Annotated in this window: 112 protein-coding genes and 1 riboswitch (2 of these 113 cut by a window edge); of the genes, 27 read left to right on the plus strand and 85 right to left on the minus strand. The window is 60.3% G+C overall.

Features of this window, described 5'->3' with window-relative positions:
* From cspE to AC07OP_RS15255, 38 genes are all read right to left on the minus strand, one after another.
* Positions 1-72 carry the 5' end (the start) of a transcription antiterminator/RNA stability regulator CspE gene (gene cspE, locus AC07OP_RS15070; RefSeq protein WP_495100713.1) on the minus strand. 132 nt of this gene lie to the left of the window's left edge, so 72 of the gene's 204 nt are visible here — the first part of the coding sequence; it begins with the start codon at positions 70-72; its stop codon lies beyond the left edge, outside the window.
* A 41-nt stretch (positions 73-113) separates the two neighbouring features.
* Positions 114-317 carry a S1 domain-containing protein gene (locus AC07OP_RS15075; protein WP_495100712.1) on the minus strand — a complete coding sequence of 68 codons (204 nt, stop codon included), beginning with the start codon at positions 315-317 and terminating at the stop codon, positions 114-116.
* A gap of 149 nt (positions 318-466) precedes the next feature.
* Positions 467-1,786, minus strand: a complete 1,320-nt coding sequence (locus AC07OP_RS15080) for a YncE family protein (protein ID WP_495100711.1) — start codon at positions 1,784-1,786, stop codon at positions 467-469.
* Positions 1,787-1,915: 129 nt separating this feature from the next.
* Positions 1,916-3,052, minus strand: a complete 1,137-nt coding sequence (flhB, locus tag AC07OP_RS15085; RefSeq protein WP_027603865.1) for a flagellar biosynthesis protein FlhB — start codon at positions 3,050-3,052, stop codon at positions 1,916-1,918.
* Positions 3,053-3,055: 3 nt separating this feature from the next.
* Positions 3,056-3,841 (minus strand): flagellar biosynthetic protein FliR, encoded by a 786-nt coding sequence (fliR, locus tag AC07OP_RS15090; protein ID WP_027603864.1) that lies wholly within the window; start codon positions 3,839-3,841, stop codon positions 3,056-3,058.
* 4 nt (positions 3,842-3,845) lie between these two features.
* Positions 3,846-4,115: a flagellar biosynthesis protein FliQ gene (gene fliQ, locus AC07OP_RS15095; protein ID WP_027603863.1), complete on the minus strand. Its 270-nt coding sequence runs from the start codon at positions 4,113-4,115 to the stop codon at positions 3,846-3,848.
* A gap of 18 nt (positions 4,116-4,133) precedes the next feature.
* Positions 4,134-4,877: a flagellar type III secretion system pore protein FliP gene (gene fliP / locus AC07OP_RS15100; protein WP_141155694.1), complete on the minus strand. Its 744-nt coding sequence runs from the start codon at positions 4,875-4,877 to the stop codon at positions 4,134-4,136.
* Entirely contained in the window at positions 4,877-5,311 is a 435-nt protein-coding gene (gene fliO, locus AC07OP_RS15105; protein WP_495100710.1) for a flagellar biosynthetic protein FliO, read from the minus strand. Before fliO ends, fliP begins: the two co-directional genes overlap by 1 nt.
* Position 5,312: 1 nt before the next feature.
* Positions 5,313-5,780, minus strand: coding sequence for a flagellar motor switch protein FliN (fliN, locus tag AC07OP_RS15110; RefSeq protein ID WP_098478955.1), 468 nt, complete (start codon positions 5,778-5,780; stop codon positions 5,313-5,315).
* Between the two features lie 38 nt (positions 5,781-5,818).
* A complete protein-coding gene (gene fliM, locus AC07OP_RS15115) occupies positions 5,819-6,787 on the minus strand; it encodes a flagellar motor switch protein FliM (RefSeq protein WP_027603859.1) in 969 nt (322 codons plus the stop codon).
* 9 nt (positions 6,788-6,796) lie between these two features.
* On the minus strand, positions 6,797-7,303 hold the full coding sequence (gene fliL / locus AC07OP_RS15120) for a flagellar basal body-associated protein FliL (protein ID WP_065924962.1): 507 nt from the start codon (positions 7,301-7,303) through the stop codon (positions 6,797-6,799).
* 309 nt (positions 7,304-7,612) lie between these two features.
* Positions 7,613-8,950, minus strand: coding sequence for a flagellar hook-length control protein FliK (locus AC07OP_RS15125; protein WP_495100709.1), 1,338 nt, complete (start codon positions 8,948-8,950; stop codon positions 7,613-7,615).
* Positions 8,951-9,036: 86 nt separating this feature from the next.
* A complete protein-coding gene (locus AC07OP_RS15130; protein ID WP_495100708.1) occupies positions 9,037-9,381 on the minus strand; it encodes an Hpt domain-containing protein in 345 nt (114 codons plus the stop codon).
* A 30-nt stretch (positions 9,382-9,411) separates the two neighbouring features.
* A complete protein-coding gene (locus tag AC07OP_RS15135; protein WP_065940559.1) occupies positions 9,412-11,130 on the minus strand; it encodes an ATP-binding SpoIIE family protein phosphatase in 1,719 nt (572 codons plus the stop codon).
* Positions 11,127-11,432, minus strand: coding sequence for an STAS domain-containing protein (locus AC07OP_RS15140; RefSeq protein ID WP_098478953.1), 306 nt, complete (start codon positions 11,430-11,432; stop codon positions 11,127-11,129). The genes AC07OP_RS15135 and AC07OP_RS15140 overlap by 4 nt, the downstream gene beginning before the upstream one ends.
* 95 nt (positions 11,433-11,527) lie before the next feature.
* A complete protein-coding gene (gene fliJ, locus AC07OP_RS15145) occupies positions 11,528-11,977 on the minus strand; it encodes a flagellar export protein FliJ (RefSeq protein ID WP_115486759.1) in 450 nt (149 codons plus the stop codon).
* Between the two features lie 3 nt (positions 11,978-11,980).
* Complete coding sequence (fliI, locus tag AC07OP_RS15150; protein ID WP_027603852.1) at positions 11,981-13,339, minus strand: flagellar protein export ATPase FliI; 1,359 nt, start codon at positions 13,337-13,339, stop codon at positions 11,981-11,983.
* Positions 13,329-14,093, minus strand: a complete 765-nt coding sequence (gene fliH / locus AC07OP_RS15155) for a flagellar assembly protein FliH (protein WP_027603851.1) — start codon at positions 14,091-14,093, stop codon at positions 13,329-13,331. Before fliH ends, fliI begins: the two co-directional genes overlap by 11 nt.
* A gap of 10 nt (positions 14,094-14,103) precedes the next feature.
* Entirely contained in the window at positions 14,104-15,120 is a 1,017-nt protein-coding gene (gene fliG, locus AC07OP_RS15160; RefSeq protein WP_017527617.1) for a flagellar motor switch protein FliG, read from the minus strand.
* The gene (gene fliF, locus AC07OP_RS15165) at positions 15,113-16,891 is read right to left on the minus strand and encodes a flagellar basal-body MS-ring/collar protein FliF (RefSeq protein ID WP_027603850.1); all 1,779 of its coding nucleotides are present in this window, start codon (positions 16,889-16,891) and stop codon (positions 15,113-15,115) included. Before fliF ends, fliG begins: the two co-directional genes overlap by 8 nt.
* Before the next feature lie 16 nt (positions 16,892-16,907).
* Positions 16,908-17,237, minus strand: a complete 330-nt coding sequence (gene fliE / locus AC07OP_RS15170) for a flagellar hook-basal body complex protein FliE (RefSeq protein WP_010208741.1) — start codon at positions 17,235-17,237, stop codon at positions 16,908-16,910.
* A 128-nt stretch (positions 17,238-17,365) separates the two neighbouring features.
* Positions 17,366-18,742, minus strand: a complete 1,377-nt coding sequence (locus AC07OP_RS15175) for a sigma-54-dependent transcriptional regulator (protein WP_115486757.1) — start codon at positions 18,740-18,742, stop codon at positions 17,366-17,368.
* A gap of 4 nt (positions 18,743-18,746) precedes the next feature.
* Positions 18,747-19,958, minus strand: a complete 1,212-nt coding sequence (locus AC07OP_RS15180) for a sensor histidine kinase (protein WP_065940565.1) — start codon at positions 19,956-19,958, stop codon at positions 18,747-18,749.
* Between the two features lie 110 nt (positions 19,959-20,068).
* Complete coding sequence (locus AC07OP_RS15185; RefSeq protein ID WP_495100707.1) at positions 20,069-21,544, minus strand: sigma-54 dependent transcriptional regulator; 1,476 nt, start codon at positions 21,542-21,544, stop codon at positions 20,069-20,071.
* Between the two features lie 168 nt (positions 21,545-21,712).
* Positions 21,713-22,009 (minus strand): flagellar protein FliT, encoded by a 297-nt coding sequence (gene fliT, locus AC07OP_RS15190; protein ID WP_027603846.1) that lies wholly within the window; start codon positions 22,007-22,009, stop codon positions 21,713-21,715.
* A gap of 41 nt (positions 22,010-22,050) precedes the next feature.
* A complete protein-coding gene (gene fliS / locus AC07OP_RS15195) occupies positions 22,051-22,455 on the minus strand; it encodes a flagellar export chaperone FliS (protein ID WP_065924954.1) in 405 nt (134 codons plus the stop codon).
* A 141-nt stretch (positions 22,456-22,596) separates the two neighbouring features.
* Positions 22,597-23,988 carry a flagellar filament capping protein FliD gene (gene fliD, locus AC07OP_RS15200; RefSeq protein WP_141155700.1) on the minus strand — a complete coding sequence of 464 codons (1,392 nt, stop codon included), beginning with the start codon at positions 23,986-23,988 and terminating at the stop codon, positions 22,597-22,599.
* A gap of 80 nt (positions 23,989-24,068) precedes the next feature.
* Positions 24,069-24,422: a flagellar protein FlaG gene (locus AC07OP_RS15205; protein WP_027603843.1), complete on the minus strand. Its 354-nt coding sequence runs from the start codon at positions 24,420-24,422 to the stop codon at positions 24,069-24,071.
* A 74-nt stretch (positions 24,423-24,496) separates the two neighbouring features.
* Positions 24,497-25,921: a flagellin N-terminal helical domain-containing protein gene (locus AC07OP_RS15210; protein WP_495100729.1), complete on the minus strand. Its 1,425-nt coding sequence runs from the start codon at positions 25,919-25,921 to the stop codon at positions 24,497-24,499.
* A 274-nt stretch (positions 25,922-26,195) separates the two neighbouring features.
* On the minus strand, positions 26,196-27,125 hold the full coding sequence (locus AC07OP_RS15215) for a ketoacyl-ACP synthase III (RefSeq protein WP_065924951.1): 930 nt from the start codon (positions 27,123-27,125) through the stop codon (positions 26,196-26,198).
* 274 nt (positions 27,126-27,399) lie between these two features.
* Positions 27,400-29,001 (minus strand): flagellar hook-associated protein 3, encoded by a 1,602-nt coding sequence (locus AC07OP_RS15220; protein ID WP_027603840.1) that lies wholly within the window; start codon positions 28,999-29,001, stop codon positions 27,400-27,402.
* Between the two features lie 14 nt (positions 29,002-29,015).
* Positions 29,016-31,064 (minus strand): flagellar hook-associated protein FlgK, encoded by a 2,049-nt coding sequence (flgK, locus tag AC07OP_RS15225; protein WP_141155703.1) that lies wholly within the window; start codon positions 31,062-31,064, stop codon positions 29,016-29,018.
* Between the two features lie 10 nt (positions 31,065-31,074).
* Positions 31,075-32,343 carry a flagellar assembly peptidoglycan hydrolase FlgJ gene (flgJ, locus tag AC07OP_RS15230; protein ID WP_027603838.1) on the minus strand — a complete coding sequence of 423 codons (1,269 nt, stop codon included), beginning with the start codon at positions 32,341-32,343 and terminating at the stop codon, positions 31,075-31,077.
* Positions 32,344-32,347: 4 nt separating this feature from the next.
* Positions 32,348-33,436, minus strand: coding sequence for a flagellar basal body P-ring protein FlgI (locus tag AC07OP_RS15235; protein ID WP_033901075.1), 1,089 nt, complete (start codon positions 33,434-33,436; stop codon positions 32,348-32,350).
* A gap of 27 nt (positions 33,437-33,463) precedes the next feature.
* Positions 33,464-34,159, minus strand: coding sequence for a flagellar basal body L-ring protein FlgH (gene flgH / locus AC07OP_RS15240; RefSeq protein ID WP_495100706.1), 696 nt, complete (start codon positions 34,157-34,159; stop codon positions 33,464-33,466).
* A gap of 53 nt (positions 34,160-34,212) precedes the next feature.
* The gene (gene flgG, locus AC07OP_RS15245; protein WP_027603835.1) at positions 34,213-34,998 is read right to left on the minus strand and encodes a flagellar basal-body rod protein FlgG; all 786 of its coding nucleotides are present in this window, start codon (positions 34,996-34,998) and stop codon (positions 34,213-34,215) included.
* A gap of 72 nt (positions 34,999-35,070) precedes the next feature.
* The gene (locus tag AC07OP_RS15250; protein ID WP_092355203.1) at positions 35,071-35,811 is read right to left on the minus strand and encodes a flagellar basal body rod protein FlgF; all 741 of its coding nucleotides are present in this window, start codon (positions 35,809-35,811) and stop codon (positions 35,071-35,073) included.
* Between the two features lie 232 nt (positions 35,812-36,043).
* A complete protein-coding gene (locus tag AC07OP_RS15255) occupies positions 36,044-37,606 on the minus strand; it encodes a sigma-54-dependent transcriptional regulator (protein WP_115486753.1) in 1,563 nt (520 codons plus the stop codon).
* Positions 37,607-37,863: 257 nt separating this feature from the next.
* Here AC07OP_RS15255 and phhA point away from each other — a divergent pair, with 257 nt between their 5' ends.
* The 3 genes from phhA to AC07OP_RS15270 all read left to right on the plus strand — a co-directional run bounded on the left by phhA (position 37,864) and on the right by AC07OP_RS15270 (position 40,310).
* The gene (gene phhA, locus AC07OP_RS15260; protein WP_495100705.1) at positions 37,864-38,655 is read left to right on the plus strand and encodes a phenylalanine 4-monooxygenase; all 792 of its coding nucleotides are present in this window, start codon (positions 37,864-37,866) and stop codon (positions 38,653-38,655) included.
* Between the two features lie 105 nt (positions 38,656-38,760).
* Positions 38,761-39,117, plus strand: a complete 357-nt coding sequence (locus tag AC07OP_RS15265; protein WP_010208721.1) for a 4a-hydroxytetrahydrobiopterin dehydratase — start codon at positions 38,761-38,763, stop codon at positions 39,115-39,117.
* On the plus strand, positions 39,117-40,310 hold the full coding sequence (locus AC07OP_RS15270) for an amino acid aminotransferase (RefSeq protein ID WP_495100704.1): 1,194 nt from the start codon (positions 39,117-39,119) through the stop codon (positions 40,308-40,310). The genes AC07OP_RS15265 and AC07OP_RS15270 overlap by 1 nt, the downstream gene beginning before the upstream one ends.
* A gap of 136 nt (positions 40,311-40,446) precedes the next feature.
* Here the strand turns inward: AC07OP_RS15270 and AC07OP_RS15275 are convergent, their stop codons facing one another.
* A complete protein-coding gene (locus tag AC07OP_RS15275) occupies positions 40,447-41,256 on the minus strand; it encodes a UDP-2,3-diacylglucosamine diphosphatase (RefSeq protein WP_065924942.1) in 810 nt (269 codons plus the stop codon).
* A 137-nt stretch (positions 41,257-41,393) separates the two neighbouring features.
* Between AC07OP_RS15275 and AC07OP_RS15280 the strand changes: the two genes are divergently transcribed.
* The 3 genes from AC07OP_RS15280 to AC07OP_RS15290 all read left to right on the plus strand — a co-directional run bounded on the left by AC07OP_RS15280 (position 41,394) and on the right by AC07OP_RS15290 (position 43,540).
* On the plus strand, positions 41,394-42,143 hold the full coding sequence (locus AC07OP_RS15280; protein ID WP_495100703.1) for a helix-turn-helix transcriptional regulator: 750 nt from the start codon (positions 41,394-41,396) through the stop codon (positions 42,141-42,143).
* Positions 42,144-42,242: 99 nt separating this feature from the next.
* Positions 42,243-43,127, plus strand: coding sequence for a DMT family transporter (locus tag AC07OP_RS15285; RefSeq protein WP_495100702.1), 885 nt, complete (start codon positions 42,243-42,245; stop codon positions 43,125-43,127).
* Positions 43,128-43,258: 131 nt separating this feature from the next.
* Positions 43,259-43,540, plus strand: coding sequence for a hypothetical protein (locus AC07OP_RS15290; RefSeq protein WP_115486749.1), 282 nt, complete (start codon positions 43,259-43,261; stop codon positions 43,538-43,540).
* A gap of 40 nt (positions 43,541-43,580) precedes the next feature.
* Here AC07OP_RS15290 and AC07OP_RS15295 read toward each other — a convergent pair whose 3' ends face one another.
* A complete protein-coding gene (locus AC07OP_RS15295; protein WP_495100701.1) occupies positions 43,581-43,868 on the minus strand; it encodes an Rdx family protein in 288 nt (95 codons plus the stop codon).
* Between the two features lie 84 nt (positions 43,869-43,952).
* Here AC07OP_RS15295 and AC07OP_RS15300 point away from each other — a divergent pair, with 84 nt between their 5' ends.
* Positions 43,953-46,142 carry a patatin-like phospholipase family protein gene (locus AC07OP_RS15300; RefSeq protein WP_027603825.1) on the plus strand — a complete coding sequence of 730 codons (2,190 nt, stop codon included), beginning with the start codon at positions 43,953-43,955 and terminating at the stop codon, positions 46,140-46,142.
* A 20-nt stretch (positions 46,143-46,162) separates the two neighbouring features.
* Here the strand turns inward: AC07OP_RS15300 and AC07OP_RS15305 are convergent, their stop codons facing one another.
* On the minus strand, positions 46,163-46,597 hold the full coding sequence (locus tag AC07OP_RS15305; RefSeq protein WP_027603824.1) for a MarR family transcriptional regulator: 435 nt from the start codon (positions 46,595-46,597) through the stop codon (positions 46,163-46,165).
* A gap of 121 nt (positions 46,598-46,718) precedes the next feature.
* Entirely contained in the window at positions 46,719-48,845 is a 2,127-nt protein-coding gene (recQ, locus tag AC07OP_RS15310) for a DNA helicase RecQ (RefSeq protein WP_495100700.1), read from the minus strand.
* A 279-nt stretch (positions 48,846-49,124) separates the two neighbouring features.
* Between recQ and AC07OP_RS15315 the strand changes: the two genes are divergently transcribed.
* From AC07OP_RS15315 to AC07OP_RS15325, 3 genes are all read left to right on the plus strand, one after another.
* On the plus strand, positions 49,125-49,712 hold the full coding sequence (locus tag AC07OP_RS15315) for a UPF0149 family protein (protein WP_027603822.1): 588 nt from the start codon (positions 49,125-49,127) through the stop codon (positions 49,710-49,712).
* 20 nt (positions 49,713-49,732) lie between these two features.
* Entirely contained in the window at positions 49,733-50,116 is a 384-nt protein-coding gene (locus AC07OP_RS15320; protein WP_027603821.1) for a YbaN family protein, read from the plus strand.
* Positions 50,117-50,235: 119 nt separating this feature from the next.
* Complete coding sequence (locus tag AC07OP_RS15325) at positions 50,236-53,706, plus strand: hybrid sensor histidine kinase/response regulator (protein ID WP_495100699.1); 3,471 nt, start codon at positions 50,236-50,238, stop codon at positions 53,704-53,706.
* A gap of 62 nt (positions 53,707-53,768) precedes the next feature.
* Here AC07OP_RS15325 and AC07OP_RS15330 read toward each other — a convergent pair whose 3' ends face one another.
* A complete protein-coding gene (locus tag AC07OP_RS15330; RefSeq protein ID WP_174557006.1) occupies positions 53,769-55,133 on the minus strand; it encodes a DNA recombination protein RmuC in 1,365 nt (454 codons plus the stop codon).
* A 175-nt stretch (positions 55,134-55,308) separates the two neighbouring features.
* Complete coding sequence (locus AC07OP_RS15335; RefSeq protein ID WP_043293316.1) at positions 55,309-55,632, minus strand: SEL1-like repeat protein; 324 nt, start codon at positions 55,630-55,632, stop codon at positions 55,309-55,311.
* Positions 55,633-56,089: 457 nt separating this feature from the next.
* Here AC07OP_RS15335 and AC07OP_RS15340 point away from each other — a divergent pair, with 457 nt between their 5' ends.
* The 4 genes from AC07OP_RS15340 (at position 56,090) to AC07OP_RS15355 (ending at position 59,252) form a co-directional block, all read left to right on the plus strand.
* On the plus strand, positions 56,090-56,395 hold the full coding sequence (locus tag AC07OP_RS15340) for a hypothetical protein (RefSeq protein ID WP_065940586.1): 306 nt from the start codon (positions 56,090-56,092) through the stop codon (positions 56,393-56,395).
* A gap of 443 nt (positions 56,396-56,838) precedes the next feature.
* Positions 56,839-57,060 (plus strand): hypothetical protein, encoded by a 222-nt coding sequence (locus AC07OP_RS15345; protein ID WP_010563939.1) that lies wholly within the window; start codon positions 56,839-56,841, stop codon positions 57,058-57,060.
* A 279-nt stretch (positions 57,061-57,339) separates the two neighbouring features.
* Complete coding sequence (locus AC07OP_RS15350; RefSeq protein ID WP_495100698.1) at positions 57,340-57,822, plus strand: hypothetical protein; 483 nt, start codon at positions 57,340-57,342, stop codon at positions 57,820-57,822.
* A gap of 146 nt (positions 57,823-57,968) precedes the next feature.
* Positions 57,969-59,252, plus strand: coding sequence for an OmpP1/FadL family transporter (locus AC07OP_RS15355; RefSeq protein WP_027603815.1), 1,284 nt, complete (start codon positions 57,969-57,971; stop codon positions 59,250-59,252).
* A 65-nt stretch (positions 59,253-59,317) separates the two neighbouring features.
* On the opposite strand, the gene AC07OP_RS15360 is transcribed toward AC07OP_RS15355, so the two are convergent.
* The 14 genes from AC07OP_RS15360 to cobO all read right to left on the minus strand — a co-directional run bounded on the left by AC07OP_RS15360 (position 59,318) and on the right by cobO (position 70,647).
* A complete protein-coding gene (locus tag AC07OP_RS15360) occupies positions 59,318-59,869 on the minus strand; it encodes a glutathione peroxidase (protein WP_027603814.1) in 552 nt (183 codons plus the stop codon).
* 35 nt (positions 59,870-59,904) lie between these two features.
* Entirely contained in the window at positions 59,905-60,027 is a 123-nt protein-coding gene (locus AC07OP_RS15365) for a hypothetical protein (protein WP_256221084.1), read from the minus strand.
* Positions 60,024-61,223, minus strand: coding sequence for an MFS transporter (locus tag AC07OP_RS15370; protein ID WP_495100728.1), 1,200 nt, complete (start codon positions 61,221-61,223; stop codon positions 60,024-60,026). Before AC07OP_RS15370 ends, AC07OP_RS15365 begins: the two co-directional genes overlap by 4 nt.
* 63 nt (positions 61,224-61,286) lie before the next feature.
* A complete protein-coding gene (locus tag AC07OP_RS15375) occupies positions 61,287-61,691 on the minus strand; it encodes a MarR family winged helix-turn-helix transcriptional regulator (RefSeq protein ID WP_027603812.1) in 405 nt (134 codons plus the stop codon).
* 42 nt (positions 61,692-61,733) lie between these two features.
* Positions 61,734-62,462, minus strand: coding sequence for an adenosylcobinamide-GDP ribazoletransferase (locus AC07OP_RS15380; protein WP_495100697.1), 729 nt, complete (start codon positions 62,460-62,462; stop codon positions 61,734-61,736).
* Positions 62,463-62,464: 2 nt separating this feature from the next.
* Positions 62,465-63,040 (minus strand): alpha-ribazole phosphatase family protein, encoded by a 576-nt coding sequence (gene cobC, locus AC07OP_RS15385; RefSeq protein ID WP_495100696.1) that lies wholly within the window; start codon positions 63,038-63,040, stop codon positions 62,465-62,467.
* Positions 63,037-64,092 carry a nicotinate-nucleotide--dimethylbenzimidazole phosphoribosyltransferase gene (gene cobT / locus AC07OP_RS15390; protein WP_495100695.1) on the minus strand — a complete coding sequence of 352 codons (1,056 nt, stop codon included), beginning with the start codon at positions 64,090-64,092 and terminating at the stop codon, positions 63,037-63,039. Before cobT ends, cobC begins: the two co-directional genes overlap by 4 nt.
* A complete protein-coding gene (gene cobU, locus AC07OP_RS15395; protein ID WP_495100694.1) occupies positions 64,089-64,610 on the minus strand; it encodes a bifunctional adenosylcobinamide kinase/adenosylcobinamide-phosphate guanylyltransferase in 522 nt (173 codons plus the stop codon). Before cobU ends, cobT begins: the two co-directional genes overlap by 4 nt.
* 97 nt (positions 64,611-64,707) lie before the next feature.
* Positions 64,708-66,159, minus strand: coding sequence for a cobyric acid synthase (locus tag AC07OP_RS15400; RefSeq protein WP_495100693.1), 1,452 nt, complete (start codon positions 66,157-66,159; stop codon positions 64,708-64,710).
* Positions 66,156-67,145 carry a threonine-phosphate decarboxylase CobD gene (gene cobD / locus AC07OP_RS15405; RefSeq protein ID WP_495100692.1) on the minus strand — a complete coding sequence of 330 codons (990 nt, stop codon included), beginning with the start codon at positions 67,143-67,145 and terminating at the stop codon, positions 66,156-66,158. Before cobD ends, AC07OP_RS15400 begins: the two co-directional genes overlap by 4 nt.
* Positions 67,138-68,046, minus strand: a complete 909-nt coding sequence (cbiB, locus tag AC07OP_RS15410) for an adenosylcobinamide-phosphate synthase CbiB (RefSeq protein WP_065924922.1) — start codon at positions 68,044-68,046, stop codon at positions 67,138-67,140. The genes cobD and cbiB overlap by 8 nt, the downstream gene beginning before the upstream one ends.
* Entirely contained in the window at positions 68,043-68,693 is a 651-nt protein-coding gene (bluB, locus tag AC07OP_RS15415) for a 5,6-dimethylbenzimidazole synthase (RefSeq protein WP_092355249.1), read from the minus strand. The genes cbiB and bluB overlap by 4 nt, the downstream gene beginning before the upstream one ends.
* Positions 68,690-70,039: a cobyrinic acid a,c-diamide synthase CobB gene (locus tag AC07OP_RS15420; RefSeq protein WP_495100691.1), complete on the minus strand. Its 1,350-nt coding sequence runs from the start codon at positions 70,037-70,039 to the stop codon at positions 68,690-68,692. The genes bluB and AC07OP_RS15420 overlap by 4 nt, the downstream gene beginning before the upstream one ends.
* Positions 70,036-70,647: a cob(I)yrinic acid a,c-diamide adenosyltransferase gene (cobO, locus tag AC07OP_RS15425; protein ID WP_027603802.1), complete on the minus strand. Its 612-nt coding sequence runs from the start codon at positions 70,645-70,647 to the stop codon at positions 70,036-70,038. The genes AC07OP_RS15420 and cobO overlap by 4 nt, the downstream gene beginning before the upstream one ends.
* Before the next feature lie 73 nt (positions 70,648-70,720).
* A riboswitch (cobalamin riboswitch) is annotated at positions 70,721-70,977 on the minus strand.
* Between the two features lie 99 nt (positions 70,978-71,076).
* Between cobO and AC07OP_RS15430 the strand changes: the two genes are divergently transcribed.
* Complete coding sequence (locus AC07OP_RS15430; protein WP_495100690.1) at positions 71,077-72,390, plus strand: PQQ-dependent sugar dehydrogenase; 1,314 nt, start codon at positions 71,077-71,079, stop codon at positions 72,388-72,390.
* A 122-nt stretch (positions 72,391-72,512) separates the two neighbouring features.
* On the opposite strand, the gene AC07OP_RS15435 is transcribed toward AC07OP_RS15430, so the two are convergent.
* The 5 genes from AC07OP_RS15435 to AC07OP_RS15455 all read right to left on the minus strand — a co-directional run bounded on the left by AC07OP_RS15435 (position 72,513) and on the right by AC07OP_RS15455 (position 77,097).
* On the minus strand, positions 72,513-73,049 hold the full coding sequence (locus tag AC07OP_RS15435; RefSeq protein WP_027603800.1) for a C40 family peptidase: 537 nt from the start codon (positions 73,047-73,049) through the stop codon (positions 72,513-72,515).
* A 144-nt stretch (positions 73,050-73,193) separates the two neighbouring features.
* Positions 73,194-73,823 (minus strand): C40 family peptidase, encoded by a 630-nt coding sequence (locus AC07OP_RS15440; protein WP_027603799.1) that lies wholly within the window; start codon positions 73,821-73,823, stop codon positions 73,194-73,196.
* Between the two features lie 209 nt (positions 73,824-74,032).
* Complete coding sequence (hda, locus tag AC07OP_RS15445; protein ID WP_027603798.1) at positions 74,033-74,737, minus strand: DnaA regulatory inactivator Hda; 705 nt, start codon at positions 74,735-74,737, stop codon at positions 74,033-74,035.
* Positions 74,738-74,940: 203 nt separating this feature from the next.
* Positions 74,941-76,014, minus strand: a complete 1,074-nt coding sequence (locus AC07OP_RS15450) for an AI-2E family transporter (protein ID WP_065940599.1) — start codon at positions 76,012-76,014, stop codon at positions 74,941-74,943.
* A 42-nt stretch (positions 76,015-76,056) separates the two neighbouring features.
* Positions 76,057-77,097 carry a DUF2066 domain-containing protein gene (locus AC07OP_RS15455; RefSeq protein ID WP_495100689.1) on the minus strand — a complete coding sequence of 347 codons (1,041 nt, stop codon included), beginning with the start codon at positions 77,095-77,097 and terminating at the stop codon, positions 76,057-76,059.
* A gap of 357 nt (positions 77,098-77,454) precedes the next feature.
* Between AC07OP_RS15455 and purM the strand changes: the two genes are divergently transcribed.
* The 4 genes from purM (at position 77,455) to AC07OP_RS15475 (ending at position 80,347) form a co-directional block, all read left to right on the plus strand.
* A complete protein-coding gene (purM, locus tag AC07OP_RS15460; protein WP_014719398.1) occupies positions 77,455-78,513 on the plus strand; it encodes a phosphoribosylformylglycinamidine cyclo-ligase in 1,059 nt (352 codons plus the stop codon).
* Positions 78,513-79,163 (plus strand): phosphoribosylglycinamide formyltransferase, encoded by a 651-nt coding sequence (purN, locus tag AC07OP_RS15465; RefSeq protein ID WP_495100688.1) that lies wholly within the window; start codon positions 78,513-78,515, stop codon positions 79,161-79,163. The genes purM and purN overlap by 1 nt, the downstream gene beginning before the upstream one ends.
* Positions 79,164-79,171: 8 nt before the next feature.
* Complete coding sequence (locus tag AC07OP_RS15470; protein ID WP_065940602.1) at positions 79,172-79,885, plus strand: DUF3108 domain-containing protein; 714 nt, start codon at positions 79,172-79,174, stop codon at positions 79,883-79,885.
* A 273-nt stretch (positions 79,886-80,158) separates the two neighbouring features.
* Complete coding sequence (locus tag AC07OP_RS15475) at positions 80,159-80,347, plus strand: hypothetical protein (RefSeq protein WP_065940603.1); 189 nt, start codon at positions 80,159-80,161, stop codon at positions 80,345-80,347.
* Between the two features lie 151 nt (positions 80,348-80,498).
* Here the strand turns inward: AC07OP_RS15475 and AC07OP_RS15480 are convergent, their stop codons facing one another.
* The 7 genes from AC07OP_RS15480 to AC07OP_RS15510 form a co-directional block, all read right to left on the minus strand.
* Positions 80,499-81,044 (minus strand): DUF2058 domain-containing protein, encoded by a 546-nt coding sequence (locus AC07OP_RS15480; protein ID WP_010208656.1) that lies wholly within the window; start codon positions 81,042-81,044, stop codon positions 80,499-80,501.
* A 25-nt stretch (positions 81,045-81,069) separates the two neighbouring features.
* Complete coding sequence (mazG, locus tag AC07OP_RS15485) at positions 81,070-81,903, minus strand: nucleoside triphosphate pyrophosphohydrolase (RefSeq protein ID WP_495100687.1); 834 nt, start codon at positions 81,901-81,903, stop codon at positions 81,070-81,072.
* 65 nt (positions 81,904-81,968) lie between these two features.
* The gene (relA, locus tag AC07OP_RS15490; protein WP_027603791.1) at positions 81,969-84,212 is read right to left on the minus strand and encodes a GTP diphosphokinase; all 2,244 of its coding nucleotides are present in this window, start codon (positions 84,210-84,212) and stop codon (positions 81,969-81,971) included.
* Between the two features lie 123 nt (positions 84,213-84,335).
* Entirely contained in the window at positions 84,336-85,688 is a 1,353-nt protein-coding gene (rlmD, locus tag AC07OP_RS15495) for a 23S rRNA (uracil(1939)-C(5))-methyltransferase RlmD (protein ID WP_495100686.1), read from the minus strand.
* Positions 85,688-86,590 (minus strand): cysteine synthase CysM, encoded by a 903-nt coding sequence (gene cysM / locus AC07OP_RS15500; RefSeq protein ID WP_015885254.1) that lies wholly within the window; start codon positions 86,588-86,590, stop codon positions 85,688-85,690. The genes rlmD and cysM overlap by 1 nt, the downstream gene beginning before the upstream one ends.
* A 148-nt stretch (positions 86,591-86,738) precedes the next feature.
* Positions 86,739-87,344, minus strand: a complete 606-nt coding sequence (locus AC07OP_RS15505; RefSeq protein WP_495100685.1) for a tRNA-uridine aminocarboxypropyltransferase — start codon at positions 87,342-87,344, stop codon at positions 86,739-86,741.
* Between the two features lie 5 nt (positions 87,345-87,349).
* Positions 87,350-88,243: a LysR family transcriptional regulator gene (locus AC07OP_RS15510; protein ID WP_065924693.1), complete on the minus strand. Its 894-nt coding sequence runs from the start codon at positions 88,241-88,243 to the stop codon at positions 87,350-87,352.
* A 149-nt stretch (positions 88,244-88,392) separates the two neighbouring features.
* On the opposite strand from AC07OP_RS15510, the gene speB reads away from it, so the two are divergent.
* The 4 genes from speB to AC07OP_RS15530 are packed head-to-tail and all read left to right on the plus strand — an operon-like array spanning position 88,393 to position 92,708.
* Positions 88,393-89,343, plus strand: coding sequence for an agmatinase (gene speB / locus AC07OP_RS15515; RefSeq protein ID WP_027603787.1), 951 nt, complete (start codon positions 88,393-88,395; stop codon positions 89,341-89,343).
* Positions 89,343-89,765, plus strand: a complete 423-nt coding sequence (locus AC07OP_RS15520; RefSeq protein ID WP_027603786.1) for a YybH family protein — start codon at positions 89,343-89,345, stop codon at positions 89,763-89,765. Before speB ends, AC07OP_RS15520 begins: the two co-directional genes overlap by 1 nt.
* 21 nt (positions 89,766-89,786) lie before the next feature.
* On the plus strand, positions 89,787-91,301 hold the full coding sequence (locus tag AC07OP_RS15525) for a purine-cytosine permease family protein (RefSeq protein WP_495100684.1): 1,515 nt from the start codon (positions 89,787-89,789) through the stop codon (positions 91,299-91,301).
* 24 nt (positions 91,302-91,325) lie between these two features.
* Positions 91,326-92,708, plus strand: a complete 1,383-nt coding sequence (locus tag AC07OP_RS15530) for a sodium:solute symporter family protein (protein ID WP_495100683.1) — start codon at positions 91,326-91,328, stop codon at positions 92,706-92,708.
* 82 nt (positions 92,709-92,790) lie between these two features.
* Here the strand turns inward: AC07OP_RS15530 and AC07OP_RS15535 are convergent, their stop codons facing one another.
* The 9 genes from AC07OP_RS15535 to ptrR form a co-directional block, all read right to left on the minus strand.
* Positions 92,791-93,675, minus strand: coding sequence for a DMT family transporter (locus tag AC07OP_RS15535; RefSeq protein WP_495100682.1), 885 nt, complete (start codon positions 93,673-93,675; stop codon positions 92,791-92,793).
* Between the two features lie 35 nt (positions 93,676-93,710).
* Complete coding sequence (locus AC07OP_RS15540; RefSeq protein ID WP_495100681.1) at positions 93,711-94,619, minus strand: D-alanine--D-alanine ligase family protein; 909 nt, start codon at positions 94,617-94,619, stop codon at positions 93,711-93,713.
* 15 nt (positions 94,620-94,634) lie between these two features.
* Positions 94,635-95,780, minus strand: a complete 1,146-nt coding sequence (locus AC07OP_RS15545) for a cysteine desulfurase family protein (protein WP_495100680.1) — start codon at positions 95,778-95,780, stop codon at positions 94,635-94,637.
* Positions 95,781-95,827: 47 nt separating this feature from the next.
* Positions 95,828-96,700, minus strand: a complete 873-nt coding sequence (locus AC07OP_RS15550) for an LPD16 domain-containing protein (RefSeq protein ID WP_495100679.1) — start codon at positions 96,698-96,700, stop codon at positions 95,828-95,830.
* A 104-nt stretch (positions 96,701-96,804) separates the two neighbouring features.
* Positions 96,805-98,352 carry a B12-binding domain/radical SAM domain-containing protein gene (locus tag AC07OP_RS15555; protein WP_495100678.1) on the minus strand — a complete coding sequence of 516 codons (1,548 nt, stop codon included), beginning with the start codon at positions 98,350-98,352 and terminating at the stop codon, positions 96,805-96,807.
* Positions 98,349-99,593: a PLP-dependent transferase gene (locus AC07OP_RS15560; protein ID WP_495100677.1), complete on the minus strand. Its 1,245-nt coding sequence runs from the start codon at positions 99,591-99,593 to the stop codon at positions 98,349-98,351. The genes AC07OP_RS15555 and AC07OP_RS15560 overlap by 4 nt, the downstream gene beginning before the upstream one ends.
* Positions 99,594-100,067: 474 nt before the next feature.
* Complete coding sequence (locus tag AC07OP_RS15565) at positions 100,068-101,675, minus strand: NAD(P)-dependent oxidoreductase (protein WP_495100676.1); 1,608 nt, start codon at positions 101,673-101,675, stop codon at positions 100,068-100,070.
* Between the two features lie 483 nt (positions 101,676-102,158).
* Positions 102,159-102,281, minus strand: a complete 123-nt coding sequence (locus AC07OP_RS15570) for a PA1414 family protein (RefSeq protein ID WP_003193089.1) — start codon at positions 102,279-102,281, stop codon at positions 102,159-102,161.
* A gap of 143 nt (positions 102,282-102,424) precedes the next feature.
* Positions 102,425-103,318, minus strand: coding sequence for a putrescine utilization regulator PtrR (gene ptrR / locus AC07OP_RS15575; protein ID WP_065924698.1), 894 nt, complete (start codon positions 103,316-103,318; stop codon positions 102,425-102,427).
* A 103-nt stretch (positions 103,319-103,421) separates the two neighbouring features.
* Here ptrR and AC07OP_RS15580 point away from each other — a divergent pair, with 103 nt between their 5' ends.
* On the plus strand, positions 103,422-104,630 hold the full coding sequence (locus AC07OP_RS15580) for an MFS transporter (RefSeq protein ID WP_495100675.1): 1,209 nt from the start codon (positions 103,422-103,424) through the stop codon (positions 104,628-104,630).
* Here the strand turns inward: AC07OP_RS15580 and AC07OP_RS15585 are convergent.
* From AC07OP_RS15585 to AC07OP_RS15595, 3 genes are all read right to left on the minus strand, one after another.
* Positions 104,542-105,984 (minus strand): NCS1 family nucleobase:cation symporter-1, encoded by a 1,443-nt coding sequence (locus tag AC07OP_RS15585; RefSeq protein ID WP_027603780.1) that lies wholly within the window; start codon positions 105,982-105,984, stop codon positions 104,542-104,544. The two genes, AC07OP_RS15580 and AC07OP_RS15585, sit on opposite strands and share 89 nt — an antisense overlap.
* A gap of 197 nt (positions 105,985-106,181) precedes the next feature.
* The gene (locus AC07OP_RS15590) at positions 106,182-106,580 is read right to left on the minus strand and encodes a DUF2177 family protein (protein WP_115486726.1); all 399 of its coding nucleotides are present in this window, start codon (positions 106,578-106,580) and stop codon (positions 106,182-106,184) included.
* A gap of 113 nt (positions 106,581-106,693) precedes the next feature.
* Entirely contained in the window at positions 106,694-107,530 is an 837-nt protein-coding gene (locus AC07OP_RS15595) for a CvfB family protein (protein WP_053133042.1), read from the minus strand.
* Between the two features lie 322 nt (positions 107,531-107,852).
* Here AC07OP_RS15595 and AC07OP_RS15600 point away from each other — a divergent pair, with 322 nt between their 5' ends.
* The 3 genes from AC07OP_RS15600 to AC07OP_RS15610 all read left to right on the plus strand — a co-directional run bounded on the left by AC07OP_RS15600 (position 107,853) and on the right by AC07OP_RS15610 (position 109,894).
* Entirely contained in the window at positions 107,853-108,032 is a 180-nt protein-coding gene (locus tag AC07OP_RS15600; protein WP_003193095.1) for a PFL_1563 family small protein, read from the plus strand.
* A 206-nt stretch (positions 108,033-108,238) separates the two neighbouring features.
* A complete protein-coding gene (locus tag AC07OP_RS15605) occupies positions 108,239-108,961 on the plus strand; it encodes a TorF family putative porin (protein ID WP_027603777.1) in 723 nt (240 codons plus the stop codon).
* 66 nt (positions 108,962-109,027) lie between these two features.
* Positions 109,028-109,894 (plus strand): DUF6279 family lipoprotein, encoded by an 867-nt coding sequence (locus AC07OP_RS15610; RefSeq protein WP_495100674.1) that lies wholly within the window; start codon positions 109,028-109,030, stop codon positions 109,892-109,894.
* Here AC07OP_RS15610 and copD read toward each other — a convergent pair.
* The 3 genes in view from copD to AC07OP_RS15625 are tightly spaced (at most 50 nt apart) and all read right to left on the minus strand, a layout consistent with a single transcriptional unit that may run on beyond the window.
* Positions 109,891-110,772, minus strand: coding sequence for a copper homeostasis membrane protein CopD (copD, locus tag AC07OP_RS15615; RefSeq protein ID WP_495100673.1), 882 nt, complete (start codon positions 110,770-110,772; stop codon positions 109,891-109,893). The two genes, AC07OP_RS15610 and copD, sit on opposite strands and share 4 nt — an antisense overlap.
* The gene (gene copC, locus AC07OP_RS15620) at positions 110,769-111,155 is read right to left on the minus strand and encodes a copper homeostasis periplasmic binding protein CopC (RefSeq protein ID WP_495100672.1); all 387 of its coding nucleotides are present in this window, start codon (positions 111,153-111,155) and stop codon (positions 110,769-110,771) included. The genes copD and copC overlap by 4 nt, the downstream gene beginning before the upstream one ends.
* Before the next feature lie 50 nt (positions 111,156-111,205).
* On the minus strand, positions 111,206-111,676 hold the 3' portion of the coding sequence (locus tag AC07OP_RS15625; protein WP_495100671.1) for a copper resistance protein B. The gene runs 354 nt beyond the window's last position; the window shows 471 of its 825 coding nt (coding positions 355-825); its start codon lies beyond the right edge, outside the window — the gene reads right to left on this strand; its stop codon occupies positions 111,206-111,208.

Genomic DNA, 111,676 nt, shown 5'->3' on the forward strand with positions numbered 1-111,676 from the left:
ACTGCCGTCGTCGGGAGAAATAAACCCAAACCCCTTCTCCGCGTTAAACCACTTCACCGTGCCCGTTGCCATTGCCGTTCTCCCTAGATTTCACTCAAGAACCTGCGCCGGTGTCACAAGATAAGCCTGACCCTTGATGCATACACGCCATCGGGTCGATGGATCATCTGAAGCTCGACCTTCAAACCCACTGAAAGCCGAACCCCTTGCGAACCGAGCGAATCCACCAACACCTCCGCTGCGCAATCATCCAGCACAATCACCCCCTTGCGGGTCTTCGGGTCATAAGATTTGATCGTTCCCGTCACCACAGCCATCACCACTCCCTGCATCTATTAACAGCGTGCGCGCAGTACCTGATGGTATGGAACCGCGAGAATGGCAAGTTGGCTACTGTCAAACTTGACAGGTAGGCAAGGAGTGACGACGAATGGCTGGCCCCTCGCCTGCCTCGGTTTTTACGTCATTACGCATTGGAGAAGCACACCCACAGGTCGCCGTTGGACTTCTGGGTTTCCATGCGATGAATGAAGGGTTTGAAAATAGGAATACTGTGATCCAACGTCCAGCCTTGCGCGTCATACACGTCAATCCGTCCGTGCTCTTCATAGGACCCGGTGTATACCCACTTCCCGTCCGGACTCACGGCCAATGACCGCACAGACAAACGGTGATTCTCCTTCTCTCTGCCGGTCTTCGTGTCGATGACACTGATAATGTCACCGCCGTATGCATACAGCCGCTGGCCATTGGCACTCAAGGTCAACCCCCAGGCCGGGTGCTTGGATATTTTTTCGACGCGCTCACTGACAGGATCGAACCTATAGACCCCGGCCCCTTCGCCCAGCACGCCAAGACAAGCCACATAGACATGGCCGTCGTGCGGATTGCCCACGGTGTCGAACGTGATGGCCCCAACCGGTATTTTCTTGATCACTTCCTGCGACGTCCTGTCGACAATGATCAGCGAAGCTTCAGCGTTCCCAGGGCCACCCCACGCGCCAACATACATCTGACCGCCATCGCGACCAAGCACCAGCCCCGTGGCGTACTCATCAATAACAGCGCCTGGCAAAAGCTCTTTATCCTGCACATCAACGATGAACAAATGGCTATACAGCCAATTGCATGCATATAGAAACCGCCCGTCGGGGCTGAACCCTCCCAGCTTTTCAATGAAAACGGGATAGTTATCGACGAGGCTGATTGTCTGAAGATCGATCTTCGCAATGCCATTGACCCATTCGGCATGCAGATACCTGCCATCCGGACTGAACAGAAAGCTGCCAATATTGCCCTCAATCATATGAACCACTTCGCCGGCCGCCGTGAGGGTGGCAATGCAGGGTTCGACCCTGATATCGATGTTCACATAGACGCGTTCATCGCTCTTCTTCACGGGCACCCCCAAGTACAACAGGCGCTGGGCGTGCACGCTGACGATGGCTTGGCGGGTGGCCTGACGCAGGCTCGAGCGACCTTGCTTGACCTGATAGCTCAACACATGCCGGCCATGGGTGAGCCGTTCGGCCGGTACCGAAAACTTGATCCCGGTTTGCGTTGCGTCGCCGTTGAGCTTATGGGCAGCAATCACCTGGCCGTCCAATGTCAGTTCAACGGCGCTGTCGGCATGGCTGAAGGTTTCGCGCACATGCACATCGAGACCTTTGTTCGGGTAAAAACCGTGCTGGGCAGCCTGCTTGTCGACCGCATTGCCGGGACGCCGTCGCTGGCCAGGAAGGTTGATCGTAAGGAGAGGATGGGGTTTGGTTGAGGAGCCGCTCATGGGGGGAATCCCTCTACATGGATGGGAACCCCATGTAACGCTCAGAAGTGCCAGCCCACAACTGTCAAACTTGACAGGTAGACGGCATTTACCGACAGACGGAAACACCGCAAGCGCGACAACCATTCCTCAAGAATCGCGGCGCAACTCCGGCGGAATCGGCAGGTCTTTGAGCGGATCCGGGCGTTTCCCCTTACCCGCGCGATATTGGCGAATCTGATAGACATACGCCAACACCTGGGCCACGGCCAGGTACAACCCCGCCGGGATTTCCTGGTCGAGGTCGGTGGAGTAGAAGATCGACCGCGCCAGCTCAGGCGACTCCAGCAGCAGGATGTCGTGGGCCACGGCGATTTCACGGATTTTCAGTGCGGTAAAGTCGCTGCCCTTGGCCAGCAGCATCGGCGCGCCGCCCTTCTCCGGGTCGTACTTGAGGGCCACGGCGTAGTGAGTCGGGTTGGTGATGACCACGTCGGCGTCGGGCACCGAGGCCATCATCTTGCGCTGGGACATTTCCCGCTGCAGCTGGCGGATGCGCTGCTTGACCTCGGGGCGGCCTTCCTGGTCCTTGTGCTCGTCGCGCACTTCCTGCTTGGTCATCAGCAGTTTCTTGTGGCTTTCCCACAACTGGATCGGCGCATCCACCGCCGCGATGATGATCAGCCCGGCGGCCATCCACAGCGCACTCCAGCCCACCACCTGCACGCTGTGGATGATCGCCGACTCCAGCGGTTCATGGGCGATGCGCAGCAGGTCATCGATGTCGGACGACAACACCATCAGCGCCACGAACAGAATCAGGATGAACTTGGCCAGGGCCTTGAGCAGCTCCACCAGGGCCTTGGCGGAAAACATGCGCTTGAGACCGGCCGCAGGGTTCATGCGACTGAACTTGGGCGCCATGCTGCCGGCGGCGAACAGCCAGCCGCCGAGGGCGACCGGGCCGATCAGCGCGGCCAGCAGCAGGGTGATCAGGATCGGCTGCACCGCCAATATCGCGATCTTGCCCGAGTGCAGCAGGTATTGGCCCATGGAGCCGGGGTTGAGCAACACATCGCGGGGCAAGGTGAAGTTGTGCTTCATCAGCTCCATCAGGTCCAGCGCCAGGCCGCCGCCATAGATCAGCAAGGCACCGGCTCCGGCCATCATGGTCGCAACGGTGTTGAGTTCCTTGGAGCGAGCAATCTCGCCCTTTTCCCTGGAGTCCTTTTTACGTTTCTCCGTGGGGTCTTCTGTCTTGTCCTGACCACTCTCGCTCTCGGCCATGGCTCAGCGCGCCCGTGCCAGATCACGTAAGAACTGCAAGGCGTCGGTCGCCAGCGGTTGATACTGATTGAGAATGTCAGCCAGGCCGACCCAGAAAATCCCCATGCCCAGCACCAGGGTCAAGGGGAAACCAATGGAGAAAATGTTCAGCTGTGGCGCCGCGCGGGTCATGACGCCAAACGCGATGTTGACCACCAGCAAGGCCGTGATCGCCGGCAGTACCAGCAACAGTGAGGCACCGAGCACCCAACTGAGACGCCCCACCAGCTCCCAGAAGTGATTGACCACCAGCCCGGAGCCTACCGGCAAGGTGGTGAAGCTTTCGGTCAACACCTCGAACACCACCAGGTGGCCGTTCATGGCCAGGAACAACAAGGTCACCAGCATGGTCAGGAACTGCCCGATCACCGCCGCCGATACGCCGTTGGTGGGGTCGACCATGGACGCGAAGCCCATGCCCATCTGGATCGAGATGATCTGCCCGGCGATCACGAACGCCTGGAAAAACAGTTGCAGCGAAAAGCCCAGCAGCGAGCCGATCAGGATCTGCTCGGCAATCAGCATCAAGGCACTGAGGTCGAGTGCGTTGACCGGGGGCATCGGCGGCAGGCCGGGCACGAGCACCACGGTGATCGCCACGGCGAAATACAGGCGGATGCGGCGTGGCACCAAGGTAGTACCGAACACCGGCATGCTCATCAGCACCGCCGTCACCCGGAACAACGGCAGGATGAACGAGGCCACCCACGTGCTGATCTGGGTGTCGGTCAATGCCAGCAAGGACTGCATCGGGTCAGCCGATCAACTGCGGAATACTGCCGTACAGCTGCAGAATGTATTCCATGAAGGTTTGCACCAGCCACGGGCCGGCGACAATCAGGGTGATCAGCATCACCAGCAGGCGCGGCAGGAAGCTCAAGGTCTGTTCGTTGATCTGGGTCGCGGCCTGGAACATCGCCACCAGCAGGCCCACCAACAGGCTCGGCACCACCAGCACGGCAACCATCACGGTGGTCAGCCACAGTGCTTCACGGAACAGGTCGACGGCAACTTCTGGGGTCATGCTGCTTCACCTAACACATCACACTCCTCCGAAACTGCCGGCCAGCGTGCCGATAATCAGCGCCCAACCGTCCACCAGCACAAACAGCATGATCTTGAACGGCAATGAAATAATCAGCGGCGACAGCATCATCATCCCCATGGCCATCAGCACGCTCGCCACCACCAGGTCGATGATCAGGAACGGGATAAAGATCATGAAGCCGATCTGGAACGCGGTCTTCAGTTCCGAGGTGACGAACGCCGGCACCAGGATGGTCAGCGGCGCCTGGTCCGGGGTCGCGATGTCGGTACGCTTGGACAGGCGCATGAACAGCTCAAGGTCGCTGGAACGGGTCTGCGACAGCATGAAATCCTTGATCGGCCCTTGCGCCCGGTCAATCGCGACCTGGGCCGTAATGGTCTCGGCCAGGTACGGCTGCAGGGCTTGCTGGTTCACCTTATCGAACACCGGCGCCATGATGAACATCGTCAAGAACAACGCCATGCCGGTGAGGATCTGGTTCGACGGCGTCTGCTGCAGGCCCAGGGCCTGACGCAGGATCGAGAACACAATGATGATCCGCGTAAAGCTGGTCATCAGCATGACAAACGCCGGGATAAAGCTCAGCGCAGTCATGATCAGCAGGATCTGCAGGCTGACCGAATACTCCTGGGCCCCCGCCGCGTTGGTACCCAGCGTAATCGCCGGGATCGACAACGGGTCGGCTGCCAGCGCCAATGGCGTGGCCAGCAACAGCATGAGCGTCAATAAAACGCGCATTACTTCTTATCCTTCTGATCCTTGCCCAGCAATTCCATCAGGCGCTGGGCGAATTCTGGCGTGGCGGGCTGGGATTGGGTGGTTGGCACCGGGGTCTTGAGCACGTGCAGCGGCGTGATTCGGCCGGGGGTAATGCCCAGCAGGATCTGTTCCTCGCCCACTTGCACCAGCACCAGTCGGTCTCGCGGGCCGAGGGCGCGCGAGCCGATCATTTCGATGACCTGGGCATTGCCCGGGCCGATGCTCTGTACGCGACGCATCAGCCAGGCCAACACGAAGATCAAGCCGACCACCAGCAACAGGCCCAGCACCAGCTGCGTCAGTTGCCCGCCAACGCTGCCGCCGACGGGCGCAGCGGCAACTTGGGCCACCGGCTCCGCCGCCCACGCCGCCAATGGCAGCGCGGCTAACAGTCCCACCATCAGCCGTTTCATATCAGCGCAACTTCTTGATGCGTTCGCTTGGGCTGATCACGTCGGTCAGGCGGATGCCGAACTTTTCGTTGACCACCACCACTTCGCCGTGAGCGATCAGAGTGCCGTTGACCAGCACGTCCAGTGGCTCACCGGCCAGGCGATCCAGCTCGATCACCGAGCCCTGGTTGAGTTGCAGCAGGTTGCGGATGTTGATGTCGGTGCTGCCCACTTCCATCGAGATCGACACCGGGATGTCGAGGATCACGTCCAGGTTCGGCCCATCGAGGGTCACCGGATCGTTGTTCTTCGGCACGCTGCCGAATTCTTCCATGGGCAAGCGGTTACCCACCGGCGCAGTGGCGGCGTCGGCGGCCAGCAGTGCGTCGATATCGTCCTGGCCAACATCGCCGGTCTCTTCCAGGGCCGCAGCCCACTCGTCAGCCAGGGCCTGGTCTTCGGCGGAAGTGTTTTCGTGTTCGGTAGCCATTACATGTCCTCGGCGGAGCAAACATTCATAAATAGGGATCAGCGACGGTTGATCGGCTCAACCACTTGCAAAGCGAGGTTGCCCTTGTGGGACCCCAGCTTGACCTTGAACGACGGCACGCCGTTGGCGCGCATGATCATTTCGTCCGGCAATTCGACCGGGATAATGTCCCCCGGCTGCATGTGCAAAATATCCCGCAGGCGCAACTGGCGCCGGGCCACGGTAGCGCTCAGCGGCACGTCGACATCCAGCAGGTCTTCGCGCAGGGCCTTGACCCAGCGTTCGTCCTGGTCGTCCAGGTCGGACTGGAAACCGGCGTCGAGCATTTCGCGCACCGGCTCGATCATCGAATACGGCATGGTCACGTGCAGGTCGCCGCCACCGCCATCGAGCTCGATGTGGAACGTGGACACGACAATGGCCTCGCTCGGCCCGACGATGTTGGCCATGGCCGGGTTCACTTCCGAGTTGATGTACTCGAAATTGACTTCCATGATCGCCTGCCAGGCTTCCTTCAAGTCAATGAAGGCCTGCTCCAGCACCATGCGCACCACGCGCAATTCGGTAGGGGTGAATTCACGGCCTTCGATCTTGGCGTGACGGCCGTCACCGCCGAAGAAGTTGTCCACCAGCTTGAACACCAGCTTGGCGTCGAGGATGAACAGCGCGGTACCGCGCAATGGCTTGATCTTGACCAGGTTGAGGCTGGTGGGCACGTACAGCGAGTGCACGTACTCGCCGAACTTCATCACTTGCACGCCGCCCACCGCCACGTCCGCCGAGCGGCGCAGCATGTTGAACATGCTGATCCGGGTGTAACGGGCGAAACGTTCGTTGATCATCTCAAGGGTCGGCATGCGTCCACGGACGATGCGATCCTGGCTGGTCAGGTCATAACTTTTGACGCTGCCGGGCTCGGCAGCCATTTCAGTCTGTACCAGACCGTCGTCGACGCCATGCAACAGCGCGTCGATTTCATCCTGGGACAGTAGGTCCTGCACGGCCATGGGGTGATCCTACTGCAATACGAAATTAGTGAAGAGCGCCTGCTCGATCACGACTTTGCCGAGCTCCTTCTGGGCCACTTCCTGCACGCTGGCAGTGACCTTCTGGCGCAGCATTTCCTGGCCCACCGGGGTGGCCAGGGTGTCGAAACTCTGCCCGGAGAACAGCATCACCAGGTTGTTGCGGATCACCGGCATATGCACCTTGAGGGCATCCAGGTCCGACTGGTTACGCGCCAGCAAGGTGATGCTCACCTGCAGGTAGCGTTGACGACCGTTCTGGTTGAAGTTGGCGACAAAGGCCGGAAGCATCGGCTCGAAGATCGCCGGTTGCTTGGCGTTAGTGGCGGTTTCGGCGGCAGGTGCCGGCTTGCTGGCACTGCTGTGCATGATGTACCAGGTGCCGCCCACCGAGGCGCCGATGGCCAGGAGCAGGCCCACGACAATCATCAGGATAAGCTTGAGCTTGCCTTTGCCTGCGGGTGCGGGTGCTTTTGCTGCGTCGTCGCTCTTCGCCATGCCAATAATCCGTCACTATTCGGGGATTCATAGATCTACGGAAAGGCAAGAGCAAGTGTTATGCCAGAGTTGTCTGGCTGAACGCAGACAGAGGAACGCCACAAAAAATGTGGAAAGGGGGGGGCTGTGGTGGGTGGGCTTGTTCACCGACAATGGGACTGCTGCGCAGCCAGCGCGGGGCAAGCCCGCTCACCACAACAAGCCAACCCACCACAGCAAGTCCGCTCACTACAGCAAGCCGACCCACCACAGCAAGCCAACCCACCACAGCAAGTCCGCTCCCACATTTTGGCCTATGCCAGACTCACATCAGGCGTAGTAGTCGACGGCGCTGGAGCCGATCACCGTCGAAGTCACCGGCGCCACGGCTTCGGCCACTTCAATGTGGCTGCCGCTGTCGCCGCTGTCGCCACTCCGCCCGCTGCGACTAACGCCCCCCGTCTGCGCCTGCTGTTGCTGCTGCTCCTGGCCACGGGACTGGTCGGACACGTTCACATCCACCTGGCCCATGCCCTGCTGGGCGAACATCTCGCGCAAGCGACCGGACTGGCTTTCCAGGGCTTCCCGCACCACCGGGTGGGCGCTCATGAAGTTGACCTGGGCCTGCTGGTCGGCGGTCATGTTGACCTTGATGTCCAGGCGCCCGAGTTCGGCCGGTTGCAACTGGATCTCCGCCGACTTGAGGTTGGCGCTGGAGAGGTACATCACGCGGTTGACGATCTCGTCGGTCCAGCCGCTCTGGTGCATGGCCAGCGGCGCATTCGTCACCGGCGGCAAGGCATTCGCGGTTTTCGGCGTGGCCGCCTGGGTCAATGCAGCCAGGCGGTTGGCGAAGTCATCGACGCGGGTGTCGCTGCTGGCCTCTTTCAAGTCCTTGAGGCCGCCTTCGATCAAGCCGCTGAAGGCCTTGTCGCCACCCTGGTCCGTACTGTCCTTGGTGGCTTGCTGGTCGACCATAGTGGCCAGGCCGGCGGCAAAGTTCTGCGCGGCGGTTGGCTGGTCCTGGGTGGTCGGCGGGGCAGTTTTGGCCGGTGCCTGGCTGCTGGCCGACACGTGCCCGCCCTGCTCCATTGCCAGGCGTACGGCCGGCATGGCGTCCAGGGGATCGGCCTCAGGGTCGAAGGCCGGCGTGGCGTCCTCGGTCGCTGCGATTGGCGCTGCAACCACGGGTGCGGCCTTGTCATCCTTGGCAGCGGCTGCGGGGGCCGGGGTTTCCACCGGCACCGGCACCACCACCGGGGTGACCGTGGCAATCAATGCCGGGTCGACCACCGGGTCCACGGGAGGCTGCTGCGCCAGGGCCGGATCCACAGGTGCAGCGTCATCCTTGCTGGCAGTGTCGTCGGACGATGCCGCAGGCTTGGCAGGCAAGGTATTGCCGCTATCGGCAACCGCTGGCGTGGCGGCGGCAGGTTTGTCGTTGCCCGCCGCAGGCTTGGCGCTGGCATCGGCAGGCTTGTCCCGCGTGGGCTTGGCCGAGTTGTCATCAGCCTTGACCGTAGGTTTTGAACCTTGGCTGGCGAACACTTGAGCGAAGCCAGGGCCCTTGCCCCGTGGGTCCGCAGCCACTGCCGGTGGATTGACGGCAGGCGCTTGAGGCTTGGCCGCAGGGGCAGCCTGGAGAAGCGAATTCGGGGCGACTGGCATAGGTAAAGGTCTCCACTGCATGGGGATCGGGGATGCAGTATCAGGAGGTAGAGCAAGAGTCGGGCCAGGTTTTCACACGGATGGAATCAAATCTGGAACCGCTGCCGCTCCGACTCATACATCGGCTTCACCAAGGCAAACTCATGATCGATCTGGTCCACCAGCGCCCCCAGGTCCGCCGTGGCCTCAGCGGACTCCGCCTCCAAGCGCTGGCACAGGTGCGCCAACCGCACTGCGCCGAGGTTGCCACTGCTGCCCTTGAAGCTATGGGCGATACGCCCCAGTGCCTTGGCGTCGTCCCGCGCCTTGCGCAGCGCTTCGACGCGTTTCTGGGAGTCATCGAGGAAGGTATCGAGCAACTTGGGATACTCGCCTTCCATGACCTCCTGCAAACCCGACAACACGTCCGGGTCCATATGAATCTCAGCCACTTGCTCGCTCCTTGATCAAGAATCGGCGGATTATGCCAGAGCCCCCCAGCAAAACTCTACGCAGACACTGCGTCCGCCGTCGGACCAGCGCACCTGGCTGCTCAGTTGACGCACCAGGCTCAGGCCTCGACCGGACAGGCCATCGATGTCCAGCGGCCGAGCCAGCACCTGCTCCACGTCGAACCCTGGCCCACTGTCTTCAAGGCGCAGGGTCATCTTGCCGCCCGCCTCGGTGGGCACCACCTGCACATGCACGCGCACATAGCCACTGTTCAACTGCGCCAGGCGGTCATTGCGCTGGCGGTAATACTCGGCAAAGCCCTGGGCATCGCGCTTGAGCCGCGAGTCCAGGCCCAGCACGCCATGTTCCAGCGCATTGGAATACAACTCGGCCATGACGCTGTAGAGCGCCCCGCTCTGCTCGCGCAGTCCCTGGATCTCCAGCAGCAGCTGCAGCAGGTAGGGCAAGGGGTTGTAACGCTTGAGGGTTTCGGCCCGAAATTCGAAACTCACCGACCAATCGAGCGGGCATGTCTGGCCGCTGTCGGCATACAGCAGCCCGGTCGCACGCAGCGGCTGCCCGGGTTGCAGGATGATTTCCACCAGACTGACATCGTCCCGCGCCTCACCGCGAAAAGCCGCCAGGGCGCGCTCGATGTCGTCGAAGAGCCGGTCGGGCTCACGGTTGGCGGCAAACACCTGCTGCAGGCGCTCGACGCCAAACAGCTGGTCATTGGCGTCGGCGGTGTCCAGCACCCCATCGGAGAGCAGGAACACGCGGTCACCCAGCGCCATGGGCCAGACCTCGGTGCGATCATCAAACGCCTCAGCCGACAGCACCCCCAACGGCAAATGCCGTGGCTGCAGCGGCGTGCGCCTGCCGCTGGCGACTTCATGCACATAGCCTTCGGGCATGCCGCCGTTCCACACCTCCACCACCCGCCGCTGCGTGCTCAGGCACAGCAGGGTGGCGCAGCAGAACATGTCCACCGGCAGGATGCGCTTGAGCTTGGCATTCATCTCCCGCAGGATCTGCGCCAGGCCGTAGCCCTTGGCAGTCATGCCATAGAACACTTCTGCCAGGGGCATGGCGCCCACCGCCGCCGGCAGGCCATGGCCGGTGAAATCGCCGAGCAGCACGTGCATGTCGCCCGACGGCGTATACGCCGCCAGCAGCAGGTCGCCGTTGAACAGCGCATAGGGCGATTGCAGGTAGCGGATATTCGGCGCCGCGTTGATGCAGCCGGAATGGGCGACTTTATCGAAGACCGCCTTGGCCACCCGCTGCTCATGCAGCAAGTGGTCATGGTGCCGGGCGATCTGGTCGCGCTGCTGCAGCATCGTCGCCTGCAGCCGGCGCAGGCGGTCCATGGCGTTGATCTTGGCCGCCAGGATCAACTGGTTATAGGGCTTGGGCAGGAAATCATCGCCGCCGGCATCCAGGCACTCGGCCAGGGCGGCACTCTCGCGCAGGGACGTGAGGAAGATGATCGGCACCAGTTCCTCCCCCGCCAACTGCTTGATCCACCGCGCGGCGGTCAGGCCATCCATCACGGGCATGATCGCGTCCATCAACACCAGTTGCGGGCGCTCGCGCGCGAATAGCTCAACGGCCTCCTCGCCATTGGTTGCAGTGAGCACCTGGTGCCCCTGGCGTCGCACAATGGTCGACAGCAACAGCAGGTCGGCGGCGCTGTCTTCGGCGATCAGGATCGTCAGCGGCTCAACCGCGGGGGCCAGGGCGCTCAATTGATGTCGAACAATTTGTCGAAGTTGGAAATAGCGAGGATCTTGCGCACATCGGAGTTGGTGTTGATCACCTGGACCTCCGACTCCTCGCCGCCGGCGTGGTCCCTCAACAGCAGGAGCATGCCCAGGGCCGAACTGTCCATATAAGTGGTTTCCTTCAGGTCGACCACATACGACTCAGGCACCTTGTAGAAACGCTCGTAAGCCTCACGAAATGTCTGGTGGCTACTGAAATCGAACCGACCCTTGATTGCGATCGTCAACTTCTTCCCGTCCAGGGATACTTCTGACTCGATTGACATGCGACTGCTTCCTTGTCATGGGCATAGACACAAGGTGTAGCAGGCGAATGGGATACCAGCAACACGGCAGATCAAATGTGGCAGGCGGGCCACCGTCAGTATTGTGATTGGCGCGGCAGGCGCTGGGACAATTCGTCGAGCAATTTCTGCTCGCGCTTGTCTTCCAATGCCCGCGCTTCGTCGATGTAGCGCTGCACCAGTTTGCGCAGGCCCTCGACGCGGGCGAAGGCTTGCTGCCAGCTCTCGCGGGCCTTGTCGAGGTTGTTCTGGTGCCAGGCCAGGCTTTGGCGCTGCTGGCCGACGGCCGTCTCGAGCTGATTGAGAAAGCCCTGGTAACCCATCAGCCATTGCCCCGACACACCTTGGGTGCCGCGCTCGATCCATTGCTGCTGGTACTCGCTACGGAAGCGCTCCAGGTCGCCCAGCTTACTTTCCGCCAAGCGCACCTGGCCCTGGAAATACCCCAGGCGCTGGACCGCGGTTTTCTCGGCCTTTTCGGCCATGTCGACCACCGGGGCCAGGCGCGCAGCGCGGCTGTTGGCCATGGCTTAGCCGCCCGGCGCAGGAGCGAAGATCGAACCCAGGTGCGCTTCGCTTTCACCCATGCTGATCTTGTCGTTGAGGCCCTGACGCAAGTAGGTCACCAACTGCGGTTGCAGGGCGATCGCCAGGTCGGTGTCGCGGTCGCCGCCGGCCACGTAGGCACCGACGCTGATCAAGTCGCGGCTCTGTTGATAACGCGACCACAGCTGCTTGAACTGCTGCGCCCGGGCCATATGCTCCGGCGTGACCACCGCCGGCATGACCCGGCTGATGGACGCTTCGATGTCGATGGCCGGGTAGTGCCCCTCCTCCGCCAGACGCCGCGACAGCACGATGTGGCCGTCGAGCACACCCCGCGCCGAGTCGGCGATGGGATCCTGCTGGTCATCGCCTTCGGACAATACGGTGTAGAACGCGGTGATCGAGCCGCCACCGGCCTCGGCATTACCGGCGCGCTCAACCAGTTTGGGCAGCTTGGCGAACACCGACGGCGGGTAGCCCTTGGTGGCCGGGGGCTCGCCGATGGCCAGGGCGATTTCCCGCTGGGCCTGGGCGAAACGGGTGAGGGAGTCCATCAGCAACAGGACGTTCTTGCCCTTGTCGCGAAAATATTCGGCGATGCGTGTGCAGTACATGGCCGCGCGCAGACGCATCAGCGGCGCATCGTCCGCGGGGGATGCGACCACCACCGAGCGCTTGAGGCCTTCTTCGCCGAGGCTGTGTTCGATGAACTCCTTCACCTCGCGGCCCCGTTCGCCGATCAGGCCCACCACGATGATGTCGGCCTCGGTAAAGCGCGTCATCATGCCGAGCAATACCGACTTACCCACCCCCGTACCCGCGAACAGGCCCAGACGCTGGCCGCGGCCGACCGTCAATAAACCGTTGATGCTGCGAATCCCCACGTCCAGCGGCACACTGATGGGGTTGCGGTTGAGCGGGTTGATGGTGGGGCCGTCCATCGGCACCCAGTCTTCGGCTTTCATGCCGCCCTTGCCGTCCAGTGCGCGACCGGCGCCGTCCAGCACCCGGCCGAGCATGCTCATGCCCATGGGCAGGCGGCCGGTGTCGGCCAGGGGCACCACACGGGCGCCGGGGGCGATGCCGGCCAGGCTGCCGACGGGCATGAGGAAAATCTTGTTGCCGGAAAAACCCATCACTTCGGCTTCGACCTGCACCGGATGGTAGCTGTCGTCGTTGATCACCATGCAGCGGCTGCCCATGGCGGCCCGCAGGCCCTCGGCTTCGAGGGTCAGGCCGACCATGCGCAACAGGCGCCCTTCGAGGATTGGCTGGCCGGGCAATTCGGTGGCCTCGGCATAGCCGCCCAGGCGCTTGGCGAAGCTGGTGCGATCAAGGCGCATCGGGGGCGTCCAGGTCCACGCTCAGGTCCGGCTCGGCCGGGTTCAGCGCCTGCTCGTGTTGTTGATCAAGCAGCTTGGCCATGATCTGGCTGATGCGGGTTTCCACCGTGGCATCGATGCGGCTGTGTTCGGTCTCGACCCGGCAACCGCCAGGCTGCAGCGCCGCATCTTCGACGATGCGCCAGGTTTCTTCATGGCGCTCGCGCATCGCTTTGACTTGTTCGAAGTCCTGCGGATTGATGTACAGCCGCACATTGCCGACGCCCAGGGGCAACAACTTGAGGGCTTCGCGCATCACGCTTTCGATCTGGCTGGAATCCAGCACCAGTTCGCGCTGGATCACCTGGCGGGTGATGTGCTGTACCAGGCCGACCATGGATTTTTCGATCTGCGAATCCTGCTCGGCGATGGGCGCGAACAGGTTGCCCATCAGGCGCTCCAGGCTGGCCAGCTTGACGCTCAGCGCCGCCTCGGCCTCCTGGCGCACCTTGAGGGTGGTGCTGCGAAAACCGTCTTTCTCGCCAGCGGCGAAGCCTTCGTTGTAGGCCTCCTGACGGATGCTTTCCAACTCTTCCAGGGTCAGTGGCTGGACTTCCTCCAGCGGCACTTCTTCCATTTCCACCGGCGGCTCTTCAACCGGTTCCGGCTCGGGCTCGGGCACATGCGGATCGAAGCTGGGCAACGACCAGATGTCGAACCCACCGACGTCCCGTGCGCGAATCAGATCGCTGGGCGCCTCATCTTTGTTCGACATGGGGAGCGCCTTAGATCATTTCTTCGCCGCCCTTCCCACCGAGAACGATTTCTCCGGCTTCGGCCATACGGCGGGCAATGGTGAGGATTTCTTTCTGGGCGGTTTCCACGTCGCTGACGCGCACCGGACCCTTGGCTTCCAGGTCGTCGCGCAACAGCTCGGAGGCACGCTTGGACATGTTCTTGAAGATCTTCTCCTTGACGCCTTCGTCCGAGCCCTTGAGGGCCAGTACCAGCACGTCGGAGGACACTTCGCGCAGCAACGCCTGGATGCCACGGTCGTCGACATCGGAGAGGTTGTTGAACACGAACATGAGGTCTTCGATCTGGCCGGACAGGGTGTCGTCGATCTCGCGGATCGAGTCCATCAACTGGCCTTCGACCGAGCTGTCGAGGAAGTTCATGATGTCGGCCGCGCGCTTGATACCACCCAGGGTGGTGCGCGAGGCGTTCGAGTTGCCCGAGAACTGTTTCTCGAGAATCGTGTTGAGCTCCTTCAGGGCCGCCGGCTGCACGGTGTTCAGCGACGACACGCGCAGGATGATGTCCAGGCGCACCTTATGGTCGAAGTGGCCAAGCACTTCACCGGCCTGGTCCGGGTCGAGGTAGGCCACCACGATTGCCTGGATCTGCGGGTGCTCGTAGCGGATCACGTCGGCGACCGCGCGCGGTTCCATCCACTTGAGGCTGTCCAGGCCACTGGTGTTGCCGCCCAGCAGGATGCGGTCGATCAGGCCGTTGGCCTTGTCTTCGCCCAGGGCCGAGGTGAGCATCTTGCGGATGTAGCTGTCGGAGCCGACGCCCAGGCTGGTCTGGTCGCCGACGATCTCGACGAACTCGCTCATCACCTGTTCGACTTGCTCGCGGTGCACATTGCGCATTTGCGCCATGGCCACGCCCACCCGCTGGACCTCTTTGGGGCCCATGTGGCGCAGCACTTGGGCGGCGTCGGTTTCCCCCAGGGACAGCAGCAGGACTGCGGCTTTGTCGACCCGGGAGAGCTTGGCAACAGCGGCTCGATCACTCATCTGCGTTAATCCACTCTTTCACGACCTGGGCCACACGGCCCGGGTCTTCTGCTACCAGACTTTTGATTGCGTTCAACTGCGCGTCATAGCCTTCGCTCGGGCTCGGCAACAGGATGCTTTGCGGGCCGCCGAGGCTGACGCGGTCGTTGGCCAGTTCGCCGTCCAGGCCGCCCATGCCACCCAACTCGACATCGCTGCCACCGAAGGCCGCCAGTTGTTTCTTGCCGTTGCCGGTGATGTTGTTGAGCACCGGGCGCAGCACGCCGAACACCAGCACCAGGATGAACAACACACCCAGCACTTGCTTGACGATGTCCCAGAACCACGGCTGGGTGTAGAACGCCGCTTCGGCGATCACTTCGCCACGCTCGGCGGAGAACGGCATGTTAATCACGCTGACGCTGTCACCCCGACTGGCGTCAAAACCAACGGCGTCCTGCACCAGGCGTGTGAACCGCGCCAATTCGTCGGCGCTCCACGGCGCACGTGTTACAGCACCGTCAGCGGCGTTGACCTTGACCTGGTCATCCACCACCACCGACACCGACAGGCGATTGACGCGACCCTGCTGCTGCTTGGTGTGGCTGATGGAACGGTCGAGTTCGAAGTTCTTGGTGGACTGGTTACGCTTGTCCGCCGGGTACGGCGCGAGCATCGGCTGGCCGGTGGCCGGGTCCATGATCTGCTGGCCGTTGGCATCCAACAGTGGCTGGCCAGGCTGGATCGCGCCCGCGGTGGCTGCGGCGCCACCGGTGGTTTGCGGCGCCGAAGCCGGAGCCGGCGGCTGGTTGCTCAGGGCACCCGGCACACCTTGCGGGCCATTGCTGGCGGTACGTTGTTCGCTGGTCGATTGCTCACTGCGCAGGGCCGGCTGGTCCGGGTTGAACTGCTCGGAGGTCGACTCGACGGCGCTGAAGTCCACGTCGGCAGACACTTCCGCCTTGTAGCGGTCATTGCCGAGCACCGGTTGCAGGATGTTGTGCACACGCTGGGTGAGCATGCTTTCCATGCGGCGGCTGTAGTCGAACTGCTTGCCGGCCTGGGTCAGCGCGGAGTTTTCGGCCATGTCGGAGAGCAGGTTGCCCTTCTGGTCGACCACGGTGATTTGCGACTTGCTCAGTTCGGGAACGCTGGTGGCCACCAGGTTGATGATCGCCATGACCTGGCCAGGCTCCAGGGATCGGCCGGAAAACAGTTCGACCAATACCGACGCACTGGGCTTGCGCTCATCGCGCACAAACACCGAGCTTTTCGGAATCGCCAGGTGCACGCGGGCACCCTTGACGTTGTTCAGGCTGGAAATGGTGCGCGCCAGCTCGCCTTCAAGGCCACGACGGTAGCGGGTGGCTTCCATGAACTGGCTGGTCCCCAGGCCCTGGTCCTTGTCGAGGATCTCGAAACCGATATTGCTGTCGGACGGGGTCACGCCGGCGGCAGCCAGCTTCATGCGCGCACGGGCCACATCGTCGGCCTTGACCAGCAGGGCGCCGGAGTTGGGCTCCACGGTGTAGGCGATGTCGGCGGCGGCGAGGGTTTCCATGATCTGCTTGGAATCCATGCCCGCCAGGCTGCCGTACAACGGCCGGTAATCGGGTTGCTGCGACCACAACACCACGGCGAAACCAATCGCCACGCTGGCAGCCAGGCCGACCATCAGGCCCACCTGACGCAGCATGGTCATTTCCGAGAGGTTTTCCAGGAACGACAGGCCAAACAGCGGCGGCTTGCCGTCTGTCTTGGCGGGTACGTTGTCGGAGACTGCTTCTGCCATGACTTAAATCTCGCCCTTAAACCGGCATCTGCATGATGTCTTGATAGGCCTGAACCAGCTTGTTACGCACTTGGGTCAGGGCCTGGAAGGAAACGCTGGCCTTTTGCGAGGCGACCATCACATCGGTGAGGTCCACGCCGCTTTTGCCGATCTCGAACGCATTGGCCAACTGGCTGGAAGCTTGCTGGGTATCACTGACTTTGTTGATGGCCTGGCCGAGCATGTCGGCGAAGCTGCTTTGGCCCAATTCCGGCGCTGGCGCGACGGATTTCGGTTGAGCCATGGCATCCATCTGCATGGCGCGCATATCCAACATCAACCGATTGAACTCAATACCCTGGCTCATGACCTTCTCTCTCCAACCTGCAATTTTTTGACACTACGCAGCGATTACTAGGGGAGGTAGCAACAAGGGTGCCAGATCCGCATCAGCTCGTAAGAAAAGGCGACAAACATTGTCGACCTTCTTACCGGTTACGTGGCGAATAGATACGCTTCTACGTCCATCCCGGCGTCACGCATCTGCGCCAGCTTGTAGCGCAGGGTGCGCGGGCTGATGCCCAGGCGCTCGGCGGCCTCTTTGCGCCGGCCGCGCTCGGCGCGCAGGGTGTCGATGATCATCTGGAATTCGCGGCGACGCAGGTCGTCGCCCAGCGCACCGGCAGACTCAGCCTCTGCAACCACCGGCGCGGGCGCCAACGTCGGCAATGGCGCCGCGCCACTGCCCATGGCCAGGCAGAAATCCTGGGGCTGGATCAAGCCGCCCTGCTGCAGGATCAGCGCGCGCTGGATGGCGTTGTCCAATTCCCGCACGTTACCGGGCCATGGATAACTGATCAGGCAGGCCTGGGCTTGCGCCGACAGCCGCGCCTGGGCGTGCTTCATTTTTTTGACGTGGTTGTTCAGCAGGCGCTCGGCCAGCGGAATGATATCTGCCGGGCGTTCACGCAGCGGGCGCCAGGCCAGGGGGAACACCGAAAGCCGATAGAACAGGTCTTCCCGGAAGCGCCCCGCCGCCACTTCGCCGGCGAGGTCCCGGTTGGTGGTGGCGACCACACGGATGTCCAACTGGATCGGCTTGCGCGCACCCACCCGCTCCACTTCGCGCTCTTGCAGCACCCGCAGCAACTTGGCTTGCAGGCCCAGAGGCATTTCCGAGATTTCATCCAGCAAAATGGTGCCGCCATCGGCCTGTTCGAACTTGCCCGCCTGGGCCGCGATGGCGCCGGTGAACGAACCTTTCTCATGGCCGAACAGGGTGGCTTCAAGCATGTTGTCGGGGATCGCCGCGCAGTTGATGGCGATAAACGGTTGCTGGGCGCGGGTCGACTGCTGGTGGATATAACGCGCCAGCACCTCTTTACCGGTGCCGGACTCTCCGGAGATCAGCACGGTGGAGTCACTGCGCGCCACACGGGCCGCCAACTCCAGCAATTGTGCACTGGCCGGCTCGAAGGCGATCGGGCCCTCGCCTTCGTTGGCCGGGATCACCCCCAGGGCGTGACGCGCCACCAGTTCGATCAGGGCTTTAGGCTCGAAGGGCTTGACCAGGTAATCCGCCGCGCCCTGGCGCATCGCGTCCACGGCACGCTCCACCGCACCGTGGGCGGTCATCAGCAGCACCGGCAGTTGCGGCTGACGCGCACGCAGCAGGCCGAGCAACTGGTGGCCATCCATGCCAGGCATGTTCACGTCGCTGACCACCAGGCTGAAGGCTTCCTGCTCCACCGCGTCCAAGGCGTCCTCGGCAGAACCGACCGCCCGGTAGTCATGGCCCGCCAACAACAGCGTGTCAGCCAATGCTTCACGCAGGGCGCGATCGTCTTCCACCAACAGAACCTTGATAGCCATATCCTTACTCCGCGCTTGCCGCGCATGAAAACAGCGGCAAGGTCATCAATGCACAGGTGCCACGCCCAACACGGGAATGCAGCTGCAATTCTCCCTGATGGGCACGCGCCACCGCCTTGACCACGGTCAGGCCAAGGCCCGTACCGTTGGTCTTGGTGGTGAAAAAGGGTTCACCCAGGCGCTTGAGCACCACCGGGTCGATACCGCTGCCGCTGTCGCTGATGCACAGCCGCAGGGTTTGCTCGCGGTTGTACAGGTGCACCTTGAGCCGCGCGCCGGGGCCGCTGGCCTGGGTGGCGTTTTCGATCAGGTTGAGCAGCGAGCCCACCAGGGTGTCACGGTTGCAGAGCAGCTCGCCGAGGTGGCTGTCGCACTGCCAACGCACTTGCACGTCCTGGATATGGGCAGCGGCCGCCGCTTGCAGGGCCTGCATCAGCTGGGCCGGCGTCACGCGGTCGGTCAGCGGCAATTCGCCGCGGGCAAACACCAGCATGTCGCGGACCTGGTGCTCCAATTCATGCAGGCGCTCCTTCAGGCGCCCGGCAAAGCGCTGGTGCGTGGCGGCGGGCAATTGCTCATCAGTCAAATGACTGGCGTAGATCAACGCGGCCGACAACGGCGTACGGATCTGATGCGCCAACGAAGCGACCATCCTGCCCAGGGACGACAAACGCTCATGGCGCGCCAACTGGTCTTGAAGGTGCCGGGTTTCAGTCAGGTCGTTGAGCAGCACCAACTGGCCCGGCTCCGCATCCAGGGAACGGGTGGCGATGGACAGGCGGCGCCCGTCTTTCAGGGAGATTTCGTGGCCATCGTCCTCACGCGGCGCAAAGCAGCGGGTGATGACATGGCGCCACAGCTCGCCTTCCAGCGGCAGGCCGAGCATGTCGCAGGCCGCCGGGTTGGCTTCACGCACGCGGCCCTCTTCGTCGATGACGATCACGCCACCAGGCAACAGCGACAACAGGTTTTGCAGACGGTTGGCCAGGCGCTCTTTCTCGGCCAGCTCTTCCATGCGCTGGGCGCTGACCACGGCCAGTTCGCCTTTCAGCTCGGAGACCCGGGCTTCCAGCAGGCTGTAGGAGTCGGTCAGTTGGCTCGACATCTGGCTGAACTGCGAGAACGCCTGCTCAAGACCCTGGCGGGTCGGCGGCTCGACAGGCGGAACCAGCCCCTGGATGGCAGGGGCCGAAGATAGTTGGGCGGCGTGGGGCATGATGCTCTCTCGCTTGGCTGACCGTCAGTTAAACGGAACGTTGCGAGGGCTGTAGCAATAGTTGTGCCGAAAAAAAACCGCTGAAATATCAGCGGCTTGAAAAACAGGCGTCAATCATCTGCCTGTTCATCACCTTCTTTGCGGCTCATTCCGTACTTGCGCATCTTCTCCACCAGGGTCGTTCGACGGATGCGCAGGCGCTCGGCGGCACGGGCGACGATGCCGTTGGCGTCGTCCAGGGCCTGCTGGATCAGCCCCTGCTCGAGGTTGCCGAGGTAGTCTTTCAAGTCCAGGCCTTCAGGCGGCAGCATGGCGGTGGAGCCGAAGTCCGGGGTGTGGCCGTTGATGGCGACCCGCTCTTCCATATCGCTGCGCAGGCTGTCGACCAGTTGCTCGTCTTCGTCGTCGACGTAGCGGAATTTCTTCGGCAGCTCGACCACGCCGATCACGCCGTAGGGATGCATGATCGCCATGCGCTCCACCAGGTTGGCCAGCTCACGGACGTTACCGGGCCAGCCGTGGCGGCACAGGGACATGATCGCGGCCGAGTTGAAGCGGATCGAACCGCGTTTTTCGTGCTCCATGCGCGAGATCAGTTCGTTCATCAGCAGCGGGATGTCCTCCACGCGCTCACGCAACGGGGCCATCTCGATCGGGAATACGTTGAGGCGGTAGTACAGGTCTTCGCGGAAGCTGCCGACCTCGATCATGCTTTCGAGGTTCTTGTGGGTCGCGGCGATGATGCGCACGTCGACGCTCTGGGTCTTGTTGCTGCCCACGCGCTCGAAGGTGCGCTCCTGCAAGACACGCAGCAGCTTGACCTGCATCGGCAGCGGCATGTCGCCGATTTCGTCGAGGAACAGGGTGCCGCCGTTGGCCAGCTCGAAACGCCCGGCACGGCTGGTGATCGCCCCGGTAAAGGCGCCCTTCTCGTGGCCGAACAGTTCGCTTTCGAGCAGCTCTGCCGGGATCGCGCCGCAGTTGACCGGCACAAAAGGCCCGTCGCGGCGCTTGGAGTGGTAGTGCAGGTTGCGCGCGACCACTTCCTTGCCGGTGCCCGATTCGCCGAGGATCAGCACGCTGGCGTCGGTATCGGCCACCTGCTGCATCATCTGGCGCACGTGCTGGATGGCACGGCTGGTGCCGACCAGGCTGCGGAACAGGTTGGGCTCACGGTGGCGACCGCGTTCGCGGGCCTGGTCGTACATCTCGCGATAGACCTGGGCACGGTGCAGGGAATCAAGCAATTTGCTGTAGCTGGGGGGCATTTCCAGACTGGAAAGCACGCGGCGGCGCTGGTCTTCCGGCAACTCGACAGAAGAAATATCACCAATTAGCAACACCGGAAGGAACTCATCCCAGGTAGACAGTGTCTTTAACAAGCCCAAAACAGCGCCAGGAGCGTTTACCGTCCCGATCAGCACACAGATGACTTCACGGCTCGATGACAATGAGCTGACTACCTGCTGCCAGTCATGGCTGCCGCAGGGCAGATTTTCTTCGCCAAGAAAATTCAAAATCACCGCTAAATCGCGGCGGCGGACGCTATCGTCATCGATCAGCAGAATTTTGGTTTCACGCCACATGCAATAGCAACTTCCCTAGTAAAACGCTCTGCCCAGTGTAAGGGCAATCGAGACGGCCGTAAGACTTCTTACTTTATAGACGTCTGAAATCTGAAAACAGCACTAGTTAAGTCAAAAAAGCTGGCACGGTCAAATTTATGACGCGCCGTTCGGATTAACTGCGTCTGTTCAGCCGAACAAATGGTAAACCTTTGACGCATTTTTCGCTTGGTTGATCTGCGACATCTCTTCAAAAATCGCCTGGCGCTCGCCCGTCGTCACCTCAAGCAACTGCTGGTATACCGCCAACAGGCTCTCAAGCTTTTCACGCAACGCATCCTCATCCACCGGCGCTTCGCTGAGCACCTCGTCGATCACGTTGCGACAGCCCATGTCCAGCTCGCCAATGGCGTCCCAGTTACGGTCTGCCAGCGCGCCGATCAGCGCTTCACGGGTTTCATCAATGCGTTGCAGTGCTTGGCTCATGACGTATTCCTCAAGGCCCTCAGGCCCTTCTCTGCTGCGCCTTACTCGGTTGCAGCCTGTGGCGCGGCGATGGCATCCCAGCCTTCTTTCACGGTAATCAGCAAACGCGCGACTTCGTCGATCATGTCGGCATCGTTATGCAGGTTCGCTTCCATCAGACGGTTGGTCATGTACGCATACAGACTTTCCAACTGCTGGACGTAAGCCGGGTTGTCACTCTTTTCAGCATTCAGGCCGTCGCGCAGGCCAATCACGATATCGATGGCCTTGCCCAGCATCAGGCCCTTCTGGGCGATGTCGCCACGCGCCAGCGCACCCTTGGCCTGGGCCATGCGGTCCAGCCCGCCCTCCATCAGCATCTGCACCAGGCGATGAGGGCTGGCTTCGGAGATCTGAGCATGGGAATTGACCTTCTGGTATTGGCGAAGGGCTCTCATGGGATTCATGTTTCTACCTCGTGACAGGCGACAGCGAAAAGGATTCTAGTAACCAATATGTCGACTGGCTCGCGAAAAGCTTTAGGGCCAGTCGGGCTTCGATAAAAAAAGGCCAGGCAGTTTGCCTGGCCTTTTTGCATCAGCAGGGGATCAAGAATTGGTTTTGACGTTGTTCAACGCATTGAGTGTGGTCATGACACTGGTGCTTTGCTGACGCAATTGGGCGACCAGGGTGTCCATGGCGTTGTATTTGGCCGACAGGCTGCTGGTGAGCAGGGTCATGCGCTCGTCGAGCGTGGCTTGATCCTTGGTCAGATCCTTCAACGTGTTCGACAAGGAGGTAGAGCGCGTCGCCAGGATCCCGGTGCTTGCCTTGGCAAAGTCATCCGTGGCGCTTTTCATCCGCGCCAGCATGCCGTCTTTGCCACTGAACATACTGTTGATGTCGGCGGCGTTGGTTTTAACTGCCGCATCCCACTTTTTGTCATCAATCGCCAGCAGGCCAGTACTCGAACTGGTGGTCACACCGAACTGAGCGAGGGACTTGAAGGCACCAGTGCCCGACAGCGCGTTGAACTCGTTACGGATCGTGCTCTGCAACGAACGCATGGTCGAGTCACCCGTCAACGCTGCCGCCGTGGTGCTGCCGTCCAGGTTCGTGGTGACCTTGGTTTCAGCGTTCATTGCCGTGATCAGGGCGTTGTAGCTATCAATGAACCCCTTGACCCCGGACTTGAGCGCCGTGTTGTTGGTGCTGACGGTGATGAGCGTGGCGTTCTTTTCAACCGTACTGCCCGTTTTGTAAGTCGACGCAGCTACCAGCTTGATATCCACGCCACTAAGAGCACCAGTGATGGTGTTGGACTTGGACACAGAAGAAACACCATCGATGCTGTAGAGCGCATCCTTGGGCGGATCAACGACCGTGGCCCCCACATCCAGCCCCGAGGTGCCAGACAGCGTAAGGTCCGAGCCCGTCCCCATATTGGTCGACGTCAGGATCAATCGAGAGCCATTGGAGTCGGTCTGGATGTTGGCACTGAGCCCCGAAGTACCAAACTGGGTATTGATCGAGTCACGTACCTGCTGCAGGGTCGCGCCGGCTGGAACGCTGAGATCGTAAGCCTTGCCGGACTGACTGATGGTCAGCGTCGTCGGCTTATCAGTGGTGTTGACCACTGTCGAGGTGCCACCGCTGAAGTTTTTGCTCGACAGCTTGGACGCTTGGGCCAGTTGGTCGACGATCAGCCGGAAGCTGCCGTTCGAGGCCGTATTGCTGGCCGTCATGGTCGCCGTCTTTTCATCCGAGGACGAACCGGTCAAACCGGTGAAACTGCTGTCCTTGGTCATGGAGTCCAGGGCACCACGAAACGCATCCAGTGCAGCTTGAACCTTGCCGATCGAAGACAGCGTGGTGGTCGCTTTCGCGGACGCGGTATTGATCTGCGTCTGCTTGGGCACCTTTTCGGCGTTAACCAAGGATGTCACGATCGCTTGCGTATCGATATTCGAACCGATACCACTTACCGTTGAACCCGCCATCATCTATCTCCTGTTCGGTGGCTGCCGTTATCTTGACTTATTACGCCTCAAGCCACGACAGCAACAAGTTTCATGCCAGCTCAGACTTTGTCGTCAAACAACAGGTTGCTTGCGCTGGAAAGGTTCTGTGCCAGCTTCAATGCCGTTTCCGACGGGATCTGGCGAATCACTTCACCACTGTCGGTGGCGATGACCTTGACCACCACACGGTGGGTGGAGTCATCAATGGAAAAGTCCAGTTTGCGCTGGGCCGCTTGTACGAATTCGCGAATATCAGTGACTGCTTTTTCCAGGTCGGCACGCTCAGGCTCTTTGCCTGTGGCCGGCGTTTCCTGGACTTTGGTGACGCTTTTGTCAGTTGCTGCTATCGGTGCAGGCGCGCTTTTAGGTGCAACCGGCGGATAAGACTGGTTCAGCTTTACACTCATGTCCATGTCCAATCTCCTCTAAACCGAAAAAACGGAAGGGCACGTAGACGCGCCCTTCCGTTAGTTACCAAGCGCTGGAATTACTGAAGCAGCTTCAGTACAGCGGATGGCAGCTGGTTAGCCTGCGACAGGATCGCGGTGGAGGCCGATTGCAGGGTTTGTTGCTTGGTCAGTTCGGCGGTTTCGGAAGCGAAGTCGACGTCCTGAACGGTGGAACGTGCAGCGGTGGAGTTCTTCTGAATGTTCTGCAGGTTGTCTGCAGTGGTAGTCAGACGGTTCTGGGTAGCACCCAGGCCCGAACGAACGCCGTCAATGGTGCCGATGGCCTTGTCGATAACAGCCAGCGCGTTTTGAGCGTTGGTAGCGTCGGTCACGTCGGTGTTAGAGATAGTGGTCTTGGTCGACGAAACGGTAGCAGCCGAGAACAAGTCCGATACACCAGTACCAGCGTCGCTCAGGGAGTAGCCTTTAGCCGAATCCAGGGAAACCTGACCGGTCACAACGATTGCAGCAGCACCCAGAGCAGCCGGGGTGGCGAATGCGCCAGCGCCGTCTTTAGCGCCAACCAGGATGTTGGTCTGGGCGTTGGCATCAGCACCAGAGAACGACAGGTTTTCGCCGGAATCCGACTTAACCGACAGGGTTTTGTTGGATTCGTCATAGTTAACGCTGATGCCCAGTTTGGCAGCGTTCGATTTCAGCTGGTCAGCCAGGCCGGCCAGGTCCTTCACGCCGACGAAATCAACAGCATTACCGCCGCCTACAGCCAGTTTGAAGTTCGACGGAGTGGCAGCGCCTACTTCCAGTTTGACTTCAGTGCTGGCGGTAGCGGTCAGGCCACCGATCGAACCGTTCAGGCCCGCAGCGATGTCTTTAGCCGAAGCGCCTGCAGCGTAAGTTACGGTTTTGGTCTGACCGTTGCCGGTAACAGTGATGTCGCCGCCAGCCAGGCCAGTTGCGCTAGGCGCGATGGCCTTGGTTTTGATCTGCTGCGAACCAATGTTGTTAGCTGCAACGTTTTCCAGGCTCAGGTTGATGGTTTCGTTAGCGTTAGCGCCAACCTGGATAGCTTTGGTACCGTACGAACCGTCCAGCAGCTTCTGGCCACCGAAAGTAGTGGTTTGCGAGATACGGGTCAGTTCCGAAGTCAGGGCCTGGTATTCGTCGTTGTTCGACTTACGGTCGTCAGCGCTGAGGGAGCCAGTCGCGGAAGACAGAGCCAGGGTACGCATTTTTTGCAGGATGTCGGTCGAAGCCTGCATCGCGCCTTCAGCGGTCTGAGCGATGGAGATACCGTCGTTCACGTTTTTTACTGCTTGGCCCAGGCCGTTGATTTGGCTGGTCAGGCGGTTAGCGATCTGCAGGCCGGCTGCGTCGTCTTTAGCGCTGTTGATACGCAGGCCGGAAGACAGGCGCTGCATGGAGGTGGCCAGGGCGCCGCCGGCTTTGTTCAGGTTGCCCTGAGTAGTGATCGAAGCAATGTTGGTGTTTACTGTTAAAGCCATGACGAAATCCTCGTTGGATGGATACTGCGGCTTCCGGCCCTGGCAACCGCCGGGTGTGGCCTGAGAACCTACGTAATAGTTATCGTCGTGGTAGCCGGTTGCTTGAGGATTTTTTTTGATTTTTTTAATGGCGCCGTGCCACCCCTTGTAATTCAAGGGCTTACGACGGCCAAAAACCCATATTTCATTGGGTTTTCTGGCGCCAAATAAAAAACGCCGATGCTCTTTCGAGCATCGGCGTTTGCTTTTACGCAGAAAGCAGTCTATCGAAGCGTCACGGACGATAGAGAATCGCCGATCCCCACGACAGGCCCACGCCAAAACCGCTGATTGCCACGCGCTTCCAGGTGGCGTCCATCACATGCTTTTCCAGCAGCAACGGAATGCTCGACGACACGGTGTTGCCGGTCTCGACCATGTCCTTGATGAACTTCTCCACCGGCGCGTCTTCGAAACGCCGGGCCACGGCGTCGACAATCGCCGCACTGCCCTGGTGAATGCAGAACGCATCGATGTCATCGGCCGCAAGGTCCGACTCGTCGAGCAGCTCGTGCAAATGCGCGGGCACCTTGAGCAAGGCGAAGTTGAACACCTGGCGACCGTTCATGAAGAACACGCCATCGCTGACCTTGAGATGCGGCGCGCCGGAACCGTCGGTGCCGAACTTGGACTTGCCCAGCAACCACGGCGCGTCTTCGCCCATCCAGGTGGCGGTGGCGGCATCGCCAAACAGCATGGTGGTGTTGCGGTCTTCCGGGTCGACGATCTTCGAATACGGGTCGGCGGTGACCAACAGGCCGTTTTTCAGGCCGGTGGCTTCCATGAAGCCCTTCATGGCGTAGATGCCGTAGACGTAGCCGGAGCAGCCCAGGGAAATATCAAACGCCGCCACGTGGGTGGGCAGGCCGAGTTTGTCCTGGACGATCGCAGCCGTGTGGGGCAAACCCTCTTCATCGCCGTTCTGGGTGACGACGATCAGTGCATCGATGGACTCGCGCTTCAAATCCGGGTTGTTGGCAAACAAAGCGTTGACCGCCTCGACACACAGGTCGGAGGTTTCCTGCGCGGCTTCCTTGCGCGGCAGGAACGCCGAACCGATCTTGCCGATGATGAATTCTTCATCCTTGGCGAACTTGGCACCCTGGGCGTAGTTATCGATCCCGTCTGCCGGCACGTAACTGGCGATGCTTTTTATGCCAATCATTGTGGCTTCCCAATACTAAATAGCTGGAGAACACCCCAGACGTGGCCTGGAGTGCTGACAATAAAGGGGATAACCCCATAAAAATCTCGCTGAAAGCCGCCCCGCAAGGACCCTGTGACGACTTATCCTTTTCACACGATACAGTGAAGATGCGCTTTATGACTCACAGGTCACTCAATTGTGTGTGCTTTGTGCAAAACCTTCAAACAATTAAGTCCCAGAAACGGCAGCGGCCCGCCCTGTTTCCAGAGCGGGCCGCTTGACTTGACGCCACTTACATCTTGTTGAACAGGCTCAACTGCGAGACTTTCACGAAAGCCAGCTGCGAGGCCTCCAGCATGGTTTGCTGCAGGGTCAGGTTGATCGCTGCCTCGCCCATGTCAATGTTGGCCAGGTCACTCATCGTGGTCTTGTTGGCCAGGCCGACACTGGTGTTTTCACTGGACTGCACCGTGAGTGCATTCTGTCGCGCACCGATGGAGCCACGCACGTTGTCCACCTGGTCGGCCGAGTTGGTCAGGTTACTGACCGCGGCGTTCAGGGCGTCCTGAAGCTTGACCCGCGCACCGGGAATACCATCCGCCGGCTGTTCCAGGGCCTGGCGCAGCTGGCTCAGGGTGTCGAGGGCATTCTGGGTTTTCTGGGTGGTGTTGCCGACCGAAAACTGATCGCCGGTGTTCGGCGTACCGCTCAACTCGAAGGTGACACCCGCGGCGGTGATCGTGTCCTTGGCTGGCGGCGTACCGCTGACGATCACGCCATTATCGACAATCGGCTTGCTGTCGGGGGTATACGGCTGGGCATACACCTTATAAGCAGTCGGGTCGACATCGTCGAACTTGATCAGTACGCCGCTGTTGGGAAACGTACTGGAGTAGTCGGCTGCACTGCTGACGCGGGCATTGGTCAGTTGCGCCGCCGAAGTGTTGCTTGCGGTGCGAGAGACATTGAACGCGTCCGGCTTGGCGGCCAGGGTGAACTCACGCCCTGCAACCAACGCATCGGCATCCGGCCCGGTGGCCACGCCGGTGAGGTCCGCGGTGATATCGAATTTGACCCCGCGTACATTGATACTGGCGCTGCCTTCCTTGGTGGAGTCGAACGTACCATTACCTGGAAGCTGCGAAGTAATGTCGTTGTTGTCCTTGTCGGTCACAACGTACTGCGTGCTACTGGTAAAGGTCACCTTATAGGGCTGGCCGTCGGCAAACTGCTTGGTGTAATCGATGCCCGACGTTACCAGGCCTGCCGAGATCGCGACCTTGTGGTCATCCACCGTTGCAGGCGTCGTGTAGGTGGCTTGGGTGCGGCTGGTGTTGACCGCGCCTTCCAGGATGGTCTTGCCCGTATCGCTGGTGCGCACCTTCAGCGTCTCGGAAACCTGCAGGCTCAGCTCGTTTTCGTCGCCTTGATAGCTATAAGTACCATCATTGTTGCGCGAATACGGCGGCGTATCGGTCTTGGAACCGGAGAACAGATAGTTGCCCGCCGCATCCTTGCTGTTAAGCAAACCCAACAGCTGATTTTCAAGCGCGCCCACCTCGACCGAGATGGACTTGCGGTCAGCATCACTGGTCACGCCACCCGCACGCAGCGCCAACTGGCTGCCGGCCTGGATGGTGGTATTGATCGCCTCCAGCACGCTTTCTTCGTTCGTCAGGGTATTTTGAATGCTGGTGATATTGCCGCTGTACTGGGCCAGCATGTCTTTTTGCTGTTGCAGCATCAGCAAGCGCTGGGCGGCAACCGGATCATCCGAAGCGGTCTGTACACGCACGCCGGAGCTCGCCTGTTCCTGGGCCTTCACAACGCTGGAATAGTTGTTCTGATACTTGACGGCACTGGTGTCGTAATACTGCTGTGTAGAAATGCGCATCGTCCCAGACTCCCTTAAAGACTATTGATCAGCGTGCTGAAGGTTTCTTGCGCAGCCTTGATGATCTGCGACGACGCCGTGTAGTACTGCTGGAACTTGATCATGTCGCCCGCCTCTTCATCCAGGTTCACCTGGGATACGGAGTTGCGCGCGTTCTTGTTGGCGGTCAGCAGCGCACCGGTGGCGGTGTTGTCAGTGCCGGCCGAAGCGGCCTTGGCGCCGACGGTGGAGACCAGCTTGCTGTTGGCACCCACCAGGCTGGTGCCGCCGCTGCCATCGGCCGCCAGGCCCACGGTTGCCTTGGTCTGCAGGTCGAGCAGTGCCTGGGCGTTGCGATTGTCGGACTTGCCAGTGGCATTGAACGAGAACGAGGTGCCGTCGCCGTTGGCCGGCGAACCGCCCACCGTGGTGTCGAAACTGAAGCTCTTGGCTGGCGACACCAAGGCACCGCTGGCATCACGCATCGGCACGCTGATGCTGATCTTATTGGCCTGTCCCGGAATGATGGTGCCGGAACCGATGGGATCGCCCTGGGCGTTACTCAGCGTATAAGGCTGGGTGCCATCGGCCGCCGGTTTACCGAAAACCATCTTCACCGGCATCGAGTATTCGATGCCGGTACGCAGTTGTGCCGTATCGGCACCACCCTGTATGTCCAGGGGCACGGTGAGCGTCGGCGGAGTGAAGGTGCCGGTGCCCTGGTTGGTCTTGCTGGCCTCGCCCTGCAACGGCGCGGCAAAGGCAATCTTGCTGGGGTCGCTGAGGACCGTGCCGATTTCCTTGGCGCCGTTGGCGGTGGGGCTGACCTTGAAGCTGTCACCGGCCTGCACCGCACCGCTCTTGACCGCCAGGGTGAACCCATCGATGACCGGAGGCGGCGTGGCACTGAGGTCATAGGTGCCCATGGCCTTGCCGTCGGAACGCAGTACCGTGACCTTGTTGAGGTCGGTGCCGTCGTTGAAGCTGACCTTGTAATCGAAGTTGGTCAGCTGAGTGGTGTCCTTGATCGTCACGCCCAGGGCGCCGTCGCCCAGGTTGCCTTGGGCAGCCAGGCTACGCAGGGCAACCGAGGCTGCGTTATTGATGTCGGTGAACATCGAGGCGCCGAACTCGCCATTGAGGTCCAGGCCCTGGCCCAACTGGCTGTTGACCGTATCGGCGGTGGCAATCGCGATGCGCCCCAGATCATTGATCGCAGGAATCAACGCGTCGCTGCGATAGCGCAACAGGCCGCCGATGCTGCCGCCGCTGATCACGTTGCCCAGATCCATCGTCGTACCGCCGGCCGCATTGAGCTGGATCGTGTACTGGCTGGTGTCGCTCTTGCTCGGTACGGCGGAAATGGTATTGGACTTATCACCCAGCACCAGGGATTGGCCGCTACCGGTGCTGACACTGAACACGCCATTCTTTTCGGTGGCGGTCACGCCGATCAGCTCATTGAGCGAACGCACGGCTTCGGCGCGGGAGTCCAGCAGGTTGGCCGGGGTGGTGTTCGACGAACCCTGCACCTGGGCGATCTGCTTGTTGAGAGAGGCAATCGACGAAGTCAGTTGGTTGACCTGATCGCTCATCGAGGACAACTGGCTGTTAATGGTCTCTTTCTGCTGGCTCAACTGGCTGGAAATGGAGTTGAACCGGTTGCTCAGCGTCTGGGCGTTCGTGAGCAGGATCTGGCGGGCCGAGGTATCGTTGGGGTTCGCCGAGGCGGTCTGCACAGCAGCGAAGAACGAACTGAGTACCGCCGACATGCCGGTGGTCTTGTCCGACAGGGTCTTGTCGACGGCACTGACCTGATCCAGGTAAGCCTTGGCATCGCTGTTGAGCGAGGTGCTGTTCTGGTAGGCGGTGTCCAGGTATTCGTTGTACACCCGACGCACGTCGGCCAGGGTGGTGCCGCTGCCGATGAACACGCCGCCATACTGGTTCGACGCATTTGCGCTCTGGGTGGTCTGCTGACGCGAATAGCCCGCGGTATTGGCGTTGGCGATGTTGTTACTCAAGACCGACAACGATCCTTGAGCGGCGTTAAGCCCCGACATCCCGATATTGAGCAAACTCATGGTTCAGACCTTATAAATGAGTGGTCGCGCCCGCGGCAGCGTAATTCTGGTAACTGTTCATGGTTTTTGCGATCTGCGAAATCTTGCTGGCGTAGGCCGGGTCCGTGGCGTACCCGGCTTTTTGCAACTCGCGTACAAACTGTTCGGGGTTATCGGCCGATTTCACAACTTCTTTATAGCGATCATTGCTCTGCAGCAATGTCACGAGATCATGGAAGCTGTCCTGGTAGGAGGCGTAGGAACGGAACTGCGCCGTTTCCTTGACCATCGCCCCGTCACGAAACTCGCTGGTGATCGCACGGGCCTGGCCGCCCTGCCAGCTCTGGCCGGCCTTGATGCCGAACAGGTTGTGGCTGCTGCTGCCATCTTCGGCGCGCATCACCGACTTGCCCCAACCGGTTTCCAGGGCGGCCTGGGCCACCAGGTACTTCGGATCGACACCGATACGCGCGGCCGCCGCCTTGGCCATCGGCAACATGGTCGCGACAAACTCATCCTGGGAGCTGAACGCCTTCTTCACCGGTGCCAATGGCGGCTGGGCCACGGCGCGGCCGTAGACCTGCATGCGCCCGCTCGGCACGGCAAACGTGCGCGCGGTGCTGTTGACCACATTGTCGGCGGCCGCGCTGTTACGCAGCGGCGCCGCCTGGGCAACGGTGGTGGTGTCGGTGCTCGGCACGATACCGGCGAGCAGGCGATCGGTGAGCTTGCTCGGCAAGGCGATACGGCGCTGGTTCATCAGTGCGATGTCGTTGCTGTGGGCCGCTGCAGCGCCCGCCTGGGGCTCCGCCACGCGATAGGCCCACAGTGGACGCTGGCCATTGGAACGCCCCAGCGGACCCTCGGCCTGGGTTCCGGCGGCAATTTGCGTCGGCACATCGACCTTCTTGACCGCCTCGGCCGCCGCAGGGCCCTGCAAGGTGGCCGCCTGGGCGTCCACCGGCTTGTTCTTCTGCATCTGGCGCATCAGCACATCGGCCAGGCCGATACCGCCGCCTTCGCGGGACATGGAAACCGCCAGTTGCTGGTCGTACATTTCCTGATACTGCTTGGCGGCCGGGGTGTTCATCGGGTTGTCCTTGCCCAGGGCCTCGGTGGCCGAGCGCATGGACTTGAGCATCTCGCTCAAGAACAGCGACTCGAATTCCTGCGCCACCTTGCGCATGTTGCCTTCGCTGTTCTTGTCGCCGACCTTCAGTTGGTTCAGGCGATTCAAGTCGGAATACGAACCCGAGTCCGCCGTGCTGGTCAGGCCACTGTTACGCATGTCCATGGCCATGGCCTTAAATCACGATCAGGTCGGCTTGCAACGCGCCGGCCTGCTTCAACGCTTCGAGGATCGCCATCAAGTCGCCTGGCGCTGCGCCCACCTGGTTCACCGCACGCACAATCTCATCCAGGGTGGTGCCGGGGCCGAACTTGAACATCGGCTTGGCTTCCTGCTGGGCATTCACTCGCGAGCGTGGCACCACCGCCGTCTGGCCATTGGACAACGGCCCAGGCTGGCTGACGATCGGGTCTTCGGTGATGGTCACGGTCAGGCTGCCGTGGGTCACCGCCGCCGGCGAGACCTTGACGTTCTGGCCGATCACGATGGTACCGGTACGCGAATTGATGATGACCTTGGCCACCGCCTGGCCCGGATCGACTTCGAGGTTTTCCAGGATCGACAGGTAGTCCACACGCTGGCTGGGGTCCAGCGGCGCGGTGACGCGGATCGAGCCGCCGTCGATAGCCTGGGCCACGCCAGGGCCGAGCATGTCGTTGATCTTGTCGACTACGCGCTTGGCGGTGGTGAAGTCCGAACGGTTGAGGTTCAAGGTCAGGCTGTTGCCCTGGTTGAAACCGCTCGGCACCGTACGTTCAACCGTAGCGCCACCCGGGATACGCCCGGCCGACGGTACGTTGACGGTGATCTTCGAACCGTCGCGACCTTCGGCGTCAAACCCGCCCACCACCAGGTTGCCCTGGGCGATGGCGTAGACGTTGCCGTCGATCCCTTTCAGCGGCGTCATCAGCAGGGTGCCGCCACGCAGGCTTTTGGAGTTACCGATGGACGACACGGTGATGTCGACCACCTGGCCCGGCTTGGAAAACGCCGGCAAGTCGGCACTGATCGACACCGCCGCGACGTTCTTCAACTGCACGTTGCCCGAACCCGCCGGCACCTTGATGCCGAACTGCGAGAGCATGTTGTTGAAGGTCTGCAGGGTGAACGGGGTCTGGGTGGTCTGGTCGCCCGTACCGTTGAGCCCCACCACCAGGCCGTAGCCGATCAACTGGTTGGAACGCACGCCAGAGATGCTGGCGATGTCTTTCAGGCGTTCGGCCTGGGCGACTGCGCTCAGACTCAGCAGGAGTGCCGCCGCCATCAGCTGTTTGAGTTTCAAAGTGGCCACCTAGAAAGGGAACAGCGGGCTAAGGAAGAAACGGTCGAACCAGCCCGGCTGACTTGCATCAGCAAACGAACCTGTACCGGAGTACGTGATGCGTGCATCGGCAATGCGCGTCGACGACACGGTGTTGTCGGTGGCAATGTCGTCGGCACGGACCATGCCGGCAATGCGCACCAGTTCGTCACCGGTGTTGAGGGTCATCCACTTCTCACCGCGCACGGCGATGATGCCGTTGGGCAGTACATCGGCCACCGTCACAGTGATCGAACCGGTCAGGCTGTTGCCCTGCCCCGCCGAACTCTTGCCGTTGGTGGCGCGGTCACCGCTGTAGCCTGCGCTCAAGCTCAAGTCACCGTCGCCCAAGGGGTTGTTGGTGTTGGGTACGGCACCAAACAACGAGGTCAGGCCAATCCCGGTCTTGCTGGTCTTGCCCACCTGCGAGTTGGCGTTCTTGCTGGCCTGGGTCTTCTCGTTCAGGGTGATGGTGATGATGTCACCCACGCGGAACGCCTTGCGGTCGCTGTACAGGTTCTGTTCGAAACCGGCCTGGTAGATCGAGCCATTGTTGGCCGCCGCCGGCAACGGCGTGCGCGGCAACACCGGCGCGTAGTACGGGTCATTGGGTTTTGGCGTCGGGGCGACACAGCCCGCGAGCACGGCAATCCCACTCAATGCCAGAACGGAAACATAGCGATTCATGACCCTTACCTCACGGTGTTGCAGGCGCTCTCAGGAGCGCCCCATAGACTTGATTACAGATTCTGCGTTACGAACGAAAGCATCTGGTCGGCGGTGGAAATCACCTTGGAGTTCATCTCGTAGGCCCGCTGGGTGGTGATCATGTTGACCATCTCTTCCACGGTGCTGACGTTGGAGGTTTCCAGGGTGCTTTGCAGCGTGGTGCCGAAACCGTTCAGGCCAGGGGTGCCGATTTGCGGCGCGCCGCTGGAAGCGGTTTCCAGGAACAGGTTATTACCCATCGCCTGCAGGCCGGCCGGGTTGATGAAGTCGGCGGTTTGCAGGTTGCCGATCACTTGCGACGCTGGGTTACCGGCCACGGTGATCGACACGGTGCCGTCGTTGCCGACGGTGAAGGTCTGGGCGTTGTTCGGCACGACGATAGCCGGTTCCAGGGCAAAACCGTTGGCTGTCACGATCTGGCCATTGGAGTCCAGGTGGAAGGTACCGTCACGGGTGTAGGAAGTGGTCCCATCCGGCTGCAGGATCTGGAAGAACCCTTTGCCGTTGATGGCCATGTCCAGCGGCTGCCCGGTCTGTTGCAGGTTACCGGCGTTGAAGTTCTTCTGGGTACCGACGATCTTCACACCAGTACCCAGTTGCAGACCCGACGGCAATTCGCTGTCCTGGGTCGACTGGGCGCCTGGCTGGCGCTTGATCTGATAGAGCAAGTCCTGGAACTCGGCGCGATCGCGTTTGAAACCCGTGGTCGACACGTTGGCCAAGTTGTTGGAAATGGTGGTCAGGTTGGTGTCCTGGGCGGACAGGCCTGTTTTGGCAACCCATAGAGCCGGAAGCATGCTGTTCTCCTTCGTGCGCCTGTTTGTTGGCGCTGCGCTGCAAAAATTGGTGGTCGGTCAATAACGTGGCTATCAGCTCATCGCCATCACGCGCGTCATGGCCTGGTCGTCTTCCTTGGCGCTGTTCATCATCTTGACGTGCAACTCGAACTGCTTGGAAAGCGCCAGGACCGCGGTCATTTCTTCCACGGCGTTGACGTTGCTCGCCTGCAGGAAACCCGAGGTCAGCGTGACGTTCGCGTCGGCCACGGCCGGCTGGCCATCCTTGGTATGGATGGTGCCATCCAGGCCTTTATTCATATTCTTGAAATCGGGCTGGACCAGCTTGATGCGGTCCACTTCAGCCATCACCCGCGGGCCTTCGCCCATGGCGCGGATGCTGATGGTGCCGTCGGCGCCCACTTCGACTTTCTGCTGCGGCGGTACGGCGATCGGGCCACCGTTACCCATGATCGGCATGCCGTTGCCGGCGCGCAGCACACCCAGCGCATCGACGTTCATGCTGGCACTGCGCACGTAGGCTTCACCGCCATCGGGGGTTTGCACCGCCATCCAGCCATTGCCGTTCACCGCCACATCCAGGTCGCGACCGGTCTCGATCATGGCGCCAGGGCTGAAGTCAGTCGCGGGACGTTCGGTCATGGCAAACGCACGCGCCGGAAAGCTGTCACCGAACACCGGCATCGAACGCGCCTGTTCCAGGTCACGTTGAAAACCGTTGGTGGAAATGTTCGCCAAGTTGTTGGCATGGGCCTTCTGCGCCAGTGCATTCTGGCTGGCGCCGGTCATTGCCACATAAAGGTACTTGTCCACGCTCTTTCCTCTTTCTGACGCAGGCTTGCCGCCCACCGCTGTACTGATGAGGCTTAAGCAATTTGCGAACCAACTTTTAAAAAGAACGGAAAGTCCAGGCGGGCCGGGGGTTTGGAGGCGGGAACCCATAAATGACGACCGGGTGCGAGTCGAAAAAACGGCGGACTTATGCCGCTTACGGCAAGTACCCGTTTTACGGGTGACAGAGAACCAATGCGGGAGGGGCAGTTGGTTATTTGTCCGCCTTGAGGATTTCGTAATCGCGCAACTTATTGGCAATGGTGGTGTGCGACACCCCCAGGCGTTTCCCCAACTGCCGGCTGCTGGGATGCTCGGCATACAGGCTCTCCAGCACCGCCTTCTCGAAGCGCCCGACAATCGCCTCCAAACCGCCCTCCAGGGAAAAGTCGCCAAGGGGTTGGCGCACCCCGTAGTCCGGCAGGCGGATGTGTTCGACCTTGACCGTCCCGCCGTCACACAGCGATACCGCCTGGAACAGCACGTTTTCCAGCTGCCGCACATTCCCTGGCCAGTGGTAGTGGCTGAGCTTGTCCATGGCGGCAGGCGCCAGCTTGGGCAACGGGCAGCCGATCTGCCGGCTGGCCTGGTCGAGAAAGTGCTCGACCAGGGGCGCAAGGCCGTCGAGGCATTCGCGCAGGGGCGGGATATGCAAGGACAGCACGTTGAGGCGGTGATAAAGGTCCTGGCGGAATTCGCCACGGGCGCAGAGTTCGGACAGGTCCACCTGGGTGGCGCAGATCACCCGTACATCCAGGTACACCTCTTCGTCACTGCCCACGCGCCGAAAACAGCCGTCCTGCAGGAAGCGCAGCAATTTCACCTGCAAGCGCGCGCTCATTTCCCCAACGCCATCGAGAAACAACGTACCGCCGGCCGTCAGCTCCAGCAGCCCGAGCTTGCCCTCGGCCCGCGCGCCTTCAAACGCGCCGGGGCCGTAGCCGAACAATTCGGTCTCGGCCATCGACTCGGGCAACCCGGCGCAGTTCAGCGCCATCAACGGCGATTGCCCGCGCGGGCTGGCCAGGTGGCACGCGCGCGCCAACAACTCTTTGCCGGTGCCGGTTTCGCCTTCTATTAATAGAGGCGCATCCAACGGCGCCATGCGCCGGGCTTCACGCACCACGGCGGCCATGACCTTGGAGCTTTGGAAAATACTGTCGAAACCGCGCAGCTCCTGTTTGCGCACATTGTAGATACGCTCGCCCACGCGGTCGGCACGGTGCAGGGTCAACACGGCACCGGCCATGGCTTCGCTGTCGTCATGTTCGGAGGATTGCAGCGGTGCGATATCCGCCAGGAACACGTCACCCTTGACCTTGACCCGCAGGCCATTGATCCGCGATTTACTCGCGCGCACCAGTTCCGGCAAGTCGAAATCCTCGGCATAGCGCGACAGCGGAATGCCCGGCACCTCGTCCACCCGCACCCCGAGCAACTGCGCGGCCGCACGGTTGGCGGCGACGATGGAGCCGCCCATGTCGATGGACAGCACCGGAAACTCCAGGGCACCGAGCAGCGCATTGAGCTCCATATGCCGACGCTCACTGGGCATCAGCCCTACCCTTTTGACGCCAAACACCCCGGCAATCGCCTCGAACTGCGGGCGCAGCGCCTGGAATTGCATGTTCACCAGGTTCGGGCAGAACAGGTAAATGGCGTTGCCATGCTCGCCGCCCACCTCACCCTTGGCGACGTTGACGCCGTACTCCACCAACAGGTTGAGGATGTCCCGCAGGATGCCGATGCGGTTCTGGCAGTGCACTTTGATACGCATGAAAAGGCTCGAAAAGTGGGTAGGCGCCGCGTCTTTTTGTCGCTGGGCGCAGATAGTCGTCAAGATTATGTGACAGCTCGGGGGCTTTTCCCAGCCCAATACGCCAACCAGTCGCACTTCCGTAACGAATACTTTACGAAAACCAGTAATTTTTCCTACACAGCCGATGCTGAAGCCGATGGAATCTTGCCCCGCACGGCGTATCAATAGGCTCATCCCAGGACATAACAAGAACGAATGCCTAGCAGGAGAGCCGTATGAAGCAGACGCACTACGTGGCCCGCGAGCCCGATGCGCAAGGTTTTATCCACTACCCGCCGGAAGAGCACGCGGTGTGGAACACCCTGATCACCCGCCAATTGAAAGTGATCGAGGGCCGCGCGTGCCAGGAATACCTGGACGGCATCGACAAGCTCGGCCTGCCCCTGGATCGCATCCCGCAACTGGGTGAAATCAACCAGGTGCTGGCCTCGACCACCGGCTGGCAAGTCGCCCGCGTGCCGGCGCTGATCCCCTTCCAGACCTTCTTCGAATTGCTCGCCAACAAGCAGTTTCCGGTGGCGACCTTTATTCGTACCCGCGAAGAACTGGACTACCTGCAAGAGCCGGATATTTTCCACGAGATCTTTGGTCATTGCCCGCTGCTGACCAACCCCTGGTTCGCCGAATTCACCCACACTTACGGCAAGCTCGGCCTCGCGGCCAGCAAGGAGCAACGGGTATACCTGGCGCGCCTGTACTGGATGACCATCGAGTTCGGCCTGGTGGACACCCCCGACGGTCGGCGTATCTACGGTGGCGGGATTTTGTCGTCGCCCAAGGAAAGTGTTTACTGCCTGTCCGACCAGCCTGAACATCAAGCCTTCGACCCGCTGGAAGCGATGCGCACGCCGTATCGCATCGACATCCTGCAACCGCTGTATTTCGTGCTGCCCAACCTCAAGCGCCTGTTCGAAGTGGCGCAGGAAGACATCATGGGCATGGTCGAGCGCGGCATGCAGCTTGGGTTGCATGCGCCGAAATTCCCGCCAAAACCCAAGGCCGCGTGAACCGTGGCTTTTAAGGCCAGGTGAGTCTGTTCCCCGGCCCCGCGTTGCTTTAGGGTGACGCCACTGACGACCGTTTTTAAACACTCGAATTCAGGACACCATCACATGACCACCTTGAACCAAGCCCACTGCGAAGCCTGCCGCGCCGATGCCCCGCAAGTCAGCGATGAAGAACTGCCGGTGCTGCTCAAGCAGATCCCCGACTGGAACATCGAAGTGCGCGATGGCGTGATGCAGCTGGAAAAGGTTTTCCTGTTCAAGAACTTCAAGTTCGCCCTGGCCTTTACCAACGCCATGGGTGAAATCTCCGAAGCCGAAGGCCATCACCCAGGCCTGCTCACTGAATGGGGCAAGGTCACCGTGACCTGGTGGAGCCACTCCATCAAGGGCCTGCACCGCAACGACTTCATCATGGCCGCGCGCACCGACGAAGTGGCCAAGGACGCCGAGGGCCGCAAGTAATGCATTTCGATGCCATAGGCCGCGTGCCCGGCGACCCGATCCTCGGCTTGATGGACCTGTATGCCCAGGACGCCAACCCGAACAAGTTCGACCTTGGCGTGGGCGTCTATAAGGACGACCAGGGCCTGACGCCGATTCCACCGTCGGTAAAGCGCGCCGAGCAGCGCCTGGTCGATACCCAGACTACCAAGACCTATATCGGCGGCCACGGCGATGCAGCGTTCGGCAGCCTGATCAGCGAACTGGTGCTGGGCGCCGACTCCGCCCTGCTGCGCGAACACCGTGCCGGCGCGACCCAGACCCCAGGCGGCACCGGCGCCCTGCGCCTGAGCGCCGACTTTATCGCCCACAACCTGCCCGGCCGTGGCGTGTGGCTGAGCGACCCGACCTGGCCGATCCACGAAACCATCTTTGCCAAGGCCGGGCTCAAGGTCAGCCATTACCCCTACGTGGGCGCGGACAACCGCCTGGATGTGGCGGCGATGCTGGCAACCCTCTCCACCGTGCCCAAGGGCGACGTGGTCTTGCTGCACGCCTGCTGCCATAACCCGACCGGCTTCGACCTGTCCCAGGATGACTGGCGCCAGGTGCTGCACATCGTGCGCGAGCGCCAGTTGCTGCCGCTGATCGACTTCGCCTACCAGGGCTTTGGCGACGGCCTGGAGCAGGACGCCTGGGCGGTGCGCTTGTTGGCGGCTGAACTGCCGGAAGTATTGATCACCAGTTCGTGCTCGAAGAACTTCGGCCTCTACCGCGACCGTGTCGGCGCGCTCATCGTGTGCGCGGCGGACGCCGAGAAGCTGAAGGATGTACGCAGCCAGTTGGCAAATACCGCGCGCAACCTGTGGTCGACGCCGCCGGACCATGGTGCGGCAGTGGTCGCGACCATCCTGGGGGATGCCGAGCTGAAAAAGCAGTGGAGCGGGGAAGTCGAAGCCATGCGTGCGCGAATCGCGCAGTTGCGTTCCGGACTGGTGGAGGCGTTGGCGCCCCATGGTCTGGCGGAGCAGTTTGCGCACATCGGGGCGCAACGCGGGATGTTTTCCTACACCGGCTTGAGTGCCGAGCAGGTCAAGCAACTGCGCGAGAAGCACAGCGTGTACATGGTCAGTTCGGGACGGGCTAACGTGGCGGGGATCGATGCGACACGCCTGACGCTTCTGGCCGAAGCCATCGCCGACGTCTCCAACTGAAGGAACACAAAACCAATTGTAGGAGCGAGCTTGCTCGCGAAGAACTCATATGCACCGCGCCTATTCAGGCTGCACGCGTTATCGTTGACGTTTTTCGCGAGCAAGCTCGCTCCTACAGTTGGACTGTGGTTGGCCTTCAGTTTGTGATCATCTCAGCTTTCAACTGCGCTTCTTTCGCCTGGGCATCCGCCAAGCGATACAACTCGATGCTCCCGTCCCAGTGCTCGATCAACGCCGTGCACGACTCCACCCAATCTCCGCAGTTGAGGTAATCCACCTCGCCCACCTTGCGAATCTCCGCATGGTGGATATGCCCGCACACCACGCCATGCAACTCGCGCCGGGTCACTTCGTGGGCGATGGCCTCTTCAAAATCGCTGATAAAGCTCACGGCGGTTTTGACCTTGTGTTTCAGGTACGCCGACAAAGACCAGTAGCCATAGCCGTAGCGGGCGCGCCAGTGGTTCAACCAGCGGTTCAAGGTGAGGGTGAACTCGTAGGCCGAGTCGCCCAGGAACGCCAGCCAACGGTGGTAACGGGTGATCACATCGAACTGATCGCCGTGGATCACCAGCAGATGACGACCGTCAGCCGTCACATGCACCGCCTCATCCACCAACTGGATATTGCCCAGGATCAGCTTGGAGTAGCGGCGCAGGAACTCGTCGTGGTTGCCGGTGACGTAGATCACCTCGGTCCCGCGCTTGGCCATGGTCAGCAGGCGACGGATCACGTTGGTATGGGCCTGGGGCCAATACATGCCGCCGCGCATTTTCCAGCCGTCGATGATATCGCCCACCAGGTAGACCTTATCGGCGTGGTAGCCCTTGAGGAACTGCGACAGGTGTTCGGCCTGGCAATCCCGGGTGCCCAGGTGCACGTCGGAAATCCACAGGGTACGAACCCGCTGCTTGCGGCTGGGCTTGGTGAACTCGGCACTGGTCATGGGCATCCCTCGACGCTGTTTTCGCGAGCTTGCGCCCTGGCGATTAATAGCCCATGACAGTCGTGCGTCAGTCCGATGACAGCGCCCGCCGGCCGCGAAGCGTTGTAGACTGGCGGCCTGCCGCCCAGGAGACCGCGATGAGACCGTCGCTCACGCTACGCCACTACCTCGAAGCGCCCATCGCCCACAGCCATGACCATGCGCAGTTGGTGTTCGGCCTGTCCGGCCACCTGGACCTGGAAGTCGACGGCCGTGGCAGCCAGGTGCGCGAAAGCAGCGTGATGGTGCTGCCCTTCTCCGCCCACCACGCCTGTGGCAGTCGCGATGGCAGCCGTTGCCTGGTGCTGGATGTGCCCACGGAGCATTGGCTCCTGCAATCCCTGGGCGAACACGCCGACGCCAGCCGCCGTCTGCTCGATCAACCGGCACGCCTGGCCCTGGATTCCCGGCAGCACCAACTGGTGCAATGGCTGGCGCACAGCCCTGTGGATGATCCACTGATCGTCCAACAGGGTGCGGTGCTGTTGCTGGCCAGCCTCAATCATCCGCAGGCCCCGCAGCTGCCGGGCCGCCGCCTGCCGTATGCGGCATTCAATGCACATATCGAGCGACACGTTGCCCATCCGTTGCAGGTCGCCGACCTGGCGCGTATCGCCGGCCTGTCGGTGGCGCGCCTGCATGCGCGCTTTATCGCCGAATGCGGGCAGACGCCCATGGATTACATCCGCAGTCGGCGCCTGCAACTGGCCCTGAACCTGCTGCGCGAGACGCCGCTGCCCATCGGTGAAATCGCCGAGCGGGTGGGCTACACCTCACAAAGTGCTTTTGCCGCCGCTATGCTGCGTGAATTCGGCGCCTCTCCCGGGGCGTTGCGGCGCGCCCCATAGGGCGAGCCTTGCGCTAAAAATCGCGAGTCCCACGACAGACGCATACACCTGCACCCTCTAGACTGCGAACCTGTCACTCCCGTTGGTTCAAGGATCGCAATGACTCCCCGCTCAGCCCTCGGCGCCCTGCATATCGGCGCACTGATGTTTGGCCTCACCGGCGTATTCGGCAAGCTGGCGGCCGCCTCCCCGGCCATCATCGTCTTCGGTCGCGCCGCGTTTGCCGTGATTGCCCTGGCAGTGTTTGCACGCTTCGCCAGCAACGCCCCCTGGAAAACCCTGGCGCCGCAGGACTGGCGCCGCCTGCTGGTCAGCGGCGTGTTGCTGGCGGCGCATTGGGTGACGTTCTTCATTGCCGTCAAGGTCGCCGGTGTGGCCGTCGCCACGCTGGGGTTTACTGCATTCCCGGCGTTTACCGTGATCCTCGAAGGGCTGATCTTCCGCGAGCGCATTCGCGCCAATGAAATCGTACTGGTGGCTCTGGTCACCGTTGGGTTGGTGCTGGTCACGCCGGACTTCAACCTCGCCAGCGAAGCCACTGGCGGCCTGCTCTGGGGCATCGCCTCGGGGTTACTGTTTTCCTTGTTATCGCTCAATAACCGAGCCAGTTCCGGGCGCATCCCTGCCGTACAGGCGGCGCTTTGCCAAAATGTGGTGGTCGCCCTGTGCCTGCTGCCCGTGGCTGCGCCGGGTTTGGCGGATGTGCGTGCGCTGGATTGGTTGTGGATCGGCCTGCTTGGGGTGTTCTGCACCGGCCTGGCCCACAGCCTGTTTGTCGCCAGCCTCGCGGTGATCAAGGCGCGCACCGCCTCGGTGGTGTTCGCCATGGAGCCGGTCTACGGCATCACCGTGGCCTGGCTGCTGTTTGCCGAAACCCCGACCCTGCGCATGCTGCTGGGCGGCGCGTTGATCATCGTCGCCATCGTGCTTTCCGGGCTGATGGGCAGCGCCAGCCAGGCCAAGCAGCCCGCTGCAACGGCCTGATCTATACTTTAAACATCCGCAACAGTCAGCCGTCGTTCAACGGATACAGACTCCTCGACGACAGCCATGGCGTTTCCTGCAGTTGCTGCACGCGAGTGGTCACTCCATCAACGCGATGCAGGGGTTTCATCATGGAAATGTTCATCAGCTTGTTGGTTCAGATCATCAGCGGTGCCGTCGGTGGCAATTTGGCCGGCATGACCAAACAGAGCCTGGGGACCGGCCTCAATACCATGCTTGGCGGTATCGGTGGGCTGGTGCTGGGCCAGGTTGTCGCGGCACTCACGGGCACCTCCGGCGGCGAAGCCCTGGATGTGGCGGCGGTGGGCAGCAACATCGTCGGCGGCGGTGTCGGCGGCCTGGTGCTGACCTGGGTCGTGGGCTTCATCAAAAGCAAGATGGCCGCCAAATAGCGGCGCACCAAGGGTCACCGCCCGGCTGTGGCGGTGACCTTCATGGCGTACGGTCGTTGTGGCCCAGGTCCCGTTGTGGGTCGATCTGGTCGCGCACCCGTTGCTTGAGCACCTTGGCTTCAGGGAAGCCACCATCCGCCTTGCGCTCCCAGATCTGCACACCGTCGCAGGTGATCCGAAACGCACCGCCGGTGGCCGGCTCCAGCGCCACCCGGCCGAGGTCTTCGGCAAACGTACTCAACAACTCCTGCGCCAGCCACGCGGCGCGCAGCAGCCACTGGCACTGGGTGCAATAGGTGATGACAATCTCGGGTTTGCTCAGCGACATAATTTGAGAGGCTCCTGGCGTAACGGGCTCGGTGGAACGGATGGCTATAATACCGGCCTTTATCGCCCAGCCTCGAGATTCATGATGCGCCGCCTGTTGTCCTGCCTGTTCCTGTGCCTGCTCCCGCTTCTTGCCGACGCCGTTGAGACGCCCCGCCCCAAAATCGGACTGGTGCTGTCCGGCGGTGCCGCCCGAGGCCTGGCCCATATCGGCGTGCTCAAGGCCCTGGAGGAACAGGGTATTCATATCGACGCGATTGCCGGCACCAGCATGGGCGCGGTGATTGGCGGGCTGTATGCGTCGGGCTACAAGATCGATGAGCTGGAAAAACTGGCCCTGGGCATCGACTGGCAACAGGCGCTGTCCGACGCACCGCCACGGGAAGACGTGCCGTTTCGACGCAAGCAGGATGACCGGGATTTCCTGGTCAAGCAGAAACTCAGCTTCCGCGATGACGGCAGCCTCGGCCTGCCCCTTGGCGTGATCCAGGGCCAGAACCTGGCGCTGTTGCTGGAAAGCATGTTCGCCCATACCAGCAACACGCGTAATTTCGACAAGCTGCCGATCCCCTTTCGCGCCGTGGCCACCGACATCACCACCGGCGAGAAAGTGGTATTCAGCAAGGGCCACCTGCCCCAGGTGATCCGCGCCAGCATGTCGATCCCGGCCGTGTTCGCGCCGGTGGAGCTGGATGGCCGCCTGCTGGTGGATGGCGGCATGACCGATAACATCCCACTGGATGTGGCGCGTGAGATGGGCGTGGACATCGCCATCGTGGTCGACATCGGCACCCCGCTGCGCTCACGCAAGCAACTGGCAACGGTGGTGGACGTGCTCAACCAGTCCATCACCCTGATGACCCGGCGCAACTCCGAAGAACAACTCAAGGCCCTACAGCCCCGGGACGTGCTGATCCAGCCGCCCCTGGCCGCCTATGGCGTGACGGATTTCGGCCGCGCCAAGGACATGATCGATGCTGGCTACCGTGCCACCCGCGCCCTCGACGTTCGCCTGGCCCATTTGCGCCCCGCCGAGCCGATCGACCCGCAACTGGTGGCCGCGCGCACGCCGGGCGAACGCACCCCGGTGATCACCGCGATCAAGGTGGAGAACGACTCGAAGGTCAGCGACGACGTGATCCGCTACTACATCCGCCAACCGCTGGGCCAACCGCTGGAACTTGGCCGCCTGCAGACCGACATGGGCACCCTGTATGGCCTGGATTACTTCGAGCAGGTGCAATACCGCGTGGTGAAAAAGGGCCAGGACAACACCCTGGTGATCAGCGCGCGGGGCAAACGCAGCGGCACCGACTACCTGCGCCTGGGCCTGAACCTGTCGGACGACATGCGCGGCGACAGCGCCTTCAACCTCGGCGCCAGCTACCGCATGAACGGCATCAATCGCCTGGGTGCCGAGTGGCTGACGCGGGTGCAGATCGGTGATCGGCAGGAGCTTTACAGCGAGTTCTACCAGCCGATGGATACCGGTTCGCGCTACTTTGTCGCGCCGTATATCAGCGCCCAGGCACAGAACGTCGAGCTGATCCTGGACAACGACCCGATCTCCGAATACCGCCTGGAACGCTACGGTTTCGGCCTCAACGTGGGGCGGCAGATCGGCAACAGCGGCGAGATCCGCTTCGGTGTCGGCGAGGCCTGGGGCAAGGCGGATGTGCGCATCGGCGACCGCGACCTGCCAAGTGTGAGCTTCAGCGAAGGCTTCTATGAACTGAAGTATTCCTTCGACTCCCTGGATAACGTGTACTTCCCCCACAGCGGCGAGGACATTGGCCTGGCGTTTCGCGAATTCGAACCGGGGTTGGGCTCGGATCAGCGCTATCGACAATGGGAGTTCAAGCTGGACAAGGCCATGAGCCACGGTCCGGACACGCTGGTGCTGGGCGGGCGCTACGGGCGCACCCTGGATGATTCGGACGTGGTGATTTCCAGCTTCCTGCTGGGCGGTGCGCGGCAGTTGTCGGGCTTCCGCCAGGATGCGATTTCCGGGCAGAACATCAGCCTGATGCGCGCGGTGTACTACCGCCGGCTGACGCCGCGCTCCTACCTGCCGCTGGATTTCCCGCTGTACCTGGGCGCGTCCCTGGAACGCGGCCGGGCATGGAACAACGACAATGAGTTCGACAGCGGCTATATCAACGCCGCGAGTATTTTCCTCGGGTTTGATACGCCGCTGGGGCCGCTGAATTTCAGCTATGGGTTCAACGATGATAATCAGAAGGCGGTGTACCTGAACCTCGGGCAAACCTTCTAACCCTTGCTACGGGGCTCGGATCAGGACTTTTCCAGGTTTGCCAGGATGTGCCCATGCACCCGCATGCAGACACGCATATCTTCTTCGTCAATGCCCACAAACAGCTCGTGACGCAACGCCGTGGCGATCGTCTCGATCTGCTCGATCAACGGCTTGGCGGTGTCACACAGCAGGATGCGCTTGGCGCGACGGTCCTCCACCACGGCCTGGCGTTGCACCAGGCCCTGGCCTTCGAGGCTGTCGAGCAACCGGGCCAGGGTCGGCCCTTCTACGCCGACGCTTTGCGCCAACTCACGCTGGGTGGGCGCTTCTTCAAAACGGGCCAGGTGCAGCAGCACCAGCCAGCGCGCCTGGGACAGGCCCAGCCCGGCCAAACGGCGGTCGAGCTCGGCGCGCCAACCTCGGGACATTTGCGCCAGCTGCATGCCAAAACGGTGTTGATCGGTTAACGGCATAAAAAACTCATGTTTTAGACTGAAAATAAAGTATGGCTAATTATTAGTCAGCTAAGCATGAGCCATGTCACTAGGCAAGAGTTGCTATGTACTGATTCGTTACATTGTCGTAATTGGCACACTAAATTTCGAATTCAGACTGCAAAGCGGCCCGCACGCAGTACAAAACCCCTTCAGGAACACGCCCGGTAAACAGCGGTGCAATCTCCGCAACCGGTGGCAATTCGCCTTCTCCGTCCAGGAATGCATCCTGGATCTCGCCGAGCAAATCTTCCGGCAAATCAAGGGCCTGCTCCAATGACAACTGCTGCTTGCCGATGGCTTCGGCCAGCAAGGTATAGACGTTTTTCTCCGTGCATTGCAGCTGGCCGGCGATCTGGATCGGGGTCATGCCGGCGCGGGCCAGGCTGATCAGCTCATGGCGAATATCGGCGATTTCCTTCGGCGCTTCGGCCTGGCCACCAAGCACTTCGAGGAACGCCTGGCCGTAGCGCTCCAGCTTACGCGCACCGACGCCGCTGACCCGCGCCATTTCGGCCATGGTGGTGGGCTGCTCGCGCAGCATTTCCAGCAAGGTGGAGTCGGGGAAAATAACGTACGGCGGCACGCTGTGTTCCTGGGCCAGTTTGCGTCGCAGGGTACGCAGGGCTTCCCACTGTTCGCGCTCCTCGCCTCGTACAAGCTGGCTGGCCTGGCTGGTGCTGGTCTTGGCGGTGGTTTGCGGCTTGAGGTCGCGGCGCAGCTCCAGGCTCACCTCGCCCTTGAGCAGCGGCCGGCAGCTGTCGTTCAGACGCAGGCCGCCATACCCTTCGATATCGATGTCCACCAGGCCACGCGCGACCATCTGCCGGAACAGCGAACGCCACTCGCCCTCGGCACGGGCCTTGCCGACGCCGTAGACCGAGAGTTTCTCGTGGCCGAAGCTGCGTACTTTTTCGTTGTCCTTGCCCAGCAATACATCCACCAGATGACCGACGCCATAACGCTGGCCGGTACGGTAGATCGTCGACAGCGCCTGGCGCGCGGGCTCGGTGGCGTCCCAGGTCTGCACCCCGTCGATGCAGTTATCGCAGTGGCCGCACGGCTGCGGCATGTCCTCGTCGAAGTAGGCCAGCAAGGTCTGGCGGCGGCAGCGGGTCTCTTCACACAACGAGAGCATCGCGTCGAGCTTGTGCTGCTCCAGGCGCTTGTGGCGCTCATCGCCTTCGGAGTTCTGCAGCATCTGCTTGAGCATCACCACGTCCTGCAGGCCGTAGACCATCCAGGCATCCGCCGGCAGGCCATCACGGCCGGCACGCCCGGTCTCCTGGTAATAGGCCTCGAGGGACTTGGGCAGGTCCATATGGGCCACGAAGCGCACGTTGGATTTGTCGATGCCCATGCCGAACGCGATGGTGGCCACCATGATCAGGCCTTCCTCGTTGAGGAAGCGTTTCTGGTGGGCAGCGCGCGTTTCGTTGGGCAGGCCGGCGTGGTACGGCAGCGCGGGGTAGCCCTGCTCGCAGAGGAACGCGGCCACTTCATCGACCTTCTTGCGCGACAGGCAATAGACAATGCCCGCATCGCTGCGCCGCTCGGAAAGGAATGCCAGCAACTGCTTGCGCGGCTGCTCCTTGGGCACGATGCGGTAGAAAATATTCGGCCGGTCGAAACTCGATAGGAACCGCTCGGCGCCCTGCAGGTGCAGGCGCTCGACGATTTCTTCACGGGTGCGCTTGTCGGCCGTGGCGGTCAGGGCGATGCGCGGGACGTCCGGGAACAGCTCCGCCAGTTGACCGAGCTGCAAATATTCGCGGCGGAAATCGTGCCCCCATTGCGATACGCAGTGGGCTTCGTCGATGGCGAACAGGGCAATTTCCAGGCTCTGCAAAAACGCCAGCATGCGCGGCTGCACCAGGCGCTCAGGTGCCAGGTAAAGCATCTTCACTTCACCGCGCTTGATCCGCGCGGCCAGGTCGCGTTGCTGCTCGGCACTGAGGGTGGAGTTCAAGGCGGCGGCAGCGACGCCAAGTTCTTCCAGGGTCGCAACCTGGTCGTCCATCAACGCGATCAGGGGTGACACCACCACTGCCAGCCCGTTGCGCAACAACGCCGGCACCTGGAAGCACAACGACTTGCCACCACCGGTAGGCATCAGGACCAGGGCATCACCGCCCTTGGCCACGCGCTCAATGATCGCACCCTGGCGGCCACGAAAACTGTCGTAGCCGAAGATGTCCTTGAGAACGCGTTGAGCCTGATCGAGCATGTATAACTCCAACAAAATAGTGCCGAAATCCCTCTGTACAGGCTGGTCGAAAAAATACGGGCTCACGGAAAATAATCCGTAAGCGAAGTTTTCTCGACCTGGCGCTTGGCCTGCAGGGGCATCACAAAACGCGGCAGTATACCCGAGCGTCATCCGGCAAAGGGCGCCGCTGACGAATTGCAGCCCGTCTCTAAAACCTGGCAAATATGCATGCCGACTGGCTTGGGCGCGCAAGAAAGCCTAGAATTCAGCATCGTTTATTCCCAAGGTAGTCCTTCAATGTCCTTCGCTGAGCAACTAACCCGCCTGCAAGCCTTCCTCGACGCCGATGAGCTGCATGACGAGGCGCTGGACTACGTGGCCGCCCACGGCTACCTGACCGCCCTGTCGATCTGCTCCGAGGTCGTTCCCGACCGTGAATGGATCGACGCACTGTTCGCCGAAGAGCCGCACTACGCCGACGCCGCCCAGCGCGAAGAAATCGAATCCACCCTGCTGGCCCTCAAGGCCCACATCTCGCGCCAACTGGCCTCCGATGAAGAGTTCGAGTTGCCGTGCGAGCTGGACCTGGGCGAAGAGCCGGACGACTCCGACCTGCGCGGCTGGTGCATCGGTTTCATGGAAGGTGTGTTCCTGCGTGAAGCCGCCTGGTTCGAAACCGCCGAGGAAGAAGTCAGCGAAATGCTTTTGCCGATCATGGTCGGTTCGGGGCTGTTTGAGGAAGAAGCTGAATTTTCCGACATCGCCGCCGACGCCAACCTGATGGACGACATGATCGTACAGATCCCGGAAGCCCTGACCGCCCTGTACCTGCTGTGCAACGCCCCTGACGAAAAACCGGCGATCCTCAAGCCACGCCACCACTGAGTCGCTTGCCCGTGACACCCATGGGCAATCGCTCGCTGCTCCTGCGCTATGTGCTGCTGGCCATCGGCTGGCTGAGCGTAGCGTTGGGAGTGATCGGTATTTTCCTGCCGGTATTGCCGACCACCCCCTTCCTCCTGCTCGCCGCCGCCTGCTTCGCTCGAAGCTCCCCGCGTTTCTACCAGTGGCTGGTGGAACACCCGCGCCTGGGTCCCTGGATTCGTGACTACCTGGACGGCAACGGCATCCCGCTCAAGGGCAAGGTCTACGCCATCGGCCTGATGTGGCTGAGTATCGGTTTTTCCTGCTACCTGGTGCCGTTGCCATGGGCACGTGGCTTCATGCTGACCAGCGCCGTGCTGGTGACAATCTACATCCTGCGCCAGAAAACCCTGCCACCGCGCTGAGCGCCCCCTGCGACATTCGATCCCACACGACCTTGGTCGACACTGACTAACCCCAGGCATCATGCGAGACTGTCCAACCGGGCCTGGAATGCCTGGGTGTTCTCATGCTCGGAGTTACCATGACGCTGTCCAGCGGGCTGATCGCCGCCGTTGCCCTGGCCTATATGGCCATTATGTTTGCCATCGCCTTCTACGGTGACCGCCGCCGTGCGCCGCTGCCGCCGCGCATGCGTGCCTGGGTCTATAGCCTGTCGCTGGCCGTCTACTGCACCAGTTGGACCTTCTTCGGCGCCGTAGGCCAGGCCGCCGAACAACTGTGGGCGTTCTTACCGATCTACCTGGGACCGGTGCTGTTGCTGGTGTTGGCACCCTGGGTCCTGCAGAAGATGATCCTGATCAGCAAGCAGGAAAACATCACCTCCATCGCCGACTTCATCGCCGCACGCTATGGCAAATCCCAGTCCCTGGCGGTGGTGGTCGCGCTAATCTGCCTGGTGGGCGTGCTGCCTTATATCGCCTTGCAACTCAAAGGTATTGTGCTGGGGGTCAACCTGCTGATTGGCGCAGGTGCCGATACCACCGGTACCCGAGCCCAGGACACGGCGCTGATCGTGTCCCTGGTGCTGGCGTTGTTCACCATTGTGTTCGGTACCCGCAACCTCGACGCCACCGAACACCACCGAGGCATGGTGCTGGCGATTGCGTTTGAATCGTTGGTGAAGCTGTTCGCCTTTCTCGCGGTCGGGGCGTTCGTGACCTACGGCCTGTACGACGGTTTCGGCGACCTGTTCAGCCAGGCGATGCTCGCGCCACGCCTGGAGGAATACTGGAAGGAAACCATCAACTGGCCGTCGATGGTGGTGCAGACCGGCGTCGCCATGATGGCGATCATCTGCTTGCCCCGGCAGTTCCATGTGACGGTCGTCGAGAATATCGACCCCCAGGATCTGCGCCTGGCCAAGTGGGTGTTTCCGGCCTACCTGATCCTCGCCGCGCTGTTTGTCGTGCCGATCGCCTTGGGTGGCAAGATGATGCTGCCCGGCTCGGTGCTGCCGGACTCCTACGTGATCAGCCTGCCCATGGCCGAGGCGCACCCGGCCCTCGCCGTGCTGGCGTTTATCGGCGGTGCGTCGGCGGCCACCGGCATGGTGATCGTGGCGAGCATCGCCTTGTCGACCATGGTCTCCAACGACATGCTGCTGCCCTGGCTGCTGCGCCGCTCCAGCGCCGAGCGGCCGTTCGAAGTGTTCCGCCACTGGATGCTGTCGGTGCGCCGGGTCAGCATCGTGATCATCCTGCTGCTGGCGTATGTCAGCTACCGCCTGCTGGGCTCCACCGCGAGCCTGGCGACCATCGGCCAGATCGCGTTTGCCGCAGTGACTCAACTGGCCCCGGCCATGCTTGGCGCACTGTATTGGAAGCAAGCCAACCGACGCGGTGTATTTGCGGGGCTGGCGGCGGGTACGTTCCTGTGGTTCTACACCTTGGTCCTACCGGTTACCGCGAAAAGCCTGGGTTGGTCCCTCGCCATTTTCCCGGGGCTGACGTGGATGCATTCGCACCCGCTCGGTTTGTCCGTCACCTCACTGACCTTGGGCACCGTGTTCTCCCTGGCGGGTAACTTCACGCTGTTCGTGTGGGTATCGATGCTGTCGCGCACGCGCGTGTCGGAACACTGGCAAGCCGGGCGTTTTATCGGCCAGGAAATCAGCCCGCGCGCCAACGCTCGCTCGATGCTGTCGGTACAGATCAGCGACCTGCTCAGCCTGGCTGCGCGGTTTGTCGGCGAAGAACGGGCCCAGCAGAGTTTTATCCGCTTCGCCTATCGCCAGGGCAAAGGCTTTAACCCCAACCAGAATGCCGACAACGACTGGATCGCCCACACCGAGCGATTGCTGGCCGGTGTGCTCGGCGCATCCTCGACTCGGGCCGTGGTGAAAGCGGCGATCGAAGGGCGGGAAATGCAGCTCGAGGACGTCGTACGTATCGCCGACGAAGCCTCGGAAGTGCTGCAATTCAATCGCGCCTTGCTGCAGGGCGCCATCGAGAACATCACCCAGGGCATCAGTGTGGTGGACCAGTCCCTGAAACTGGTGGCCTGGAACCGGCGTTACCTGGAGCTGTTCAATTACCCGGACGGGCTGATCAGCGTAGGCCGACCGATTGCCGACATCATCCGCTACAACGCAGAGCGCGGCCTGTGCGGGCCGGGGGAAGCCGAGGTTCACGTGGCGCGCCGCCTGCACTGGATGCGCCAGGGCCGCGCGCACACCTCAGAGCGCCTGTTCCCGAATGGGCGGGTGATCGAGCTGATCGGCAACCCGATGCCCGGCGGCGGCTTCGTCATGAGCTTCACCGACATTACCGCGTTCCGCGAGGCCGAGCAGGCACTCACCGAGGCCAACGAAGGCCTCGAACAACGGGTGACCGAGCGCACCCACGAACTGTCGCAGCTCAATGTGGCGCTCACCGATGCCAAGGGCGTGGCCGAGTCCGCCAGCCAGTCAAAGACGCGCTTCCTCGCGGCCGTCAGCCATGACCTGATGCAACCGCTGAACGCCGCCCGCCTGTTCTCCGCCGCCCTGTCCCACCAGAACGACGGCCTGTCCAGCGAAGCCCGGCAACTGGTACAGCACCTGGACAGCTCGCTGCGTTCGGCCGAAGACCTGATCAGCGACCTGCTGGATATCTCGCGCCTGGAAAACGGCAAGATCAACCCGCAGCGCCAGCCCTTTGCGCTCAACGAACTGTTCGACACCCTCGGCGCGGAATTCAAGGCCCTGGCCCAGGAACAAGGCCTGCGTTTTCGCCTGCGCGGCAGCCGCTTGCGCGTGGACAGTGACATCAAGTTGCTGCGGCGGATCCTGCAGAATTTCCTGACTAACGCTTTCCGGTATGCCGACGGCCCGGTGCTGCTGGGCGTACGTCGGCGCAAGGGCGAGCTGTGCCTGGAAGTCTGGGACCGGGGCCCTGGCATCCCGTTGGATAAACAGAAGGTGATCTTCGAAGAGTTCAAGCGCCTGGACAGCCACCAGACCCGCGCCGAGAAAGGCCTGGGCCTGGGCCTGGCGATTGCCGACGGCCTGTGCCGGGTGCTGGGCCATCGCTTGAGCGTACGCTCCTGGCCGGGCAAGGGCAGCGTGTTCAGCGTGCGGGTGCCGCTGGCACGCAACCAGGCCAGCCCGCAGGCAAAGCCTACCCAGGAGAACAGCCTGCCGTTAAGCGGCGCGCAAGTGCTCTGCGTGGATAACGAAGAGAGCATCCTGATCGGTATGCGCAGCCTGCTGACACGCTGGGGCTGTGAAGTGTGGACCGCCACCGATCAGGCGCAATGTGCGGCGCTGCTGGAGCAAGGCGTACGCCCGCAACTGGCGCTGGTGGATTACCACCTCGACCACGGCGAGACCGGCACCGAGCTCATGGGCTGGCTGCGGGCGCAAATGGCGGAGCCGATTCCCGGTGTGGTCATCAGTGCCGACGGCCGCCCGGAGATGGTGGCAGAGGTGCACGCGGCAGGGCTGGATTACCTCGCCAAACCGGTGAAGCCCGCCGCGCTGCGGGCGCTGCTGAGTCGGCACTTACCGCTGTAAACCGGATGTACTCAGTCAAAATTGGGGAGGGAGCTTGCCCCCTTCCACCTTTCGGATTGTGTTTATTCGGGAAGGTGCGCCACGCCGTCGGCGTCGGTCATCGCCCGCTCCAGCAAATCCGCCGGCAGGCTTTTGCTGGCACGCGCACCGAGCAACTTTAATTGCTCGGTGCGACTGACCAGGTTTCCGCGCCCATCTGTCAGCTTGTTCCGCGCCGCGCTGTAAGCCTTGTCCAATTGCTGTAGACGATTGCCCACTTCGTCCAGGTCCTGGATAAACAGCACGAACTTGTCGTACAGCCACCCGGCGCGTTCGGCGATTTCGCGGGCGTTCTGGCTTTGACGCTCTTGCTTCCAGAGACTGTCGATCACCCGCAGGGTGGCGAGCAGCGTCGTTGGGCTGACGATCACGATATGCCGGTCGAAGGCCTCTTGGAACAGATTCGGTTCGGCCTGCAAGGCCGCGGAAAAAGCGGCTTCGATCGGTACGAACAACAACACGAAATCCAGGCTGTGCAGGCCTTCCAGGCGTTTGTAATCCTTGCCGGCCAAGCCTTTGACGTGATTGCGCAGCGACAGTACGTGCTGCTTCAAGGCTGCCTGGCCGATCACCTCGTCATCGGCCGCGACATACTGCTGGTACGCGGTCAGGCTGACCTTGGAATCCACCACCACCTGCTTGTCGCCGGGCAGCATGATCAGCACATCCGGTTGGAAGCGCTCACCGTCCGGGCCCTTCAAGCTGACCTGGGTCTGGTACTCGCGGCCCTTCTCCAGGCCGGCGTGTTCCAGCACCCGTTCGAGGATCAACTCACCCCAGTTGCCCTGGGTTTTCTGGCCCTTGAGGGCGCGGGTCAGGTTGGTGGCTTCGTCTGACAGACGCAGGTTCAACTGCTGCAGGCGTTCAAGCTCCTTGGCCAGGGAAAAGCGCTCGCGAGCCTCGTTCTGGTAGCTTTCTTCCACGCGTTTTTCGAAGGATTGGATGCGTTCCTTCAAGGGGTCGAGCAACTGGCCCAGGCGCTCCTGGCTCGTCTCGGCAAAGCGCTGCTCACGCTCATCGAAGATCTTGCCGGCCAGCTCAGCGAACTGCGCACGCAACTCGTCCCGCGAGCCCTGCAGGTCGGCGAGGCGCTGCTGATGGCTTTCCTGCTGCTCGCGCAGTTCGGCGCGCAAGGCGGCCGACAGTGCGTCGAGGCGGCGTAATTCGGTTTCCTTGGCGCTGCGGTCAAGGTTCCAGGCGTGGGCGGCGTCGCGGGCGTTGTCGCGGTCGATCTGCAACAGCTCGACCTCGCGGCGCACTGCAGCCAGGTCCGCTTGCTTGGCGGCGTTGGCCTGGCTCAGATCGCTGATTTCATCGCGACTGGCATCCAGTTGAGCGGCGAGGCCCTCCTGGGCCAGTTGCGCAGTGGCCAGGCGCTCTTCGAGCAGTTCCCAGCCGGTGGTCCGCGCGGTCAACCGCCTTTGAAGCTGCCAGCACACCGCCACCAAAGGCACTGCGGCGCCAGCCAGGCCCAGGGCAACACTGGTCCAGTCAAAAACCATAGCCATTTCTGCCATCACCGAAAAGGAGCAAGGTTAACCAAGCGTAGAGCGTGAGGACAGCTCAGTCTTCGACCTGACCCAGTTCCCGTTGGGCGCGGCGGTCACCGGCACGGGCGGCCAGGCGCAGCAGATCGTGGCCGATGCGGCGGTCGCGGGCGTTGCCGCACTCGCGGCACATCAATTGGCCCAGCCGGCTTTGCGCAGCCACTACGCCCTCACGGGCCGGCTGCTTGAGCAAGCGCCCGGCGAAGTGCTTGACGTTGGTGCTATGCCCCAGGCGTGGGCTGTCGAGCAACCACAGGGCGACTTTCAAGGAAAAACGCTTGGGTGCGGTAACAGTCTGGGGGGTGTCGGTAACAGAAGGTGATACTGAGCGAAACTTCATAAAGCACTGTGGGACAGAACGGAAGGCGCGCCACTCTACTCTTTTTTTCGCACAGGTAAAGCTGAAAAAACCCTGCACGCCCGTTCTAGAGCAAGCGCTCGGGACAATCCACAGAAGCTGTGGATAACTCAGTGGACAACCAGCCTTTAACTCGCGCAAAGGCCCATGGAACGGGGCCCGCAGTCAAACTGACGATTTTTTCACCAATAAAAAAAAGCCAGATTTTTCATTGACTTAAATTTCCATTGCAGGCAAATGGCGGCCCTGTCCAGCGATTGACAGCCTGGTTACACACGCCGCAACTAATGTGCACAAGTACCGATCCGATGGTTATATCCCCGGCTTTTTTTGAAGCGATAGCCTTCAAAAATGTTACCGCCGAGGCAAAGCAGGGACTTTTCAAATCTTTTCCCGCTCGCCACACTGCCCGACGGACAACGCAACGCTGAGTGGGCCGATGAAAGGAATGCTGTTATTCGCCGTGTTGTTACTGGCCATCTGCGCCATTTCATTAGGGATCAATGTCGCGCTGCCATCCCCGGATGGGGCGTTGTTTGCCATCGCCATCCTGCTATCGGCCGCGTTCACCGCCGTGAGCTTGTGCATCGAGCTGGGTGAAGGCCGTATCGACGACATGGGCGATGTGATGAAGATGGTCGAGACCGGCCAATCCTTGCGCCTGACCCTGGCCGCCTATGGATTGGGTTGTTCCCTCGCCGCCGCCGTCACGGTGCTGGTGTACCGTGGCCTGCTGGGCGGCTGATTGAAGTTTTTTGATTAACGCGCTTCCATTGCCTGTTTCAATCCGTTACTATCCGCAGCGTTAGTACCAAGCTGAAAGTCAATTCTGGTCGAACAACTCCCCTGAACAACACGGGATCGACCACCTCGATGGTTTCCAGGTATCACTTGCGACGACACTGCCTTTGAACAAGCAAAGGGTGCCGCGAAGTTTTCATACTCTGACCGAACCAACCTGCAAATTGATCAGGATCTTCACCCCGGGCCCAGAACCTTTGCCCTTGTTGTGTTGCCTGCCCTCCTAAGTACCTACCTGCCAGCCCAAGCGCGCCTAACTTATTAGCGCTTCAAACTGGCTGCTTTGTTCCAGTCGGGTTCTTCGTTCGATCAATGGTGATCAACGTTACTGGAACGTTTTAACGTTGCACGGTTCTTATCCGTGTCATTTGTAGGAACACCAATAATATGTCCGCTATCCACACTCAGGATGCCATTCGCACCCTCACCAACGCTTTTGCCCCAATGAACTGCCTGATCATGGCCGCTCGCAAAGGCTGCTTCAGCTTCACCCTGGTCAACGAACACGGCATCGCCCGCCACAGCGAACGCCTGTACCCCGATCAATACTCCAGCGCTGAACCGCTGCAGGCCGTGATCGAGCGTACCCGTCAGGCACTGGTTGCCTGATCGACCCGAGTCGCTGAAACACAAAAAACCCTGTTTAAAACACAGGGTTTTTTATTGCCCGTCATTCTTGCCTCGAGTATTTGCACTAAGTTCAAATCGATATAAACGTTATAACTGGATGAAGAAGATGTTTTAAAAACAGTCCTTTACCTCATGAATATGACACTACACTTCAACTCAAGCGGCATGATCCGCTTCCGACGAGCCTGAGAGCCGATCCACTGCTGCCAAGCCCCCTTTCTCAGGGCTCGTCGACCCTTTTCACGGATTGAGGCATGTATGGGTATCGCAGCCAGTGAATTGTGTCGTTATGTGATCCGGCCGACGCTGACGTACCTCGGCCAGCAGAGCCCCACGGCTGAGTCACTGCTGCTGGGTATTGCCGCCAGCCAGTCGGAATTGGGTTCTGCCCTGCATGATCGACGCGGCCACGGCCTGTACAGCATCACCGAACCTCGCCATCGTGCCTTGTGGGACAACTACCTGGCGCTCGACCCCGAGCGTGCCAGCCTGGTACGCGGGCTCGCCAGCCAACACGCCTTTCTCAGTGCGCCCCAACTGGAACTCACCGTAAACCTGCGTTATGCCACGGCCATCGCCTGGCTCCTGGTCGAACAACACAGCCCTGCCCTGCCACCACCCGGTGATGTTTTAGCCATGGCGCGTATCTGGAAAGAAATATTTCATCCTCAAGGAAGGCTGCGGGATTTCGCCCAAGCCTGGCAAACCTGTGTTTCGCCCTTGAATCACGTGGCCTGCTGACCGGGCAATTTGCAAGATTCGGCAAAAAAGCCGAATTTTGGTCGGATTGTCCTACAAAACAGCTCTATCTCCTGCGTTACAGCCTATAGCGCGATGTTAATTTTATTGATACTTTCCGCAGCGGTGATCACCACGGAGTTCTAATAATGAAAAAAGTAATGCTCAAGACCACACTTAGCCTCGCCGTTGCCATGGCATCCTCCCAACTGTTCGCAAGCGGTTTCGCACTGAACGAACAGAGCGTCAGCGGGATGGGTACGGGTTTCGCAGGTCGCTCTTCTTCTGCCGATGATGCAAGCACTGTCTACGGTAACCCTGCCGGTATGTCGCGCCTGAATGGCCAGCAAATCACCGGTGGTGTCGCTGCCATTGATGCGTCGACCGATATCAAGGACGCAAGTGGCCGCCCAAGCGGCTCAAACAAAGGTGATATGGTTCCGTTCACCGCGGTGCCATTCGGCTTCTACACCAATAAACTCAACGATCAGTGGGCCATCGGCTTCGGCGTCTATGCACCGTTCGGTCTGGTGACCGACTATGAAAACGGCTTCCAGGGTCGTGGCTTCGGCAGCAAGAGCGAAGTGAAGGTCATGACCTTCCAGCCGACTGTCAGCTATGCCTTCAACGACAAGGTTTCCATCGGTTTTGGTCCGACCATCAACCGCATCTCCGGGGTGTTGGAGTCGGACAAGACGCTGGTAATCGGCGCACCTTTCTCTGACACCAACGTCAAGATCAAGGGTGATGACACCGCACTGGGCTTCAATGTCGGTGTACTTGTACAAGCAACCGATACTACCCGAGTCGGCCTGACCTACCACTCCAAGGTCAACTACAAGCTTGAGGGGCACACCACCGTCAGTGGTCCGGCCCAGACTCAAGGCGCATTGCGCAACAATCGTTACGACGCCTCCTTGAAAATCGAGACCCCGGAATCCTACGACCTGTCTGTCACTCAAGACCTGACCGATGCCTGGAAACTGTACGGCGGCGCAACCTGGACACGCTGGAGCCGCCTGAAAGAGATCACCGTCAACAACGAAGGTGTGACCGCGACAAACGGTGGCGCCCTGGCCCCTAGCCGAATCGCCAACATCACCGAAGAACAAAACTGGCACGACACCTGGGCCTATGCCGTGGGTACCTCCTACCAGTTGACCAAGCAGGTGGTACTGCGTACCGGCCTGACCTTCGACCAGTCGCCAACCAACAACAAAGATCGTTCGCCACGTATTCCTACTGGCGACCGGACGATCTTCAGTGTGGGCCTGGGCTACAAGGTCATGGATAACATGACGGTCGACCTGGCGTACTCCTACCTCAAGGAAGAAGACGTCAAGGTCAATAACACCTCGCTGCCGTCCAACTACAGCGCCAAATACGAAAACAGTGCCAACGGTTTCGGCCTGGGCATGACCTACACCTTCTGATCCAGGCGGGTGTAAAAAAGCCCCGCGCTCCTGCAAAGGAGGCGGGGCTTTTCAATGGGCGTTGGTCAGGGTTTGGACGCTATCGCCTGCTCCACCGCCTTGATCAGGTCGGGGCTGTCCGGCTTGGTCAGGCTGGAGAAATCGGCAATCACCTTGCCCTGCCGGTCCACCACGTACTTGTAGAAGTTCCACTTCGGCGCATTGCTCTGCTGCGCCAATACCTTGAACAGGTGCACCGCGTCCGGACCCTTGACCTTCTGCGGCTCGGTCATGGTGAAGGTCACGCCGTAGTTCACGTAGCAGACCTTGGCGGTTTCTTCGCCGGTCTTGGCTTCCTGCTTGAAGTCATCGGATGGCACGCCGATCACCTCCAACCCTTCATCCTTGTAGCGCTGATACAGCGCTTCGAGGCCTTTGAATTGCGGCGCGAACCCGCAAAAGCTCGCCGTGTTGACGATCACCAGGGGCTTGCCGGCAAAACGTTGGCACAGGTCGATGGATTCCTTGGCGCGCAACTTGGGCAGTTGACCCTCCAGCAACGGCGGGCAATCGGCAGCCAACGCCACACCGCCAAAAGCAGCCATCAGCACAGGTACAGCCAGCCAGCGCATCTGCATGTCGAAAAGTCCTTTAAAGAGTTCAGGCACCGAACTTAACAGATCGACATACCCAGTTGCATCAACGCCAGGCCACCGCGCTGCCAGCCCCACCAGGCCAGGGCCAGCAACAGCGCGGTCGCGGCGGCCCCGCCACACCAATACCAGGTCGAACTCATGCCGGCTCCATCTGCGCCTGCAATCGCGCCACCGGCCGCTCACGCACCGGCCAATTCAAGGCTGCGGCGAGCACGCTCAACAGGATCGCCACTTGCCAGATCAAATCGTAGTTACCGGTTCGATCATAGACCACTCCGCCCAACCAGCCGCCAAGGAACGAGCCAAGCTGGTGGAAAAGGAACACGATCCCACCGAGCATGGACAGGTTTCGCACCCCGAACAGCGTGGCGACCGTGCCGTTGGTCAGCGGTACCGTGGACAGCCACAAAAAGCCCATGGCCATGCCGAACAGGTAGGCCGTGACTTCGGTCACCGGTGCCCACAGGAACAGGATAATCACCACCGCGCGCAGCAGGTACAACCCGGTCAACAGACGCGGCTTGGACATGCGCCCGCCGAGCCAGCCGGCGGTATAGGTGCCGAAGATATTGAACAGCCCGATCAACGCCAACACCGTGGTGCCAACGGTGGCCGGCAAGTGCTGGTCCACCAGGTAGGCCGGCAGGTGGACACCAATAAACACCACCTGGAAACCGCAGACGAAAAAGCCGAAGGCCAGCAGCCAGAACCCGGAGTGGGAGCAGGCTTCCTTCAAGGCTTCACCCAGGGTCTGCTGGCCGGCCATGACCGGCAGCGGGCGATCCTTGAGCATGCTCACCAGCGGCAGAATCAGCGCCACCATCAAACCCAGCGCCAGCAAGGCGGCCGACCAGCCCAGCCAACTGATCAAGCCCAAGGTGCCCGGCACCATGGCGAACTGGCCAAACGAACCGGCGGCGCTGGCAATGCCCATGGCCATGCTGCGCTTTTCCGGCGCCACGGCGCGGCCGACCACGCCCAGAATCACCGAGAACGATGTACCCGACAGGCCAATCCCAATCAGCAGGCCGGCACTCAAGGACAACGACCACGCCGAATCCGACAGGCCCATCAACACCAGGCCTGCGGCGTACAACACGCCGCCGACAAACACCGCCTTGGTGGCGCCGAACCGGTCGGCCAGGGCACCGGTAAACGGCTGCGCCAGGCCCCAGATCAGGTTCTGCAAGGCGATGGCAAAGGCAAAGGTCTCACGGCCCCAGCCGAATTCGCTGCTCATCGGCGCCAGGAACAGGCCGAACCCGTGCCGCACGCCCAAGGACAACGCCAGGATCAGCGCACTCCCTACAAGGATCCAACCACTGGTGCGCCACATCGACGTCATTTCTTATTCTCCGTTCGCGGGTATATACCCGCTTGTATTCGAACAAACCCGCGTTCAGGCGAGTTCATCCAGCAAGGCCAACAGGGTTTCGCGTTTTTCCGCGCCGAGTTGATCGATCAATTTCTGTTGCGCCGCCTCCCAGGCGGGTAACGCAGCGGCCAGGCGCTCTTCACCGGCGGCGGTCAACAGCACCAGGCGGTTGCGCAGGTCATCGCCCTCCACCATCCGCACCAGGCCCTCACCTTCCAACACCCGCAGGTTGCGCCCCAAGGTGCTGCGATCCAGGCCCATGGCGTCGGCCAGGCTGGAAATGCTCGGTTGGTCTAAGCGCTGCAGGTTGCACAGCAAGGAATACTGGGCGACGTTGATCCCGAAGCCGTCGAGGGCTCCGTCGTAGTGTCTGCTGACGCCCCGGGCGGCACGTCGCAGGTTGGTACATAAACATTGGGAGGCAAGCATGGAACGTGTATATACCCGCGATTAAGGAAATGCAAGAAAGTGTTACAACGCCAAACCGACCAGAACAGCCACTTCCAGCAGCTCCAGCAGCGCGCCAGCGGTATCGCCGGTGGTGCCGCCGAGGCGATTGACCATCAGTTGGCGCAGGCCGATAAAACACACGGCCGCGAGCAGCACGGCAACCCCACCGCTGAAACCACCGATCAGGATGCAGGCCAGACCACTGAGGATCAGCACCTGTTGCCCGACGACGCGCGGTAGATGATCCGACAACGCCTGGCCCAAGCCACCCGCTCGCACATAACGGGTGGTGAGAAACAACCCCAGCATCGACGCCCGGCCGATCAACGGCGCGAGAATCAACGCCACACCGTTGCGCTGTTCGATCAAGGCCACCAGCGCGGTGAACTTGAGCAGCAACACCAGGCCCAGGGTGACCACGGCAATCGGCCCGCTGCGCGGGTCTTTCATGATGCTGAGGGTGCGCTCGCGGTCGCCGAAGCCACCCAGCCAGGCATCGGCGCTGTCCGCCAGGCCATCGAGATGCAGCCCACCACTGAGCAACACCCAGGCCGTCAGCAGCAGCGCGGCGTGCAACAACAGCGGTGATCCGGTCAACAGCGTATTGAGGCCCCACAGCAGCACGCCGAACAGCAACCCGACCACGGGATAAAACAGCAACGAGCGCCCCAGTTCCTGCGGCTGCGGCATACCCGGCAGGCGAATCGGCAAACTGCTCAGGAACTGCACGGCGATCCAGAACGGCAGCATGCTCAGACTCCTTCCTTCAACACGCCATCGGCGCCGACCTGCAGGTTGAACAACCCACCATGAGCGACTTCGACATTCAGCAACTGCTCACGGGGCAGCCCCCGAGCCTGGGCCAACAGCAAACGTATCACCCCACCGTGGCTGATCAACAGCACACGCTCACCGGCATACGCCTTATGCAGGCGCAGGACGGCGCCCAAAACCCGCTGGGAAAACGCGCTGACCGGTTCGCCCTGGGGCGGCGTGAAGCTATAGGGATCGGCCCAGAACCGGCCCAGGCCTTCGGCGTCGGTCTCCATCAGCGCTGCCGCACTCTGCCCTTCCCAGGCACCGAAGTGCAGTTCCTGCAGGTCCTTTTCCAGGCTCACCGGCACATTCAACCGCGCGCCCAGTTCCTCCGCGAACCGCGCACAGCGTTGCAGCGGCGAACTGATCAGCCGCTCCCAGGGCCCCTGTGCCAGCACAGCGGCGCGCATCTGTTCCCAGCCCTTGGCGGTCAATGCATCGTCCAGGCTGCCGCGCAGGCCGCCGCCCAGCTCGGTTTCGCCGTGGCGCAGCAGGTCCAGGTGCAAAGTCATGCCGGGCGATCTGCCACGGCCGCTTCGGCAAACGTCGCCATCTGCCCGTGCAGCGCACAGGCCAGGCGCAGCAATGGCACCGCCAACGCCGCGCCACTGCCCTCGCCCAGGCGCAGGCCGAGCTCCAGCAACGGTTGTGCATCGAGGCTCTGCAAGACATGGCGATGGCCAGGCTCGGCACCGCGGTGGCCGAACAGCAGCCAGTCGCGGCACGCCGGGTTCAAGCGCGTGGCGACCAGCGCCGCGACGGTGCAGATAAACCCATCCACCAACACCACGATGCCTTCCTGGGCACAGGCCAGGTAAGCCCCCACCAGGGCAGCGATTTCAAAGCCGCCGAGATTGCACAGGGTGTGCAGCGCATCCCCACGCTGCGCGGCATGCAGCGCCAGCGCGCGCTCGATCACCGCCACCTTGTGACTGACGCCTTGGGCATTCAATCCGGTGCCCGGGCCCGTCAGCTCGGCAACCTGGCAATCGAGCAAGGCGCAGGCCAGCGCACTGGCGGCGGTGGTGTTGCCGATGCCCATCTCACCGCCGACAAACAACTGCGCACCGCTTTCACGGGCGCGCAGCACACTGTCGCGACCCGCCTGCAATGCCAATCGGCCCTGGGCGCTGGTCATTGCCGGGCCCTTGACGAAATTGGCGGTGCCCGCGCCGATATTCAGGTGACGGACGCCGGGCAGGCTCAGCGAAGGGGTCACCGTACCGAGGTCGACCACTTCCAACTGCGCATCCAGTTGCCGCGCCAGTACGCTGATGGCCGCGCCACCGGTGACAAAGTTATGCAGCATCTGCCCGGTGACTTCCTGAGGAAACGCCGATACACCCTCGGCAACCACACCATGGTCACCGGCAAAGATGGCGATCCACAGCCGGTCCACCGACGGCTTGACCTGGCCCTGCAAGCCGGCCAATTGCACGGCCAGCGCTTCCAGCTGGCCCAGGGAACCGGCCGGCTTGGTCAATTGCTGCTGGCGCGCCAGGGCTTGTTCGTACGCCGAGGCGTCAATGGCCTTACAAGGGTTGAGCCACCAGGTGTCAGTCATAACGCAGTACCTTTCAACGTCAGGGGCAGGCCGGCAACCGTCAGGACAACACGCTGACATCGCTCGGCCAAGGCTTGATGCAGCCAACCGGCTTCATCCACATAGCGGCGAGTCAATTCGCCCAGCGGCACGACACCCAGACCGGTCTCGTTGCTGACAAAAATAATTTCACCCGGCAGCACGGCCAGGCTTTCCAGCAATTGATCGCGCTCAAACGCCAGGCGCTCTGCGTCTTCGAGCATCAGCAGGTTGGTCAACCACAGGGTCAGGCAATCCACCAGCAGGCAACGACCGGGCGCGGCGTTTTCGCGCAGCACACGCGCCAGCTCGACAGGTTCTTCGATCAAACCCCAGTGATCAGGGCGACGCTCGCGATGCAAGGCAACACGGGCATTCATCTCGCCGTCAAGCGGCTGGCTGGTGGCGATATAGATGACGGGCAAAGCGCTGTCGCCGGCGAGTTTTTCAGCGAGGCTGCTTTTGCCGGAGCGGGCGCCGCCTAAAATCAGTTGAAGCATGAGACACCCCCTACCCATCGACCATAAGTGGTCGTTACCGCAGGAATGGGTACGTACACCGAAAGCCCCCTCCCACATTTGAACCGTGTGTACACCCTTAAACCCCACACAGATTGCGCAACAAATCGGTATCCAAATGGTTCTCCACCAGATCCGCCAACCGTTCGATATCGCGCTCGCGCAGGGCGTGATAATCCACCGCCTGTACATCCTGCAACCCGGCCCAACGCAGCAACGCACCGCAGGCCGCCGGCATCTCGAACACGCCATGCAGATACGTGCCAAGAATCTGCCCATCAGCACTGTGCGCGCCGTCACGGCGACCGTCCTCCAGCAGCACGGCGGCGTTCGCAAGGGCCGCGCCGCACGTCACGCCGGCATGGATCTCATAGCCACTGACCTCGGCGTCCTCCAGCAACAAGCGCCCGCGTACATTACGCAACTGTTTCTCGGCTTCCAGGGTGGTACTGAACGCCAGCAGCCCCAAGCCGTCGCTGGAACCGGCTGGCCCTTCCAGGCCCAACGGGTCGTGCACCTGCTCACCGAGCATCTGCAAACCGCCGCAAATCCCCAGCACCTTGCCGCCGTAGCGCAAGTGCCGCGCCACGGCGGTGTCCCAGCCATGGGCACGCAGGTACGCGAGGTCGCTGCGCACGCTTTTCGAGCCCGGCAGGATGATTAGGTCGGCGGCCGGAATCGGCTGGCCCGGCCCGATGAACTGCAAGTCCACTTGGGGATGCAGGCGCAGCGGATCGAAATCCGTGTGGTTGCTGATGCGCGGCAACACCGGCACCACCACCTTGAGCACCTGCGCCGCCTTGTCGATCTGACGTTGGTCGATGCCGTCCTCGGCTTCCAGGTGCAGGTCCATCACGTAGGGCAATACGCCCACCACCGGTTTGCCGGTGCGTGCCTCCAACCAGTCCAGGCCCGGTTGCAGCAGTGCGATGTCGCCGCGAAAACGGTTGATGATGAAGCCCTTGACCCGCGCCTGTTCGCTGGGAGAGAGCAATTCCAGGGTGCCGACCAGATGGGCGAACACCCCGCCGCGATTGATGTCGGCAATCAGCAGCACCGGGCAATCCACCGCTTCGGCGAAGCCCATGTTGGCGATGTCATTGGCGCGCAGGTTGATCTCCGCCGGGGAACCTGCGCCCTCCACCATCACCACCGGGTAGGTTTCGCTCAACCGCGCGTGGGAGGCCAGCACCGCCTGCATCGCGATGGCTTTGTAATCGTGATACGCCACGGCATTCATGCTGGTGACCGCACGGCCATGGATGATCACCTGGGAGCCGGTGTCGCTGTTGGGCTTGAGCAGCACCGGGTTCATATCGGTATGGGGCGCCAGGTTGGCCGCCTGGGCCTGCACCGCCTGGGCACGGCCGATCTCGCCGCCTTCGGCTGTCACGGCGCTGTTGAGCGCCATGTTCTGCGGCTTGAACGGCACCACGGCGATGCCCTGGCGTACCAGCCAGCGGCACAACGCGGTCACCAGGGTACTTTTGCCGGCATCGGAGGTGGTGCCTTGCACCATCAGCGTCGTCATGAGGCGTCCTTGTAGGCCACCAGCGCTTCGTCAAGGCGCAGCCAGTCGGCCTCGGTGTCGGGCAGGCCAAACCGCACGCTGCTGTTGTGCACAAACAGGCGCAGCAAGATGCCGCGCTGGGCCATGAATTCGTGCATGCGTTCGGCGTGCGGGGTGATCAGCCATTGGAACAACGCGCAGCCGCCCTGGGGTTGAAAGCCACGGCGTTCGAGCAGTTCAAACAAACGCTGGCCGGCCTCGATGCAGCGTGCCCGCTGCCGCCCATGGCCGGCGGTATCGCGCAGGCACACTTGGCCCAGCACCCGCGTCGGCCCGCTGACAGCCCAGGGCCCGACCTGTTCGGCCAGCAACTTGAGCAGCCTGCGCTCGGCCAGCACAAAGCCCAGGCGCACCCCGGCCAGGCCGAAAAACTTGCCGAACGAGCGCAGCACAATCAGGCCGACCTGATGGGCCTGGCTCGCCAGGCTCAACTGCGGGGTGACATCCATGAACGCTTCGTCCACCACCAGCCAGCCGCCGCGCTGGGCCAGCCTTGCGTGCCAATCCAGCAGGCGTTGCGGGGCCAGGCTCAATCCGGTGGGGTTATTGGGATTGACCACCACCAGCACGTCAAGGACGTCGAGGAAGAAGTCGACTTCCTGCTCCTGCACTTCACGCACCACGTAACCGGCACGCCGCCAGGCCTCGGCATGTTCGGCGTAGCACGGCGACAGCACGCCGACCTTGCCGGCACGGCGCAGGCGCGGCAGCAACTGAATCGCCGCCTGGGAGCCGGGCACCGGCAGCAGATGCGCGGCGCCGTAATACTCGCTGGCCGCCTGTTCCAGGCCGTCGTCGGACTCCGGCAAGCGCGCCCAGGCCCGCAGCGGAATCTCCGGGATCGGCCACGGCCAGGGCGCGAGGCCGCTGGACAGGTCGAGCCAATCGGCCTCGGCAATCCCGTACTGAATCGCTGCCTTGCGCAGCCGGCCACCGTGCTCAAGCATAAAATTGCCCCCCCACGCAGAGAATCAGCAACCACAACCATACGCCGCGCTGCACCAGCTGCCAGCCGCGATCGATGGAATCGGCATCCGCCGCCGGGCCTTCGCCCAGGGGCGGACGCTGGTGCACCTCGCCGTGGTAAATCGCGGCGCCACCCAGCTCAACGCCCAACGCGCCAGCGCCGGATGCCATCACCGGCCCGGCATTGGGGCTGTCCCAGGTCGGCCCCTGGGTGCGCCAGCATTTGAGGGCCAGGCGGGTTTTGCCCAGCACGGCGTAGGTCAAGGCCACCAGGCGTGCAGGTACATAGTTGAGTACATCGTCGATTTTGGCCGCGGCCCAACCGAAACGCTCGAAGCGTTCGTTGCGATAGCCCCACATGGCGTCGAGCGTATTGCTCAGGCGGTAGAGCACCACGCCAGGCACGCCGGCAACGACAAACCAGAACAGCGCGGCAAACACCGCATCGCTGCCGTTTTCCAGCACCGATTCGGTGGCGGCACGGGCGACTTCGGTGCGGTCCAGTTCACTGGTCTGGCGGCTGACCAGGTAGCTCACCCGTGTGCGAGCCGCGTCGAGGTCATCGCTGCGCAGGGCCTGGGCCACCGGGATCACATGCTCGCCGAGGCTGCGCATGCCGAGGGCGCAGTACAACGCGAGGATCTCCAGGACCCAGCCGATATACGGCGCCCACGACAACGCGGTGGCCAGCAGGGTCAACGGCACCACGGCGATAACCCACGCGGTCACGCCATGGCTGCGCCAGCCCCGGCCACCGCTGTTGAAACGCTGCTCGATGCGCCCGGCAAAATTGCCGAACGCCACCAGCGGATGCCAGCGCCTGGGCTCGCCCAGCAGCGCATCCAACGCCACCGCAGCGACACACAGCAAGGCCACACTCATTGACTCACTCCCCACGCATTTTCATACACCATGTCACTCAACGGCCGAGGCTCGGTCCAGCCTTCGAGCTGCAACATCGGTGCCGGGTAAAACTCCGTCACCGGCCCCAGGCACAACACCGCTAGGGGTTTCGCACCGGGCGGCAGGCCCAGCAGGTCGGCCAGGGCCTGGGGGTCGAACAGCGAGACCCAGCCCATGCCCAGCCCCTCGACCCGCGCCGCCAGCCACAGGTTCTGGATCGCACAGGACAGCGACGCCAGGTCCATCTCCGGCAAGGTGCGCCGCCCGAAGATGTGGCGCTCGCGATCATCCATCAACGCCGCCACCAGCACTTCGGCGCAGTCGTGGATGCCTTCGACCTTGAGCTTCATGAACGCATCGGAGCGCTCGCCTAACGCCTCGGCGGTGCGCACGCGTTCTTCTTCCACCAACTGTTGAATCCGGCTGCGCAATGCGCGGTCGCTGATGCGGATAAACCGCCAAGGCTGCATCAGGCCGACACTGGGGGCCTGGTGCGCGGCCTGGAGCAGGCGATGCAGCAATTCGGGCGCGACACTGCCGCCGCTGAAGTGGCGCATGTCGCGGCGTTCGGCGATGGCGCGGTAGACGGCGTCGCGGTCGGCCTGGGGGAAAGCGTTGTCGGTCATGGCCCTATCGGGGGCAAGCCCCCTCCCACAGTGGATGGGGTTTCAGCTCGGTCCGGGGCAAACAACGCGGCTACCGCCGTCGGATTCGACGGAAAATAGAAGTGCACGTAAGAGGCCGTCATCCGCCCCTGCCGGAACACCGCTTCGGCACCGCGCCCACCGTTCGGGCTCAGGCCACGGGCAATCGGCTGGCTCTCGGTGCTGGTCAGGGAATGGTGATACGTGTGCCCGCGCAGCACGCCTTCCGGCAGCTCGACACTTTGCAGGGCCAGGGCCGCGAGTTTCTTTTGCATCACCGCATCGCCTTGCAGCAGGCCGACCAGCTCGGCGCGGGTGCCGTCGACATCGGTAAGCGAATCCAACAGGTAGAGCATGCCGCCACACTCGGCGAGCAAGGGTTTGCCGGCGGCATGGTGGTTACGAATGGCGTCAAGCATCGGCGTGTTTTGCGACAGCGCCTGGTGGTGCAATTCCGGGTAACCGCCGGGTAAATACAGGCTGTCGGCCTCGGGCAGTTGGCGATCATGGATCGGCGAGAAGAAGTGCAACTCGGCCCCCATCGCCCGCAGCAGGTCGAGGCTGGCGCCATAGGTGAAGGCGAAGGCTTCGTCACGGGCCACCGCAATGCGCACACCGGCCAGCAACGGCTCGGCCTCGATCACTTCCGGCGCGGCGAAGGTCACCGGCGGCGGCAATGCGACTTCGCAGCTGCTGCCCAGGGCCTGGGCGGCGGCGTCCAGGCGCACGTCGAGGTCATTCAGCTCGCTGGCCTGCACCAGGCCCAAATGGCGGCTGGGCAGTTCGATCCCGGTTTCGCGGGACAGGGCGCCATACCAACGCAAGCCTTCGGTGAGGCTGCCTTCCAGCAACTGCGCATGGCGCAGGGTGCCGACGCGGTTGGCCAGTACCCCGGCAAACGGCAGGTCCGGCTGATAACGCGCCAGGCCCAGGGCCAGGGCGCCAAAGGTCTGGGCCATGGCGGTGCCGTCGATCACACCGAGCACCGGCACGCCGAAATGCCGCGCCAAGTCGGCGCTGGACGGTGTGCCATCGAACAGGCCCATCACGCCTTCGATCAGGATGAGGTCGGCCTCACCCGCCGCTTCCCACAGCAGCCGACGACTTTCCTGCTCGCCCACCATCCACATGTCCAATTGATACACCGGCGCACCGCTGGCGCGCTCGTGGATCATCGGGTCCAGGAAATCCGGGCCGCATTTGAACACGCGTACCCTGCGCCCCAGGTTGCGGTGCAAACGGGCCAGCGCGGCGGTGACGGTGGTTTTGCCCTGGCCGGACGCCGGTGCGGCGATCAGGACGGCCGGGCAGTGACGGGGCTGATTCAAAGTTCGACGCCCTTCTGTGCCTTGATACCGGCCTGGAACGCGTGCTTGAGCATGCCCATTTCAGTGACGGTGTCGCCCATTTCGATCAATTCAGGCTTGGCGCCACGGCCGGTGACGACCACGTGCTGCATCGGCGGACGCGCTTGCAGGTCGCTGAGGACCTGGTCCAAGTCGAGGTAACCATGCTTGAGGGCGATGTTCAGCTCATCCAGCACCACCAGGCCGATGGTGGGGTCTTGCAGCAGTTCACGGGACACGGCCCAGGCGGCTTCGGCGGCAGCGATATCGCGCTGGCGGTCCTGGGTCTCCCAGGTGAAGCCTTCGCCCATCACGTGGAAACGCACTTGCTCGGGGAAGCGGCGGAAGAACAACTCCTCACCGGTGCTGTTGCGCCCCTTGATGAACTGCACCACACCGCACTGCATGCCGTGGCCCATGGCGCGCGCGAGCATACCGAATGCCGAGCTGCTCTTGCCTTTGCCGTTGCCGGTCAGCACCAGCAGCAAGCCACACTCATTGGGGGAATTGGCGATGCGCTCGTCGATCACGGCTTTTTTGCGCAGCATGCGCGCCAGGTGGCGTTCGTCGCGGTCGGGGGTATCGGTCATGGCAGCTCTCCATTGGGGCTGGACAAAAACGGCAGGCAGGAAAAAACAGACAGCCAAGCATCGCCCACCGTGATGCTGTTGGATGATCCAGGCCGGTCTCCGGGCTCATGAGTGGTGCGCTGGCTCATCGACAGAGCGAACACGCCGACGGCGCGCCTTCCCATATCGCGGGCGATACAGTGGCAAAAGGCACCGTCTTGACTCATTTACCGTTGCGGGGGCAGCGCCGGAATCGCGGCAGCACTGTGTACAAGTGCGCTCGCTCACCGGCTTCCCTGTTTCACTCGGTCGACCCATGGGTCACAGAGCACCTGGAACAAGCCGCGAAGGTTAGTGGGTTGGGGGTGGAGCGTCAATTAAAGCTGGCCTTGCACTTGAACCATCGCACCAGCGCCCTCCTCTACCCTTACAGGTATCAAGGAGAACACCATGCATAAAACCAGACTCGCCCTGCTCATCATGCTCGCCGGCACCCTCGCCGCCTGCGGTGAAAGCTCCACCCTGCAGGTGTCCGACGGCACCGGGCCGTCGCCGCAGCTACCGGAGCCGAACAAAACCCTGATTCCCACGGTGAACATTGCCCCGGCTATCGGCTGGCCGGAGGGCGTGAAGCCAACGGCAGCGGCCGGCACCCAAGTGGCGGCGTTCGCCGAAGGCCTGGATCACCCGCGCTGGCTGTATGTATTGCCCAATGGCGATGTGCTGGTGGCAGAAACCAATGCGCCGCCCAAGCCGGATGATTCCAAGGGCATTCGCGGCTGGGTCATGGAGAAGGTCATGGGCCGCGCCGGTGCCGGTGTACCGAGCCCCAATCGCATTACCCTGCTGCGCGACGCCGATCACGATGGTGTTGCCGAGACCCGTACGGTGTTCCTGGAAAACCTCAACTCGCCCTTCGGTATGACACTGGTCGGCAATGACCTGTACGTCGCCGATTCGGACAAGCTGCTGCGCTTCCCCTATCAAGCGGGCGAAACCGCGATCAAGGCAGTTGGCACCAAGGTGGTCGACCTGCCGGGCGGCCCCCTGAATCATCACTGGACCAAGAACGTGATCGCCAGCAAGGACGGCAGCAAGCTGTACGTGAGCGTCGGCTCCAACAGCAACGTCGGTGAGAACGGTCTTGAGGCGGAACAGGGCCGGGCGGCTATCTGGGAAGTGGATCGCGCCAGCGGCCAGCAGCGCATTTTCGCTTCCGGCCTGCGCAACCCTAACGGCATGGCCTGGGAACCCCAGAGCGGCAAGCTATGGACGGCGGTAAACGAGCGCGACGAGATCGGCAGCGACCTGGTGCCGGACTACATCACCTCGGTCAAGGATGGCGGGTTCTATGGCTGGCCCTTCAGCTATTACGGCCAGCATGTGGATGTACGCGTCACGCCGCAGAACCTGGACCTGGTGGCCAAGGCAATCGTGCCGGACTATGCGGTAGGGCCGCACACCGCGTCTTTGGGCCTGACGTTCGCCGAGGGCAGCAAACTGCCGGCGCCGTTCAGCAACGGCGCGTTCATCGGCCAGCATGGCTCGTGGAATCGCAAGCCCCACAGTGGCTACAAGGTGATCTTCGTACCGTTCGAGGCAGGCCAGCCTAAAGGGCAGCCGGTGGACGTGCTGACCGGGTTTCTCGATAAAGATGAGAACGCCATGGGCCGGCCGGTGGGCGTGGTGATCGATCAGCAAGGGGATTTGCTGGTGGCGGATGATGTGGGGAATAAGGTGTGGCGGGTGTCGGCCGCTAAATAAACGCCCCCAGAAGCATCACAAAACCAATGTGGGAGGGGGCTTGCTCCCGATAGCAGTGGGTCAGGCACAGATACTGTGACTGATGCTTCGCTATCGGGGGCAAGCCCCCTCCCACATTTGGTTCAGGGATTACGTGCCAGGTTTGCTGGCAACACACGCTTGGCGCTCAGATAGGCATTCTGCCAATACGCCTTGGACAAGGTGTCCAGCTTGACCGTACCGCCGGTCTGCGGCGCGTGCACAAAGCGGCCTTCGCCCACATAGATGCCGGCGTGGCTGACCTGGGAACCGCCACCGGTGGCAAAGAACAGCAGGTCGCCGGTCTGCAGGTTCTGCTCGCTGACATCCTGGGCGCGCATCACAATCAGTTCGCGAGTGGTGCGCGGCAGGGAAATGCCGGCGGCGTCGCGGAAGACGAAGCCGATCAGGCCACTGCAATCAAACCCCGAGTCCGGCGTGTTGCCGCCCCAACGGTAAGGCGTGCCGACCAGGCCCAGTGCACGAAAGAGCACGTCTTCGGCCGCAGGCGAGAAATTCTGGGTGGAATAGTTGAATACCGGCTTGGGCTTGACCGCAACGGGAGCGGGTGGCGGCCGGCTGGCGCAGGCGCTGATAAGCGCGGCGCAGAGAATAAGGAGCAGGCGGGCTGAGGTCGACATGTGCAGAACAATCCTGGTCTGGATGCGGCTATCGCTGCCGAACGCTGAAAACCAGAACGCGCAAGCAAAGCTCGCGCGAACGGATTACAACAATGTCCAGGGATTCTAGCGCTTACACGTCAAACTTCAAGTATCACTTTAAGTTTACTTACTGGCGGTAACCGTAGTCGGGGCCATGGCGAGTGCGCGCTTGGCTTCGATGAAGGTTTTGCTCCAGTAGCTGTCACCCAGGCTGTCGACTCGAACACCGCCACTGCGACGGCTGCTGGAGTGGATAAACTGGTTATCGCCCAGGTAGATACCGGCATGGCTTACGCGACCACGGCCTGCAGTACTGAAGAAAAGCAGATCACCGGGCTTGAGGTTGTTGCGCGCGACCAACGGTGCTTTCACGTTGATCATTTCGCGAGTGGAGCGTGGCAGGTTCATGCCAGCTTCTTCACGAAACAGGTAGCCGATGAAACCGCTGCAGTCGAAACCGGCTTCAGAGGTACCGCCGAAACGGTAACGGGTACCGATCAGGGACATGCCGCGTTCGAGGATGCTGTCGGCCAGGACTGGAAGCTGGTAAGGCTTGTTGCCGGAGAAATCGGCCAGTTCCTTTTCGGTTGCGACCTCTTCTTCATAGACAGAAGCAGACTGTGCAGCAACGAATTTTGCCTGGGACTGTTGTTGAGGTTTTTGCTGCTCAACCACCTGTTGAGGGTGGGAGGCGCAACCAAACAACAGGGTAACGAGTGCGAGGGGCACGAGGGGTGCGAAGCGATTTAGCATGGGCACGACCGTGGCTGGTATGTAAAGAAGTCGAGACTATGCCTTCTATCACATCGATTTGCAAATTCAATCGTGATCTATGTGACTTCGCGATTGGACTATGACATCTAAGCCGTAATTCCATTTATCGGTTCACATGCGTAGCCAACGTGGCTTAAACGCAGGATTTCTGGCGCCTGTAAATTGCCGAACCCCGTAGATTCAAGCGGTTACCAGCCCAACGTTTCCTTGAGAAAAGGGATCGTCAATTTTCGTTGAGCCTGCAGGGAGGCCTGATCGAGTTGCTCGAGCAAATCGAACAACGCGCTCATGCTGCGGGTGCCACGGGTGAGGATAAAGTGCCCGACTTCATCGGTGAGGTGCAGGCCGCGACGGGATGCGCGCAATTGCAGGGCCCGCAGTTTGTCTTCGTCGGAGAGTGGGCGCATCTGGAAGATCAGCGCCAGGGTCAGGCGCGACTTGAGGTCGGCCAGCTTCACCGGTAACTCCCGTGGCGAGGTGGAGGCGGCAATCAACAAGCGCCGGCCGCTGTCACGCAGGCGGTTGAACAGATGGAACAGCGCCTCTTCCCAATCCGCCTTGCCGGCCACTGCCTGCAGATCGTCCAGGCACACCAGTTCGTATTGCTCAAGGTTGTCGAAGATCCCGATGCCGCGATCCATCAACTCGGCCAGGGGCAGGTAAACCGCCGGCTCGCCCATCTGCTCGAAACGCAGGCAAGCGGCCTGCAACAGGTGGGTACGCCCGACGCCGTGTTTACCCCACAGATAGATCAGGCTTTCGGTCCACCCGGCGTCGGCTTCGCAGAGCCGCTCGACATAGCCGAGTGCAGCGGCATTGGCGCCTGGGTAGTAATTGATAAAGGTAGCGTCATCACGCAGACGCACACCTAAGGGCAGCTGAATCGGTTTCATGCTGACTGAACGGCTCCCATCGAACCGTTAGTGGCCTCTGTGTAAAGTTTGCAAAGTTTATACCCGTGACGCCGGGCGCACAATGCAGCAGACCACAAGCAAAATCAAAGGTTTGCGTTAACTTGCCGGTTTTGAGCGGATTGTTTGACGCCCTAGCCCCATAAACAACAAACCCGGCCGAAGCCGGGTTTATGACGCAGCGGTTACAGGTCGGGGTCTTCGACCCCCGTATAGGCGTCGGAATCCTTGTACAGATCGTGCACATGACGCACCAGCACCATGATCACCGCTGCCACCGGCAGTGCCAGCAGAATGCCGGTAAAGCCGAACAGCTCACCGCCCGCCAGGATCGCAAAGATCACCGCCACCGGGTGCAGGCCAATCCGATCCCCCACCAGCAGCGGCGTGAGCACCATACCTTCCAGGGCCTGGCCGACCATGAACACCGCGACAATCCCCAGCATCGGATACAGGTCGCCGCCAAACTGGAACAGACCAGCCACCAACGCCGCACCGATCCCGATCACAAAGCCCATATACGGCACGATAGCGGCAAGGCCGGCGATCAGGCCGATCAACAGGCCCAGCTCCAGGCCGATGGCCATCAAGCCCGCCGCGTAGATGATCCCCAGTGCCAGCATCACCAGCAACTGCCCGCGCACAAAGGCGCCAAGCACCTCATGGCACTCGCCGGCCAGGGCCACGATGCGCTCTTCACGGTTGCGGGGCAGCAGGCTGCGGATCTTGGCCATCATGATGTCCCAATCGCGCAGCAGGTAGAACGCCACCACCGGAATCAGCACCAGGTTGGTCAGCCAGCCGATCAGCGCCAGGCTGGAGGCGGTCGCCTGGCTGAGGATCACCCCCACAATATCGGTGGTCTGGCCCATGTGCTCGCTGATCGCCGCCTTGACCTTGTCGAACTTCCAGAAACCATCCGACAGGCCCAACTTGGCCTGGGCCCACGGCATCGCCGTGTGCTGCAGCCAGTCGAGCATCTGCGGTGCCAGCTCATAAAGACGAAACAGTTGCTTGGCCAGCATCGGCACCAGCACCAGCACCAGCGCGGTGATGATCAACGTGAACAGTGCAAACACCGCAACCACGCCCAAGGTCCGCGACAGACCGGCTTTTTCCAGGCGATCCACCACGGGATCGAACAGATAGGCGAGCAGCAACGCAACCAGGAACGGCGTCAGGATCGAATGCAGCAGGAACACAAAAACGCACAGCAGGACGATCCCGCCAAGCCACACCCAACGACGCGTATCCGCCATAAACCACTCCATTATTTGCTTCTATCTATATAGGAAGAACTTTTACCAACGAAAATGCAGTTGCGCCTGGGGCGCAGGTGCCGCTGCCGGTTGTGTGCCATCGACCGCAGGCTGCTGCGCCGGGGCCTCACCGGCAGGCACTTCCTGCAACTTGGCCAGGCTCAACTGGGTACGCAACTGATCGGCGCTGCCGTTGACCCGATACACAATACGATTGCCATCCACCCATTGCGGCTGGCCGCCAAACGGCTCAAGCAGGTGCCCCAGGGCCGCGTAACGCTCCAGGTTCATGCCCTGCACTTCCAGCAGTTGCTCGGTGCTCACACCGGGCTTGACCGCAAAGCGCGGCGCCAGTTTTTGGCTGACCGCCAGCATGACTGCATCGGCCAGCGCGCCCGTGTCGGCGCCTTGCGCGGTGCCCTGCTCGCTCTTGTCACCCAGCCACAGTCGCCATTTGGCCTGCCATTGATTGCCTTCCTGGCGTGCATGCACGGCCAGCAAGGCGTCGGCACCGTAGCGCTCGGACGCGGCGCGCAATGGCGTGGCATCGGCGCTTTCAAGATTCGGCGCGGTGGCGACCACCTGTTCATCCAGATCCCCCAGGGGCAGGCGCAATGGCAAGCCACGGTGCTGTGCCGCACGACGCAGCGCCTGGGCAGCGGCCTGGCCATCGCCGACCAGGCTGCTGCCTTCGGTGGAGTCGTTCAGCCACCAGCCGAGGATCGATGGCCGATTGCTGCCCCAGATCGACAGGCCGGCGTCACGCAAGGCGCGATCAGTGCTGACCGGATCGAAGTCCACTTGCAGGCTCTCGGGCGGGCCGGCGTCGTAACCGTATTGAGTGATGATTTGCTGCGGATCCTTGCGAATCGCCGCCAGGCCCGGGCCTTGCGCGGCCTTGGCGTCGCCGGTCAGGCGAATCACCAGGGTTTCCACCGCGCGCTGGGTCGCCTGGTCGCGCTCTTGCGGCGCTTGGCTGCTGACGGGTTCGAGTACCTGGTACAGGCCATTGAGGGTTTCGGCATGACTCGCCAGGCTGATCAACGACAAGCAGCCTACAAAAAAGACATTACACAGACGCATGGAAGATTCCCGAACGACAAATTTAGCGGCTGGAACAGACCGCGTGAAATCGGTGTAGCCAGGCTGTGACCACAGCGACAACTAAAACATTCACGGGGTCCCGGTAAGTTTTCGCCATGTCATTAACGACAGCGGTTTAAAGGCTATACCTTAATACGTGCCTGAACAGACCCGATCAGCATTTTTTTAACCTGCTTTTTTAAATCTATCTGCCCTGCCCGTCGGCCCGAGGATGGCCGCTGCCCCTCAAGCCTGATAAAATCGCGCGCCTTCGCAGACCGTCAACGGCTGGGCCTTTTACCAAAAGCGCCTGCCCGCTCGGTCGTTACCCCTGAATCCCCCCTAAAGGCCTGGATCATGAGCAAGCAACCCTCCCTGAGCTACAAGGACGCCGGTGTAGACATCGACGCCGGTGAAGCATTGGTCGAACGCATCAAGAGCGTTGCCAAGCGCACTGCGCGCCCCGAAGTCATGGGCGGCCTGGGCGGTTTTGGCGCCCTCTGCGAGATCCCGGCCGGCTACAAGCAGCCTGTATTGGTTTCCGGTACCGACGGTGTGGGCACCAAGCTGCGCCTGGCACTGAACCTGAACAAGCACGACAGCATCGGCATCGACCTGGTGGCCATGTGCGTCAACGACCTGGTGGTATGCGGTGCCGAGCCGTTGTTCTTCCTCGACTACTATGCCACCGGCAAGCTGAACGTCGAGACCGCCACCCAGGTGGTGACCGGCATCGGCGCCGGCTGCGAACTGTCGGGTTGCTCCCTGGTCGGTGGCGAAACCGCTGAAATGCCAGGCATGTACGAAGGCGAAGACTACGACCTGGCCGGCTTCTGCGTCGGCGTGGTGGAAAAAGCCGAGATCATCGACGGCTCCAAAGTGGCTGCCGGCGACGCCCTGCTCGCCCTGCCATCCTCCGGCCCGCACTCCAACGGCTACTCGCTGATCCGCAAGATCATCGAAGTGTCCGGTGCCGACATCGAGAACATCCAGCTCGACGGCAAGCCGCTGACCGACCTGCTGATGGCCCCGACCCGCATCTACGTCAAGCCGCTGCTCAAGCTGATCAAGGACACCGGCGCGGTCAAGGCCATGGCCCACATCACCGGCGGCGGCCTGCTGGACAACATCCCGCGCGTACTGCCAAAAGGCGCCCAGGCGATCGTCGACGTGGCCAGTTGGCAGCGTCCTGCGGTATTCGACTGGCTGCAGGAAAAAGGCAACGTCAATGAAACCGAAATGCACCGCGTGCTGAACTGCGGCGTGGGCATGGTGATCTGCGTGGCGCAGGAACACGTTGAAACCGCGCTGAACGTATTGCGTGAAGCCGGCGAGCAGCCTTGGGTCATCGGCCAGATCGCCACCGCCGCCGAAGGCGCTGCTCAGGTTGAACTGAAGAACCTCAAGGCGCATTGATGTCCCAGACCTGTGATGTCGTGGTGCTGCTCTCCGGCACCGGCAGTAACTTGCAGGCCCTGATCGACAGCGCGCGCACCGGCGACAGCCCGGTGCGCATCGCTGCGGTGATCTCCAACCGCAGCGACGCCTACGGCCTGCAACGCGCCAGGGACGCGGGTATCGAAACCCGTTCGCTGGATCACAAGGCTTTCGAAGGCCGCGAGGCCTTCGACAGCGCCCTGGTCGAACTGATCGACGCCTTCAACCCCCAACTCGTGGTACTGGCCGGTTTCATGCGCATTCTCAGCGCTGGTTTCGTGCGGCACTACGAAGGGCGCCTGCTGAATATCCACCCTTCCCTGCTGCCCAAATACAAAGGCATGCACACGCACCAGCGCGCGCTGGATGCCGGTGACAACGAGCATGGCTGCAGTGTGCACTTCGTTACCGAGGAACTCGATGGCGGGCCTCTGGTCGTACAGGCAGTGGTTCCGGTAGAGTCTGACGACTCGGCGCAGACCCTTGCGCAACGGGTGCATACCCAGGAACACAGGATTTACCCGCTGGCTGTGCGCTGGTTTGCCGAGGGGCGGTTGATTCTTGGTGACCAGGGTGCATTATTGGACGGTCAGTTACTTGCGGCCAGCGGCCACTTGATTCGAACCTAGGAGATTTTATGCGTCGCGCCTTGCTCTTCGCTTTTGCGCTGTTCGCCTTGCCTGCCGTGCAAGCGGCAGATCTACACCCGTTCTCCGCCAGCTACACCGCCGACTGGAAACAGTTGCCCATGAGTGGTTCGGCGGAACGCAGCCTGACCAAGAACGGTGACGGCACCTGGACCTTGAACTTCAAGGCTTCCATGATGATCGCCAGCCTGACCGAAACCAGCGTGATCCTGTTCGACAAGGACACCCTGCAACCGAAGAGCTATGCCTTCGAACGCGGCGGCCTGGGCAAGACCAAGAAGATCAACCTGGACTTCGACCCGTCGACCAAGAAAGTCACGGGCTTTGAAAACAAAGACCCGGTCAATGTGCCCCTGCAAAGCGGCATGCTCGACAAGTCGACCTACCAGTTGGCCTTGCAGCGCGACGTGGCAGCCGGCAAGAAAAGCATGAGCTACAACGTGGTTGAAGGCACCGACGTCGACACCTACGACTTCCGCGTGATCGGCCCGGAAAAGGTCCAGACCAAGGTCGGCAGCATTGACGCGATCAAGGTCGAGCGCGTACGCGACCCGACTCAAAGCAAGCGCATCACCCAGATGTGGTTTGCCAAGGACCAGGGCGGCATCCTGGTTGCCCTGCGTCAGGTTGAGACCGACGGCAAGGAATACAACATCATGCTGCAAGACGGTACCGTTGACGGCAAGGCTGTCAAAGGCAACTGAGTGCGCGGATGAGCTGAACAAGAGCCTCGCTGAATGCGGGGCTTTTTTTCGTCAGGGGTTTTGGGTTCAAGTGTCTGCCGTCATCGGGAGCAAGCCCCCTCCCACATTTGAACTGCGAACACTTTCCCCTGTGGGAGGGAGCTTGCTCCCGATGGTGCCCAACATGAAACTTCTGTCATAAACCTCTAAAGCGGTTTACTTAGCAAGCTAACAAACCGTATAAAAAGACCTGCGACGACTTGCCGCATACCCACCAGAAATTGGAGCAAGCAGATGACTGTAAAAGTAACTGAACGCGACGACGAACATATGTCCCACGAAGCGCTGGGCCATGGGATTCACATCTGGGATGTCCACCAACAAGACCTGCTGGTCGGCATGTTTCACAACGAGAGCGACGCTCATAATTATAAAAACGAGCTCGAAGCCCTTGAGATGAAACGCCAGACGCAAAGCTCCTGAAACTTCGAAATCCTGTAGGCCCCCCAGCCCCACGCAGCTGGGGGGCCTGTAAAACACAAACCCCGCCTTTTGAGCGGGGTTTGTGTGTTCTGGGGCTGCTTCGCAGCCCAACGCAGGGCAAGCCTGCTCACCACAATTCTTAGCTACAGCCTTACCACATCAAATCATCCGGGATCTGGTAGGCCGCGTACGGATCATCCTCATCCGGCACCTGGCTTTCGGTCAGGATATTGAGCTGCACGATACGTTCCGGGGCGCGCTCCTGGATCTTCAGCGCGGCTTCACGGGGGATCACCTCGTAGCCGCCACCGTGATGCACGATGGCCAGGGAGCCGTTGCTCAGCTTGTTGCGCATCAACGTGTTGACCGACAGGCGCTTGACCTTCTTGTCATCCACGAAGTTGTAGTAGTCCTCGGTCGTGAGCTTAGGCAGGCGCGAGGTTTCGATCAGTTGCTTGACCTGGGCCGTACGGGCCTTGGCCTCGGCTTTTTCCTGCTGCTGGCGGTTCAGCTCCTGGTCACGCTTGACCTTCTCGGCCTGCGCTTCGGCAGCCAGGCGAGCCTGGGTGTCATCGGCCTCGATCTGGCCCTTGTGGACCAGGCGCTGCTGTTTCTGTTTCTCTTTGCCGACCTGCTTGGCCTGCTTTTGGTTGACCAGACCTGCTTTGAGCAACTGGTCGCGAAGGGAAAGGCTCATGGTGCTTACTCACTTAGGCAACTGCTCAACCGCAGCTGGACACGTTCTTTTCCTGACGTTTGGCTTCGCCCCACAGGGCGTCCAACTCTTCGAGGGTGCAATCTTCTATGGGTTGGTGGGTATCGCGCAATGCCTGTTCGATAAATCGGAAGCGTCGCTCGAACTTGGCATTGGCGCCACGCAGCGCGGTTTCCGGGTCGACCTTGAGGTGACGGGCCAGGTTGACCGCCGCGAACAGCAGGTCACCGACTTCATCGGCGATGGCCTCCGGGTCGTTGTCGGCCATGGCTTCGAGCACTTCGTCCAGCTCTTCGCGCACGTTATCCACCACCGGCAACGCCGATGGCCAGTCGAAGCCGACCTGGCTGGCGCGCTTCTGCAATTTGGCGGCCCGGGACAGGGACGGCAAGGCGCTGGGCACATCGTCCAGCAGGGACAACTGCTCCGGCGCGTCGGATTTTTCCGCACGCTCCTCGGCCTTGATCTGCTCCCAACGCTCCTTGACCTGTTCTTCACTCAGGTGAGGAGTATCCAGCGGCGCATACAGATCGCCGGTCGGGAACACATGGGGATGGCGGCGAATCAGTTTGCGGGTGATGCTGTCGATCACCCCGGCAAATTCGAAACGTCCCTCTTCCCGCGCCAGCTGGCTGTAATACACCACCTGGAACAACAGGTCGCCCAACTCACCCTGCAGATGATCAAAGTCGCCGCGCTCAATGGCGTCGGCCACTTCGTAGGCCTCTTCCAGGGTGTGCGGGACAATGGTCGCGTAGGTTTGCTTGATGTCCCACGGGCACCCGTATTGCGGGTCCCGCAGGCGGTTCATCAGGTGCAGCAGGTCTTCAAGTGAATACATCTTCTGTGTCCGATCAGTGTGGGAGCAAGCCCCCTCCCACATTTAGCCTGCATTCATTGCGCGAATCATGGGGTACGGTTGCGCCGCGTCTCAATGATGTTCGGCAACTGGGAAATCCGTCCCAGCAATCGCCCCAGTGCGTCCAACCCCGGAATCTCGATGGTCAGGGACATCAACGCGGTGTTGTCCTCTTTATTCGAGCGGGTGTTGACCGCCAACACGTTGATGCGCTCATTGAGCAGCACTTGCGAGACGTCGCGCAGCAGGCCGGAACGGTCGTAGGCACGGATGATGATGTCCACCGGGTAGGTGAGCACCGGCACCGGGCCCCAGCTGACCTGGATAATCCGCTCCGGCTCACGCCCACCCAGCTGCAGCACCGAGGCGCAGTCCTGGCGGTGAATGCTCACGCCACGGCCCTGGGTGATGTAGCCGACGATGGCATCCCCCGGCAACGGCTGGCAGCAGCCGGCGATTTGCGTCAGCAGGTTGCCGACGCCCTGGATCTGGATATCGCCGCGCTTGCCGGGCTTGTAGCCGGTGGCCTTGCGTGGGATCAGCTCCAGTTGTTCGTTGCCGCGCTCCGGCTCGACCAGTTGCTGGGCCAGGTTGACCAGCTGCGCCAGGCGCAGGTCGCCGGCACCGAGGGCGGCGAACATGTCTTCGGCGATCTTCATGTTGGCCTTTTCGGCCAGCTTGTCGAAGTCCACCTGCGGCAGGCCCAGGCGGCCCAGCTCGCGTTCGAGCAGGGTCTTGCCGGCGGCGACGTTCTGGTCGCGGGCCTGCAGCTTGAACCAATGGACGATCTTCGCCCGCGCCCGCGATGTGGTGATGTAGCCCAGGTTCGGGTTCAGCCAGTCGCGGCTCGGCGTGCCGTGCTTGCTGGTGATGATCTCGACCTGCTCGCCGGTTTGCAGGCTGTAGTTGAGCGGCACGATGCGCCCGTTGATCTTGGCGCCCCGGCAGTTATGGCCGATCTCGGTGTGCACGCGGTAGGCGAAGTCCAGCGGCGTCGCGCCCTTGGGCAAGTCGATGGCATGGCCGTCGGGGGTAAAGATGTAGACCCGGTCCGGCTCGATATCCACGCGCAACTGTTCAGCCAGGCCGCCGATGTCGCCGAGTTCTTCGTGCCATTCCAGCACTTGGCGCAGCCAGGAGATTTTCTCCTCGTACTGGTTGGACCCGGCCTTGACGTCGGTGCCCTTGTAGCGCCAGTGCGCGCACACGCCCAGCTCTGCCTCTTCGTGCATGGCGTGGGTGCGGATCTGCACTTCCAGCACCTTGCCCTCGGGGCCGATCACGGCGGTGTGCAGCGAGCGATAGCCGTTTTCCTTGGGGTTGGCGATGTAGTCGTCGAACTCCTTGGGAATGTGCCGCCACAGCGTATGGACGATACCCAGCGCGGTGTAGCAGTCGCGCATTTCCGGCACCAGCACGCGCACCGCACGCACATCGTAGATCTGGCTGAAGGCCAGGCCCTTGCGCTGCATTTTGCGCCAGATCGAGTAGATGTGTTTGGCGCGGCCGCTGATGTCGGCATCAACCCCGGTGGCCTGCAACTCGGCGCGCAACTGGCCCATCACGTCGCTGATAAAGCGCTCACGGTCGAGCCGCCGCTCGTGCAGCAGCGTGGCGATCTGTTTGTATTGATCAGGTTCGAGGTAGCGGAAGGACAAGTCCTCCAGCTCCCACTTGATATGGCCGATACCCAGGCGGTGGGCCAGCGGTGCGTAGATGTCGAAGACTTCGCGGGCGACGCGGTTGCGCTTTTCATCGTCGGCGGTCTTCACCGCACGGATCGCGCAGGTGCGTTCGGCCAGCTTGATCAGGGCGACACGTACGTCGTCGACCATCGCCACCAGCATCTTGCGCAGGTTTTCCACCTGGCCCTGGGTGCCCAGCACCATGGACTGGCGCGGGCTGAGGCTGGCGCTGATGGCGGCCATGCGCAGCACGCCGTCGATCAGCTTGGCCACCACCGCGCCAAAACGCTGGCTGACGGTCGGCAACTGGATGTGCCCTTCACGCACGCCGCGATAGAGCACGGCGGCGATCAGCGAGTCCTGGTCCAGCTTGAGATCGGCAAGGATCTCGGCGATTTCCAACCCGGTGCGAAAGCTGGAAGTGCCTTCGGCCCACAGGTTCTTGGCTGCATTGTCTTGTTGCTCAGACTCACGAGCGAACTCGCAGGCTGCTTTCAAGGCTTCACGGTCCAGTGCCGGGTCGACACTGATGGCATGATCCAGCCATGCCTCGAGATTGATACTGCCGTCGGTGTTGATCGGCTGGTGTGCTCTCACCTGTACCATCTTGCTTACCTTCCCTATGACGCACCTTGGATGCGCCAAAATCATCGCCGACCTTTTTACTGCGAGCTCCGTGGCAGATCATAGGCCTTGGAGAACGCAGGCCAGTCGGATTAAACGGGCATCCTAGCCCGCTTCAAATAACGCCATGGCCTCGACATGCGCTGTCTGCGGAAACATGTCGAGGATCCCGGCACGTTTTAGCCGGTAGCCTTGCTTGACCAGCTCAACCGTGTCCCGCGCCAGCGTCGCCGGGTTACAGGACACATACACCAGGCGCTTGGCCCCCAGGGTGGCGAGCTTACGCACAACCTCTTGGGCACCATCGCGGGGTGGGTCCAAGAGTACCGCAGAAAAGCCCTGTTTGGCCCATTCCGCGTCAGTCAACGGCTGGGACAAATCGGCCTGAAAAAACTGCGCATTATGCAAATTGTGGCTGATGGCGTTCTGCGCAGCCCGGTCCACCATGGTCTGCACACCTTCCACCGCCACCACGTCGCGCACCCGTTTCGCCAGCGGCAAGGCAAAGTTGCCCAGGCCGCAGAACAGGTCCAGCACCCGCTCATCAGGCTGCGGCGCCAGCCAGTCCAGGGCCTGGGCAACCATCGCCTCGTTGACCCCGGCGTTGACCTGGACAAAATCCCCCGGTCGGTACGCCAACTCCAGGTCCCATGGGTCCAATCGGAAACCTAGTGACTGATCGGGCTCAATCGGTTCCGGCTGACCTTCACCCTGCAGCCACAGCTGGGCGTCATGGAAGCTGCAGAATTCTTTCAGGATCAGCAGGTCCGCCTCTGACAACGGCGCCATATGCCGCAGCAACACGGCGACGGACGAGCCACTGAACAACTCCACATGCCCCAGGGCCTGAGGTTTGCTCAGGCGGCGCAGCATGTTCGGCAGGCGCTGCATGATCGGTTGCAAGGCCTGTACCAGCACCGGGCAATCATCGATGGCGACGATGTCCTGGCTGGCCACGGCGCGGAAACCCACCTCAAGCTTCTTCGCCTTGGCATCCCAGCGCACGGCCACCCGGGCGCGGCGTCGGTAAGCGAACTCCGGCCCGCTCAACGGTGCGGCCCACTCCTGCGGTTCGACACCGGCCACGCGGGACAGTTGCTCGGCGAGCATGCGCTGTTTCAGGGCAAGTTGTTCGGCATGGGGCAAGTGCTGCACGCTGCAACCGCCACAGCGACCGAAGTGCGCGCACGGCGCCGGACGGCGCAGTTCGCTGGCCGTGAACACGCGCTCGGTGCGGGCCTCGACCACCTTGCCGTGGGTACCCAATACCCGCGCTTCAACCTCTTCGCCGGCCAGCGCACCGTTGACAAACCAGGTGCGGCCTTCAAAGAACACGATGCCGCGGCCGTCGTTGGCCAGGCGCTCGATGGTCAGGCGTTGCTTCTTGCCCACGGGAATCTGTGGGGCCCGGCTGCCGCCCGTCGGTTGGAAGCGCAGGCCTCTCTCGTGCTTGGCCATCAGTTGGGTTCGTCGAAAATGCCGGTCGACAGGTAACGGTCGCCTCGGTCACAGATGATCGCGACGATCACCGCGTTTTCCACTTCCTTGGACAAGCGCAACATACCCGCCACGGCGCCGCCGGACGACACGCCGCAGAAGATGCCTTCTTCACGCGCCAGACGGCGGGTGGTGTCTTCGGCTTCACGCTGGGCCATGTCGATGATGCGGTCCACGCGCGTCGCGTTGTAGATCTTCGGCAAATACTCTTCGGGCCAGCGACGAATGCCTGGGATCGCCGCGCCTTCCATCGGTTGCAGGCCGACGATCTGGATCGCCGGGTTCTGCTCCTTGAGGTAGCGCGAGTTGCCCATGATGGTGCCGGTGGTGCCCATGGAACTGACGAAATGGGTGATGGTGCCCTGGGTCTGGCGCCAGATTTCCGGACCGGTGGTGGTGTAGTGCGCTTCGGGGTTGTCCCCATTGGCGAACTGGTCCAGCACCTGGCCACGGCCTTCGGCGGCCATGCGCTCGGCGAGGTCGCGGGCGCCTTCCATGCCTTCTTCCTGGGTGACCAGCACCAACTCGGCGCCATAGGCGGTCATCGCCGCCTTGCGCTCGGCGCTGCCGTTGTCGGGCATGATCAGCACCATCTTGTAACCCTTGATCGCGGCGGCCATGGCCAGGGCGATCCCGGTATTACCCGAGGTGGCTTCGATCAGGGTGTCGCCGGGCTTGATCTGCCCGCGCAGTTCGGCGCGGGTGATCATCGACAGCGCCGGGCGGTCTTTCACCGAGCCGGCCGGGTTGTTGCCTTCGAGCTTGAGCAACAGGGTATTGCTGGTTTCACCCGCCATACGTTGCAAGCGGACCAGGGGCGTGTTGCCGACGCAATCGGCGATTGTAGGGTACTGCAAGGTCATGGCGTATTCGCAATCCAGACTGCGGGGGCGAACATCATACCGGGAAAGGTCGGCGGGCCATATCACGCAAAGTGTGGTGCTTATGGCTTAAAGGAATAAGCGAGGGAGGTGCTGGCTTGCCCCCGATGGCCGCGCCTCGATACCCCGCCTAGCGCAAATGCCCATCGCCATGATTTCTCCGAAAGACCTCCTCCCCCATCGCCGCAATCTGCCCTTCGATCAATGCATCAAACGGCTTGAGCAACGGCTCGAACGACACCGGCGCCTCCAGCACCTGCAACGCCTGCACAATCGCCTCCACCGTCGACAACGCCCCCGGTCCGGGCGCCTTGCGCAGTCGATAGCGGGACGCAGCGGCCTCAGCCAGCGTGACCCGTGGCAACGCCGCCAACACAGGATTGAGGTGCAGCAGTTTGCGCGCCTTGCGCCAGGTGCCGTCGGGCACCACCAGTAACAGCGGCTGGGCGCCGGGTGCATAGGCTTGCAGCGGCTGTGCATCGTCAGCCGGAAACAACAGCCGCGCCTGATAGCCGGGCGGGTTCAACAGGGTCGGCAAGTCATCAAAGACCTCGCCCACCACCAACTGTGCATTGTTCAGTCCCAACGCCGCCAGCCGCGCGGTATTGAGCGCATGGTTGACCTCGCTCGGGTGCTGCAAAACAAGCACTCGTGTGCGGCTGTCGAGGCTGGGAATCAGCGCGCACAGGCAATGGGCGGCGGGCCTGAGGCAGCGGGAACAGTGGGGTCGGGACATGGTTTTCAGGCCTGGTTGAGCTGGGCTTTGAGTAGATCGCGGAAGGTCTGGATCAGCGGTTCGCGGCTGCGGCCCCGGCGCATGATCATCGAGAACGGCGCCTGGTAGCCGAAGGTCGCCGGCAGCAATACGCGCAGGTCGCCCTTGTCGGCCCAGGCCTGGGCGTAGTGCTCGGGCAGGTAGCCGATGTAGGCACCGGAGAGCACCAGGATCAACTGCGCCTCCATACTTTCCACCGTCGCGGCGCTGTGTTTGAAGCCGTGGCGCGCCAGTTCGGCCTGGCTCCAGTAGCCGCGCCCGACCATGCGCTGCTGGGTGATCACCTGCTCGGGAATGCGTCGTTCGCTGAACAACGGATGGCGGGTGCTGCAATACAACCAGTGTTGCTCGCGGTACAGCGGCATGTAGATCAGCCCGCTCATGCGGTTGGAGAAGGCACCGATGGCCAGGTCCAGGCGGTTGTCCTGCACGCCGAGTTGCAGTTCGTAGGGGCTCATCACCGATAGATTCAGGTGCACCGCCGGGTGCTCCAGGCTGTAGGCGCCGATAACCTCGGCGAACGGCAAGGCCTTGTCGCTCACCGTGGAGTCGAGCACGCCGAGTTTGAGCGTGCCGCGCAACTCGCCCTTGAGCGCGGCGGCGTATTGCTCGAAGCCTTCCAGTTCGCCGAGCAGGCGCAAGGTTTCCTGGTGGAACAGCTCGCCCTTGCTGGTCAGGCTGAACCCACCCCGGCCGCGATGACACAGCACCAGGCCCAACGCACTTTCCAACTGGCTCATGTAGGTGCTGATGGCCGAGGTGGACAGGTTGAGTTCGTGCTGGGCATTGGCGAACCCCTGGTGGCGCACGACGCTGACGAAGATGCGCAGGAGTTTCAGGTCGGGCAAGGCGCTGGCCATGGTCGGCTCCGGGTGTAGATGTGGGCAGTCTACCTGCCCGCATTAGTTTAGAAAAACCTGAACTAAGTATTTGCCCCTGCCGATTCTTCCCTTCCTGCGCTTTTCGCAGAATCGGCCCCTGATAAACACAACAACGATGAGGCAATCCCGTGGACAAGATTTTCCACCAACCACTGGGCGGCAACGAAATGCCGCGCTTCGCCGGCATCGCCACCATGATGCGTCTTCCCCACCTGCAATCGGCCAAGGGCCTGGATGCGGCCTTTATCGGCGTGCCCCTGGACATCGGCACCTCGCTGCGCGCCGGTACTCGCTTCGGGCCGCGTGAAATCCGCGCCGAGTCGGTAATGATCCGCCCCTACAACATGGCCACCGGTGCCGCGCCGTTCGACTCGCTGTCGGTGGCGGACATTGGCGACGTGGCGATCAACACCTTCAACCTGCTGGACGCCGTGCGCATCATCGAAGAGGCCTACGATGAGATTCTCGAGCACAACGTGATCCCGATGACGTTGGGCGGCGACCACACCATCACCCTGCCGATCCTGCGGGCGATCCACAAGAAACACGGCAAGGTCGGGCTGGTGCACATCGATGCCCACGCCGACGTCAACGACCATATGTTCGGCGAGAAAATCGCCCACGGCACCACCTTCCGCCGCGCCGTGGAAGAAGGCCTGCTCGATTGCGACCGCGTGGTGCAGATCGGCCTGCGCGCCCAGGGCTATACCGCCGAAGACTTCAACTGGAGCCGCAAACAGGGCTTTCGCGTAGTACAGGCCGAAGAATGCTGGCACCACTCCCTTGCGCCACTGATGGCCGAGGTGCGGGAAAAAGTCGGCGGCGGCCCGGTGTACCTGAGCTTCGACATCGACGGCATCGACCCGGCCTGGGCGCCCGGCACCGGCACCCCGGAAATCGGCGGCCTGACCACCATCCAGGCAATCGAAATCATCCGTGGCTGCCAGGGCCTCGACCTGGTTGGTTGTGATCTGGTAGAAGTTTCGCCGCCCTACGACACCACCGGCAACACCTCGCTGCTGGGCGCCAACCTGCTGTACGAGATGCTCTGCGTACTGCCTGGCGTGGCGCACCGCTGATGAGCGTGCCGCAGGTATTGAAAGCCGCCGCCGACCTGGTGTCGGCCTTTGCGCGTAACGACCGCGCCGCCTACTTCGGCGCGTTCACGGCCGATGCCAGCTTTGTGTTCTACACCCTCCCCCAACCGCTGCTCAGTCGCGATGCCTACCAGGCGTTGTGGGACAGCTGGCGCCGGGATGAAGGATTTGAGGTGCTGTCCTGCACCTCAAGTAACGCCGTGGTCAGCCTGCAGGGTGACGTGGCGATATTTATCCATGACGTGGCCACCGAGCTGCGCATGAACGGGGAGCAATTCTTTAGCCAGGAACGCGAGACCATTGTCTTCAAACGCCAAGGATCTCGCACAGAACAACAAGAAGGCCCGTGGCTGGCCTGTCACGAACATTTGTCTGCTATGCCGGAAGGGCTGCCGCCCCCTTAGCCAATGTGATCGGAGCTGATCATGAATAATAAAAACAACGATAAAAGTATTCGCACAATAGAAACCAACGGGGTCGAACAGATCCCGGACAACGAACGTACCGCCACCCCCAAGGATCTGTTCCGCCTGATCTTCGGCGGCGCCAATACCTTTGCCACCGCCGTGCTCGGTTCCTTTCCGGTGTTGTTCGGCCTGTCGTTCCAGGCCGGCCTCTGGGCGATTGTGCTGGGTGTGCTGGTGGGTGCGTTGATCCTCGCCCCCATGGGCCTGTTCGGGCCGATCAATGGCACCAACAACGCGGTGTCTTCCGGTGCGCACTTCGGCGTGCACGGGCGGATTGTCGGCTCGTTTCTGTCATTGCTGACGGCGATTGCCTTCTTCTCACTGTCGGTGTGGAGTTCAGGCGATGCGCTGGTCGGCGGTGCGAAACGGCTGATCGGCCTGCCGGAAACCGACCTGACCCTGGGCCTGGCCTACGGCGTATTCGCCATGCTTGTCCTGACGGTGTGCATCTACGGCTTTCGCTTCATGCTGTGGGTCAACCGCATTGCGGTCTGGGCGGCAAGCCTGCTGTTTCTGTTGGGCATCTTCGCGTTCGCGCCGACCTTCGACAGCCACTTCGCCGGCAGCGTAGCCCTGGGCCAGACCGGCTTCTGGGCGGCCTTTATCGGCGCGGCGCTGGTGGCCATGAGCAACCCGATTTCCTTCGGAGCGTTCCTGGGTGACTGGTCACGCTATATCCCGCGTGAGACACCGAAAATGCGCATCATGCTGGCAGTAGTCCTGGCACAGATCGCCACCTTGATCCCGTTCCTGTTCGGCCTGGCCACCGCCACCATCGTGGCGATCAAGGCGCCGGACTACATCGCGGCCAACAACTACGTCGGCGGTCTGCTGGCGGTGGCACCGACCTGGTTCTTCCTGCCGGTGTGCCTGATCGCGGTGATTGGCGGCATGTCCACCGGCACCACTTCGCTGTATGGCACCGGGCTGGACATGTCCAGCGTGTTCCCACGCCTGCTGTCGCGGGTCAAGGCCACGCTGCTGATCGGGGTGATGTCGATTGCCTTCATCTTTATCGGACGTTTCGCCGCCAATCTGGTGCAGAGCGTATCGACCTTCGCCGTGCTGATCATCACCTGCACCACGCCATGGATGGTGATGATGATCATCGGCCTGATCGTGCGTCGCGGCTTCTACTGTCCGGATGACCTGCAGGTGTTTACCCGGGGTGAAACCGGCGGCCGCTACTGGTTCAGCCATGGCTGGAACTGGCGCGGGCTGGGGGCCTGGATTCCGAGTGCGCTGGTGGGCCTGTGCTTCGTCAACTTGCCGGGGCAGTTTGTCGGGCCGCTGGGCAACCTGGCCGATGGCATCGATATCAGCCTGCCGGTGACGCTGGGGTTGGCGTCGGTGGTGTACCTGACGTTGTTGCGTGTGTTTCCGGAGCCGGCTTCGGTGTATGGCCCCAAGGGCCCGCTTCGCAGCCCTGCGGGAGCAGGCTCCGCTCCCACAACAAGTTCGCCTGTTACCTAAAACAATAATCGGAGACCCGCCGTCATGGCTTTGGATTTATTCGTCGTACTCATCTACGCCGCCGGCATGCTCGTGCTCGGCTATTACGGCATGCGCCGCGCCAAGACCCACGAAGACTACCTGGTGGCCGGTCGCAACCTGGGCCCGTCGCTGTACATGGGCACCATGGCCGCCACGGTACTGGGCGGTGCATCCACCGTCGGTACCGTGCGCCTGGGTTATGTGCATGGCATCTCCGGCTTCTGGCTGTGTGCGGCGCTGGGCATGGGGATCATCGCGCTGAACCTGTTCCTGGCCAAGCCGCTGCTCAAGCTGAAAATCTTCACCGTCACCCAGGTACTGGAAAAACGCTACAACCCCATGGCCCGCCAGGCGAGTGCGGTGATCATGCTGGCCTACGCGCTGATGATCGGCGTGACCTCGATCCTGGCCATCGGCACGGTGCTGCAAGTGCTGTTCGGCCTGCCGTTCTGGATTTCGGTGTTGCTGGGCGGTGGTGTGGTGGTGGTCTACTCGACCATCGGCGGCATGTGGTCGCTGACCCTCACCGACATCGTGCAATTCGTGATCAAGACCGTCGGCCTGATGTTTATCCTGCTGCCGATCTGCCTGTACCGCGTCGGCGGCTGGGACGAACTCGTGGCCAAGCTGCCGGCATCGAGCTTCAGCTTCACCGCGATCGGTTGGGACACGATCATCACCTACTTCATGATCTACTTCTTTGGCATCCTGATCGGCCAGGACATCTGGCAGCGGGTGTTCACCGCCCGTGACGAAAAGGTCGCCAAGTACGCAGGCACTTTCGCCGGCTTCTACTGCATCCTTTACGGCCTCGCCTGTGCGCTGATCGGCATGGCGGCCCATGTGCTGATTCCGGACCTGGACAACGTCAACAACGCGTTCGCGGCCATCGTCAAAGTCTCGCTGCCGGACGGCATCCGCGGCCTGGTGATCGCGGCGGCACTGGCGGCAATGATGTCCACCGCCAGCGCCGGCTTGCTCGCCGCCTCCACCGTATTGACCGAAGACCTGCTGCCACGCCTGCGCGGCGGCAGACAATCGAGCCTGGCAATCAACCGCCTGTTCACCATGCTGACCGGTATCGTCGTGCTGGGCATCGCACTGGTGGTCAATGACGTGATCAGCGCCCTGACCCTGGCCTACAACCTGCTAGTGGGCGGCATGCTGATCCCGCTGATCGGCGCGATCTTCTGGAAGCGCGCGACCACGTCGGGGGCAATCACCTCCATGAGCCTGGGTTTTGTAACGGCGCTGGTGTTCATGTTCAAGGATGGCCTGGATGCGAACACGCCGATCTACTACAGCCTGGCAGTGGCGCTGGTGAGTTTTGTGCTGGTGAGTGTGTTGTCACGCCGGCCAGAGGCGGGGGTGGTTCGGGCGGTGTAAGCAATAACGAGGGTTGGAGCGGTTTCTTCAGCGGGTGCGACGTCGGATGTCGCGCCCGTTTTTTTGTTCAGCTGTACCAATGTTAGCTATCTCTGCCTCCAATGATCACCATGACCAAGCCCAGAATAATAAATACTGAAGCGACGACATAAACCAAATCAAGATACTGTCCCGGCCGCATTTCTTGAATACCAAACACACTAACCGGGACGGCTAAAGAAGCCATACTTGAACGAATCAAAGCCACACGTGACACAATATAAAACCATAACGTAAAGGCAACAACCGATGCCCCTATGCATACATAGATCAATGAAATAACACTATCAAACACAACTTCAAACAATATTCCACCATCCACATAATAAGCCAGAGCCACAAGCCCTACGGAACCGAACGTCATCTGCCACGCAGCTATGCAGAACATGTCTTTTTTGGCTAGCTTAGCTTTTAAAATTAAACTAGAGACCGACCAAGATACTGAAGATCCAATAAGCAATAGCACTCCCATGCCATCATCAATCGAAAGTCCAGAACTCGTCATTAAAAAAACACCAACACAAGCAGAAACCAAACCCAAAACCTTAAAAATAGAAAGACTTTCACGCAAGAAAAACCAGCCTAACAAGCTTGTCCAAACCGGAGTGGTATAAATCAATATCGCTGACTTAGCCAGTCCAACCTCAATTATTCCATATGATGCAAGAGAGAACATAATTGTGGTCTGAAAGAGACCAACCAGCAAAATATAAAACCACTCACTCAAGGTATAACTAACATATCGCGAACTAAAAAAAATAAAAAAATGCATTATCAAAGAGGCCAACAGGAAGCGCAAAGCGGAAAAGGAAAACGGAGTAGACCATTCCAAACCGATCATCGTAAAAAACCATCCAACCACCCAAATTACAACCAGCAGACACAGTGAAAAATTTATAACATTAGCATTTGAGCTTAAGTGCCTCATCTCACCACCCCAACGCAAATGACACTTGACAAAAATCAAACTTTTGAACTGCCTATTATCCTACATATCATCTCATCGTAACTCACACCTGAAAGTAGGCATGCTTTCACAAAAACACTCTGAGCATTAAGACCCGGCAATGTATTTACTTCAAGCAGATATGGAATCCCTTCCCTCACAATAAAATCAAATCTGGCATAACGTCCAAAATTTAAAATCTCACACAGCCGACAAATACTCGCCTTGATTAAATCAACAACGCTCTCAGGGATGCAATCAGCGAACTCGTATCGAGTATCACTTGAATTAAACTTAGCATTAAAATCAAAAAAATCTTTGGAATGAGTTATAGATAAAAATGGTAATATTTCCCCAGCAAGAACAGCAACTGTTATTTCAAAACCGCAAACAAATTCCTCGAACAATAACCTACCATTAAACACTTCTGCATTTAGAACTGCGCGTTCAAACCCAACATCATCAACTACTACACTCACCCCTATACTACAACCTTGACAATCCGGTTTTACAACAACACGCCCACCCAAACGATTTCTTATTTCATTATAATCGATGCCCCCTGCGCCCCTTACAACCCCTTCAGGTACTACAATAGAGTTAGCGGACGCTACAAACCTAGTTAAAATTTTACTCATACATATAGCGCTTGCTTCCCTACTGGCACCATTATAGGGAACCCCCAACAAATCTAATAACCCTTGCACAACACCATTTTCGCCATCTCCGCCATGCATGGCATTAAAAATGTAATCCACGTCATCTAAAGATAAATCCATAAGATCCAAAACTGACCCTACTGTTAGAACCTGATACTTAAGCCCCATTCTACGAAAGGATTCCTCTACACACTCTGCTGTCCTAAACGACACATCTCTTTCGGATGAGTTACCACCTCTAATTATCAAAAAATTTGAATTTTTCATACACCCTCCTAAAATTTAAACAAGGCTTTGAAGTTTAAATACCTTAACCGCAATAATCTCGGCAGCCTCTCTAACCTCCTCCTCTTTAATAGTTGGGCTAATGGAAACTCTAATAGAGCAATTTGCCTGTTCATCACTTAGCCCCAAACCTTTTAACACATATGAAGCCTGCATATTATTAGAGTTACATGCCGACCCCGCAGCTATACAAACGCCCTCTAACGAGCTTATTAATACTTCGGATCTTACTTTATAAAAATGCAAGCTCAGTATATGAGGAATCGTATATTCAGCAGGCACATTTAATTCAAATCTAACTCCATGAGACTTGATCACTGAAAGGAAGCACGACCTTAATTTAGCTACCTGCCTCCACTCTTTTTGCAAGTCAGCTCTACTTCTCAACTCGCAGGCCGCACCAAAACCAACAATCAACGGAGTAGGCATAGTTCCGCTTCGAAGACTGTTGACTTCGCCACCAAAAAATAATGGCCGCAACTTCCTCCTAGCGTTATCATTCAGATACAAGCCTCCTATACCTTTCGGACCACCTATTTTGTGAGCAGAAAAAGAAACACAATCTATACGCGTCCCCTTTAAGCTTAACGGAATTTTTCCAAAAGACTGGACAACATCTAGATGAAGTATTATTTCCCGCGATGCTGCAACCTCCGACAACATATCCAGATCCTGAATTACTCCCACTTCGGAATTCACATGACACAAGCTCAACAATTTCGTATTAGAATCAATTTCACGCTCTAAGGACTTTTTATTAATACGACCGTCAGACTCAATCTTAACATAACGAACATCCACCCCCCTGCGACAAAGCTCACGTGCAGCCTCAGTAACTGACTTATGATCAATGGCTGAAAATATTGCATTTGAGGGAGCAGTCTCACCATATTCAAATGCACCTAGAACTACAATATTATTACTTTCCGTTGCACCTGAAGTAAATAATATCTCAGCCGGGTCGACTTGTAATAGCTTAGCCACCTTGGATCGAGCGACATTTATTGCATGACGTGCTACCTTCCCCATACTATGAGGAGAAGCTGGGTTAGCATAATCATCGAATTGATAAACTTTCATAATATCAACAATATCACTTTCGCACTTTGTTGATGCTGCAAAATCCAAATAGATTGTTTTCATGCCAGACCTCACAAATAGGACGCGCAAAAAAATAAAAACTTCTTTGACTAGGATCTAAAAACCGACACACTAACTAATTTATTGAAAATAGCATCGACGCTCATTTCTCCGCTGCCTCCTGGATCAGCAACAATAACCTTCATCCCGTTTAGTTCGTAAAGTTTAAGAGCTATTTCTATTCCTACCTTAACGGGCGAGTGGCATTCATTAGGTGCAAAAATAAGAATCAGCCTATGGCCATACTCATACACCTCACGCAACATCTCGGTTATCTCCCCAGCACAACCAGTTACGCCACAACTAATTAGCTGACTATAATTTCCATTATTATCAACGAAGGAAATCTCCGTTTCTTTTAAACCATCACCAACATACTTTCTTTCCAGCTTTCCTTGCTGTACAAGCTTAGTAGCGCTTTTTTGAAATCTATACTTCAGCCAGGTTTCCGGAAACGCGAGATTATTTTTTCGGCTAGGAAGTATGTCTTCTTCCGAAAAAAGGCCCTGGGCCTTCATAGATTTTTTGTACGAAGAAGGCAGGCTCTGAAAATGTCTGTAAAACCGGTCCCTATGTTCACCAGCCGAGCCAAACTCGGGAGTGTATTGCCAATCATTTATCAAGAGCAAAAATCTGACTTTATTTTTAGTCTTAGTTTTATAAACTCCACCTATTTTAAGAGCCATCTCCCAAGTGTACAAAGGAAAAACACCTACTCTATCGCGTACCCTAGCCCTAATAACTTCACCTTGTAAGTCTTGAGACACACCAGGCACTAATGAATTCGATTCCGAGTCATAGAACAGCATAAAATGCCCTCCCATAATCACCAAGTCCTGGCTATTAAAATCCAGCAATTTTTCTTGCAAAAACTCTAACATTTCCGCTTCCGAAGAAACGTATTTTTGATCTTCGCATATCATAACTACACTCCATATTTACTATGATTAAATACGGTTCACCACAACTTTATTTAAAGCAAAAATCGTCACACCAATTTCTAAATAATTTGGAATTTGGTTTCTCCTCAAAGGCTCAGTAATTCGCGCGATCGACATACCACCTCAAACACCTCCTCATACTTTGGTTTTCCTACGTGCAGCATCGGGTACTCCGTAGAAGCCTCTCCGAAGCGATGAAATAAATCCATCATATGTACTTCCAAAACTGGCCACTTGAGATATTTGTAGTTCGCTCCATTATCTAAACCCTTTAATGGATGTTGCACAGCCCAGTTCATAGATACGACTGCTGACGCTTCAACACTACAATTAATTTTTTCAATAAAATTGAGGAGCCTAATTCGCGACAAATGCGTCTCGCCAAGTCCAAAGAGCAACGCAAATCCGATCCTTATGCCACAAGAACTTAGTAGGTCACATGCTTCCTCAACTCGACTTGCCCAGGACCTCAATTTTGCTGACGTATCCTTATTCATTCCGCCTATTGAATAAGGATCTAGTGTTTCAATACCTAGAAAAACATAACTTAACCCAACAGCAGATAACCGAGCCAACTCCTCCGGGCGAGAAATAATTTGATCAACTGTAAACTGTGCGCCAAACCTCACAGGCAAATTGTCGCGCTCCATCAACTCACAAAAAGTTCTTATATTAGATCTTTTCCCCAGTAAAAATGTTGAATCTTCAACAAAAGCTGATGATTGCGTCTCCCTATACTCTAAAAAGATTGAGTTCGCCGCCTCACCTAATTGCCTATAGAGGCTGAATGGAGCTCCCGATATATTTTCAGGCCGCCCTACCACACTTAATCGCTCGCTACAAAAATCGCAGTCGAACACACAACCCGCCCCCGTATCGCTATAAACATGTGCTGTATGGAGGCCACCAAAAACCGTAAACCTTGATGTCGCACCAAATAATTTTGTAATACTTGGCAAGGTAGCTTTTTCGATTCGACCATATTTGCTGGATAATGTGAAAATTTCCTTCGATCTATTTATTGTGCCAGCGACCCAGTTGCCAGATGCATCACTAACATCCAACATTAAACGTTTTCTATCACACCGCCCTTCAAATTTTCTTCTACCTAAGGACTCTCCCAACCTGAAGATTAAATCTTCGGCCTCTCCTCCCACCACTAGGTCGAATACGTCCTCCAACTCCTCATTCGAAACAAGTTGAAGCGGCGAAGATCTATGATGAACAACTCTATTACTTTCATCTTTATACATAGATTCGGAGACATGCCGCCCCCCGAGCACTATGACACACTGGTCACCCATCCTTGCCCTGATATACGAGGCACACTCTAGTGCTCCACGCATACAAATGGACATTGCCCCGATCAACACCAAGTTTGGTTTTTCCAACTCCAAAAGTTTATCTAATCCGGGCAAGTCATCTAGTGAATACATCAGCATGCACGACTGTCGCCGCTTCAGGTAACCATCGGCCCAATTACTATCTCCCCATGCCCCTCTACCTTCATCTGCGGCGAACGCTGCAATACGAAGAGCATTAAATAAACTTACCGGATCAAAACTATTTACTATTGAATCTTTTTTCCCGCAAAGATGCTCAGGCGCTGCAATCGCTATCACCTGAAGTTTCATAGTTCCACACCTTCTGACGAACCTATTGATAAAAGAACGGTATTTAAATCCTCTGCGAGCTCACGCCAATCTTCCAGGCCTACGTATATCCTCACGCAGGACGAACTAGAAAGCATATTATTTGAAGCAAGTCTCCAAGTGCCAGGGTCAAAAATATAGTATGAGGATGAATTACCTCCCCAACCGTACGCTGATCGAAATAGGACTGACCTGCCCATCGCAGCAGTCAACTCTTTTATTGACACATCAAAAAAGCAAATAGTGAAGACAGAACACGCACCACAAAAATATTCTTTCCAGCTTTTATGGCTTGGGTGGCAACTTAAAGAAGGATGCAAAAAACTAGCATGCGGGCATTTGTATTGAATATAAGCCAATATACGCCTAGTGGATGAATCTTGTGAGACCACTCTAATTCTCAACGTACTTAAACACGTTGCCAATCGCTCTGCGCACGTAGGTGACACGCTCAACCCGAGCAAGGCAGAACTTTTTCGAAAAATTATCTCCATGTTTTTTTCGCAAGTAACTATTGCACCGAGTGCAACCCCCACGGTTCCTCCGTAACACTTGCTTAGTGAAAGGATTACGACATCGGCACCAAATTTTATAGGGCAGAAGAAAACAGATGAAGACCAGGTATTGTCAAATACACACTTGACCTGCGCTTGTTTAGCAACCTCAAAAACCTTTTTAATATCCGGAATTTCATAATCAAAACCGCCAGGAGCTTCTAATAACACACAGAATGTTGAGTCCGCCACAAGCTCGTCAACTGTTACTTTCGAAACTTCTCTAACTCCGAGCCTCCTTAGCCGAAACCCTAGACGGCATGCAAGTTCGTTTAACAAGTTGAGTGTTGAGTATGTTAACGAGTCAGCAACAAGTAATGTTCCACCTCTGCGCGAAATTGTAGAGATCACCAGAAACAATGAACTCTGCCCTGACGGTGTCAAAAGGGCACCCTTCCCGCCTTCCAAGATAGCGATAGAATTAGCTACTGCTTCGACGGTAGGTGTACTAATTGCCCCATATTGAAAACTGGAGTCGATTCTATCGCTTTGCTTCTCGAGCAACCTATCCCCCACTCCGACATTTGCTGTAGTTCTGTCCATGAGAACATTGGTCGCTGATACAACAGGAGGACTCGCTAGAGCAATTCCCGAAGTGTGATACTCGGCAACTCTAGCAAATAATGTATTACTTTTAGGCCGGTGAAATTTACTCCTTAAAATACGCATGCGCTAGCACCATTGAGGAAAGCACTGGAGCCACATTATTCTTTGGAGGAACAGCTTTTCATATTTAAATTCTACGTTCATATACCTGTCCTTTTTATCAGTAGGTTATTGAAGCGCACACGATAAAACTATTTCCTATTCAGCATTCAACCTACGCTTATTTTTTTAATCAAATAAGCCAGCCGCTTCCGATAAACACGTAGTCCAGTTCCGACACTTGAAGACTAAAGCCTGACTCATATGCAAAATTTATATTTCACCGCCCTATTACCATCAAACGACAGCCGCTTATAACCAAGGAGGGGATAAACAAACACGCCGATCTACTAAAGCCTGGCGGTAGGGCTGGTGAGCTTTGTGCTGGTGAGTTTGTTGTCGCGCCGGCCAGCGCGGTTTGAGATAGAGCGGGATTTAGAGCTGTTTCTTCAGCGGTTTCTTCAGCGGGTGCGACGTCGGATGTCGCACCCGTTTTTATCATGGGTACATGGCCGAAACTGCGGGTGCCTTAGCCTGGATGATTTCCTCGACCAAGGAGGCCCACACCAATCCCTGGGTGGTACCCCCGGCATACGTCCCGCCAGCGGCAATGCGGTTGTAGGCGGAGCGATAAACTATCGACAGTCCATCAGGCTCCTCTCCTTCCATGGCAGTGACGACGAACTGTTCTCTGCTCAGTTCAGCAATGCGGGCCGTACTCAGATGCTGGGACAGGAACCGAACCCCAGCGCGCCGCAAAAGCGCCTCTATCTCATCCATCAAATGCGCAATGCCCAGATCGTCGCCCGATGCGTCAATCGATGGATTGTCGGCCAGAAACTTTTCAAACAGCTCAATGCCTGCACGATTGCACTCCACGGCCAGGTACTGGTTTCCAGGCATCAGATAAGCGTTGTCCAGCGGCTTTGCAGTCGTCTCCGTGGCTGAAAGGTGGCGCATGTTCACCTGCTTATGACTGGCGCCATCGCTTTGCTGATGTCCTCCGTAGACCGAGACCTGATAATTGGCCAGGCGGAACATCACGGCTTGGAGCAGGCCGTTGATGCCTCGACCGATGATCGATACGCGCGGCGCGCCGGCATCTGCCTGTTGCGCGGGGATCATCAATGAGTGGGCAAGTTTGCGCCGGACCAGGCAGCGCAAGGCGGTCAGGCTCAGTTGAATCGAGACGGCATAGTCAAGGTCGCCATGGCAGGCTTCAGTCATTGCCGCCTGGGTTGTCAGGGTCGCCGGTTTGCGCCACTTGGAGACACTGCAGCCGAGTGCCTGCGCGCGCACCCGAAATGCATCCAGTGTCCCAGGCCCGTAGTCCAATACAAGCTGGATAGCTTCAGCCGTTGCCAGGGCCCGTAAAGCGTCATCGCTGAAGACATCCGGCTTGGCGACGCAGACCAGACGAGCCTGTCTGTGCAGGCACTGAATAAGGGCCCGATCAATGCGATGGGTGGACTCATCATTCAGGGATAAACAGATAGCGACGGCACGGGCCCCCTCCAGCACCTCGTGCCAGTCCACGCCAAAGGACACTCGGCTGTCGGAAAAGGCTTTGCCGAGAGTGTCCGGCCTCTGAGCGTGCCGATCCAATACCTTGATCCGAACCTCCGGATCTCGATCAAGCAACAACTTGACCAACTCCCTGCCCACGTTGCCGTATCCCAGCACACAGATGTCGCGCGGCAGGGAGCCATCGGCCAGTGTCAGCCAGCGCGCCATATAGGCGGCGACATGGGGCGCGTTGACCCCCGGCGTATTGACTACGCGGATGTCGTTGGAGCCGCAAAGGTCCAGTCGCACCTTATCCAGGCTCGTACCTCTGCGGATCAAATGGAGGTCGCCAAACGGGTGGGATATGCGCCATTGGGCAATGACGTCTGCATCGATCGCCTGGTCCCCGACAATGATCGCCGATGGACTCAGGAGACCGATCTGTATGAGCAGATCGTGTTTGGTCAATGTCGGGGGAAAGAACACCACGTTGCTGGGTGCGTGAGCCTTCCAGGCTCTCGACACCGGTGCGAGATGCAGGATATTTCCGGTTATGGCGATGAGTGACGCGGCGACTGGCGGAATGGAAGAGAGCCTCATAGCTGTGTCTCCAACACTTCTGACGGACTGATGCCTCGCAGAGAGCCCTTCAATAAAGGTGGGGCGTTATTGGAAGGCCGTTGAGGAACTCAACCTACGCTCATGGTTTGAATTGAATAAGCCAGCCACTTCTGATGAACAAGTAGCCTGATTCCGACACGTGAAGGTCAGAGGCCTGACTGACCTGCATGGATTCGGACTACTCGCCCAAGCTACCGAGGGACGACAGGGGTTCCTGAAAGCAGACGCTCGCATCCGAACGATTGTCCAGATCACTGGGGCGAGTGAGTGTTATGGCGTGAGGGGGCTATCGCGCAGGCCCGAGGCAAGGGTGACTGGGGCGGCGGGAGGTAGGACTGGCGTTGGAAACGCTGTGTGGACGCTGCGACGTGGGATGTCACGCCCGCTGGTTTTGCCTGGCGCAAAATAAACGGTGGGAGCGGGCTTACTCGCCCCCACCTTCAATCCTGCTTCAGCCAGAGATTATCTGCGGCGCGGACGACGCTGCTCGTCATCGGTACGAATCGGCACCGGTTGCAGGGGGGGCTCGATCAAGCCCAATGCAACGCCAAGGTCGTGGAGCCAGTTCTGGATTTTCTCTTTCATGGTTTGCCCCCTTTGAGGGAAATGCTGGTCGGCGCAAGTTCTGTCGCCTTTTCCTACATTGATAGTAGCCCTAAGTCCTACGTATTGCTTGAATGAAACCACAACGAACTGTTACTGAATTGATGCAAATCCTGACGGATCGCTCAAGCAATCGCACGTGCGTCTTGCAGGACCTCGGCCCTGCCCTCTTGCTGCAGGTCGATCCATGCGTTGAGGTTAGCGCCGAGCATACCCTTTCGCCACATCAGCCAGGTCGTCGCAGTGGCAAATTGCCCTGTCAGCGGATGAACGGACACGCTGTCCTTGCCCGGCAGGCTGTCGAGCATGGATTCGGACATCAGCGCCACACCTGAACCGGCGATGACACAGGCGAGCATGCCTTGATAAGACTCGATCTCAATCGCCCGCCCCATGGCGACGTGCTCGTGGGAAAACCAGGTTTCCAGGCGCGTGCGGTAGGCGCAACTGCGGCGAAAAGTGAACACCGAACGGCCGGCAACATCCTGCGGCCCGCGCACCGGTGGGTGGTCGGCTTCGCATATCAGCACCAGGCGTTCTTCGCACAGGGCCACACCGTCCAGGGAGGCAATCGTGATGGGCCCGTCCACAAATGCGGCGTCCAGGCGACCGGTGATCAACCCTTCGAGCAGTTCACCGCTGGGCGCCGATAGTACCTGGAGGTTCACCATCGGATACGCCTTGTGATAGCACGCCAGCAGCTTCGGCAAATGCACTGCCGCCGTGCTGTACATGCTGCCCAGCACAAAATTGCCAGCCGGTTGCCCACCTTGCACGGCGCCATGGGCTTCATCATGCAGCGCCAGCAGACGAGTGCTGTAGTCCAGCAACACCTTGCCCGCCGGAGAAAGCTGCAAGCGCTGGCGTTCGCGCACGAACAATTCCACGCCAAGCTGTTCTTCCATCTGCTTGAGCCGGGTCGACAAGTTCGACGGCACTCGATGCAGGCGCTCGGCAGCACGGGTAATGGAGCCCTCTTCCGCCACCGCCTGGAAGATGCGCAATTGACTGAACTCCATGACCTTCTCCAAAACTGAACAAGTTGCTCACTATTATTCATTTTTACAGAAAGTCAATCCGCTCTAGCCTGACGGTATTCGCTTACCCGCAGGACACCCGACCATGTCACCCCTCACCCGCTTACTCGCCAGCTTTATCGCCCTGATGATGGCCATGGGCATTGGCCGCTTCGCCCTTACCCCGCAAATGCCCCACTTGCTCAGTGAAGGCCAGATCGACCTGACCGGCGCCGGACTGATCGCAGCGGCCAATTACCTGGGCTACTTCGTGGGCGCGGTGGATTCGATTTTTGCGCGCAGCCATCACCATGTGCGGGGTCGCCTGTATGGCGGGCTCTGGTTGTGCGTGTTGCTGACCCTGGCGTCGTACTGGGCCCAGGGTTTCTGGCCACACATGCTGTTGCGCTTCGGTACCGGCGTTGCAAGTGCCTGGGCATTGGTGATGATCACCAGCCTGAGCCAGCCGCTGGCGATTGCCGCCGGGCGTGCACGCCTCGGCGCCCTGGTGTTCGCCGGGCCGGGGCTGGGGATTGTGTTGACCGGGTTGCTGGCGCTGGGCTCCAACCTGTTGGGCCGAAGCTCTGCAACCTTGTGGCTGATCTACGGCGTAGTGGCGCTGGTGATGCTGCTGGCAATCTTGCCCTTCCTGCCACAGCCGTCCGCCGTCACTGCGCCTGTTGCAAGCCGCGCCGACACGGCCAGCAACGGCAGCATTACTCACCTGTGCTGGATCTACGTGTTGTTCGGCCTGGGCTACATCATTCCGGCGACCTTCCTGTCACAGATGGCCAGCGCGCAATTCAACGGCGCCTGGCAGGCTGATCTGTTCTGGCCCTGCTTTGGTTTGGCCGCGGCGATTGGGGTAGTGGTCGCAAGCCTGCGTCCCAAGGACCCGGACACCACCCGCCGCTGGCTGATGACCACGTTGTGGCTGCAGGCGGCCGGGGTATTCGCCTGCCTGCTGGGTAACGGTTGGGGCCTGGCGCTGGGGGTGTTGCTGTGCGGCGGGCCGTTCCTGGCCTGCATGCAGTTGGTGATGGCGCGCCTGCGGGACGTTGCGCCCCACGGCTATCAGCGCAACACCGGGCTGCTGACCGCCAGCTTTGCCATCGGCCAATTGAGCGGGCCGTTGCTGGCGTCGGTGAGCAGTCACCTGAGCGGAGGCCTGCAACCGGCGTTGGTGATTGCCGGTGCAGGCCTGTCAGTGGCGGGAGGGGTGTTGGTCAGCCGGCGACCAACGGTGCCGGCGCACGAACCTGCTCACGCCGCGCCAACACCAGGAAAAACAGCCCACCCAGGAAGCAGCCGGTGAACCAGGCAAAGTTAGCCATGCCCTGCAACGCCGGCGTGAAGGTGATCGCAACACCTGCCAGGGTCGCGGGCACCAGCGCCTTGACCGCCGTCCAGTTCACACCGCCGTCGAAGTAATAGCGCCCGCTCGGGCTGTCATCGAACAGCGCGTCCACGTCGATCTTCTGCTTTTTGATCAGGTAGAAGTCCACCAGCAGAATCCCGAACAGCGGGCCGATAAAGGCCGCGAGGATATCCAGGGTGTAGTGGATCATCAGCGGGTTATTGAACAGGTTCCACGGGGTGATGAAGATCGACGCCACCGCAGCGATCATGCCCCCGGCGCGCCAGCTGATTTTGCTCGGTGCGACGTTGGCGAAGTCGAACGCCGGGGACACGAAGTTGGCAACGATGTTGATGCCGATGGTGGCAGTCACAAATGCAAAAGCGCCCAGCAGCACCGCCATGCTGTTATCTATGCGCGAGACGGTCGCGATCGGGTCATGGAGCATTTCGCCAAACACCGGCAAGGTGCCCGAGACGATCACCACGGTCACCAGGGAAAACGCCAGGAAGTTCACCGGCAGGCCCCAGAAGTTGCCACGCCGCACGTCCTGCATGCTGCGGCAATAACGGCTGAAATCACCGAAATTCAGGGTCGGCCCGGAAAAGTACGACACCACCAGCGCCGTCGCCACGATCACCTGGCCGAACGCCTGCCAGCCCGACAGGGATTTTTCCGCCAGGGTAAAGCTGATATTCGCCCACCCTGCCTTCCACACGATCCAGCCGGCCAGGGCAAACATCACCGCATAGACCACCGGCCCCGCCCAATCGATAAAGCGGCGGATGGACTCCATGCCGGCCCAGAACACGGCCGCCTGCAACACCCATAAACTGAGGAAACCAAACCAGCCCAGGTAAGACAGGCCGGCAAAATGCGGCTCTGCAAACACCGCCATCTGTGGGAAAAAGCGCAATACCACAATGATCAGGGCACTCGACGCCAGGTAGGTCTGAATCCCGTACCAGGCCACCGCAATCAAGCCGCGAATCACGGCGGGAATGTTCGCGCCGAACACGCCAAACGCCAGCCGGCAGATCACTGGATAGGGCACGGCGGCCTGCTGGCTGGGCTTGGCCACCAGGTTGGCAATCAATTGCACAATGCAAATGCCTGCCAGCAAGGCAATCAACACCTGCCAACTGGCCAGCCCCAGGGCAAACAGACTGGCGGCGAACACATAGCCACCCACGCTGTGCACGTCACTCATCCAGAAGGCAAAGATGTTGTACCAGGTCCACTTTTGCGGCAGCGGCCCCAGGTCCTGGTTGTACAGGCGGGGGCTGTAGCCTTTGGGCAATTGTTCGGTCATCGCGGGCTCCTCGTCATACCGGCCTGCGCTTCCGTCACGGGGTGCATACGGGAGGCGGCATGGTTTGTATACGAGACAGTCAGCAGAATACGTGCCAATAGCACACAATCCCTCTGAAACCGCGTTCCAAAGGGCTACACAGAGCCTTAGTGACGGGGACTGCGCTCAGCAACGGTGCAGATTAATCCTGTACACAATCACTGGTGCACCCGATGTGCACACAAGTACCCAACCGTGCAGCACGCCGCTGTGAGGAAGGCGCCCCAGGCCATGTCCATCACCGCCAACCCGCCGGACCAACCCTGCAGCGTGGCCCAGTTGCTCAGGTCATAGGTGCCGTAGGCCACCAGGCCCAGCAATGCACCCAGTCGCGCCGCGCGCTGCCAACTGGCACTGGGCAAGACCACGAACACCACGCAACCGAGGACATACAAGAGATAGAACAGCGCGGCGGGCAACAGGCGAGGCTGATCGAGCATCAGCGGGCCCAGCAGGGATTTGTAGGTCGGGCCCATGAGGACGCCAAGCCAGAGGCCGTCGAGGATCAGGAAGGCAAGCAAGGTGCCGAGGTAGGCGAAGACAGACTTCTTGGACATTGATGCAGCCTCTGTAGGAGCGAGCTTGCTCGCGAAAATATTCCAGGCGCATCACGGTGTCGGATGGACCTTTTTCGCGAGCACGCTCGCTCCTACAGAAGAGCAAACCGCACTCAGCTTAGTTCAATGCGATCCGCGTGAATCACGATCTGGCCCTGCTTGTAGAGTGCACCAATGGCTTTCTTGAAGTTGCCCTTGCTCACGCCAAACAAGTTGCTGATCACCGCCGGGTCGCTCTTGTCGCTGACCGGCAAACTGCCGTTGTTTTCACGCAACTTGGCGAGGATCTTCGAGTTGAGGCTGGACGCTGCTTCCTGGCCGACCGGTTGCAGGCTCAGGCTGATGTTGCCATCGGCGCGGATCTCTTTGATAAAGCCTTTCTCTTCCTTGCCCGGGCGCAGGAACTTGAACACTTCGTTCTTGTGGATCAGGCCCCAGTGCTTGTTGTTGATGATCGCCTTGAAGCCCATGTCGGTGGCTTCGGCGACCAGCAGGTCGACTTCCTGGCCCACGACGTAGTTGGCCGGCGTCTTGTCCAGGTAGCGGTCGAGGCGTGCGGTCGCGGTAATACGCTTAGTGTGTTTGTCGAGATAGACATGCACCACGCAGTATTCACCGGCGGTCATCTGACGTTTCTCTTCCGAATACGGCAGCAACAGATCCTTTGGCAACCCCCAGTCGAGGAACACGCCGATGCTGTTGACTTCCACGACTTTCAAACTGGCAAATTCGCCGACTTGAACTTTCGGTTTTTCGGTAGTGGCGATAAGTTTGTCATCGCTGTCCAGATAAATGAAAACGTTAAGCCAGTCTTCATCTTCACTGGGAATATCTTTGGGGATATACCGATTAGGCAAGAGGATTTCGCCATCTTGCGCCCCATCGAGGTACAAACCAAAGTTAGTGTGTTTAACCACTTGCAAGCTGTTGTAGCGCCCGACTAAAGCCATTTCCAATACCCTCATTGCGTGGGCGGCATTCTACCCGAGTTGCCCTCGCCGCGCGCGCGCGCCTGAAAAATCGCGGGTTTACCTGGCGTTCCAGTGGCAGCGCCCCGCTCGTCCGATCATTCGGCTGAATTTTGCCACGCCACCGGTGCCGGCTCAGCCCGTGGTTTCGAGTTAAAACAGTAAGTTAGGGGTTTATTTCAAAGATGAACTTTGGCTGTTTTCCGCCGCCGCGCTTATTCCCGGGGGATATTTACCAAGCAATTGTCAAGTATTTCCTGTACGATGCCTGGCCAAGTTAATTTTCTACAGGTTAGTGGCCGCCATGCGCGTAAAAGCATCCAACAGCAAAGCAAAGCCAGCTCCCGCCGTTGAAACCAGCGAATCGATCAACAGCCAGATTGCTGCTTTCCTCAAGTCCGGCGGCGAAATCCAGCAAATTGCCAAGGGCGTGAGCGGCCAGACTTTCGGCCCGTCCAAGCAGATCAGCCTGGGTAAAAAGTAATACCGCGCAGCACATCTGGTCCCTAAGCGTCTTGCCTTCAAGGCGCTAGGACTAGAGCCCGAAATACCCTCTCGCGTCACCTTCAGAACGTGCAAATCGACGAACGGGCCTCACCTCCTGGCATTCGCCGGTATGCTTGCACACGTCTAGCACGGGCATCTGCCCTATTTTTCCGTTACTGCTCCTCGCTTTTCATGGAGTGAAGCATGCTTAAACGCTGCATTTTCGTGGCCAGTATCCTGGCGGCCAGCCCTCTCGCCGAAGCGCAGATTTTCCAGCGTGAACTGGGCGACTTCGACCTGAAATTGGGCACCACCCCCAGCCGTAGCATGGCCCAGGGCCTGGTCAAGCCGACCTCGCCGGGCAGTGACTCGTTCCATGGCGGGCTGGACCTGAGCCATGACAGCGGCCTGTACTTCGGCCAGTTTTCGCCGAACATGGGCCTGTCCTCGGCCAGCACCCTCGAAGTCGACTCCTACATGGGGTTCAAACACCCCTTCGACCAGACCCTGGGCTACGAAGTCGGCCTGATCCACTACAGTTACCCCAAGCTCAGCCCCCTCGACAGCCAGGAGTTCTACGGCGGTCTGAATCTACTCGGCAATCGTTTCGGCGCTTCCTTCAGCAACGACCCGGACCGCCAGGACAGCACGCTGTTCGCCGACCTCGGCGGTACCCAGCCCTTCGGCATCGGCGTCAGCATGAAATACACCACCCATCAGCTGGGCACGCCGGCTTCGGTAGAGGGCGGCACCATCAGCAGCTTCAGCGACTGGTCGGTGCAGTTCTCCCGCGCCTGGAAAGGCATCGACCTGGACCTGATCTACAGCGACTCCAGCCTCAGCGGCGGCGATTGCTCGGCCTACTCCGGACACAATTCGCAATGCGATGGCCTGTTGACCCTGAAGGCGGTGCGGTCGTTTTATTGATGGGCTGAACTGTCGCGTGCGCCGCGGGTTCACATGCATTGACTCCCTCTGCGCAAGGACACGCCCATGTTGCATCGGCTCAAACTGCTGGTGGTATTCCTGACCCTGAGCCTGGTGCTCGCCGGCTGCAACCGCGTGGGCCTGGCCTACCGCAATCTGGACGTGATCATCCCCTGGACCCTCAACGACTACCTGGACATGAACGCCGGGCAGAAGAGCTGGTTCAACGACAAGCTCAAGGACCACCTGGCCTGGCACTGCACCACCCAATTGCCGGGTTACCTCGACTGGCTCGACCGCCTGCAGGCAATGGTCGAGAGCAACCAGGTCACCGATGCAGCGCTGCAAACCCGCACGGTTGAGGCCAAGCAGGCGATTGCCGAGGTGGCGCGGGAAATCACCCCGTCGGCGATTGAATTGTTACAAGGGCTGGATGACCAGCAGGTCAACGACATGAACGATGCCCTGGCCAAGGACCTGCGCAAACGCCAGGACGAATACCTCAAGCCGCCGCTGGCCAAGCAGATCCAGGACCGCGCCGAGCGTATGAACAAGCGTCTGGATGCGTGGATGGGGCCACTGAGCGATAACCAGAAGAACCGGGTCATGGCCTGGTCCATCAGCCTGGGCAAGCAAAATGAACAATGGATCGGCAACCGTGCCCACTGGCAGGCACAATTCATCGACGCCGTGCAGCAACGCCACAGCGCCGATTTCCCGCAGAAAATCCAGCAACTGCTGGTGGACCGCGAAAGCCTGTGGACACCGGAGTATCGCGCGGCATATGCCCAGACCGAAGCCGCTGCACGCAGCTTGATCGTCGACGTCATGGCCGACAGCAGCGTGCCGCAACGGCTGAAACTCACCCAGAAAATCGACAAGGTCCGCAGTGACTTCCAGGCGCTCAAATGCCTGAAAAGCGCGCAGTCCTAATTGGGCGCCAGGGTGCCTAACCAGGCCACCAGCGCGAGGATCAGCGCCCCGGCCCCCATCTCCAGCACCATGCTGCGCCGTAGCGCAGCCATGGCAGCGACATAATCACCGGCCGCCACGGACCGTTGCAGAAGCGGCGTCAGGTGGAAACGATTGAGCGCCGCCAGCCCCAGCATCAGGCCAAACAGTCCCAGTTTCAGGCACAACAGGATCGCGTAGACACCGCCGGTAAGGCCGTCCAGATTCAGCCCGACCACCAACAGATAGTTGGCCACCCCGGTGCCGATCAGCACCGCTACAAATCCCGCCCCCACATGCTCGAACCCCTTCAGCGCCCTTGCCAGCACCCGAACGTGATAAGCATCGTGCAAAGACGTGCACCTCGACAACAACCCGAACGCCGCCAACGCCCCAACCCAGCCACCCGCTGCCAACAGATGCGCGGCGTCGCTGAGGATGTGCCACACACCCAGCGTGCCTTCATGCATCACGCCGTGCCCGGTCCACGCCAGCGTCACCAACGCGGCGGCGCCCGACAACGCGGTCAGTGGCAGGCTAGGGCCAAGCGCAGCCACCACCAGCGCCCCCATCCGTAGCCACCACGTCACGCCCAGGTCGGTCTGCCAGAGCATCATGTGCAGATGCGGCCACAGCGTCTGCCAATCCGTTGCGCCACTCATGGCCTGGGTCAGCGCCAACAGCGACGCTATCGACAGCACTATTCCGACGCCAGCCGTCAGCCGCAGCAGGCCCCTCAAATTCAGCAGCACGCGCTCCGGCGCCTTGAGTCCGTAAAGACCAAAGAGCCCCAGGCCAAACAACAGCATCAGGTCAAGATAGAGCGCAAAGCGCAGTGTGACTTGGGTCAGTTCGCTCATGGCTGGACGCTGAACACCACGTTACCGGTAATCGGGTGCGTGTCGGATGACACCGCGCGCCAATCGACTCGGTAGGTACCGGTAGTCAGAGCAGAGGCCGGCTTGATCAGCATCACCTTGGGGTCGGTGCTCGCCGCGACACTGGCCTTGATGGGCATCGGCGAATTGGGCATTCCGGGCATATCGGTCATGGTCAGCCTGGCCCCGGAAAACTGCGTCAGCAGGTTCTCCGAAAAGCGCAGTTCAATGACGGCCGGCGCGGCACCTTGGGCCCCGGCTGGAGGGAGGGACGACAACAGTTTCGGATGGGCCGAGGCCGGCAGGCTGATCATCAATCCGACCCACAGCGCTCCCCCCGTTAACGCGGTTTTCAACATCGACATGCAAGGCTCCAGGCCGCTCAAGGCGGCGAGTTATAGGAATAAGAAACCGGTTAAAACCAAAGGCGCACACCGACCACCCAGCGCAGTTGGCTGATATCCTCGTCTTCGTCGCGAGCGTACTGCGCCGTCCGCCCATAGCTGCGGTTCCAACTCACCCCCACGTAAGGCGCCAACTCCCGGCGCACCTCGTAGCGCAAGCGCAGGCCCAGCTCGCTTTCCGACAGGCCTGCGCCCACCCGGCGCTGCGGATCGTTCTGCGCATAAAAATTGAGTTCGGCCGTCGGCTGAAGGATCAGGCGGTTGGTCAGCAGGATGTCGTAGTCACCTTCCAGGCGTGCCGCGGTGTGGCCCGACTCGCCCACAAACAGCGTCGCCTCGGCCTCGAAGTTGTAGAGCGCCATGCCCTGCAGGCCGAACGCCGCCCAGGTCTGGCTGTCCCCGGGCTTGAAGTCCTGGCGCACGCCGCCAACCAGGTCCCACCAAGGGCTGATGGCGTGCCCCCACAACGCCTGGGCTTCGGC

The organism is Pseudomonas sp. GW821-FHT09D08 (assembly GCF_059416305.1).

Excerpts from the sequence above, each read along its gene's own strand:
- AC07OP_RS15480 (WP_010208656.1), bottom strand. The coding sequence starts at position 81,044 with ATGAGCCTTTCCCTTCGCGACCAGTTGCTCAAAGCAGGTCTGGTCAAC.
- AC07OP_RS15280 (WP_495100703.1), top strand. The coding sequence starts at position 41,394 with ATGAGACCGTCGCTCACGCTACGCCACTACCTCGAAGCGCCCATCGCC.
- fliP (WP_141155694.1), bottom strand. The coding sequence starts at position 4,877 with ATGCGCGTTTTATTGACGCTCATGCTGTTGCTGGCCACGCCATTGGCG.
- AC07OP_RS15475 (WP_065940603.1), top strand. The coding sequence starts at position 80,159 with ATGACTGTAAAAGTAACTGAACGCGACGACGAACATATGTCCCACGAA.
- AC07OP_RS15580 (WP_495100675.1), top strand. The coding sequence starts at position 103,422 with ATGTCACCCCTCACCCGCTTACTCGCCAGCTTTATCGCCCTGATGATG.
- AC07OP_RS15375 (WP_027603812.1), bottom strand. The coding sequence starts at position 61,691 with ATGCTTGCCTCCCAATGTTTATGTACCAACCTGCGACGTGCCGCCCGG.
- AC07OP_RS15605 (WP_027603777.1), top strand. The coding sequence starts at position 108,239 with ATGCTTAAACGCTGCATTTTCGTGGCCAGTATCCTGGCGGCCAGCCCT.
- AC07OP_RS15220 (WP_027603840.1), bottom strand. The coding sequence starts at position 29,001 with ATGCGCATTTCTACACAGCAGTATTACGACACCAGTGCCGTCAAGTAT.
- AC07OP_RS15205 (WP_027603843.1), bottom strand. The coding sequence starts at position 24,422 with ATGGACATGAGTGTAAAGCTGAACCAGTCTTATCCGCCGGTTGCACCT.
- AC07OP_RS15470 (WP_065940602.1), top strand. The coding sequence starts at position 79,172 with ATGCGTCGCGCCTTGCTCTTCGCTTTTGCGCTGTTCGCCTTGCCTGCC.
- AC07OP_RS15365 (WP_256221084.1), bottom strand. The coding sequence starts at position 60,027 with ATGAGTTCGACCTGGTATTGGTGTGGCGGGGCCGCCGCGACCGCGCTG.
- AC07OP_RS15440 (WP_027603799.1), bottom strand. The coding sequence starts at position 73,823 with ATGCTAAATCGCTTCGCACCCCTCGTGCCCCTCGCACTCGTTACCCTG.
- AC07OP_RS15585 (WP_027603780.1), bottom strand. The coding sequence starts at position 105,984 with ATGACCGAACAATTGCCCAAAGGCTACAGCCCCCGCCTGTACAACCAG.
- AC07OP_RS15075 (WP_495100712.1), bottom strand. The coding sequence starts at position 317 with ATGGCTGTGGTGACGGGAACGATCAAATCTTATGACCCGAAGACCCGC.
- fliN (WP_098478955.1), bottom strand. The coding sequence starts at position 5,780 with ATGGCTACCGAACACGAAAACACTTCCGCCGAAGACCAGGCCCTGGCT.
- rlmD (WP_495100686.1), bottom strand. The coding sequence starts at position 85,688 with ATGGCCAAGCACGAGAGAGGCCTGCGCTTCCAACCGACGGGCGGCAGC.
- fliJ (WP_115486759.1), bottom strand. The coding sequence starts at position 11,977 with ATGGCCAACAGCCGCGCTGCGCGCCTGGCCCCGGTGGTCGACATGGCC.
- AC07OP_RS15265 (WP_010208721.1), top strand. The coding sequence starts at position 38,761 with ATGACCACCTTGAACCAAGCCCACTGCGAAGCCTGCCGCGCCGATGCC.
- AC07OP_RS15215 (WP_065924951.1), bottom strand. The coding sequence starts at position 27,125 with ATGATTGGCATAAAAAGCATCGCCAGTTACGTGCCGGCAGACGGGATC.
- AC07OP_RS15125 (WP_495100709.1), bottom strand. The coding sequence starts at position 8,950 with ATGCCAGTCGCCCCGAATTCGCTTCTCCAGGCTGCCCCTGCGGCCAAG.
- AC07OP_RS15335 (WP_043293316.1), bottom strand. The coding sequence starts at position 55,632 with ATGAAGTTTCGCTCAGTATCACCTTCTGTTACCGACACCCCCCAGACT.
- cobO (WP_027603802.1), bottom strand. The coding sequence starts at position 70,647 with ATGACCGATACCCCCGACCGCGACGAACGCCACCTGGCGCGCATGCTG.
- purM (WP_014719398.1), top strand. The coding sequence starts at position 77,455 with ATGAGCAAGCAACCCTCCCTGAGCTACAAGGACGCCGGTGTAGACATC.
- AC07OP_RS15610 (WP_495100674.1), top strand. The coding sequence starts at position 109,028 with ATGTTGCATCGGCTCAAACTGCTGGTGGTATTCCTGACCCTGAGCCTG.
- AC07OP_RS15450 (WP_065940599.1), bottom strand. The coding sequence starts at position 76,014 with ATGGCGGATACGCGTCGTTGGGTGTGGCTTGGCGGGATCGTCCTGCTG.
- fliF (WP_027603850.1), bottom strand. The coding sequence starts at position 16,891 with ATGGCAGAAGCAGTCTCCGACAACGTACCCGCCAAGACAGACGGCAAG.
- AC07OP_RS15545 (WP_495100680.1), bottom strand. The coding sequence starts at position 95,780 with ATGAAAACAATCTATTTGGATTTTGCAGCATCAACAAAGTGCGAAAGT.
- cobT (WP_495100695.1), bottom strand. The coding sequence starts at position 64,092 with ATGACTGACACCTGGTGGCTCAACCCTTGTAAGGCCATTGACGCCTCG.
- ptrR (WP_065924698.1), bottom strand. The coding sequence starts at position 103,318 with ATGGAGTTCAGTCAATTGCGCATCTTCCAGGCGGTGGCGGAAGAGGGC.
- fliM (WP_027603859.1), bottom strand. The coding sequence starts at position 6,787 with ATGGCCGTGCAGGACCTACTGTCCCAGGATGAAATCGACGCGCTGTTG.
- AC07OP_RS15320 (WP_027603821.1), top strand. The coding sequence starts at position 49,733 with ATGGGCAATCGCTCGCTGCTCCTGCGCTATGTGCTGCTGGCCATCGGC.
- AC07OP_RS15300 (WP_027603825.1), top strand. The coding sequence starts at position 43,953 with ATGCGCCGCCTGTTGTCCTGCCTGTTCCTGTGCCTGCTCCCGCTTCTT.
- fliQ (WP_027603863.1), bottom strand. The coding sequence starts at position 4,115 with ATGACCCCAGAAGTTGCCGTCGACCTGTTCCGTGAAGCACTGTGGCTG.
- bluB (WP_092355249.1), bottom strand. The coding sequence starts at position 68,693 with ATGACCGACAACGCTTTCCCCCAGGCCGACCGCGACGCCGTCTACCGC.
- fliO (WP_495100710.1), bottom strand. The coding sequence starts at position 5,311 with ATGAAACGGCTGATGGTGGGACTGTTAGCCGCGCTGCCATTGGCGGCG.
- AC07OP_RS15455 (WP_495100689.1), bottom strand. The coding sequence starts at position 77,097 with ATGCGTCTGTGTAATGTCTTTTTTGTAGGCTGCTTGTCGTTGATCAGC.
- AC07OP_RS15595 (WP_053133042.1), bottom strand. The coding sequence starts at position 107,530 with ATGGCTTTAGTCGGGCGCTACAACAGCTTGCAAGTGGTTAAACACACT.
- AC07OP_RS15355 (WP_027603815.1), top strand. The coding sequence starts at position 57,969 with ATGAAAAAAGTAATGCTCAAGACCACACTTAGCCTCGCCGTTGCCATG.
- AC07OP_RS15435 (WP_027603800.1), bottom strand. The coding sequence starts at position 73,049 with ATGTCGACCTCAGCCCGCCTGCTCCTTATTCTCTGCGCCGCGCTTATC.
- AC07OP_RS15430 (WP_495100690.1), top strand. The coding sequence starts at position 71,077 with ATGCATAAAACCAGACTCGCCCTGCTCATCATGCTCGCCGGCACCCTC.
- AC07OP_RS15285 (WP_495100702.1), top strand. The coding sequence starts at position 42,243 with ATGACTCCCCGCTCAGCCCTCGGCGCCCTGCATATCGGCGCACTGATG.
- AC07OP_RS15380 (WP_495100697.1), bottom strand. The coding sequence starts at position 62,462 with ATGCTGCCGTTCTGGATCGCCGTGCAGTTCCTGAGCAGTTTGCCGATT.
- purN (WP_495100688.1), top strand. The coding sequence starts at position 78,513 with ATGTCCCAGACCTGTGATGTCGTGGTGCTGCTCTCCGGCACCGGCAGT.
- AC07OP_RS15140 (WP_098478953.1), bottom strand. The coding sequence starts at position 11,432 with ATGTCAATCGAGTCAGAAGTATCCCTGGACGGGAAGAAGTTGACGATC.
- flgK (WP_141155703.1), bottom strand. The coding sequence starts at position 31,064 with ATGAGTTTGCTCAATATCGGGATGTCGGGGCTTAACGCCGCTCAAGGA.
- fliT (WP_027603846.1), bottom strand. The coding sequence starts at position 22,009 with ATGAGCCAAGCACTGCAACGCATTGATGAAACCCGTGAAGCGCTGATC.
- AC07OP_RS15360 (WP_027603814.1), bottom strand. The coding sequence starts at position 59,869 with ATGCAGATGCGCTGGCTGGCTGTACCTGTGCTGATGGCTGCTTTTGGC.
- AC07OP_RS15295 (WP_495100701.1), bottom strand. The coding sequence starts at position 43,868 with ATGTCGCTGAGCAAACCCGAGATTGTCATCACCTATTGCACCCAGTGC.
- AC07OP_RS15235 (WP_033901075.1), bottom strand. The coding sequence starts at position 33,436 with ATGGCGGCGGCACTCCTGCTGAGTCTGAGCGCAGTCGCCCAGGCCGAA.
- AC07OP_RS15185 (WP_495100707.1), bottom strand. The coding sequence starts at position 21,544 with ATGTGGCGTGAAACCAAAATTCTGCTGATCGATGACGATAGCGTCCGC.
- fliE (WP_010208741.1), bottom strand. The coding sequence starts at position 17,237 with ATGAGCCAGGGTATTGAGTTCAATCGGTTGATGTTGGATATGCGCGCC.
- cbiB (WP_065924922.1), bottom strand. The coding sequence starts at position 68,046 with ATGAGTGTGGCCTTGCTGTGTGTCGCTGCGGTGGCGTTGGATGCGCTG.
- AC07OP_RS15270 (WP_495100704.1), top strand. The coding sequence starts at position 39,117 with ATGCATTTCGATGCCATAGGCCGCGTGCCCGGCGACCCGATCCTCGGC.
- cobU (WP_495100694.1), bottom strand. The coding sequence starts at position 64,610 with ATGCTTCAACTGATTTTAGGCGGCGCCCGCTCCGGCAAAAGCAGCCTC.
- AC07OP_RS15570 (WP_003193089.1), bottom strand. The coding sequence starts at position 102,281 with ATGAAAGAGAAAATCCAGAACTGGCTCCACGACCTTGGCGTTGCATTG.
- fliG (WP_017527617.1), bottom strand. The coding sequence starts at position 15,120 with ATGAGTGATCGAGCCGCTGTTGCCAAGCTCTCCCGGGTCGACAAAGCC.
- copC (WP_495100672.1), bottom strand. The coding sequence starts at position 111,155 with ATGTCGATGTTGAAAACCGCGTTAACGGGGGGAGCGCTGTGGGTCGGA.
- AC07OP_RS15370 (WP_495100728.1), bottom strand. The coding sequence starts at position 61,223 with ATGTGGCGCACCAGTGGTTGGATCCTTGTAGGGAGTGCGCTGATCCTG.
- AC07OP_RS15530 (WP_495100683.1), top strand. The coding sequence starts at position 91,326 with ATGGCTTTGGATTTATTCGTCGTACTCATCTACGCCGCCGGCATGCTC.
- AC07OP_RS15275 (WP_065924942.1), bottom strand. The coding sequence starts at position 41,256 with ATGACCAGTGCCGAGTTCACCAAGCCCAGCCGCAAGCAGCGGGTTCGT.
- AC07OP_RS15520 (WP_027603786.1), top strand. The coding sequence starts at position 89,343 with ATGAGCGTGCCGCAGGTATTGAAAGCCGCCGCCGACCTGGTGTCGGCC.
- fliD (WP_141155700.1), bottom strand. The coding sequence starts at position 23,988 with ATGGCGGGTTCAACGGTAAGTGGTATCGGTTCGAATATCGATACGCAA.
- AC07OP_RS15350 (WP_495100698.1), top strand. The coding sequence starts at position 57,340 with ATGGGTATCGCAGCCAGTGAATTGTGTCGTTATGTGATCCGGCCGACG.
- flhB (WP_027603865.1), bottom strand. The coding sequence starts at position 3,052 with ATGGCCGAGAGCGAGAGTGGTCAGGACAAGACAGAAGACCCCACGGAG.
- AC07OP_RS15540 (WP_495100681.1), bottom strand. The coding sequence starts at position 94,619 with ATGAAAAATTCAAATTTTTTGATAATTAGAGGTGGTAACTCATCCGAA.
- AC07OP_RS15345 (WP_010563939.1), top strand. The coding sequence starts at position 56,839 with ATGTCCGCTATCCACACTCAGGATGCCATTCGCACCCTCACCAACGCT.
- hda (WP_027603798.1), bottom strand. The coding sequence starts at position 74,737 with ATGAAACCGATTCAGCTGCCCTTAGGTGTGCGTCTGCGTGATGACGCT.
- AC07OP_RS15305 (WP_027603824.1), bottom strand. The coding sequence starts at position 46,597 with ATGCCGTTAACCGATCAACACCGTTTTGGCATGCAGCTGGCGCAAATG.
- mazG (WP_495100687.1), bottom strand. The coding sequence starts at position 81,903 with ATGTATTCACTTGAAGACCTGCTGCACCTGATGAACCGCCTGCGGGAC.
- flgG (WP_027603835.1), bottom strand. The coding sequence starts at position 34,998 with ATGCTTCCGGCTCTATGGGTTGCCAAAACAGGCCTGTCCGCCCAGGAC.
- AC07OP_RS15510 (WP_065924693.1), bottom strand. The coding sequence starts at position 88,243 with ATGGCCAGCGCCTTGCCCGACCTGAAACTCCTGCGCATCTTCGTCAGC.
- relA (WP_027603791.1), bottom strand. The coding sequence starts at position 84,212 with ATGGTACAGGTGAGAGCACACCAGCCGATCAACACCGACGGCAGTATC.
- cobD (WP_495100692.1), bottom strand. The coding sequence starts at position 67,145 with ATGCTTGAGCACGGTGGCCGGCTGCGCAAGGCAGCGATTCAGTACGGG.
- AC07OP_RS15550 (WP_495100679.1), bottom strand. The coding sequence starts at position 96,700 with ATGATATGCGAAGATCAAAAATACGTTTCTTCGGAAGCGGAAATGTTA.
- fliR (WP_027603864.1), bottom strand. The coding sequence starts at position 3,841 with ATGCAGTCCTTGCTGGCATTGACCGACACCCAGATCAGCACGTGGGTG.
- AC07OP_RS15315 (WP_027603822.1), top strand. The coding sequence starts at position 49,125 with ATGTCCTTCGCTGAGCAACTAACCCGCCTGCAAGCCTTCCTCGACGCC.
- AC07OP_RS15590 (WP_115486726.1), bottom strand. The coding sequence starts at position 106,580 with ATGTCCAAGAAGTCTGTCTTCGCCTACCTCGGCACCTTGCTTGCCTTC.
- fliI (WP_027603852.1), bottom strand. The coding sequence starts at position 13,339 with ATGCGCCTTGATCGCACCAGCTTCGCCAAGCGCCTGGGCGGCTATGCC.
- cysM (WP_015885254.1), bottom strand. The coding sequence starts at position 86,590 with ATGACCTTGCAGTACCCTACAATCGCCGATTGCGTCGGCAACACGCCC.
- AC07OP_RS15325 (WP_495100699.1), top strand. The coding sequence starts at position 50,236 with ATGACGCTGTCCAGCGGGCTGATCGCCGCCGTTGCCCTGGCCTATATG.
- fliL (WP_065924962.1), bottom strand. The coding sequence starts at position 7,303 with ATGGCGAAGAGCGACGACGCAGCAAAAGCACCCGCACCCGCAGGCAAA.
- flgJ (WP_027603838.1), bottom strand. The coding sequence starts at position 32,343 with ATGGCCATGGACATGCGTAACAGTGGCCTGACCAGCACGGCGGACTCG.
- AC07OP_RS15080 (WP_495100711.1), bottom strand. The coding sequence starts at position 1,786 with ATGAGCGGCTCCTCAACCAAACCCCATCCTCTCCTTACGATCAACCTT.
- fliS (WP_065924954.1), bottom strand. The coding sequence starts at position 22,455 with ATGAATCCCATGAGAGCCCTTCGCCAATACCAGAAGGTCAATTCCCAT.
- AC07OP_RS15525 (WP_495100684.1), top strand. The coding sequence starts at position 89,787 with ATGAATAATAAAAACAACGATAAAAGTATTCGCACAATAGAAACCAAC.
- cobC (WP_495100696.1), bottom strand. The coding sequence starts at position 63,040 with ATGACTTTGCACCTGGACCTGCTGCGCCACGGCGAAACCGAGCTGGGC.
- AC07OP_RS15535 (WP_495100682.1), bottom strand. The coding sequence starts at position 93,675 with ATGAGGCACTTAAGCTCAAATGCTAATGTTATAAATTTTTCACTGTGT.
- AC07OP_RS15505 (WP_495100685.1), bottom strand. The coding sequence starts at position 87,344 with ATGTCCCGACCCCACTGTTCCCGCTGCCTCAGGCCCGCCGCCCATTGC.
- AC07OP_RS15560 (WP_495100677.1), bottom strand. The coding sequence starts at position 99,593 with ATGCGTATTTTAAGGAGTAAATTTCACCGGCCTAAAAGTAATACATTA.
- AC07OP_RS15340 (WP_065940586.1), top strand. The coding sequence starts at position 56,090 with ATGAAAGGAATGCTGTTATTCGCCGTGTTGTTACTGGCCATCTGCGCC.
- AC07OP_RS15255 (WP_115486753.1), bottom strand. The coding sequence starts at position 37,606 with ATGCGTATCAAAGTGCACTGCCAGAACCGCATCGGCATCCTGCGGGAC.
- flgH (WP_495100706.1), bottom strand. The coding sequence starts at position 34,159 with ATGAATCGCTATGTTTCCGTTCTGGCATTGAGTGGGATTGCCGTGCTC.
- AC07OP_RS15600 (WP_003193095.1), top strand. The coding sequence starts at position 107,853 with ATGCGCGTAAAAGCATCCAACAGCAAAGCAAAGCCAGCTCCCGCCGTT.
- AC07OP_RS15565 (WP_495100676.1), bottom strand. The coding sequence starts at position 101,675 with ATGAGGCTCTCTTCCATTCCGCCAGTCGCCGCGTCACTCATCGCCATA.
- AC07OP_RS15290 (WP_115486749.1), top strand. The coding sequence starts at position 43,259 with ATGGAAATGTTCATCAGCTTGTTGGTTCAGATCATCAGCGGTGCCGTC.
- phhA (WP_495100705.1), top strand. The coding sequence starts at position 37,864 with ATGAAGCAGACGCACTACGTGGCCCGCGAGCCCGATGCGCAAGGTTTT.
- AC07OP_RS15555 (WP_495100678.1), bottom strand. The coding sequence starts at position 98,352 with ATGAAACTTCAGGTGATAGCGATTGCAGCGCCTGAGCATCTTTGCGGG.
- AC07OP_RS15180 (WP_065940565.1), bottom strand. The coding sequence starts at position 19,958 with ATGCCCCACGCCGCCCAACTATCTTCGGCCCCTGCCATCCAGGGGCTG.
- copD (WP_495100673.1), bottom strand. The coding sequence starts at position 110,772 with ATGAGCGAACTGACCCAAGTCACACTGCGCTTTGCGCTCTATCTTGAC.
- fliH (WP_027603851.1), bottom strand. The coding sequence starts at position 14,093 with ATGTCGAACAAAGATGAGGCGCCCAGCGATCTGATTCGCGCACGGGAC.
- AC07OP_RS15175 (WP_115486757.1), bottom strand. The coding sequence starts at position 18,742 with ATGGCTATCAAGGTTCTGTTGGTGGAAGACGATCGCGCCCTGCGTGAA.
- AC07OP_RS15400 (WP_495100693.1), bottom strand. The coding sequence starts at position 66,159 with ATGACGACGCTGATGGTGCAAGGCACCACCTCCGATGCCGGCAAAAGT.
- AC07OP_RS15210 (WP_495100729.1), bottom strand. The coding sequence starts at position 25,921 with ATGGCTTTAACAGTAAACACCAACATTGCTTCGATCACTACTCAGGGC.
- recQ (WP_495100700.1), bottom strand. The coding sequence starts at position 48,845 with ATGCTCGATCAGGCTCAACGCGTTCTCAAGGACATCTTCGGCTACGAC.